The sequence below is a fragment of the Trinickia caryophylli genome (assembly GCF_034424545.1).
Lineage (GTDB): Bacteria > Pseudomonadota > Gammaproteobacteria > Burkholderiales > Burkholderiaceae > Trinickia > Trinickia caryophylli.
Map to the genome: position 1 here is coordinate 3,716,960 of NZ_CP139970.1, position 112,127 is coordinate 3,829,086.

At 65.7% G+C, this 112,127-nt stretch carries 111 protein-coding genes, 1 tRNA gene and 2 pseudogenes (2 of these 114 running past the window's edge); 65 read left to right on the plus strand and 49 right to left on the minus strand.

The genetic code is table 11. The features are described from left to right. From U0034_RS16775 to U0034_RS16800, 6 genes are all read right to left on the minus strand, one after another. Nucleotides 1–360, minus strand: the 5' end (the start) of a protein-coding gene (locus tag U0034_RS16775) for a phosphodiesterase (protein WP_085226932.1). The gene continues 468 nt to the left of window position 1, outside the view; only the first 360 of its 828 coding nucleotides appear in the window; its start codon is at nt 358–360; its stop codon lies beyond the left edge, outside the window. Between the two features lie 43 nt (nt 361–403). Next, nucleotides 404–1,447 carry an ABC transporter ATP-binding protein gene (locus tag U0034_RS16780; protein ID WP_085226934.1) on the minus strand — a complete coding sequence of 348 codons (1,044 nt, stop codon included), beginning with the start codon at nt 1,445–1,447 and terminating at the stop codon, nt 404–406. A 23-nt stretch (nt 1,448–1,470) separates the two neighbouring features. Next, nucleotides 1,471–2,349, minus strand: a complete 879-nt coding sequence (locus U0034_RS16785; protein WP_085226936.1) for an ABC transporter permease — start codon at nt 2,347–2,349, stop codon at nt 1,471–1,473. Nucleotides 2,350–2,356: 7 nt separating this feature from the next. After that, nucleotides 2,357–3,181, minus strand: coding sequence for an ABC transporter permease (locus U0034_RS16790; RefSeq protein ID WP_085226938.1), 825 nt, complete (start codon nt 3,179–3,181; stop codon nt 2,357–2,359). A gap of 118 nt (nt 3,182–3,299) precedes the next feature. Further along, the gene (locus U0034_RS16795; protein ID WP_085226940.1) at nt 3,300–4,367 is read right to left on the minus strand and encodes an ABC transporter substrate-binding protein; all 1,068 of its coding nucleotides are present in this window, start codon (nt 4,365–4,367) and stop codon (nt 3,300–3,302) included. A gap of 94 nt (nt 4,368–4,461) precedes the next feature. Continuing rightward, a complete protein-coding gene (locus tag U0034_RS16800) occupies nt 4,462–5,505 on the minus strand; it encodes a substrate-binding domain-containing protein (protein WP_085226942.1) in 1,044 nt (347 codons plus the stop codon). A 246-nt stretch (nt 5,506–5,751) separates the two neighbouring features. On the opposite strand from U0034_RS16800, the gene U0034_RS16805 reads away from it, so the two are divergent. The 5 genes from U0034_RS16805 (at nt 5,752) to U0034_RS16825 (ending at nt 8,862) form a co-directional block, all read left to right on the plus strand. Beyond that, complete coding sequence (locus U0034_RS16805; protein ID WP_085226944.1) at nt 5,752–6,582, plus strand: undecaprenyl-diphosphate phosphatase; 831 nt, start codon at nt 5,752–5,754, stop codon at nt 6,580–6,582. A gap of 95 nt (nt 6,583–6,677) precedes the next feature. Further along, nucleotides 6,678–6,752, plus strand: a tRNA-Arg gene (locus U0034_RS16810). A gap of 173 nt (nt 6,753–6,925) precedes the next feature. Beyond that, the gene (locus U0034_RS16815; RefSeq protein ID WP_085226946.1) at nt 6,926–8,125 is read left to right on the plus strand and encodes a tyrosine-type recombinase/integrase; all 1,200 of its coding nucleotides are present in this window, start codon (nt 6,926–6,928) and stop codon (nt 8,123–8,125) included. A gap of 161 nt (nt 8,126–8,286) precedes the next feature. Continuing rightward, the gene (locus U0034_RS16820) at nt 8,287–8,457 is read left to right on the plus strand and encodes a hypothetical protein (RefSeq protein WP_158243469.1); all 171 of its coding nucleotides are present in this window, start codon (nt 8,287–8,289) and stop codon (nt 8,455–8,457) included. Nucleotides 8,458–8,460: 3 nt separating this feature from the next. Then, nucleotides 8,461–8,862, plus strand: coding sequence for a type II toxin-antitoxin system death-on-curing family toxin (locus U0034_RS16825; RefSeq protein ID WP_085226948.1), 402 nt, complete (start codon nt 8,461–8,463; stop codon nt 8,860–8,862). 636 nt (nt 8,863–9,498) lie between these two features. Here U0034_RS16825 and U0034_RS16830 read toward each other — a convergent pair. Both U0034_RS16830 and U0034_RS16835 read right to left on the minus strand, forming a co-directional pair. After that, nucleotides 9,499–9,753 carry a transcriptional regulator gene (locus U0034_RS16830; RefSeq protein ID WP_085226952.1) on the minus strand — a complete coding sequence of 85 codons (255 nt, stop codon included), beginning with the start codon at nt 9,751–9,753 and terminating at the stop codon, nt 9,499–9,501. A 79-nt stretch (nt 9,754–9,832) separates the two neighbouring features. Further along, nucleotides 9,833–10,063, minus strand: a complete 231-nt coding sequence (locus tag U0034_RS16835) for a hypothetical protein (RefSeq protein ID WP_085226954.1) — start codon at nt 10,061–10,063, stop codon at nt 9,833–9,835. Nucleotides 10,064–10,079: 16 nt separating this feature from the next. Here U0034_RS16835 and U0034_RS16840 point away from each other — a divergent pair, with 16 nt between their 5' ends. The 5 genes from U0034_RS16840 to U0034_RS16860 all read left to right on the plus strand — a co-directional run bounded on the left by U0034_RS16840 (nt 10,080) and on the right by U0034_RS16860 (nt 12,211). Next, entirely contained in the window at nt 10,080–10,313 is a 234-nt protein-coding gene (locus U0034_RS16840; RefSeq protein WP_085226957.1) for a DUF4224 domain-containing protein, read from the plus strand. Between the two features lie 319 nt (nt 10,314–10,632). Next, the gene (locus tag U0034_RS16845) at nt 10,633–10,836 is read left to right on the plus strand and encodes a hypothetical protein (RefSeq protein WP_102622838.1); all 204 of its coding nucleotides are present in this window, start codon (nt 10,633–10,635) and stop codon (nt 10,834–10,836) included. A gap of 98 nt (nt 10,837–10,934) precedes the next feature. Further along, on the plus strand, nt 10,935–11,513 hold the full coding sequence (locus U0034_RS16850; RefSeq protein ID WP_139831136.1) for a hypothetical protein: 579 nt from the start codon (nt 10,935–10,937) through the stop codon (nt 11,511–11,513). Beyond that, complete coding sequence (locus U0034_RS16855) at nt 11,506–11,991, plus strand: hypothetical protein (protein ID WP_085226961.1); 486 nt, start codon at nt 11,506–11,508, stop codon at nt 11,989–11,991. Before U0034_RS16850 ends, U0034_RS16855 begins: the two co-directional genes overlap by 8 nt. Further along, entirely contained in the window at nt 11,984–12,211 is a 228-nt protein-coding gene (locus tag U0034_RS16860) for a hypothetical protein (RefSeq protein WP_085226963.1), read from the plus strand. Before U0034_RS16855 ends, U0034_RS16860 begins: the two co-directional genes overlap by 8 nt. Here U0034_RS16860 and U0034_RS29240 read toward each other — a convergent pair. Continuing rightward, nucleotides 12,208–12,342 (minus strand): DUF4224 domain-containing protein, encoded by a 135-nt coding sequence (locus tag U0034_RS29240; RefSeq protein WP_085226965.1) that lies wholly within the window; start codon nt 12,340–12,342, stop codon nt 12,208–12,210. The genes U0034_RS16860 and U0034_RS29240 overlap by 4 nt on opposite strands. Nucleotides 12,343–12,579: 237 nt before the next feature. On the opposite strand from U0034_RS29240, the gene U0034_RS16865 reads away from it, so the two are divergent. From U0034_RS16865 to U0034_RS16890, 6 genes are all read left to right on the plus strand, one after another. Beyond that, the gene (locus tag U0034_RS16865) at nt 12,580–13,314 is read left to right on the plus strand and encodes a hypothetical protein (RefSeq protein WP_085226967.1); all 735 of its coding nucleotides are present in this window, start codon (nt 12,580–12,582) and stop codon (nt 13,312–13,314) included. Then, nucleotides 13,311–14,303 carry a hypothetical protein gene (locus tag U0034_RS16870; RefSeq protein WP_085226969.1) on the plus strand — a complete coding sequence of 331 codons (993 nt, stop codon included), beginning with the start codon at nt 13,311–13,313 and terminating at the stop codon, nt 14,301–14,303. The genes U0034_RS16865 and U0034_RS16870 overlap by 4 nt, the downstream gene beginning before the upstream one ends. Nucleotides 14,304–14,689: 386 nt before the next feature. Continuing rightward, nucleotides 14,690–14,974 (plus strand): hypothetical protein, encoded by a 285-nt coding sequence (locus U0034_RS16875; protein ID WP_085226972.1) that lies wholly within the window; start codon nt 14,690–14,692, stop codon nt 14,972–14,974. After that, entirely contained in the window at nt 14,971–15,354 is a 384-nt protein-coding gene (locus U0034_RS16880) for a helix-turn-helix domain-containing protein (RefSeq protein ID WP_102622836.1), read from the plus strand. Before U0034_RS16875 ends, U0034_RS16880 begins: the two co-directional genes overlap by 4 nt. Continuing rightward, nucleotides 15,293–15,820, plus strand: coding sequence for a hypothetical protein (locus U0034_RS16885; protein ID WP_158243468.1), 528 nt, complete (start codon nt 15,293–15,295; stop codon nt 15,818–15,820). The genes U0034_RS16880 and U0034_RS16885 overlap by 62 nt, the downstream gene beginning before the upstream one ends. A gap of 271 nt (nt 15,821–16,091) precedes the next feature. Further along, complete coding sequence (locus U0034_RS16890; protein ID WP_233211792.1) at nt 16,092–17,603, plus strand: bifunctional DNA primase/helicase; 1,512 nt, start codon at nt 16,092–16,094, stop codon at nt 17,601–17,603. A 2-nt stretch (nt 17,604–17,605) separates the two neighbouring features. Here the strand turns inward: U0034_RS16890 and U0034_RS16895 are convergent, their stop codons facing one another. Continuing rightward, nucleotides 17,606–17,863 carry a DUF1488 family protein gene (locus tag U0034_RS16895; RefSeq protein WP_085226976.1) on the minus strand — a complete coding sequence of 86 codons (258 nt, stop codon included), beginning with the start codon at nt 17,861–17,863 and terminating at the stop codon, nt 17,606–17,608. Between the two features lie 46 nt (nt 17,864–17,909). On the opposite strand from U0034_RS16895, the gene U0034_RS16900 reads away from it, so the two are divergent. The 4 genes and pseudogenes from U0034_RS16900 to U0034_RS29245 form a co-directional block, all read left to right on the plus strand. Continuing rightward, nucleotides 17,910–18,254 (plus strand): ArsR family transcriptional regulator, encoded by a 345-nt coding sequence (locus U0034_RS16900; RefSeq protein ID WP_085226978.1) that lies wholly within the window; start codon nt 17,910–17,912, stop codon nt 18,252–18,254. 10 nt (nt 18,255–18,264) lie between these two features. Continuing rightward, on the plus strand, nt 18,265–18,522 hold the full coding sequence (locus tag U0034_RS16905; protein WP_085226980.1) for a hypothetical protein: 258 nt from the start codon (nt 18,265–18,267) through the stop codon (nt 18,520–18,522). A 217-nt stretch (nt 18,523–18,739) separates the two neighbouring features. After that, nucleotides 18,740–19,012: a type II toxin-antitoxin system death-on-curing family toxin gene (locus U0034_RS16910; RefSeq protein ID WP_085226982.1), complete on the plus strand. Its 273-nt coding sequence runs from the start codon at nt 18,740–18,742 to the stop codon at nt 19,010–19,012. Nucleotides 19,013–19,132: 120 nt separating this feature from the next. Beyond that, nucleotides 19,133–19,258, plus strand: a pseudogene (locus U0034_RS29245) (helix-turn-helix domain-containing protein); the annotation flags it as partial. A gap of 780 nt (nt 19,259–20,038) precedes the next feature. Here the strand turns inward: U0034_RS29245 and U0034_RS16915 are convergent. Next, nucleotides 20,039–20,233, minus strand: a complete 195-nt coding sequence (locus U0034_RS16915; protein ID WP_085226985.1) for a hypothetical protein — start codon at nt 20,231–20,233, stop codon at nt 20,039–20,041. Between the two features lie 566 nt (nt 20,234–20,799). On the opposite strand from U0034_RS16915, the gene U0034_RS16920 reads away from it, so the two are divergent. From U0034_RS16920 to U0034_RS16940, 5 genes are all read left to right on the plus strand, one after another. Next, on the plus strand, nt 20,800–21,465 hold the full coding sequence (locus U0034_RS16920) for a response regulator transcription factor (RefSeq protein WP_085226987.1): 666 nt from the start codon (nt 20,800–20,802) through the stop codon (nt 21,463–21,465). A gap of 128 nt (nt 21,466–21,593) precedes the next feature. Next, entirely contained in the window at nt 21,594–24,710 is a 3,117-nt protein-coding gene (locus tag U0034_RS16925; protein WP_139831138.1) for an ATP-binding protein, read from the plus strand. Further along, nucleotides 24,691–25,086, plus strand: coding sequence for a hypothetical protein (locus U0034_RS16930; RefSeq protein ID WP_085226992.1), 396 nt, complete (start codon nt 24,691–24,693; stop codon nt 25,084–25,086). Before U0034_RS16925 ends, U0034_RS16930 begins: the two co-directional genes overlap by 20 nt. A gap of 320 nt (nt 25,087–25,406) precedes the next feature. Continuing rightward, nucleotides 25,407–29,069: a hypothetical protein gene (locus U0034_RS16935; RefSeq protein WP_139831139.1), complete on the plus strand. Its 3,663-nt coding sequence runs from the start codon at nt 25,407–25,409 to the stop codon at nt 29,067–29,069. A gap of 8 nt (nt 29,070–29,077) precedes the next feature. Then, complete coding sequence (locus U0034_RS16940) at nt 29,078–31,168, plus strand: FHIPEP family type III secretion protein (protein WP_085226996.1); 2,091 nt, start codon at nt 29,078–29,080, stop codon at nt 31,166–31,168. 44 nt (nt 31,169–31,212) lie between these two features. Here U0034_RS16940 and U0034_RS16945 read toward each other — a convergent pair whose 3' ends face one another. The 12 genes from U0034_RS16945 to U0034_RS17000 form a co-directional block, all read right to left on the minus strand. Then, entirely contained in the window at nt 31,213–32,310 is a 1,098-nt protein-coding gene (locus U0034_RS16945; protein WP_085226998.1) for an EscU/YscU/HrcU family type III secretion system export apparatus switch protein, read from the minus strand. Then, entirely contained in the window at nt 32,311–33,108 is a 798-nt protein-coding gene (locus U0034_RS16950) for an EscT/YscT/HrcT family type III secretion system export apparatus protein (protein WP_085227000.1), read from the minus strand. It lies immediately after the preceding gene. Then, entirely contained in the window at nt 33,105–33,368 is a 264-nt protein-coding gene (locus U0034_RS16955; RefSeq protein ID WP_170257512.1) for a flagellar biosynthetic protein FliQ, read from the minus strand. Before U0034_RS16955 ends, U0034_RS16950 begins: the two co-directional genes overlap by 4 nt. A 4-nt stretch (nt 33,369–33,372) precedes the next feature. Continuing rightward, a complete protein-coding gene (gene sctR / locus U0034_RS16960; RefSeq protein ID WP_386092083.1) occupies nt 33,373–34,041 on the minus strand; it encodes a type III secretion system export apparatus subunit SctR in 669 nt (222 codons plus the stop codon). Further along, the gene (locus U0034_RS16965) at nt 34,038–35,111 is read right to left on the minus strand and encodes a FliM/FliN family flagellar motor switch protein (RefSeq protein ID WP_158243467.1); all 1,074 of its coding nucleotides are present in this window, start codon (nt 35,109–35,111) and stop codon (nt 34,038–34,040) included. Before U0034_RS16965 ends, sctR begins: the two co-directional genes overlap by 4 nt. Before the next feature lie 38 nt (nt 35,112–35,149). Beyond that, on the minus strand, nt 35,150–35,551 hold the full coding sequence (locus U0034_RS16970) for a hypothetical protein (RefSeq protein WP_158243466.1): 402 nt from the start codon (nt 35,549–35,551) through the stop codon (nt 35,150–35,152). Then, entirely contained in the window at nt 35,541–35,984 is a 444-nt protein-coding gene (locus tag U0034_RS16975) for a hypothetical protein (RefSeq protein ID WP_085227007.1), read from the minus strand. Before U0034_RS16975 ends, U0034_RS16970 begins: the two co-directional genes overlap by 11 nt. Then, nucleotides 35,965–37,365, minus strand: coding sequence for a FliI/YscN family ATPase (locus U0034_RS16980; protein WP_233211791.1), 1,401 nt, complete (start codon nt 37,363–37,365; stop codon nt 35,965–35,967). The genes U0034_RS16975 and U0034_RS16980 overlap by 20 nt, the downstream gene beginning before the upstream one ends. Further along, nucleotides 37,359–38,024, minus strand: a complete 666-nt coding sequence (locus tag U0034_RS16985; protein WP_085227009.1) for an FHA domain-containing protein — start codon at nt 38,022–38,024, stop codon at nt 37,359–37,361. The genes U0034_RS16980 and U0034_RS16985 overlap by 7 nt, the downstream gene beginning before the upstream one ends. A 25-nt stretch (nt 38,025–38,049) precedes the next feature. Continuing rightward, on the minus strand, nt 38,050–39,612 hold the full coding sequence (locus U0034_RS16990; protein ID WP_085227011.1) for a secretin N-terminal domain-containing protein: 1,563 nt from the start codon (nt 39,610–39,612) through the stop codon (nt 38,050–38,052). Then, nucleotides 39,613–39,828, minus strand: a complete 216-nt coding sequence (locus tag U0034_RS16995) for a hypothetical protein (protein WP_139831140.1) — start codon at nt 39,826–39,828, stop codon at nt 39,613–39,615. It lies immediately after the preceding gene. 65 nt (nt 39,829–39,893) lie between these two features. After that, the gene (locus tag U0034_RS17000; protein WP_085227015.1) at nt 39,894–40,436 is read right to left on the minus strand and encodes an RNA polymerase sigma factor; all 543 of its coding nucleotides are present in this window, start codon (nt 40,434–40,436) and stop codon (nt 39,894–39,896) included. A 268-nt stretch (nt 40,437–40,704) separates the two neighbouring features. On the opposite strand from U0034_RS17000, the gene U0034_RS17005 reads away from it, so the two are divergent. From U0034_RS17005 to U0034_RS17040, 8 genes are all read left to right on the plus strand, one after another. Next, on the plus strand, nt 40,705–41,019 hold the full coding sequence (locus U0034_RS17005) for a hypothetical protein (protein WP_085227017.1): 315 nt from the start codon (nt 40,705–40,707) through the stop codon (nt 41,017–41,019). A 71-nt stretch (nt 41,020–41,090) separates the two neighbouring features. After that, on the plus strand, nt 41,091–41,282 hold the full coding sequence (locus U0034_RS17010) for a hypothetical protein (protein ID WP_085227019.1): 192 nt from the start codon (nt 41,091–41,093) through the stop codon (nt 41,280–41,282). 22 nt (nt 41,283–41,304) lie between these two features. Beyond that, nucleotides 41,305–41,715, plus strand: a complete 411-nt coding sequence (locus U0034_RS17015) for a hypothetical protein (RefSeq protein ID WP_139831141.1) — start codon at nt 41,305–41,307, stop codon at nt 41,713–41,715. Nucleotides 41,716–41,725: 10 nt separating this feature from the next. Next, a complete protein-coding gene (locus U0034_RS17020; protein WP_085227023.1) occupies nt 41,726–42,511 on the plus strand; it encodes a hypothetical protein in 786 nt (261 codons plus the stop codon). Next, nucleotides 42,501–43,175 carry a hypothetical protein gene (locus U0034_RS17025; RefSeq protein ID WP_085227025.1) on the plus strand — a complete coding sequence of 225 codons (675 nt, stop codon included), beginning with the start codon at nt 42,501–42,503 and terminating at the stop codon, nt 43,173–43,175. The genes U0034_RS17020 and U0034_RS17025 overlap by 11 nt, the downstream gene beginning before the upstream one ends. After that, on the plus strand, nt 43,172–43,774 hold the full coding sequence (locus U0034_RS17030) for an HrpE/YscL family type III secretion apparatus protein (RefSeq protein ID WP_085227027.1): 603 nt from the start codon (nt 43,172–43,174) through the stop codon (nt 43,772–43,774). Before U0034_RS17025 ends, U0034_RS17030 begins: the two co-directional genes overlap by 4 nt. A gap of 266 nt (nt 43,775–44,040) precedes the next feature. After that, entirely contained in the window at nt 44,041–44,697 is a 657-nt protein-coding gene (locus tag U0034_RS17035; protein WP_158243465.1) for a response regulator, read from the plus strand. A gap of 8 nt (nt 44,698–44,705) precedes the next feature. Beyond that, nucleotides 44,706–47,594: an ATP-binding protein gene (locus U0034_RS17040; RefSeq protein ID WP_158243464.1), complete on the plus strand. Its 2,889-nt coding sequence runs from the start codon at nt 44,706–44,708 to the stop codon at nt 47,592–47,594. 12 nt (nt 47,595–47,606) lie between these two features. Here U0034_RS17040 and acpA read toward each other — a convergent pair whose 3' ends face one another. Further along, nucleotides 47,607–49,193, minus strand: a complete 1,587-nt coding sequence (gene acpA, locus U0034_RS17045) for an acid phosphatase (protein WP_085227034.1) — start codon at nt 49,191–49,193, stop codon at nt 47,607–47,609. An 82-nt stretch (nt 49,194–49,275) separates the two neighbouring features. Between acpA and U0034_RS17050 the strand changes: the two genes are divergently transcribed. The 3 genes from U0034_RS17050 (at nt 49,276) to U0034_RS17060 (ending at nt 52,040) form a co-directional block, all read left to right on the plus strand. Beyond that, a complete protein-coding gene (locus U0034_RS17050; RefSeq protein ID WP_085227036.1) occupies nt 49,276–50,679 on the plus strand; it encodes a cytochrome-c peroxidase in 1,404 nt (467 codons plus the stop codon). A 141-nt stretch (nt 50,680–50,820) separates the two neighbouring features. Beyond that, entirely contained in the window at nt 50,821–51,549 is a 729-nt protein-coding gene (aqpZ, locus tag U0034_RS17055; RefSeq protein WP_085227039.1) for an aquaporin Z, read from the plus strand. A gap of 41 nt (nt 51,550–51,590) precedes the next feature. Beyond that, complete coding sequence (locus U0034_RS17060; protein ID WP_085227041.1) at nt 51,591–52,040, plus strand: NUDIX hydrolase; 450 nt, start codon at nt 51,591–51,593, stop codon at nt 52,038–52,040. 84 nt (nt 52,041–52,124) lie between these two features. Here U0034_RS17060 and U0034_RS17065 read toward each other — a convergent pair whose 3' ends face one another. Further along, a complete protein-coding gene (locus tag U0034_RS17065; RefSeq protein WP_085227043.1) occupies nt 52,125–53,840 on the minus strand; it encodes a glutamine--tRNA ligase/YqeY domain fusion protein in 1,716 nt (571 codons plus the stop codon). Nucleotides 53,841–54,116: 276 nt separating this feature from the next. Between U0034_RS17065 and U0034_RS17070 the strand changes: the two genes are divergently transcribed. Continuing rightward, entirely contained in the window at nt 54,117–54,323 is a 207-nt protein-coding gene (locus tag U0034_RS17070; protein WP_085227045.1) for an ornithine carbamoyltransferase, read from the plus strand. A gap of 39 nt (nt 54,324–54,362) precedes the next feature. Here U0034_RS17070 and U0034_RS17075 read toward each other — a convergent pair whose 3' ends face one another. Beyond that, entirely contained in the window at nt 54,363–55,031 is a 669-nt protein-coding gene (locus U0034_RS17075; protein WP_085227047.1) for an O-methyltransferase, read from the minus strand. A gap of 120 nt (nt 55,032–55,151) precedes the next feature. Here U0034_RS17075 and U0034_RS17080 point away from each other — a divergent pair, with 120 nt between their 5' ends. After that, complete coding sequence (locus tag U0034_RS17080) at nt 55,152–55,715, plus strand: RBBP9/YdeN family alpha/beta hydrolase (protein WP_085227049.1); 564 nt, start codon at nt 55,152–55,154, stop codon at nt 55,713–55,715. A 30-nt stretch (nt 55,716–55,745) separates the two neighbouring features. Here U0034_RS17080 and U0034_RS17085 read toward each other — a convergent pair whose 3' ends face one another. Then, nucleotides 55,746–56,966 (minus strand): CaiB/BaiF CoA transferase family protein, encoded by a 1,221-nt coding sequence (locus U0034_RS17085; RefSeq protein WP_085227051.1) that lies wholly within the window; start codon nt 56,964–56,966, stop codon nt 55,746–55,748. Between the two features lie 302 nt (nt 56,967–57,268). On the opposite strand from U0034_RS17085, the gene alaS reads away from it, so the two are divergent. After that, nucleotides 57,269–59,893 carry an alanine--tRNA ligase gene (gene alaS, locus U0034_RS17090; protein ID WP_085227053.1) on the plus strand — a complete coding sequence of 875 codons (2,625 nt, stop codon included), beginning with the start codon at nt 57,269–57,271 and terminating at the stop codon, nt 59,891–59,893. A gap of 189 nt (nt 59,894–60,082) precedes the next feature. On the opposite strand, the gene U0034_RS17095 is transcribed toward alaS, so the two are convergent. Next, on the minus strand, nt 60,083–61,021 hold the full coding sequence (locus U0034_RS17095) for a LysR family transcriptional regulator (protein WP_085227055.1): 939 nt from the start codon (nt 61,019–61,021) through the stop codon (nt 60,083–60,085). A 167-nt stretch (nt 61,022–61,188) separates the two neighbouring features. Here U0034_RS17095 and U0034_RS17100 point away from each other — a divergent pair, with 167 nt between their 5' ends. The 17 genes and pseudogenes from U0034_RS17100 (at nt 61,189) to U0034_RS17175 (ending at nt 76,635) form a co-directional block, all read left to right on the plus strand. After that, on the plus strand, nt 61,189–62,457 hold the full coding sequence (locus U0034_RS17100; protein ID WP_233211790.1) for a YbfB/YjiJ family MFS transporter: 1,269 nt from the start codon (nt 61,189–61,191) through the stop codon (nt 62,455–62,457). A 109-nt stretch (nt 62,458–62,566) separates the two neighbouring features. Next, nucleotides 62,567–63,097 carry an NUDIX domain-containing protein gene (locus U0034_RS17105; RefSeq protein ID WP_085227263.1) on the plus strand — a complete coding sequence of 177 codons (531 nt, stop codon included), beginning with the start codon at nt 62,567–62,569 and terminating at the stop codon, nt 63,095–63,097. A gap of 85 nt (nt 63,098–63,182) precedes the next feature. Beyond that, nucleotides 63,183–63,626 (plus strand): acyl-CoA thioesterase, encoded by a 444-nt coding sequence (locus U0034_RS17110; RefSeq protein WP_085227057.1) that lies wholly within the window; start codon nt 63,183–63,185, stop codon nt 63,624–63,626. Between the two features lie 11 nt (nt 63,627–63,637). After that, nucleotides 63,638–64,576 carry a branched-chain amino acid ABC transporter permease gene (locus tag U0034_RS17115; protein ID WP_085227059.1) on the plus strand — a complete coding sequence of 313 codons (939 nt, stop codon included), beginning with the start codon at nt 63,638–63,640 and terminating at the stop codon, nt 64,574–64,576. Further along, on the plus strand, nt 64,566–65,837 hold the full coding sequence (locus U0034_RS17120; protein WP_085227061.1) for a branched-chain amino acid ABC transporter permease: 1,272 nt from the start codon (nt 64,566–64,568) through the stop codon (nt 65,835–65,837). The genes U0034_RS17115 and U0034_RS17120 overlap by 11 nt, the downstream gene beginning before the upstream one ends. After that, the gene (locus U0034_RS17125; protein WP_170151677.1) at nt 65,834–66,586 is read left to right on the plus strand and encodes an ABC transporter ATP-binding protein; all 753 of its coding nucleotides are present in this window, start codon (nt 65,834–65,836) and stop codon (nt 66,584–66,586) included. Before U0034_RS17120 ends, U0034_RS17125 begins: the two co-directional genes overlap by 4 nt. Continuing rightward, complete coding sequence (locus U0034_RS17130; RefSeq protein WP_085227066.1) at nt 66,583–67,299, plus strand: ABC transporter ATP-binding protein; 717 nt, start codon at nt 66,583–66,585, stop codon at nt 67,297–67,299. The genes U0034_RS17125 and U0034_RS17130 overlap by 4 nt, the downstream gene beginning before the upstream one ends. A gap of 407 nt (nt 67,300–67,706) precedes the next feature. Beyond that, nucleotides 67,707–68,855: a methyl-accepting chemotaxis protein gene (locus U0034_RS17135; protein WP_085227264.1), complete on the plus strand. Its 1,149-nt coding sequence runs from the start codon at nt 67,707–67,709 to the stop codon at nt 68,853–68,855. 8 nt (nt 68,856–68,863) lie between these two features. Then, on the plus strand, nt 68,864–69,232 hold the full coding sequence (locus tag U0034_RS17140; protein WP_085227068.1) for a response regulator: 369 nt from the start codon (nt 68,864–68,866) through the stop codon (nt 69,230–69,232). 26 nt (nt 69,233–69,258) lie between these two features. After that, entirely contained in the window at nt 69,259–69,582 is a 324-nt protein-coding gene (locus U0034_RS17145) for an STAS domain-containing protein (RefSeq protein WP_085227265.1), read from the plus strand. Then, nucleotides 69,579–71,741: a chemotaxis protein CheA gene (locus U0034_RS17150; RefSeq protein ID WP_085227070.1), complete on the plus strand. Its 2,163-nt coding sequence runs from the start codon at nt 69,579–69,581 to the stop codon at nt 71,739–71,741. Before U0034_RS17145 ends, U0034_RS17150 begins: the two co-directional genes overlap by 4 nt. A 9-nt stretch (nt 71,742–71,750) precedes the next feature. Continuing rightward, on the plus strand, nt 71,751–72,284 hold the full coding sequence (locus U0034_RS17155; RefSeq protein WP_085227072.1) for a chemotaxis protein CheW: 534 nt from the start codon (nt 71,751–71,753) through the stop codon (nt 72,282–72,284). A 506-nt stretch (nt 72,285–72,790) separates the two neighbouring features. After that, a pseudogene (locus U0034_RS29250) lies at nt 72,791–72,841 on the plus strand (hypothetical protein); the annotation flags it as partial. An 87-nt stretch (nt 72,842–72,928) separates the two neighbouring features. Then, a complete protein-coding gene (locus U0034_RS17160; protein ID WP_386092253.1) occupies nt 72,929–74,620 on the plus strand; it encodes a methyl-accepting chemotaxis protein in 1,692 nt (563 codons plus the stop codon). Nucleotides 74,621–74,676: 56 nt separating this feature from the next. Continuing rightward, nucleotides 74,677–75,771 carry a protein-glutamate methylesterase/protein-glutamine glutaminase gene (locus U0034_RS17165; RefSeq protein WP_085227076.1) on the plus strand — a complete coding sequence of 365 codons (1,095 nt, stop codon included), beginning with the start codon at nt 74,677–74,679 and terminating at the stop codon, nt 75,769–75,771. A 172-nt stretch (nt 75,772–75,943) separates the two neighbouring features. Beyond that, entirely contained in the window at nt 75,944–76,222 is a 279-nt protein-coding gene (locus tag U0034_RS17170; protein WP_085227078.1) for a hypothetical protein, read from the plus strand. Then, nucleotides 76,219–76,635 carry a hypothetical protein gene (locus tag U0034_RS17175; protein WP_139831142.1) on the plus strand — a complete coding sequence of 139 codons (417 nt, stop codon included), beginning with the start codon at nt 76,219–76,221 and terminating at the stop codon, nt 76,633–76,635. The genes U0034_RS17170 and U0034_RS17175 overlap by 4 nt, the downstream gene beginning before the upstream one ends. Nucleotides 76,636–76,745: 110 nt before the next feature. Here the strand turns inward: U0034_RS17175 and ospF are convergent, their stop codons facing one another. The 8 genes from ospF to U0034_RS17215 all read right to left on the minus strand — a co-directional run bounded on the left by ospF (nt 76,746) and on the right by U0034_RS17215 (nt 86,576). Beyond that, on the minus strand, nt 76,746–77,522 hold the full coding sequence (gene ospF / locus U0034_RS17180; RefSeq protein ID WP_085227083.1) for a type III secretion system effector phosphothreonine lyase: 777 nt from the start codon (nt 77,520–77,522) through the stop codon (nt 76,746–76,748). A 96-nt stretch (nt 77,523–77,618) separates the two neighbouring features. Beyond that, the gene (iolB, locus tag U0034_RS17185) at nt 77,619–78,422 is read right to left on the minus strand and encodes a 5-deoxy-glucuronate isomerase (RefSeq protein ID WP_085227085.1); all 804 of its coding nucleotides are present in this window, start codon (nt 78,420–78,422) and stop codon (nt 77,619–77,621) included. Beyond that, on the minus strand, nt 78,422–79,345 hold the full coding sequence (iolE, locus tag U0034_RS17190) for a myo-inosose-2 dehydratase (RefSeq protein WP_085227087.1): 924 nt from the start codon (nt 79,343–79,345) through the stop codon (nt 78,422–78,424). Before iolE ends, iolB begins: the two co-directional genes overlap by 1 nt. A gap of 52 nt (nt 79,346–79,397) precedes the next feature. Beyond that, nucleotides 79,398–81,314, minus strand: a complete 1,917-nt coding sequence (iolD, locus tag U0034_RS17195) for a 3D-(3,5/4)-trihydroxycyclohexane-1,2-dione acylhydrolase (decyclizing) (RefSeq protein WP_085227266.1) — start codon at nt 81,312–81,314, stop codon at nt 79,398–79,400. Further along, entirely contained in the window at nt 81,314–83,332 is a 2,019-nt protein-coding gene (locus U0034_RS17200; protein ID WP_085227089.1) for a bifunctional 5-dehydro-2-deoxygluconokinase/5-dehydro-2-deoxyphosphogluconate aldolase, read from the minus strand. The genes iolD and U0034_RS17200 overlap by 1 nt, the downstream gene beginning before the upstream one ends. A gap of 29 nt (nt 83,333–83,361) precedes the next feature. Next, entirely contained in the window at nt 83,362–84,180 is an 819-nt protein-coding gene (locus U0034_RS17205) for an ATP-binding cassette domain-containing protein (RefSeq protein WP_085227091.1), read from the minus strand. A gap of 17 nt (nt 84,181–84,197) precedes the next feature. Continuing rightward, a complete protein-coding gene (locus U0034_RS17210) occupies nt 84,198–85,373 on the minus strand; it encodes an ABC transporter permease (protein WP_085227093.1) in 1,176 nt (391 codons plus the stop codon). A gap of 129 nt (nt 85,374–85,502) precedes the next feature. Further along, nucleotides 85,503–86,576 (minus strand): sugar ABC transporter substrate-binding protein, encoded by a 1,074-nt coding sequence (locus U0034_RS17215; protein ID WP_085227094.1) that lies wholly within the window; start codon nt 86,574–86,576, stop codon nt 85,503–85,505. A gap of 249 nt (nt 86,577–86,825) precedes the next feature. Between U0034_RS17215 and U0034_RS17220 the strand changes: the two genes are divergently transcribed. The 4 genes from U0034_RS17220 (at nt 86,826) to U0034_RS17235 (ending at nt 90,246) form a co-directional block, all read left to right on the plus strand. Then, nucleotides 86,826–87,707: a MurR/RpiR family transcriptional regulator gene (locus U0034_RS17220; protein WP_085227097.1), complete on the plus strand. Its 882-nt coding sequence runs from the start codon at nt 86,826–86,828 to the stop codon at nt 87,705–87,707. After that, nucleotides 87,700–88,722: an inositol 2-dehydrogenase gene (gene iolG, locus U0034_RS17225; protein WP_085227099.1), complete on the plus strand. Its 1,023-nt coding sequence runs from the start codon at nt 87,700–87,702 to the stop codon at nt 88,720–88,722. Before U0034_RS17220 ends, iolG begins: the two co-directional genes overlap by 8 nt. A 100-nt stretch (nt 88,723–88,822) precedes the next feature. Then, nucleotides 88,823–89,863, plus strand: a complete 1,041-nt coding sequence (locus tag U0034_RS17230; protein ID WP_085227101.1) for a Gfo/Idh/MocA family oxidoreductase — start codon at nt 88,823–88,825, stop codon at nt 89,861–89,863. A gap of 155 nt (nt 89,864–90,018) precedes the next feature. After that, entirely contained in the window at nt 90,019–90,246 is a 228-nt protein-coding gene (locus tag U0034_RS17235) for a sulfurtransferase TusA family protein (protein WP_085227103.1), read from the plus strand. Between the two features lie 55 nt (nt 90,247–90,301). On the opposite strand, the gene U0034_RS17240 is transcribed toward U0034_RS17235, so the two are convergent. Together U0034_RS17240 and U0034_RS17245 are read right to left on the minus strand one after the other, a co-directional pair. Beyond that, nucleotides 90,302–90,760: a lysozyme inhibitor LprI family protein gene (locus U0034_RS17240; RefSeq protein ID WP_085227105.1), complete on the minus strand. Its 459-nt coding sequence runs from the start codon at nt 90,758–90,760 to the stop codon at nt 90,302–90,304. Then, entirely contained in the window at nt 90,748–91,485 is a 738-nt protein-coding gene (locus tag U0034_RS17245) for a LysM peptidoglycan-binding domain-containing protein (RefSeq protein WP_085227107.1), read from the minus strand. The genes U0034_RS17240 and U0034_RS17245 overlap by 13 nt, the downstream gene beginning before the upstream one ends. A 452-nt stretch (nt 91,486–91,937) precedes the next feature. Here U0034_RS17245 and U0034_RS17250 point away from each other — a divergent pair, with 452 nt between their 5' ends. Continuing rightward, on the plus strand, nt 91,938–92,597 hold the full coding sequence (locus U0034_RS17250; protein WP_085227111.1) for a hypothetical protein: 660 nt from the start codon (nt 91,938–91,940) through the stop codon (nt 92,595–92,597). A gap of 81 nt (nt 92,598–92,678) precedes the next feature. Here U0034_RS17250 and galU read toward each other — a convergent pair whose 3' ends face one another. Then, entirely contained in the window at nt 92,679–93,560 is an 882-nt protein-coding gene (galU, locus tag U0034_RS17255; RefSeq protein WP_085227113.1) for a UTP--glucose-1-phosphate uridylyltransferase GalU, read from the minus strand. A gap of 55 nt (nt 93,561–93,615) precedes the next feature. Beyond that, entirely contained in the window at nt 93,616–96,480 is a 2,865-nt protein-coding gene (locus U0034_RS17260; protein ID WP_085227115.1) for a valine--tRNA ligase, read from the minus strand. Between the two features lie 170 nt (nt 96,481–96,650). Between U0034_RS17260 and U0034_RS17265 the strand changes: the two genes are divergently transcribed. Continuing rightward, the gene (locus U0034_RS17265; protein ID WP_085227117.1) at nt 96,651–99,020 is read left to right on the plus strand and encodes a UvrD-helicase domain-containing protein; all 2,370 of its coding nucleotides are present in this window, start codon (nt 96,651–96,653) and stop codon (nt 99,018–99,020) included. Next, nucleotides 99,017–99,802 carry a 5'-methylthioadenosine/adenosylhomocysteine nucleosidase gene (locus U0034_RS17270; RefSeq protein ID WP_233211789.1) on the plus strand — a complete coding sequence of 262 codons (786 nt, stop codon included), beginning with the start codon at nt 99,017–99,019 and terminating at the stop codon, nt 99,800–99,802. The genes U0034_RS17265 and U0034_RS17270 overlap by 4 nt, the downstream gene beginning before the upstream one ends. 144 nt (nt 99,803–99,946) lie before the next feature. On the opposite strand, the gene U0034_RS17275 is transcribed toward U0034_RS17270, so the two are convergent. After that, nucleotides 99,947–101,197 (minus strand): MFS transporter, encoded by a 1,251-nt coding sequence (locus U0034_RS17275; protein WP_170151681.1) that lies wholly within the window; start codon nt 101,195–101,197, stop codon nt 99,947–99,949. Between the two features lie 428 nt (nt 101,198–101,625). Here U0034_RS17275 and U0034_RS17280 point away from each other — a divergent pair, with 428 nt between their 5' ends. Then, nucleotides 101,626–103,296, plus strand: a complete 1,671-nt coding sequence (locus U0034_RS17280) for a methyl-accepting chemotaxis protein (protein WP_085227123.1) — start codon at nt 101,626–101,628, stop codon at nt 103,294–103,296. 92 nt (nt 103,297–103,388) lie between these two features. On the opposite strand, the gene U0034_RS17285 is transcribed toward U0034_RS17280, so the two are convergent. From U0034_RS17285 to U0034_RS17300, 4 genes are read right to left on the minus strand one after another with little or no spacing between them, the layout of a single operon-like run. Then, nucleotides 103,389–104,270, minus strand: coding sequence for an efflux RND transporter periplasmic adaptor subunit (locus U0034_RS17285; protein ID WP_085227125.1), 882 nt, complete (start codon nt 104,268–104,270; stop codon nt 103,389–103,391). 34 nt (nt 104,271–104,304) lie between these two features. Then, on the minus strand, nt 104,305–104,505 hold the full coding sequence (locus tag U0034_RS17290; RefSeq protein WP_085227127.1) for a DUF1656 domain-containing protein: 201 nt from the start codon (nt 104,503–104,505) through the stop codon (nt 104,305–104,307). Continuing rightward, entirely contained in the window at nt 104,495–106,720 is a 2,226-nt protein-coding gene (locus U0034_RS17295; RefSeq protein ID WP_085227130.1) for an FUSC family protein, read from the minus strand. The genes U0034_RS17290 and U0034_RS17295 overlap by 11 nt, the downstream gene beginning before the upstream one ends. Before the next feature lie 21 nt (nt 106,721–106,741). Then, complete coding sequence (locus U0034_RS17300; protein ID WP_085227267.1) at nt 106,742–108,199, minus strand: efflux transporter outer membrane subunit; 1,458 nt, start codon at nt 108,197–108,199, stop codon at nt 106,742–106,744. Nucleotides 108,200–108,412: 213 nt separating this feature from the next. Between U0034_RS17300 and U0034_RS17305 the strand changes: the two genes are divergently transcribed. Beyond that, entirely contained in the window at nt 108,413–109,351 is a 939-nt protein-coding gene (locus U0034_RS17305) for a LysR family transcriptional regulator (protein WP_085227132.1), read from the plus strand. A 67-nt stretch (nt 109,352–109,418) separates the two neighbouring features. On the opposite strand, the gene U0034_RS17310 is transcribed toward U0034_RS17305, so the two are convergent. The 4 genes from U0034_RS17310 to U0034_RS17325 form a co-directional block, all read right to left on the minus strand. Then, nucleotides 109,419–109,589: a hypothetical protein gene (locus U0034_RS17310; RefSeq protein ID WP_170151682.1), complete on the minus strand. Its 171-nt coding sequence runs from the start codon at nt 109,587–109,589 to the stop codon at nt 109,419–109,421. A gap of 149 nt (nt 109,590–109,738) precedes the next feature. Then, nucleotides 109,739–110,086 carry a DUF2288 domain-containing protein gene (locus tag U0034_RS17315; RefSeq protein WP_085227134.1) on the minus strand — a complete coding sequence of 116 codons (348 nt, stop codon included), beginning with the start codon at nt 110,084–110,086 and terminating at the stop codon, nt 109,739–109,741. 578 nt (nt 110,087–110,664) lie between these two features. Then, the gene (locus U0034_RS17320) at nt 110,665–111,384 is read right to left on the minus strand and encodes a peptidoglycan DD-metalloendopeptidase family protein (RefSeq protein ID WP_085227136.1); all 720 of its coding nucleotides are present in this window, start codon (nt 111,382–111,384) and stop codon (nt 110,665–110,667) included. A 121-nt stretch (nt 111,385–111,505) separates the two neighbouring features. Beyond that, nucleotides 111,506–112,127: the 3' portion of an aldose epimerase family protein gene (locus U0034_RS17325; RefSeq protein ID WP_085227138.1), read on the minus strand. 293 nt of this gene lie beyond the right edge of the window; only the last 622 of its 915 coding nucleotides appear in the window; its start codon lies off the right edge, out of view — the gene reads right to left on this strand; its stop codon occupies nt 111,506–111,508.

Below are 112,127 nucleotides of genomic sequence, written 5' to 3' on the forward strand. Positions count from 1 at the left end.
CGAGTCGAGCGCCACGAGCTTGAGCGGCCCGATATCGACGCTGTACTGCACGAACTCGCTGCCTGTTGCCAGATAGGCGTGGTCGCTGAAGACTTCGCGCAAAGCGGCGCGATTGTCGTGATTGCCCACGAGCAGATAGTACGGAATGCGCAGCGGCGCGAGCAGCGCCGCGAGATGACGATATTCCTCGATGCTGCCCAGATCGACGAGGTCGCCCGTGATGACGATGGCGTCAGGGCGCGGATCGAGCGCATTGAGCCTGTGGACGCAGCGCGCGAGCGCGGCGGCCGTATCGACGCGCCGGTAGGCGAGTGCGCCGGGGCGTTTGATGTGAAGATCGCTGATTTGAGCCAGCAGCATGAGGCGTCCGTTATTCGAGAAAATAAAAAAGCCGCGCGGCCGTTCAGCCGAGCCTGATGAGTCCTTCCGGGGCAATTTCGATGCCGACCGCATCGCCGCGCGCGAGCGCGATGCGTCCGGCCGCGTCGACGACGAGCGGATCGGGCGCGGCCCCGCTCACCGTCACACGCGTACGCTCGCCGAGAAACGAGACGGCATCCACCACGCCGCGCAGCGCTGCGCGCTCGGGTTCGACAAGCCGCGCATCCTCTGGACGAAAGAACAGTTCGGCGTCGCCGGGCTGCGCGAGCGCGGGCGGCGCGGCGAGCATGCCGCCCATCGTGCCGAAGACGCCGTCCCGCCATTGTCCCGCGAGGCGGTTGATCGTGCCGACGAACTGCGCGACATGCCGGTTTGCCGGGCGATAGTAGATTTCGCGCGGCGTGCCGATCTGCTCGATGCGCCCGGCACTCATGACGACGATGCGGTCGCCCAGTTCCATCGCCTCGGCCTGATCGTGCGTGACGTAGACCGTCGTCACGCCGAGCCCGCGCAAGAGCGCGTTCATTTCCCGTCGAAGCGTATCGCGCAGCCGTGCGTCGAGCGCGGTGAGCGGCTCGTCGAGCAGCAGCACGCGCGGCTCGCGGGCGAGCGCGCGGGCGAGCGCGACGCGCTGACGCTGGCCGCCCGAGAGCTGGCTGATCGGTTTGTCGGCGTGGGCTTCGAGCCGCATCATCGCGAGCAGTTCGTCCACGCGGCGCCGCGCGAGCGATGCTTCGACACGCGCGATCTTCAGCCCGTAGCCTACATTTGCGCGCACGTTGAGGTTGGGAAAGAGCGCATAGCTTTGAAACACCATGCCGACTTGGCGGCGCTCGATCGGCAGGCGCGTGACATCGTCGTCGCCGAATGCAACGGTGCCGCCGGCATCGGGCGTTTCGAGGCCGGCGATGATACGCAGCGTGGTGGTCTTGCCGCAACCGGACGGGCCGAGCAGCACGATCGTCTCGCCGGCGGCGATCGACAGATCGATCGGCTCGAGCACGCGTGCCGCCTGAAACGTTTTCGCGCACTGCTTCAGCGTGATCGGAACGGGGGTGAATTTCATGGGGGCGGGGGAGAAAAAAGGCGTCAGCGAGCGGCGCCGGCGCGCTTGACGCGCTGGCCCGCGGCGTCGACGCCGAGCCACTGCATGGCGACGAGCAGCGGCATCGTCATGACGAAGAACAGGATGGTGTAGGCGCTGCCGATCTCGATACGCAGCGAGGCGTAGGTATCGGCGAGACCGACCGGCAGCGTCTTCGTGTCGGGCGTATGCAGCATCCAGGTGAGATTGAACTCGCCGATGGAGAGCGTCACCACGGCCAGCGCGCCGGCAACGATGCCCGGACGCAGATTCGGCAGCACGATGGTCGTGAAGCGTTGCCAGAACGTGGCACCGAGGCTGGCGGCGCCTTCCTCGAGCGTGCGCAACTCGACACTGGCCGCGACGGCTGCGACGGCGCGCACCATGAACGGCAGTGTGAAGACGACGTGGCCGACCACGATGAACGCGACGCTCGTGCGAAAGCTCGAGAACCCGCCGTAGACGACGATCAGCGCGAGCGCGGAGGCGAGCCCCGGCAACGCGATCGGCAAGACGAGCAGTTCCTCGACGATGCGTGCCGCGCGCGTCTTGCTGCGAGCGATGGCATAGGCGGCCGGCACGCCCGTGAGGAGCGTGATTGCGAGCGTGGCGCCGGCGACCTCGAGCGACAGGAAGATGGAGGCGTGATATTGCGCCCACACCTCGACGAGCCATCGCAGCGTGAGGCCGCTCGACACGCCACGGAAGTAGTTGACGGTGAGCCCGGCCATGACGGACATGACGATGGGTACGATCAGAAAGGCACACAGCGCGAGCGTGACGAACCACTGGCCGGCCGCAATGAAGTGCCGCGCGGATAGCCAGTGCGCGAGACGGGCCATGCCGCGCTTCGCGCCCGTGTCGGTATCGATCAAAACGTTCATCGTGCCCTCACGCGGTGGCAGCCACGGCCGAGCCGGTTGCCGCGCGGGCGAGCGCGAGCACGAGCCAGGTCACGAGCCCGAGAACGATCGAAAGCCCGGCAGCCGTCACCATGTTCGCATTGAGTGTGAACTCGGTGTAGATCGTCATCGGCAGCACGTCGATATCGGTGGCGAGCGTGAAGGCGGTGCCGAACGCGCCCATCGCGGTGGCGAAGCAGATGGCGCCGGCGGCGACGAGGCCGGGTGCGAGGCCGGGCAGGATCACGTCGCGCATGATCTGCCAGGGCGAAGCACCGAGCGAGCGCGCGGCCTCTTCGAGCGACGGGTCGAGCTTCGTAGCCGAGGCCATGACGGTAACGATCACGCGCGGAATGGAGAAATACAGATAGCCGCAAAAGAGGCCGGCCATCGAATAGGCGAAGACCCATTTGTCGCCGGTGAGCTTTTGCGTGACGGCGCCGATGAGCCCCTGGCGGCCGGCGAGCATGATGACCATGAAGCCGACGACGACGCCTGGAAAGGCCAATGGAAACGTGAGCAGAGCGACGAGCGTGCGCTTGCCGGGAAACTCGCGGCGCGCGAGCAGGAGGCCTGCCACGACGGACAACGCGAGCGTCGTCAGTGTGACGGCGGCCGAGAGGCCGACCGTGGACGCGAGGCTGCTCATGTAGCGCGCATTGGTGACGAGCGAACGATACGTGTCGAAAGCGTGGCCGTTGGCGCTGACGGTCGCGAGTACGCCCATTGGCAGAAGCCAGAACGCCGCGAAGATCGCGAGCGCTGGCGCGACGAGTGCGAGGCGCCAGCGCAGGGGAAACGTGATGTCATGCATGATGAAGGCCGCGTGAGGCGGCGAGCGATGCCAGGGTGCTGCTGCGCGCGCCTGCCGCGAGGTCGGGCACGTTACGTTCCGACCTGGCGCGGCGCGCGCACACTGCGCGGATGATTCGTTACTGCACGGCTTTCAGGTAATCCTGCCCGAATTGCTGCTGCTTTTCGGCCATCTTCGCGAAGTCCACGGCCTTTGCTCGCGCATAGTCGCTTGCCGGCAGGAATCTGGCGGCTGCTTCCTTGCTCATTGCGCTTGCGCGCACCGGGCGCAGATAGGCGTTGGCCCAAAGCTTCTGCCCTTCGTCGGAGAGCACGAAATCGAGCACCTTCTTGCCGTTTGCCTCATGCGGCGCGCCTTTGACGAGGCTCATGACGTACGGCACCGTGATCGTGCCTTCCTTGGGAATGACGAACGCTGCGTTCGCATGATCCTTGTACTCGGCTCGATAGGCGTCGAAGTCGTAGTCGATGAGGATCGGGATCTCGCCCGAGAGCACGCGGGCGTACGCCGTCTGCTTCGGCACGATCGGGGCGTTCTTTTTCAGGTTCGCAAACCAGTCGAGGGCGGGCTTGAAATTGTCGAGCGTGCCGCCGAGTGCCTGATTGACGGCCACGGCCCCGGCATAGCCGACGAATGCGCTGGAGGGATCGAGGTACCCCACCATGCCCTTGTACTCGGGCTTGAGCAGGTCCGCCCACGACTGCGGCACGGGCTTGCCTTCCAGCGCATCCTTGTTGACGAAAAAGCCCAGCGTGCCCGAATGGATCGCGAACCAGTAACCTTGCGGATCCTTGAGGCCGGCGGGGATGTCGTCCCAATGCTGCGGCTTGTAAGGCGCGACGACACCCTTGTCCTTCGCCTGGAACGCCGACGAGACGCCGAGATAAACGACGTCGGCCACGGGGCTCTTTTGCTCGGCAATCAACTGGGCGATGGCCTGCCCCGAGTTCTTGTTGTCGGACGGCACCGCGATGCCGGTCTTTTCCTTGATGGCCTTGAGCTGGCTTGCCCAATCGGCCCACTCGGGCGGACAGTTGTAGCAGATCGCGGTTTCTTCGGCATGCGCCGTGCCGGCGAGCGGCAGCGCGAAAGCATAGAACGCCGTGGCGCCGGTGAGGATGAAGCGCGCGAATCTGAAGCGTGCGAATCGCGCGCCGATCGACGAAGGCGAGGAACGTCGTGTCACGTGAGGTCTCCTTGCGTGCAAAGGGATGAACGTCAGAGAAAGGCCACTCCGCGGCGAGGCCGCGGAGCGTTGCCGGTGCTGCCGATACGAGCGATCAGGCAATCGGCTGGACGGGCAGGGCAAGGCCGCCCGCGCCGGAGAGCGCGGCGACCGTCGCGCCCTTGCGAAGCGTGTGCGGCAGTGTGAGCGAGAGCGAATCGCCGTCGTCGGCACCCGCGATGCGGGTCATGAGCCGCTGCCACGCCGCACAGCCGATTTCCCGATTCGGCGCACAGATGCTCGCGAGCGGCGGCGAGAGCAACTCGCCCATGGCGAGGCCGTCGAAGCCGAGAATCGACATATCCTCGGGCACCGAAAAGCGCGCGCGGCGCAGCCCGCGCATGACGACCATGGCGAGCAGGTCGTTGCTGCAAAAAAGCGCGGTGGGCCGGTTCGGGCCCGCGGTCAGGTGCGAGAGCACGGAGCTCGAGAGCTCGTCCGCGTTGAAATCGACTTCGAGTGCGGGTACGGGCGTGAGCCCCGCTTGTCGCATCGCATCCTCGTAGCCGCGATAACGCAGGCGTGCCCGGTCCGACTCCGCCAGCGTGCCCGCGAGCATGACGATGTGCCGATGGCCGTGCTCGATCAGCATGCGCACGCCGTCGAATGCGGCGCGGCGGTTGTCGACCGAAACCGACGGGCGGCGCACCGTGTCGTTGTGCATGAGCACGTAGAGCGTGCCGTCGCGCTCGAGCTTGTCGAGCAGCGGATGCGTATCGGCGTCCGCCACGGTCAGGATGAGTCCTTCAACGCGCTGCTCGAGGAGCGTTTCGATCGCGTTGCGCTCGCGCGCGGCGTCGTACTGCGTGGTCATGAGCATCAGCCGGTAACCCTGGCTCGAGGCGAGGTCGTCGATTCCCTGCAGGCATTCGGCGAAGACGGGGTTGGCGAGCGTGGGCAACACGATGCCGACGAGCCGCGTGCGCTCGCCGCGCAGTTGCCGGCCGAGCGGGCTCGGGCGGAACTGCAGTGCGTCGATGGCCTCTCGGATCTTGGCCAGGGTCACGCGATTGACCGTGTGAGGGGCGTTGATCGCGCGCGAAACGGTGGCGATGGAGAAGCCGGCGTAGGCGGCCACGTCCTTGATGGTATGTTTCATTGCAGTCTGTACCGTCCGATGGAGCTGTGACTGGGACTGAAAACGTTTACGATGCCGCGATTATCTGAGCCGATTATGACTGACACGTGACGTTTTTGGTCACATTTTGATCGGAAAAAATAGCGGGGTGCGGCTTGGCGCCGCCTTACCCGGTGGGCATAATCGCACGCGTTCGCCGAGGCGGGCCTGGCGACGGGCGCTGCTTCCTTTCATTTTCGTATTTTCTCAAGCAAAAAGGATCGACGCGTGAGTTCTGGATTCCTGGTCTTTCTGAGCGTCCTGCAGGGCGTCACCGAGCTTTTCCCCGTCAGCAGCCTCGGTCACACGCTGCTCGCACCGGCGCTCGTCGGCATGCATATCGACAAGCACGCGCCGCAATTGATTCCTTTTCTCGTTGCGCTGCACCTGGGCACGGCGTTCGCGTTGCTCTGGTACTTCCGTCAGCGCTGGATCGATCTCGTGAAGGGGTGGTTCGGCACGCTGGCGGGCCGCCGCAACGACGACGGCCATATGATGTGGGCGCTGATCATCGGCACGATTCCGGCGGGGCTCGTTGGCCTGCTGCTCGAAAAGCGGCTCGAGCGCGTGTTTCACGATTTGCGCATCGTGGCGGTGGCGCTGATCGTCAACGGGCTGCTGCTATGGCTCGGCGACCGGCTGCAGCGCTCGCGTGCGCACCGTCCGCCCGAGAAGCTCAGCTTCAGACAGGCATTCCTCGTGGGGCTCGCGCAGGTTGGCGCGCTCGTGCCCGGCTTTTCGCGCAGTGGCCTGACGATGATCGCGGGCAATGCCGCGGGGCTCACGGCGGAGCGGGCAGCTGAGTTTTCGTTCCTGCTCGGCACGCCGATCATCCTGGCGGCGGGCGTGCTGGAACTGCCGAAGCTCTTCCATTCGGGTGGCCAGCTTGCCGACGCGCTGCTTGGCGGAGTGCTGACCGCCATCGCCGCATATCTGAGCGTTCGCTTCCTGATGCGGTACTTCGAAGGACGCGGCCGGCTGGCGGCGTTCGGCGTCTACTGCGTGCTCGCGGGGGCGCTGTGCCTTGCCTGGTTCATGACCCACCCGCAGCCGGTCTGACGCCTCTTCCGGCGGGGCTTTGGACTGGGGCCGTATCGGTTATATAATGCGGCCCCCGGCGCGCCTGTGGGCGCGTCGTACAATGGCAGTTTCGCCTCCCCATAGTTCAACGGATAGAACACGGGTCTTCTAAACCTGAAATCGAGGTTCGATTCCTCGTGGGGGGGCCAAATAAGCTCCTAACGTTTCCCATCCTCTACCAAAATCCCAGGCCAGTCAAGGGCTTGCGGCTGATTCACTTACCATCTGTTCCCAAGGTTTCCCATTGACACCCACATTCGGCGGGGGTACTTTTCGGGGTACTTTTTGACCGAGATGGGGTATCAGATACCCCCAGTTGCGGATGCCCTCGAAACCCCTGACGGACGCCGCTGCGCGCGCCGCAAAGCCTCGCGAGAAGGCCTATAAGCTGGCCGACGGCCAAGGCATGTATCTACACGTAGCGCCGAATGGCGCGAAATACTGGCGGCTGAAGTACCGAGTCGACGGCAAGGAGAGGGTGCATGCCATTGGCATCTATCCGGCAGTCTCCTTACTCGCTGCCCGCAAGGCGCGCGACGCCATCAAAGACCAGATCCGCGCCGGCCTTGACCCAGCTCACGAGAAACGCCGCGCGAAAATCGACGCCGGCCTGCGGCGCACGAACTCCTTCGAGGCGATCGCGCGCGAGTGGCACGACGCAAAATGCCAGACGTGGAAACAGGGATATGCGGACGGCGTGATGAAGCTGCTCGAGAAGGAACTCTTCCCGTCGCTCGGCGCGCAGCCGATTGCGGAGATCGCGGCGCCTGAGCTGCTTGCGGTGCTGCGAAAGATCGAGGCACGCGGTGCGCTCGAAATGTCGAAGAAGTCGATGCAGATCGCCGGCCAGATATTCCGCTTTGGCGTGGCCACTGGCCGCGCCCAGCGCGACCCGACGCCGGATCTCAAAGGGGCGTTGAAAACGCGGAAGGTCAAGCATATGGCGCGCGTCACCGAGGCCGAGTTGCCCGAGCTCATGCGGAAGATCTCCGCCTACGATGGCGAGTTCCAGACGCGGTTGGCGCTGCAGTTCATGGCGTTGACGTTCGTGCGCACCGGCGAGCTGCGATACGCCGAGTGGAGCGAAATCGACGAGGCGAAGGCGGAGTGGCGCATTCCAGCCGAGCGGATGAAAATGCCGGCGCCACACATTGTCCCGTTGTCGACGCAGGCGCTCGAGGTGATTCGTCAGCTCAGGGAGCTCAACGGCCGGTGGCGGTGGGTGTTCCCGAGCCAGTCGAACACGCAGAAGCCGATCAGCGAGAACACGATCCTGTTCGCCTTGTACCGGATGGGCTACCACTCACGGATGACCGGTCACGGCTTCCGCGGGCTGGCGTCCACCATACTGAACGAGCAGGGCTTTCAGTCGGACTGGATCGAGCGTCAGTTGGCGCACAGTGAGCGGGACGACGTGCGCGCGGCCTACAATCACGCTCAGTACCTGTCGGAGCGGCGCCGGATGATGCAGTGGTGGGGGGATTATCTCGATCGAGCGTCGCTCGACGGTTACAGTTTGTAAGAAAAGTCACCATAGGGTGACTGATGCTCGCGGACAGTCGGCACACCCGGTTGCGGACGGTTGTGCTTCCACGCGAACAAAGCGTTACCAACGGTTGAGGAATCCCTAAACTTTTAGTTGTAGAATGCCGTTAAGTAACTTAAACCCGCCGGAGAGTCACTATGAACACGAAAGACACGAAAAAGCCCGTGTCGAGTTCGGCTCGTCCGATGATTGCACCGAAGAACGTGGTTCGCGTTTCCAACGAGTCAGATCGTCGCACGGTCGTTTCCGCAGCTCGAGCAGTCATCAACGAGCATCGCGACGTCATCAAGGCGCTAGCGAAGCGCTGACGCGTGCTGGACGCCGCTTTCGTTCTTCAGATTCACGAAGAAATCCTTCTGGAAGAGCCCGGGCTCCCTGGTTTTGCCGGCCCCGGGTTTGCTGGCCTAGAAAGCGCGCTCGCTCGGATAGACAACTGGGCCGCATATGCGGGTCTGAACGATGTTTTTGGTATCGCGGCAATGTACGCCGTCGCGATCGCGCGGGGGCACATCTTCAATGACGCCAATAAGCGGACGGCCCTTGTCGCAGCTCTCACATACCTGAAACTTCAGGATATCAACGTCGAGCGCAATGCTCGCCTTGAGGACGACATGGTGCATGTCGCCGAAGGAAGGCTTGACGTTCAAGGATTCGCGAACATCGTAGCCAGCATCGCATTAGGCTTTGACGACTTCGACGTCATTCCGAAGTAGCCCGCCCCGCGCGGGCTTTTCACGTCTGCCGCGTGGTCGCCGCGCTGGACGCTACCGGGAACGGGGTTGGCCCCATTACCGGTACATTCTGGCGGCCCAGCAGCACCGACGCAATTTCTCGCCGGGTCCGCGTAGCGAGGTTTCCTCGGATTGAGTAAAGCTGACGAACTCCGCGGCGCTCGGCACCTCGATCGCCTCGCTAACCCGCAGCGGAGGCTGCTCCGGCGGCATCCCATCCATCGCGCCGAGCCGCACCGTCTCCGCCGGCAGCATCCGCGCTAGAATCCCGGCAGCCCGCCGCGAGCGGGCTTTCGCACATTCGACGTTTGAAATGCGAGGTGCGAAATGCAGGGAGGAGCGCAACACCGAGCCGATCGAGCCCGGCTCAAGAAAAAGCGCCGGTCGTGGTGGGCTGGCCAGCCTCCTAAGACCGAAGTGCAACTCGGTCGCTTGATCGACACGCCGACGCCGTGCAGCTGCTGGATGTGTGGCAATCCGAGGCGTTACCTCGGTGAACGAACGATCGGCGAACGTCGATGGGCTCAGTATGTCGATGATGACGGGAAATAGACCGCGCTACTGATTGTCTGCGAGCGCGCGAATCTCACTATGTGGCTATCGCATGGTCGATAGTCACTAGAGCTCGATCTCAGCCCCGATCTCCCGCATCTTCGCGAGTACGCGTTCGAACTCTTCGGCTGAGAGCACGAGACGCGCAGCGCCAAAGAACAGTATCTGCGGGCTCATCTGGCGCGGTTCGGCGCGGCCCGTGTATTTGCGCCATTGCTGACCGTCGGCGACGCCGAATAGCTCGGCCATCTGGTTGCCAGTTTGACCTAGCTCGTTCTTGAGGCGCTGAAAATCTTCAGGGCTTGGTGAAAAATATTTCATGCGAAACGCCTTTGGGTATCGATCAAATTGCGCCGGCAACCGATCGCGCCATCGTCGCGAAGACCTTCGCCGCGACTCCCTATCGCAGCCGCTCGCGCATCGCTTGCCAGTCTATCCCGATCGATCCTTCGACCCACTCGTTGAACCCGTCGATATTGACGAGGATGCGGCCATCGGGCGCTTTGACGCACACGCGATCTTTCTCCCATGTGCCGTCATGGATCTTTCCACGGATCGCCTTCTCTGTGTAGCCGGAGAGTTCGGCGAATCTGCCGATGGTGACGCGGCGGATAGGATAGATTTTCATCATTCGTTGGACCTTGGCTATGAGCGACTATCTATCGTCCCATGAGCTGGCCGACTTGATCGGTTGCAAACCAAACCAACGCCTGATCATGATTCGCTGGCTCGAGGCTCGTCGATGGAAATTCGTGGTGGACCGAAACGGCTTGCCGAAGGTTCTTCGCGCGTATCGAGACTGGAAGCTCGGCATCAGCGAAGAGCGGCCTGATGCTCGTTACGATGCCGGCCCGAACCTCGATGCATTCAAGAAGGGCTGATGAATCGTGCGTCAGCCTGTCGCGTTTTCCCTAGCCATCGAAAAATCGGCTTGACGTTCGTGCGGTAGCGCACGATACTTGAATCGTCGCTGAGACAACAGCGACTGGGTTTGGCGACCCGGACAACACAGGCGGACGACCGCCGCTAGGCGGTATTTTTTCGTCCGTTGTATCATTGCGCACCCAGTTTATGGGTGGGTCGTGATGGGGATGCGCTCGCGCGCATGCCGGTTCCTGTGTTCCGGTTCGCCAACCCCGTCACGTGCCCGCCCACCTCATTTGGCGATGGGAGGCGGGCTCTTGAAACACAGGAGCCATCATGCCCAACGTATCCGTTCGCCCCGAGCACGCCCAGCAACTTATCTCCATCATCACTCAAGCCATTCGCGCGGCTGCTTTGGCCCCATCGGAACGCGAAGCGCTAGACATCGCCGGCGCAGCATTGGCCAGCGCCGCTGCGCTTGCGAAGGCCGATTCGAATCAGCGTTCTGAGCCCATCCTCAGCCTCTTTTCGACGAATTGATCTCGTGACTGCCAGTCGCAGAATCTGCGCTGGGACGCAAAGGAAGTGCGATCACATCATTGGTTAGCACTCCGAATTATTAGATGATGGAGAGTGATATGGACCGAAATACCGAAAAAAACGAACTGAGCCGGTACCAGGAAGCGATCAATGGCATCGACAACATGTGCCAAGTGCAGCTCGGGCAGATCGAATCGCTTACGACGACAATTCTTCGCGCGATGGAGACACCGCAGTTCTGGGCGTCGCCCTTGAATCTCAAGGAAACCCTTGGCCTTATTCAGTACCTCGCGGCCGATCTCAGTAACTACGTCAACGGCGCCGCTGAGAACGTCGGCTGCACTACCGGGACGAGGTCGACGACGAGCGCGACCGCCGAATTTGGGATGCATTCCGTGCAGCTAGCGCGGACGAAGCTAGCCGCGCGGCGATTCAGGCGACTCGCGTCCAAGAGGAGACCAGCAATGTCTGAGACTGAAAAGAGACTTTTGCTGCGCTCGGTCAGCGAACCGACCGCGATGATTCGGGGCGTTCCAAGCCTCAAAGAATTTACCGACGAGGTTGATCCCAAGTGCCTGATCGCGTATGTGCTTCGCATGTCGGAGTTGGCGTTTCAGCTTGAGCAAGCGATAGAGAATTCCACCGAAACGGCGGTAGAGGAGCAGACAAATGGATAAACTCGTCAACCTCGCGTCATTGCCGAAAGAAGAGGCGATCGCGCAAGTGTTCAATCTCGCCCGAGATGTGTTCAGGCAGAAGGACGTATTCGATGAAGTATGGGAAGAGACGCGCTCCGCGTTCATCAACAAGCACTTGCCAAAGGCGTGCGGCCAGAGCGATGAGGAATTCGGCGAGCTGACCGAAGCGGCTTGCGACGCGTTTGACGCTGGGTTCGAGAAAGCCTTCTCTGATGTTCAACCTGCTGCTACGCTCGACCGGGTGAGCGACATGCTGAACGACGAGTCGGCCGCAGCGTGGCAGGTGTTCAACGTTCTCGCGTTCATGGTGGAAGCAGTCGCCGATGACACACCGGATGGGCTGCCAATCCGCTGCACGTTGGTCAATCTGCGCGAGCAGGTAGAAAAGCTGGCAACGAACCTCATGGGCTTGGTGCATAACGCGAAGCTCGAGACAGGAGGGGCTGACCATGCCTGACAACATCGTCTCATTGCCGATGCGTCGTAAAGTGGGCCGGCCGCGGCTGCGCCCGATTGCAGATGTCCCGCGCGCCGATATTTTGGCCTTTCCATCGGCGCGGCCGACGCTGGAGCAGAAACTCGCCGATTACGACGAAGCCATCGACGCCTGCCTTCGGGGAATCCTCGACGCGTCTCGGGCGCTAACGACGCTTTGCAGGAGGTATCCGAAGGGCTAGTTCGCTGCCGACCAGTCGGGCTCCCGCTCCGGCGGATCGTCGTTTTTGGGCTTTTCGCCGAAGAGTCGCTCGACATGGGCGCGCAGGACGGCGATCGATCCATCGGGCCGAACCTTATGATGCACACCCATCTGGTTGAGGGCGTCGCGGCGCGCCGAGTTACGGGCGTAGTGCGTGAGTTAGGTAAGTTCTTCGTCGGTGAGGAACATTGATGGCACGGCTAACCTTTGGCGGAGTTGGTCAAATTTCGGCGTATATTTACGTCGCTACGGGATTTTACAGTTACAACCGCGCCTAGCCCGACGGGGCGAAAGCAGGGCTCCCTTACCCTGCTGTCGCGTTTCATTTTAGGGGTGCGTGAGGGCGCAATGGACCATCGCGTTTGGGCGCTGAGTATCAGCGACATAGCTTCGTCGTGGAAGAAGGAATCGAAACGAGATTACACGTTCGAGATACTATATTCCATCGCATATGGTGAGCTAAGGGTAACCGACCCGCTCGTTGACTCCATGATTCTGGATACAGAAAGAGAAGTCGACGAATTCTTGTCGAGAAATAAAGATTACAGTCTCCACTACCTACATAGCGGTGATGGCCCTATCGTTATGAAAGATAGCCATTTCACTGCGATGAGCGAGGTTATCCAATACGGTGGGCCAAAGACCGTTGACGTCTATGAATTGGCTTCGACCTGTAATCAGCTATGCATAAGGAAAGAAGACTTTCATAAATGGGCGGAAAGGAAGGGATTGCCGTTACCCAAATTTTGGTTCGATGGCATTGACCTCGATATGTCCTCATCCGATGAAGGTCAAGCTGCGCCATCGGCCGCTACTGTTATCGATGTCCCTTCCGACCTATCGAGACGCGAGCGCGAATCGCTGCAAAAGCAGATAGCCGCACTGGCCTTGGTATTGGCCGAGAAGTCGGCCAAGTATAAAAACGGAGACAAGCCGAACGCGAACCAGATTGCGGAAGCTGTTGCACTCGTGTTAAACGCGCTGCCAGATGCGAATACACGCGGGGTTAGCTCTGCGTCTTTGCGCGCCAGCATCAAGGCAGGGATTGCGATGCTGCAAGACAAGCGCGAGGAGGTTGAGTGAGCAAGCTATTCAGCCTGAAGGAGTGGGTAACGCTACCGGATGCGGCGACGCATCTGTCCGCAGTATTCGGCGAGGAAGTGTCGGAAGCTGACTTGCTGCAATTTTCGCTCGAAGGGCGGCTGACGCTTTCGGTCAACTTCGTGAATGGTGCTTACGCGCGCTACGGCAGAATTGTTGGGCCTGAAAGCGTTGAGTGGGGCGATCTCCCTAGTCTCGAAAGCATTCCCGGCCACGATGGCGCAACGCACATTCGCTTCATGCGGAGTCTAAAACTCTACGAGGATCGAGATCAATACGTTAACTTTGGCAATGATGTAATCAAGATCGATGGTGTTTGGGACTTGCCCTTGCTGGGCGGCGATCGGCTCGATGTTGAGCATAGGTTTCAGATGCTGATCGGCGGCCATCCTGTCACCTCTACAAATCTTGAAGGTTCATTCGTTCAGCGGGCGGATCTCGTTTGCCAGCTTCAAGAGAGTATGGACGATAACGAGTACGCAGCGGGGTCAAGCGCGCAACTTACGAAACTGAAGCAATTTATCAATGAAGAAAAACTGCCTGCCGAAGAGGGCGACGCGCTGTTGAAGGTGCACGCCGAGATGCGGAAGAAGTTTCTCGCTGATAGAAAGGCGAGACCCGCCAGCGAAGGCTATTATCCGGCTGGAGGTCTGCCAGAAGACCGTAATCTCGTTGTGCGCACAAGCAATCTGGCTTCTTTCATTCAGAGCGTGAGTGTCGTGCCTAGCGTCGAGCCGAGCACGCTAAGCACCCGAGAACGGGAGTCGCTTCAGAAGCAGATAGGCGCGCTGGCGCTGCTTCTGGCGGAAAAGAACGGTCGATATAAGAAGAATGACGGGCCGAGCGCAAATGCGATTGCAGACGACGTAACTGCGGTCCTGTCCGGCAGGCCGAATGCTGACGCCAGGGGCGTTAGTCATACATCCCTACGCGACAGTATCGGGGCCGGAATCCGCCTCCTGAGGGGCTAATCGTTTGCCAGTTGGCAACGAGTTTTGCCAACTGGCAAACAGACGGGCGCAGATGACAATAATGAGAAGCCATGTACACCAACCTTGCATGAGGTTAGAAGCATGGCAGCAAGAACAGGCGAACGTGTGCGCGGTGGCGCACAACTCCCGCAACCCGCATCCCTTCCCATCGACGGTTTTTCGTCGTTCCCGCGTGTAAAGGCGTTCACTGGCGGCCTGTCCCGCGAAACGATCCGCCTTTGGGAGATTGCCGGTCGCTTCCCGCGGCACATCTCCCCGACGCAGCGCACGGCCCTTTGGCCTAACGCCGAATTGCACCGCTGGGCGTCGAATCCCGCCGCCTACCGCGCCACTCCCGCTGAACAGCAAGCCGCCTGAGGTCCGCCATGTCGATTCCTCAGGTGCGCGTGCGCGCGCCGCACGCATTCGTTCGTCCGAAGCTCGACTCATGGTCGATCGCCGCAGTCGACCATATCGACGTGACCGGTCAGGCCCGCGCTGACGCTGAGCGCGAGGCGAGAATATCCGCGCTCGGCGTGTTGATGGAATCGCCGTCGGCCACGCCTCTTTGGCGCCGCATCTGCATGGCGGAGATGCACCGCGAGATCCGCGCGCGCAGCGCCGATCAGCGCGTGGCCATGGAACTCGCCCTTGCAGAGGCGATGCGATGAGCGTTCAGGCAATGGCATGGGCCATCGAGCAGGAGATAGTCCTGGACGCTTCCGCGCGGCATGTTCTGCTGTGTCTCGCGAACTACGCGGACCACGCCGGCAAAGCGGCGTTCCCATCAGTCGCGACGCTCGTCAAAGACACCAGGATGTCAGAGCGGTCCGTGCGCGCCAAACTGGGCGAACTCGAGAAGATCGGTGTCATCCAGAAGGGCAATCAGGCCATCGTTGCTGCCTACATCGACCGTGGCGACCGCCGGCCGGTGAGCTACGACCTGATGATGAAACGGGGTGTCACTGCTGCACCCCGTGAGGAACGGGGTGCAAATTTCGACGCCACGGGGTGCAGCCGTTGCACCCAATCCATCCTTAACCATCAATAAACCATCAAAGAACCGCTCTTGTGCGATCGACGAGAAATTCGAGGAAGCATGGCGGCTGTATCCGAAGCGTGATGGCGGGAACTCGAAGAAGGCCGCGTTGAAGGCTTGGAACGCTCGGATCCGTGAAGGCGTGAGCGCGGATTCGCTGATCGCCGCGGTGAAGGCCTACGCGGCCGCGATGGTGGCGAAGAGCAACGTCGGCACGCCGTACGTCAAGCAGGCTGCGACGTTCTTCGGGCCCGACAGGCACTTCGACGAGTACGCGCCGCAGGCAGCCGAGCAGGGGGATCTGCTGTCGGCGGACGATGCTCCTGTGGCGTGGTGGACCGCAGCCGGCTTCGGCAACCAGTGGGACGCGATCAATGCCGGGTGCACGGAGCGCAACGCGGGCCTCTGGCGTGATGGCAGGCCGACGCGCAGGATCCCCGGCGCGAACGTCGAGCCGTGGCCTCAGGAGGCAGCGTGAACGCTCACGAACTGGCCGCCCTGATGGCCGAAAACGCCGTTCAGATCGCCGAGTACCTGCTACCGCAAGGCAAGAAGCAGGGCAAGGAATGGAAGGTCGGTAGTGTGGGCGGCGAGGCCGGCAAGAGCCTATCGGTCTGCATCAGCGGCGCGAAGCGCGGCGTGTGGCGAGATTTCAATGCCGGCATCGACGGCGATATGCTCGATCTTTGGTGCCAGTGCCGCAGCCAGTCGGTCGCGGAGGCGATGCGCGATGCCAAGCAGTACTCGGCGTGCGCGACGAGATGCCGCAGCGCGTGGCGCCGGTCTACAAGCGCCCGGGGCGCCCGCAGTGCACGCGGCCCACGACCATCATCGGAGAATGGCTGTCGGATAGCGGTCTCACCGAGGCCACGATCGACGCGTTCAAGATCTGCGAGCAGGTCCGCGGCGACGTCACGTACGCCGTCTTTCCGTACCTGCGCGACGGCGAGCTCATCAACGCGAAGTACCGAAACATCGCATCGAAGGCCGACATGCGGCAGGAGGCGGGCGCCGAGCCGTGCCTCTTTGGCTGGCACCTGATCGATCCGCGGCAGCGAAGCGTGGCGATCACCGAAGGCGAGATCGATGCGATGACGCTGCATCAGGTCGGCATCCCGGCGCTGTCGGTGAACGCCGGCGCCGGCAATCACCAGTGGCTCGACAACGACTGGTCGAAGCTCGAGCGCTTCAGCACGATCTACCTGTGCTTCGACAACGATGAGGCGGGGCGGAAGGGCGTCAAGGAGGTGGCGAACCGCCTCGGCCTCGAGCGGTGCCGAGTCGTCACGTTCGGCGCCTCGAAGGACGCGAACGAGTACCTGCTCGGCGGCGCATCTCCGGCGGATTTTCGGTGCTGCCTGTCCGAGTCGAAGACATTCGATCCCGACGAGTTGCGCTCGATCTCGGATTTCTGGCCGGCGGTCAAGGCGCTTTTCTATCCGTCCCAGGAGGACGGCCACCATCCGTTCCTCCGTTTCGGCGACGAATCGCAAGTCTGGTTCGAGTTTCGCCCTGGCGAGGTGACCGTCTGGTCGGGCTACAACGGGCACGGCAAGTCGCTGCTGCTGAACCAGGTGCAGATCGGGCTCATCCTGCAGGGCGAGCGCTCCTGCGTGTTCTCGGGCGAGATGACGCCAGCGCGACAAGGCAAGCGTCTCGCGAAGCAGCTCGGCGCCGTCGATCGACCGTCTATCGCCTACCTCAATCACATGGAGCAATGGCTGCGCGAGCGCATGTGGCTGTTCGCGCTCGTCGGTACCGCGTCGATCGACCGGCTCATCAGCGTATTCACGTACGCCTACAAGCGCTACGGCATACGGCATTGCGTCATCGACTCGTTGATGATGACCGACGTCCAATCGGACGGGCCCGGAGCGATCACGGCTCAGAAGGAGGCAATGCGCAAACTCGCAAATTGGGCGCGCGCCAACGATACGCACGTGCATCTCGTCGCGCACCCCCGCAAGGGGCAGGACGAGAAGCGTATGCCGGGCAAGCAGGACATCTCGGGCTCAGGTGTCATCACGGACGCGGCCGACAACGTGTTCACGGTGTGGTCGGCAGGAAAGGATGGCGAGGACGCCAGCGACGAAGAGCCGGACGCCTTTCTCGAGCTTCACAAACAGCGCAACGGCGATACGCAGCACCGCCGCCTCGCGCTCTACTTCAACCGCGAGGCGCAGCAGTTCGGCACGAGCCGCATGCGCCGGCCGCACGTGTACCTGCCGTATAGCACTGCCAGCTCGGAGCCGGCAGTATGAAACTAGAAATTGCTGCTTCCCAATCGAATCGAGCTAACCCCGGGATTTCTGCGCCGCATTTCGTAGGCCGCTTTTCGAATTCGCTCTTTGTGAGCTTCGAAGACTGCGCCCGCGTCGTGGTTGCCCCCCTGGTCCAAAACCGCCAAGGCTGTGCGGGAGATCGTTGCGGGAATTTCGTCGGATCCATCTTTGACGGTGAACGACAAATAGTCGCCGGTCTCGACGGTTCTCACATCAAAGATCTCAAAGCTGTCTTCCATTACGGCTCCCAAGTCAGCGGCGGAACAATCGTAACACGGTGGAATCGTGAAGCAGAACGAGCGTGAAGGATCGGCGCAGCGCACACTCTGCGCGCTCCTTGAGGGGCTCGGCCCGCTGACGGTAAGCGAGCTCGCCGATCGCCGCGGCGTTCACCCGCGCGCCACCGCGCGCCAGCTCGCTGCGCTGATCGGCTCGGGCTACGTGAAGCGGATCGGCCGGCCAGCGAGGTACGAAAGAACGGTGAAGCGTCTGCCGCCGGCGGTGCCCAGGACGGCCAAGTCGGAAGCGGTAGCGCGCGCCCGCCGGCGCGACGCCGAGGCGCGTCACAAACCACTCATCAAGCGCGATCAGCGAGAGCTCGATCGGGTATTCGCGGCATGGCGTACGTAAGGAGGCAGAAATGACGGTGCATAGGCTGAATCCGGGCAACGAGGAACAGATGTACGAGCAAATGACGAAAATCTGCGCCGTGCTCGTCATGAAAATGGGCGGAAGCGTCGAGATATCGACGAGCGACTTCGCTGAGTTGTTGGCTATGTTCCCGGGAGACATTCCGACGCTCATCACGCAGACGCACGAATACAGCTTCGAGTTGTCTCTCGTGTCGACGACGGATGGCAAGCGGCTGGCTCGGGAAGCGGGAGGGTTGCCGCAATGAAGATCGGACTGAGCCACATGCTTCTCCTCGCGCTGCTTGCGGCCGCCGCCTCGCGGGCACCTCCTCGGCACCTCGAACCCGTTGTAAGACCTGCCAGCCAACGCCGATGTTGCGCTGCGTCCGGCCTGATAACGCACGTCCATCGTGGTGAGAGTGGCACAAGTCATTGAATTAATTGAATTCATTGAATTGTTGCGGTGCATCCAGACTTGACATAATGGGTATCAACAACCTGCAGGATGTTTTCGAGATCGCCGGGATGTACGCAGAGGCGATAGCGCGTGGGCATGCGTTCTCTGATGCGAATAAGCGAACGGCACTCGTTTCGGCGCTGACCTATCTGTTGCTGGAAAATTTCATGGTGGCTCGAAGTGCCGCGCTCGAAGAAATCATGGTGGACGTTGCAGAGAGGCGGCTGAATTATCTAGACGTTGCAAACGTCTTTTCGACGTTAGCAGTTCCTCTCGATAAGCTTCTCGAGAAAGGCTAGAAGGAATAAGGACAGGCCCGCCCCGTGAACCGCACCCCAAAAGTTGGACACCGATCCAAGCTTTGGGGTGTTTTTCATGGCGAACTACGACGAGCAGTTCCGATAACGCTTGGTTAAGGCATGTCTGCGCAAAGGCGCAACCGTGGTGACGTGGCGACGCGTCAAGGGATCGACTATTCGATGCTGCACCATTGGGTTGCAAGCTATCGAGCGCATGGCCGCGCAGGGCTTCGCGGAAAGTTCAGTCCGTTGAAGCGCCTCGTCGGGCGGCGTGGTTTGGTAGAAGGAAAAGGACGTGCCAAAAGCATGCATTCGTTGATGCTTTGGCGGCCGGCCCGGGGCCGTCCCAGAAACACCAAGTACCACCTGCGCGGCGACGCCTCGGACGCACCGACATAGGCTCATGGTGCGGACGGCGGACGCCGTTCGATGTGCCGGACACGGGAGCTCCGGGCGGCCGCGGCGGGTTTGCACGCGTTTCTCGGGCATGGCGCCGGTGGCCGAACTTTTACGTATATCGGTGCGTATAAGGCGATACGGCAGGGTGGCTGGTACCAAGAGAGTAACGCCAGAGCGGAATTCTTCCGATTCCTCGTGGGGGGGCCAAAGATTTGTGGCCGTCTATCGCCCGGATCTGCGCCCTTAGGCAAGGGATGCCTGCATAGGGGAGCCTGCTTCCACACCAGGCCGAACCAAGCCGAACGCGCGCCCCGCCCGAAAGCGGGGTTTTCACATTCCGTTCCCGGCTCCAAGCCAAGCTTCCACGCCTGCGCCTGACGTAGCCGCGGGCGGGCGCTCACTAGCCGGCGGCCGAGCGCCGCAGGCTGTACAGATAGTCGGCGATGCGATTACCCGCAAGAACGGCGACCAGCAGGACGACGGAGACTTTCAGCAGGGGCTTCATGATCGGTTTCCGGTTGATTTGACGGCGGCATTCAGTGCATCCCTCGCGCCACAGAATGCTGTGAACCTGCCGAGGCGTTCATCGCGGCAAACGGGCGATGCAGTTGCAGTGGAGCGGCGCGCCTACGATCCGTTCGTTGCACCGCCGCCAGCGCTGTCCGCACCCGGCGCCCCGACCTCCGGCGTATCGCGTACCGGCGCTTGATCCGGCTCGATATCCGTATCCGGCAGCGCTTCAGGCGTGCGCGCGGGCGGCGTGCCGCGCCCTATCTCCGATTGCGCCGGGTTGGTCTTTCTGTGCTCGGTGTCGTTTCCCATCGTTGCGGTTCCTCGATCGAAAGCAAAGCGCTATGCACTGCCGCACGCAGTCTCACTGCGGTCCGATTGCCGTTGATCGATCGAGCAACGCTCGTGCCGCGAGCGAAATCGACGAGCGAGCCTTCATCTGTTCTCGCGGTGCCTGCTCTGCCAGTATTGCTTGGTGCTTCCGTATCTCGAAAGAGCGGCGGTCAACCATTAAATCAGTGGCAAGTGAGATTTTTCTGAATTTATAGGACGGAATGAAGGGAATATTCTGATTTGACTATTTCGAGATGACATTCGCAGGCGCAGCGGTTGTTGATCGCATTGGCATCGGCTAGAATCGGTCGCCCATGCCGCGCCAGCGCTGGCGCGAGCGTTTCAATGACCGTCCGTCAGGGAGCGGCCGATTCCGAATTTTCTCGGGCGCGCATTGCGGATAATTCACAGAAATCGCAGGGCGATTATTTCAAGAATTGCGAGCGCCCGCGATTCGTGCCAGGTTGCGGGGCTGCTGGCGGTAATTGAATTCAGGCAAAACACATATTCGAATTAGCCAATGAGAGAAGCGAGGGCGAAAGCGCATGAATTCCCGGAAGATCCTGTTATTGTCTCGGCCGAAACACCGCATCAAGGTGGTTCTGCTCGACGATCACCCCATCGTCGCACTTGGCGTGGCAACCTATTTGCGCGACTTTGCCGACTTCGAGGTGGGCGCGATGGTTTCCACTGCCGACGAGTTGCTGGCTCAGATCGAGCAGGGCGGCTATGACGTCGCGCTCGTCGACTTTTACCTGCCTGACGACCGCGTAGACGGCGCGGCGTTCATTCGGCGGCTGCGCGCCAGCGCGCCGGAACTCGTGATCGTGGTGCTGTCGGCCGCACGCGCGGCCGATGCCGAATGCCTGTGCCACCGCGCCGGCGCCAACGCGTTTCTTGAAAAAGCGACGCCGCTGCCGCTGATCGCGGAGGTCGTGCGCGGCGCAGTCGGTGCCCCGCGCAAGTTCTTCGCCGTGCGCGGCGGCAGGATCGAAACGATCGTTCCGTTGCCGCGCGAAGATACGCTCTCGTCAGCCGAGGTCGAGATTCTCCGGTATATCGCCGAAGGCTTGTCCGTATCGCAGACGGCCGCCCGCTTGCGGCGCAGCAAGAAGACCGTCAGTACGCACAAGCGCAGCGCGATGCGAAAGCTGCAGGTATCGGACGATCTCGGGCTTGCGCTTTACCTGAAAGAGAAATTCCGCGCCTAAGCCGCGCGGCTCGAGCCATGGCGTTCGTGCATTCCTTCTCCACCCCGCGCCGGCTTCCGATCGGGCCGCAGCACGTCCCCCGGTGCCGGCGTTCGGCCGCGCACGGTCGGTGGCGCGGCGCCGCGCGGGTGGCGGCGCTTGTCGCGGTCGTCGCCGCCGGGCTGCTGTTCGGCGCGGCGCAGGCCGCTTACGGCGCAACCGGGGCGAGCCGGGGCAGCGCCGGGCCCGACGTGCTGCGCGTGGGCGACTACGACGACGGTGCGGGCCTGCCTGACGACCCGCTCGGGCACGGCGCGCATCCGGGCCTCGGTCCGACAGTGCTGCATGCGATAGCCGGCCCGCACGGCATCATGCTCGTGCATCGCCGCTTCGCCTCGCTCGACGCGGCTCTTGCAGCCCTTGCCGCGGGCCGCATCGATCTCGTCGCGCTGCCTTGCTTTCGCGCGCAAAGCGATGCGCGTGTATGGCTGTCGGAGCCCTATGCGACCCCCCAGGCCGGCGCAGTCGTCAAAAAAGGCGGCTGGCGGCCGGCGGAGCTCGGCGATCTCGCCGGCCGGCGTCTCGCGCTGGAGCGCGGCGACGCCGGCAGTGTCGCGCAAAATTGGCTGCCCGCGGGTGTGCGCGTCTATGCCGACGACGCACACGCCGCGCTCGAGATGGTGGCCGACGGCCGCGCCGATGCCTTCATCGGCCTTTACGACACCAATGCCGCGCTCGTCGGCGCGGGCGGCTACGGCTCGCTCGCGGCGGTGGCTCTGCCGCTCGCCGTTCCGTTCTGCTTCGCCGCCAATCCGGCCGATGCCGCAACGGCATCGATCATCGAGGAGGGGCTCGCGCGGCTGCCGCCGCCGCGCCGCCGCGAGATGCAGTGGCAGCCGCTGCCGGGCGCACGCCCGGCGGCCGAGGCAAAACCGTTCGCGCTCACGGCCGAGGAAAAGCGTTGGGCCGCGGCGCATCGTGTCGTGCGCGTTGGCGTCGAGCGGCTGAACCGCCCCTACGATTTCGTCGACGACCGCGGCCAATGGCGCGGGCTCGGTGCGACGCTGCTCAAGCGGTTCGCGAGTGCGGCGCACCTCGATTTCAAACCCGTTCTGATCGATGACGCTCATACGCTCGACGAGGCACTGCGCGATGGCACGATCGATCTGGCGACCTCGTTCCCGGTCGGAACAGCCGCGCCCCCGGGGCTAGCGGTGACGCGCGCGTATGACAGCTTTCCATGGGCGCTCGTGAGCCGCGGCGACGACGCGTCGCGCAACGCTTCCCGCGTGGCCGCGAACGCCTGGCGCATGCGGCAGTTGCAGCCGGCGCCGAACCAGCACGGCCTGACCGTCGTGCCGCGAGAGCGGGCCGCCGACGCTTTGCGCGCCGTGCTGGCCGGCAACGCCGACGTGGCGCTCGTTAACGCCTTGATGGCCGAAGAGTTGCGTGACCGCTACGCCGATGGCCGGCTCAACGTCGACGCGGCGGCAGCGGGCATCGAGCGGATCGGCTTTGCGGCGTCCAGCCGCGATGCGCCGCTCGCGGCGATGCTCGATCGCTATCTCGCGTCCTATACCCCGAGCGAGCTTGCGCGGCTCGCGAGCGGCTCCCGGCCCGTATCGGTGCTGCTCGGCTACGAAAAGCGGGCCGTGATCGGGCTCGCGCTCGGCGCGTCCATGATCGTGTTCGCCGTGCTGTTCACACTGCTGTCCACATACTGGCGCACGCGCGCGGCTAGGCGCGCCGCCGAGGCGGCAAGGCTCGAAGCGGTGGCGTCGCGCGAACGCGCCGAAGCCGCCGACCGGGCGAAGTCGGCGTTCGTGGCGATGATGAGCCACGAAATCCGCACGCCGATGAACGGCATCATCGGCGTGCTCGATCTCTTCGACGCGATGACGCTCACGCCGCAGCAGCGCCGCTATCTCGACGTCGCGCAACGCTCCGGGCGGCTCATGCTGCGCGTGATCGACGATACGCTCGATTACCTGAAGATGGAGCAGGGGGCGCTCGCGCTCGAAGTCGCGCCGTTCGACCTGCCTGGGCTCGCCGCCGCGGTGGTGGAACTGCACGCGCCGCTCGCCGCGCGCAAGCGGCTGCCGATTGTGCTTGCCGCCATGCCGCATTTCGATTGCGCGGTAGTGGGCGACGAAGCGCGCATCAACCAGATCTTGACGAACCTGCTCAGCAACGCGGTGCGCTTCACCCAGGCGGGCATGGTGCAACTCGAATTGAGACGTCACGCGGCGCGCGGCGGCAACAAGATCCAACTCGTGGTCAGCGATACGGGCTGCGGCATCTCCGAGGCGTACCGGCCGCGGCTTTTCGTGCCGTTCACGCAGCAGGACGGTTCGACGACGCGCCGCTACGGCGGGACAGGACTCGGGCTGTCGATCGTCAAGCGGCTCGTCGACGCCATGGGCGGCACCATCGACGTACGCAGCGAGTGCGGCGCAGGTACGCGTGTGAGCGTCGAGTTGCCGCTCGTGTGGGGCGAGCCGGCACGGCGCTGGCCGGCGCTCGCGCCGATGCGCGCACGCGTATGCATCGAGCCGTGCGCTATGGCGGCCGCGGTTCGTGCCATGTTGGCGAAGCTCGGCATCGAGCGCGTCGTCGGCGAGGGCGAGACGGCTGACGTCGCAATATCGCTCGATACGGCCGGCGCCATCGTCGTGGCGCGTGCAGGCAGAGACGGAGCGCATGTGCGCTCGATCGACGATTTCATCGAGGCGCTCGCCGAAGCGATGCCGTCGCGCGGCGCCGATGCGCGCTCGCTCGCCGGCCGTGTGGGCGCCGGCCCCGATGCGCCCCCAGCGCCTTGGCTGCAGCGGGGCGAAGTGCTCGAGCGTATGCCCTATGAGCGCGTCCTCGTCGTCGAGGACAACGAAGTGAACCGCGACATCATCGTGCGGCAACTCGCGACGATGGGCGTCCAGGCGCGTACGGCGGCCGACGGAATGGAAGGCTACGCCTGCTGGGCTGAGGGGAAACCGGAACTTGTCCTGCTCGATTGCCACATGCCGCGCATGGACGGCTACTCGATGGCGCGGCGCATCCGGGCCCGCGAGGCGCGCGAGGCGGCGCGTGGGCGAGCGGTGCGACGAACGACGATCGTGGCCATCAGCGCGAATGCGACAGCGGATGACGTTCGACTCTGCCGCGAGGCAGGCATGGACGATTACCTGTCGAAGCCGATCACACGCCGCAAGCTTGCGGCTGTCCTGGACCCCTGGAAGGAGCTGGCCAGTGCATCCGAACCTGGATGAGCCGAATCATGCCTGCCGGTTTTCGCTCGCTGAGCTGGCGGCGCTGTACGACGCCCGGGCGCTCGGGTCTCTGATCGCGCGCGCGCTCGATCAGTTGCGTAGGGACGGTACGGCGCTCGACGCGCATCTTGCCGCGGGCGCGTTCGCCGAGGCCGCGCACGTGCTTCACAAAATGAAAGGTACGGTTTCGTTCTTCGCGCAGGACGAGTGCCCGCTCGCGGCGCTCCACAGCGCGGAAGCTGCGCTGCGCCTCGGCGATCGGGGGGCGCTCGCCGCCGCGTTGCCCGAGGCGCGGCGCGTGTTCGCCGCGCTCGAACAGACGCTCGCGGCGCATCTTGCCCGAAGCGCGCAGCGCATCCCGCCGCCGACGCTCTGAGATCGCGCTGCACGGGGACCGTGGCGCGGTGAAGCGACTATCGGGTGATGCCGAGCCTCGCAGGTGCGTTCTGGCTGCAAGCAGGACGCAAGTAAGTCGGTCCTAGATTCGAGCGCGCGCGCGTCGATCCGCCGCGGTTCGCCAAAAGTGTCGCCTCTCTTCACTACGCTCGAAGCGCATAACGATAAAGGGGAGTTGCGATGCGGATTTCAGTGGCCCGACATTCTGGTTCCGATTGGGGCATGCCGCCAGAGCCGGCGCCGACGGAGGGGCTCGAACCGGCACCCGGGCCCGCTCCCGCGTTGGCCGCACAAAAAACAATGCAAGCGCTTGCCGGCGGAGGCCGCACGCCCGACGGTGCCATCGCAAGGGCGGCGGCGTTGTCGGCAGGCGAACTCGTTGCGGCTCGGCTGCGTCGCGCGGTGGCGGTTGTCGACGCATCCGCGGCGGCCGTCGGCTGTCCGGCCGATGCGCCTGCGCACGCGCGGCTCGACGAGGACACGCGGGCGCTCGCTCAAATCGGCGCATCGCTGCGGGAATGGGTGGACCCCGAAAAGGCGGCCGAGTACGCAACCAGCCCGAGCAAGCTGCTCCAAGCCGTGGCGGATCACAACCGGCGCGCGGTTCCGTTCGATTTCCAGATATGGCCGGATCCGGCGCTGCTCGAAGACGAAGGTGTTTTCGACGCGGCGGCGGTGCTTCACCGCCGGCTGAACGACGGTTCGCTCACGAACGAGGCGGGTGACGAGGCCTGTGCGTCGATCAGCGAGATGCGCTCGAGCTTCGTCGACGCATTGCGCGAGGACTACGCGAAGGAGCGCACGCTTGCCGCGTTGCTCGGCCCGTCCGGGCAAGCATTGCAGGAGACACCGTTTTTCGATGGGTTCGCCATTCGCCACGCGAAAGGCAAGTCGTTCGATGATCTCCTGACCCTCGACGGCGTCTCGCGCGACCCCGCATTTCGGGCACTCGATATCGACAAGCGTCGGCGTCTGCTGGAAGAAAAGTTCGCGCAGATGGCGGAAAGCGCGAATTTCACGATCGGCTCGGTCGAGCATTCGCTGGCCACGGCCCTCATGCGTGTCTACAGCTATCAACGCCAGGAGATGCCCCCGAACCTCGTGTCGTCCGCCGATCTGCTCGCGGCGTTTCAAAGCGTCGAGCAGGCATGGGAGCAATCCGGCACCTATCCGTATCACCCGCGCTTGCTCTTTGCCGCCCATCTCGCACGCACGAACGACGTGAAACTGATGAGCCCCGACGATCTCATACTGATCTACGAGAATCAGGTGGCCGACGTGGCGCGCGACGCGGAGGCGAACGGCCACCCTGTCGCGCTTTCGTGGATCGAGGCCCGCTTGTCGCGCTTCGACCAGCGCGGCGTGAAATGGCACCAGCAGGGCGACGAGGTGAAGACGCGCGCGATCGAGGCGCTTTTCGACGCGCTGGCGGAGGCCGCCGATGGCGACGAGCCCATTGCGGAGTTCGCGCGCAAGATCCGCAAAAAAGGCACGCTGAGCGGCGAGCGGTTGATCGCGGCGGATAAGCAAAGCCGTACGAATGTGCTGCTCGCCTATGCCAACGAGCGCGCGCTGGCCGCGTTCGGCGAGCCGCCGCGCTTCGATCGACGCCACGCGGCGGCCGCGATTCTCGCGGCGCAGGGCATTGATGCGGACGCACTGGCCGACGAACGCGAATACGTGTTGGCGAGCGACAACCCGAATGTGTCGACGCGCAAATTCGGCTCGATCGTCGACGAATTCCTCGATCGGGCGGACTGGACCGGGTTGGTGGGCTCTCGCATGTGGCTTTCGCCGGACCAGCAGATCGTGCCGCGGGAGGCGCTCGAGCAGGCGGAGCGGCGCTTCAACACCGCGCTGCTCCACGACCCATGGGTGGTGACGCGTGCCAAGGAGATGCTGCGCGCGAAGGGGCTCGTACCCAACGCGCAGGCGGTCACGGCGCAGGTTGCCGCGATCGCGGCCGATTTCGTGACGGAGACCGAGACGCACCGTCGTGCGGTGAGAGGCTTCGAAACCTGGATCGGCACGGTGCCCGTAGCCGGACCGCTTTATAACATCGAAGAGGGCGTGCGCCACCACGATGCCGCGCGCGCGGCGCTCGGATTTCTTTTTTTGGGCGTCGATCTTTTCGATCTGTCGATGAGTGGAGGGGGCGGGCGAAGCGGGGTGGCCGCCGAGCATCCTGTCTCCGTGAGGTTCCGTCACGCCACGGCGCGCGTCGATGGCGCGAGCGTCGATATCGCCACGCATCCGCTCGTCGTCGACGCACTCACGCGCACCACCCCGATCGCGCTGCGCGACGCCAGCGTGCCCGCCGCGGCCAAGCCTGTCGCACGGCGCGTTCGGAGCGGGGAAAAGCAAGTCCGTTGGCGAGACTACGACGTCGTGCACCTCGCGGACGAAGACCGGATCATCCCCGTTTCGAACCGCAATGGCGCTTTCTACGAGGTCGACTGGCGCACCGGGCAGCGCGCGCGCGGCGCAGCGCCCATCGAGCGCGATCCGGCAACAGGCCGCTTTTATACGGAGCGCCGCGCCGCGCGACCCACGGGCGCATCCGATGTCGAAGCGCGGATGACTGTGGAGCAGGTCAAGGCGATCCTGCTGCGTGCGCGCGATGCGAGCGTGCTCGACTTCGAGGCGTTCTTCGACGAGAGCTTCTCGCTCGGCACCGCGAGCGCGCGCTCATCGACGTTCGACGCGAAGGCGTTCTACAGCGAGATCTATCGCACGAGCGCCACGTTTCGTCGGCTGGCCAACCGCTTTTCCGAGATGGACAGTCGCCTGCGCAACGGTACGCGAGGCGCATGGAAGAAATGGGACATGGTGATCGGCGACGCGGGCCCGCTCGGCTCGCCGACCAAGGCCTTTACCGACTTCGACTACAAGCGGATCTATATCCCGGCCGATAGCGACATCGAGGCGATGCCATACGTCACGGCCTCTGGCACCGCGAACGTTGCGCGCGAGCAACTGTATCTGCAGGAGATGATTCATGCGCTGACGGGCGCACGCGATCCGGTGCGAAGCATCGACATGATGAACCGCGGCGCCGCCGTCTATTTCACCGACAAGATTCTGAGCGAGGCCGGCCACAGTTTTGCGGAACGGGTGATGTTCCGGCGACAGGACCCGGTGCACGATCCGGCCTCGCACGATACGATCGACCGCCATCGTCAGGTTGCCACCGCGTATGCACAGGCCGAGAACCGCGCGCTCGATCCGATCGTCGATGCGGGCGCGGGATTAGCGGGTGACGGCGTGGTCGAAGGCACGGAAATCGCTTCGCGTCAGACCGTACGAGACGCCAAGGAAATCGTTGATGCTGTGGCGGACGAGGACGACGACGTATTTCTTTCCTGGGACCTTTACGAAGCGAAATTCAAAAAGAACTTTGGATTTTTCGTGGGCGATGGACGGCCGACGGAGGTTGCGGCGGCCGATGCAAAATTGCTGTCGGACTTTTTCAGCAGGCTTTATCGCAGAAGCGCTATTTTTCGGCGCTTGTTCGACGATATGCCGACGCTCGGCCGTGTGGGCGATCAGCCGCCCTGGAAATTCATGCTCGATCAGACGCCGCCAGCCAGTGCCGGTGCCCATGCCGCGCCGGGCGCCGGGGGCGGCGGCGAGCGCAAGATCTATCTGATGCAGGAGAACGTGCGCTACCTGAGCGAGAAGGGGCTGGCCGAACTCGAGATCGAGCGCCGGCTGGCGTGGGACATGGTGCAGGCGATGACGTCGTTCGAGCCGCCGACGGGCGAAGCGGCCCTCACGAACCGCGGGGGCGCCGTCTATCTGACCAACCTCATCCTCGAGGATGCGGGCTTCCATTATCCGCGGCAACTCGTGGCGGCACTCGTGAGCGCTGACGATGCGGCAGGCGAGGCGGGCCTTCTCGCTCGGCTGACGGCGGCCTCGCGTAGCGCGGCCGCCGAAGACGGCTATCTCGTTCGGGCGTGAGCGGCATAATGGATTCGATCGATGTCGCGCGCGAGCGCGCGCTCGCGTGGCTGCAGCGGATCGGCCGGCACGGCGACGCGGTCGCCGCAATTCTCGTTGCGCTCATCGTCGCGATGATCGTCTTGCCGTTGCCCACCTTCGTTATCGACGGCGCGATCGCCGTCAATATCTGCATGGCGCTGCTGCTCGTCACGCTGGCGCTTTACCTGCCGAGCGCATCGGCGTTCTCCAGCTTCCCCGTGGTGCTGCTTTTCGCGACGCTGTTTCGGCTCGGCATCGAGATCAGTACGAGCCGTTCGATTCTGATGCGCGCCGACGCCGGTGCGATCGTCGAGACGTTCGGGCGCTTCGTTGCAGGCGAGAACGTGATTGTCGGCTCGATTGTCTTCATCATCATCGCGATCGTGCAATTCATCGTCGTGACCAAGGGTGCGGAGCGGGTGGCGGAGGTGGGGGCGCGCTTTTCGCTCGATTCGATGCCGGGCCGGCAGATGGCCATCGACGCCGATCTGCGGGCCGGGCTCGCGCGTCCCGAAAGCGTGCCTCAACTGCGTGCGGAGCTCGCGCGCGAGAGCCGCATGCACGGCGCGATGGATGGAGCGATGAAGTTCGTCAAGGGCGACGCGATCGCTGGCCTGCTGATCGTGATGGTCAACCTCGCGGCGGGCGTGGCGCTCGGGGTCGCGCAGCATGACATGCCGTGGGCGGACGCCTTGCAGCATTACGCCGTGCTGACGATCGGCAACGGGCTCGTCGCGCAGATCCCTGCGTTGCTGATTGCGCTGGCGGCGGCTACCCTGATCACGCGCAGCGATGGGCAGGGACCGGCGCGAGCGGACACGGTCGGGCGGCGCATCGTTGCGGAGGCGCTCGCGGCACCGCAGGCCTGGATCGCCGCCGGCTGCGTGGCCGCACTTTTTGGCACGGTGCCCGGCATGCCGTGGTATGCCTTCGCTGCGCTAGCCGTGCCGATGGTGGCGCTCGGCGGTGCGCGGTTGCGCCGCGAGCGGCCGCCGCGCGTGGCCGATGCGCCGGCGCGCGCCACCGCGGCGGCTGTTCCCGACGATCGCGAGCTTCGCCAGATCGTGCCGATCCGGCCGATCGTCGTGGCCGTCTCGCCCGCTACCGAGCAAGGCCCTCGTTTCGACGATCTGGCGCGAGCGGCGCGGCGCGCCCGCAACGAGATCGTCATGCGTTATGGTCTGACCGTGCCGGGCGTCGAACTGGAAGGCGACGGACTGCTCGAGGGCGATGCCTACCGGATCGCAATCGACGAGGTCGTCGTGGCGACGGGGCGGTTTCATTGGGACTGCGTTTGCGTCGAAGCGGCAGTGCTTGCGGACCGCCCCGCGGTGCAGACCTGGCCGCAAGGTTATCCGCTTGTCGAAGGAGCGTCATGGATCGAGCGTGCGCAATGGACTGGCGGCGAGGCTGGTATGAACGCCGGAATCGAGCCGTTGGCGTACTTCTCGCGCCTCTTTGCGCAATTGCTGCATCGGCACGCCGCGAGGTTCGTCGGTGTGCATGAAGCGCAGTTGCTCTATGGCTGGCTGCAACGCGAAATGCCCGCGGCGGCAAAGGAGCTGGCGCAAGCCGTATCTTTGCCGCGCTTCGCCGAGGTGCTCAGAATGCTCGTTGCGGAACGCGTCTCGTTGCGCAACGTCAAGCAGATCGTCGAAGCGCTGATCGCGTGGGCGCCGCAGGAGAAGGATACGGCGGTCGTCGTCGAGCACGTGCGGCTCGCTTTGCAGGCTCAGATCTGCCAGGAGTTTTCCCATGACGGCATACTCCATGCGTTCGTGCTCGAGCGCGAAGTCGAGGCGAAGATGCGTGCGTCGCTGCAGCAGACCGCACGCGGATGCCGGCTGGCCCTCGACCACGAGACGGCGGCTGCCATTCTCGATCAGTTGCGCTGTCTCGTTAATCGGCACGTGGCCGGCGCGATTTGGCCCGTGATCCTGACCACGCAGGATCTGCGCGGCCCCCTGAGAGCTTGGGTGCAAAACGAGCTCTTCGACCTTTATGTCCTCTCATATGCCGAGTTGACGCCCACGCAGCGCGTTCGGTCGCTCGGCACGGTTGCACTCGAGGGTGGGTAAGCCTGGCCGCCACGCCGCAACGAATGCCACGGGACGGCGGCGGGTCATGCGTGGAAGAACGCGTCGTCGATCTCCATCGGGGCAGACGGCGCGGACCCGAGCGCTTGTATTTCCTCGATCAGGCGGTAGACGATGGCCACGGCGCCATAGCAATCGGCGGGAATCGCCTCGCCGGTTTGCTCCTGCTCGAAAAGGCGCCGGGCCAGGGCACGGAAACGAAAGACGGGTATGCCGAGCGTTTGTGCTTCGCGGGTCATCCGTTCGGCGCTGGCATCGGCCCCGCGAGCGGCCACGATCGGCGCGGCGCGCTCGCTGCCATCGTAGTAGAGCATGACGGCCAGATGTTCGGGATTGGTGACGATGGCGCAATGCTCTGGCCGAGCCAAAGCGGGCGGCAGCGCCATCGTCTCGGCCCGCACCGCGTGCTGGCGGGCGCGCACGATCGGGTCGCCGGTCGTATGCTTGAGTTCGTCGCGCAGGTCGCGATGAGACATGCGCAGCGTGCGCCGATGCTGTTGCCGAGCCAGCAGCGCGCTCAGTACCGCTGGCACGAGCAAGGCGGCAAGCAGTGTTCTGAGCAGAGCGTGCAGACTTTCCAGGACGCTTCCCGCGCTCGATTCGAATACATGCCAACGGGCCAATGCAACGATGAGGGGCAAGCGCTCGACAAAAGTGGCCAGCCCCGCGAGCGCCACGATCACGGCGGCGGCGAGTGCGACGCATACCGTCGTCATATTGCGGGCCGAGAAGATCTGCTTGAATCGTTTGCGCGGGTCGAGACGGTTCATCGAGGGCGTGAGCGATCGATACGCGAACGGGAGGCCGCCCGAGATCCAGGTGCCGGCGAGCACGCCGAGACAGGCGACTGCGCCCAAGGCGGCGAACGCCCCGGCCAATGACCGAACCGCTGCGGCGGCAAGCCGCCACACCGTCTCGAGCGTGAAGGGGCGAGCGATATCGTCGATAGTGGCCGCAAGCAGCTTCAGCCACGCATCGCAAGCGACGTCGGCCCCCGCGAAGCCGACCTCGATGCAGGCGGCCATGACGATCCAGGCGACGAGCAGTTCGCTGCGCGGCACGTCGCCTTTGCTGCGCGCGTCGCGCAGGCGCTTTTCCGTGGGAGGGAGCCGTTTGTCGCTCATTCATTCCCCACGCTTTTCGATGTCAAAGAGATCCGCGGCGCGCACGAGGTGTTCGCCGACGAGATCGTCGACAGCTTGCAGGAAATCAGGAAGCATAAGCGCGGCGGTGACGAGCAGGGCGACGCTTTTGAACGGCGAGGCGGCAACGTAAGTCGGAAGGCGCGCGCTCGCGCGCGACAGCACGGCAAAGCAGGTCTCGACTAGCAGCAGCGCAAGAAGAGCGGGCAACGCCAGGATGAGCGCATAGCGTGCCAGCAGGGCAGCGAGTTCTCCGGCGAGCGCGCTTGTGTCATGCGGCATGGGCGGTAGCCAGATCGTCGGCGGCCAATGCATGAAACTGGCATAGACGATTGCGAGCACTGCGTGAAACGCGCCGGAGCGGAGCAGATAGACACAGGCAGCCTGCTGCAGCAAGGCGCCGAAAATCGACGCTTCGGCGAAGGCGGCGGGATCGAGCGCTTGTGGATTGGCGCCGCGCTGGTAGTCGAGCCATGCGCCGGCTGCCTCGACGGCCCACAAGGGGATGCCCAGCGCGACCGCGAGCACCAGGCCGATGCCGAGTTCCTTGGCAACGAGGCCCACGGCCTGCGCCAGCGGCGGCACGATGCCAGAGGACGGCAGCGCGGCAGCTACCGGCAACGCGAGCGAGAGCGAGAGGGCGGCGCGCAGCAAGGGGGACAGCGAGCGCGGCGTGAAAAGTGGAACGACGATCAGGGTGGGGAGCCAACGCGCCGCGCACAGCGCGAGCGAGAAGACGAACGGAAGCGCCGATGGCGGGAGCACGCCGGCCGCGCTCATGACGCAAGCAGCGCCGTGCGCGCGAACACGTTGTCGACGAGACGAAGCAGCTCCGCCGCGATCGGGCGAGCGCAGACAGCGAGTGCGACACCTACGACAACGAGCTTGACGACGAACGGCAGTGACGGGTCCTGAATCTGGAATGCCGAGAGCAACACCGAAAATGCGACGCCGGCACAGGCGCCGACGAGAGCCAGCAGCAGCGACATCTTGAACGCGAAGAAGAGCGCCTGCTGAAAGAGGGCGAGCGAAGCGGGCATCGTTTCATGCATGATACGAAAGCACGAGGGCTTGCAACAGTCTGCCCCATCCGTCCGCAGCGACGAACAGCAACAGCTTGAGCGGCAGCGAGATCATCATCGGCGGCACCATTTGCATACCCATGGTCAACAGCACGTTGGAGACGAGCAGATCGATGACGATGAACGGGATGAACAGCAGCAGGCCGATCTCGAATGCCGCTTGCAGTTCGGATACGACGAACGACGGAACGACGACGCTCCAGTCGTTCTCGCTCGTTTGCGTGGGCGCGTGCGAGGGTGCGTTGCGCCGCACGAGATCGGCGAACCGCTCGCGCTCGTCGACGCGGCTTTGACGCAACATGAATTGCCGCAGCGGCTCCGCCACGGCGAGCGCCCGTTCGATCTGCTCCTCTCCCGATGGTGCCGTCGCGCGGGCGAATGCGGGTGCCGAGCGCCGGGCCTCGTCGACGCAGGCATTGAACGTGGGCGCCATGACGAGCATCGTCGCCGCGAGGGCGATCGCATTGAGCGCCAGGGTGGAAGGTGCCTGCTGCACGCCGAGGGCGTTGCGCAGCAGCACCAGGACGACGGAGATCTTCAGATAGGAGGTCGTGACGATGGCGGCGAGCGGCAACAGCGAAAGCAGCGCCAGCAGCGCGAGGAGGCCTGGCGGACTGTGTTCGAGCATCATGCGGGGACCGCACGTTGGTCGCGGTCCGGCCATTGCGTGATTTCGACGGCGAGCCGGCCGTCGAAATCGACCAGCTCGCCATAGCCGAGCGGCACGCCGTTCGCCTCGATGCGCACGCTGGGCGGCAACCCATTGTCCAGCCGCAACAGTGTGCCGGGGCCGATGGAGGCGACTTCGCCGAGCGGCAAAGTCAATGTGCCGAGCGAGAACGCGAGATGGACGGGCAGGTCGCCGGACGTGACGGCGGATGCTTCGGCGCGGTGGTCGGAAAGAGGGGGCGAAGCGTCGTCGGACATGTGTTGAACCTCGAAGCAATGGTGGTCGTCGCGCCAGCTCACCAGGAGCCGACGGCCGAAAAGCGTGATGCGGCCTCTGCCGGCCGTGTCGAAGCGCGGGTCCGGCGCGATGACGATGGCGCCGCGATGCAGGGCGCGATATTGCGCGACGGGCAGCGCGATCGTGGCTGCAAGCACGCGACAGCCACTGGGCAGCCGGCCGAGCCACGGTGGCGTGCCCGCGGTTTCGGGCTGCCATGGTCCGTCGTCGACCATGGCCAGAAAAGTCTGCGGGTCCGCCGCGAGCCGCATCGCCACACGAATGCCGCGCACGCTGCCCGTGAGGCTTGCGGTAAGCCATTCGTCGGAGGGGGCGCAAGGCGGCTCGCGATGCGCGACGGGGCCGCCGAGTGCCTCGTGAATACCGGCGGGCAATGCGCCCAATGCATGATGTACGAATGCTTCGCGCGCCGCGGCGCTCGTGGCCCGAGCGACATCGATGCCCGTGAAAGCGATCAGAAACGGCACCGGGTCGAGCCATACGAGCGCCCCGAAGCGCGTCGTGACCGCGAGCGCATCGGCAACCGGCGGCAGTGGGTGGCCGATGAAGTGGCCGATGAAGTGGTCGGTGCGGTGGCCGGTGCGGTGGCCTATGAGCGAAAGCCGTAGGGCGAGCGTGGTGTCGGCACGATCGTCATCGCGGTCCGGGGCGCCGTCGTGGAGCGGGCACGTGCATGTGTACCGATGCCGTAGCCGGCTCGAGGCCAACGCGGCCGCATCGACGCGTCGTGGCATGAACGGGCCGGCTTTGCCCGCCGCTACGCGAACTGCGCTCACCATGGCACGACCGACAATCTGACGGGGTGCTTCGCCCGCTCGCGCATGCGCGCTTCGAGCGCTTCGCGATTGCGCTCGGCCCAGGCCTGAGCGCGAATCGTCTCGACGCGCAGCGTCAGCGCGAGGATTTCCTCCGTGACGACGGCATGCAGCTCGAAGCGTCCGAGCGCCGGTAGCCTCACGGCTGCGATGATCGAGACGGCGGAGCCGATCTTGCCGGGCGCGGCTCCGACGGCTCCGGCCAGACGTTGTGCCAGGGGGCATGTCGCCAATAGCGCCTGAGGCGCCTCCGAGCCTGTCCCCCATGGGTGGGATGCGCCGCTCGTATGCGGCGCCAACGACGCCCGCGGGCCCGACACCTGCGCGACGATGGGTGGGGCGGTGCCGTCAATTCGCATTGTCGTCGAGCCTCCCGCGCAGAAGATCGTCGACGAGCCGATACTTTTCGCGTTTGCGTGCCAGCGCGGCATAGCTGCGACGTGCCTGCGCCGACAAGGTGTGTGCATCGTCATACCGGGTTTGTGCCAGCGTAAGCGCGAGCCGCAATGCGTCGAGCCGGCGCGAGCATGCCGACGCCTGGTCGCGGAGTCGATCGAAGTCGGCTCCGCGCAACGTGTGCCCGTTGCCGAGCGTCGAGCGCCTCGCGGCTGCGGCGCCAGCCGCCTCGCGCTCGGCTGCGGCGAGAGCGAGCCGCGCATGCGCGAGCGCGGCGGCGGCCTCACTGACGCCGCGTGCAGCCCGCGCGAGCATCGTGCGTCCCGGTGCGAGCCGGGCGGCGCATCGGACCTCCAGCGCTCGCCATGCTTTGCGCTCAGCCGTGTACGGTTGCATTCAGTTGCTCCATCGTTTGTAGCCATGACGACGCGACACGCAGGTCTTGCCGCAGGAAAGCGGCGATTCGCGCGTGCCGCGCGACTGCCTCGTCGTTGTCGGCATCAAAGCCGGTTTGGAATTCGCCCAGGGCAATCAACAACTCGAGATCGCGGTGACGCGCGAGAAGATCGCGCAACCGTGCCGCTTGCGAGCGGTGCACGTCGTCCACGACGGCGTGCATGGTGCGGCTCAGACTTGCCAGCACGTCGATCGGCGGGAAATGGCCGCGCTCGACGAGAGCCCGCGACAGCACGATGTGCCCGTCGAGGAGCGAGCGCGCTTCCTCGGCGATCGGGTCGCCCGTGTCCGATTCCGTCAGTACCGTATAGATGGCGGTAATCGAACCATCGCGCGTGAGGCCGGCGCGCTCGGTGAGGCGAGGCAGCATGGCATAGACGGAGGGCGGAAACCCAAGGCGACCGGGCGGCTCGCCCGCTGCGAGACCGATCTCCCGCTGAGCCCGAGCTACGCGCGTCAACGAATCGACGAGCAGCAGCACGTGCTGGCCGGCTGCGCGAAACCCCTCGGCGATTGCCGTCGCGGTGAACGGCGCGCGCACGCGTTCGATCGCCGCGGCATCGGCCCCGGTCCATACGACGACCGTACGCGCCAGACGCGACCGATCGAGTTCGCGCTCGAGGAACTCGTTCAACTCCCGTCCCCGTTCCCCGACGAGCGCGAGCACGACCACATCGGCTGCCGTGCCTCGCGCCAGCGCGCCGAGCAAGGTCGTCTTGCCGGCCCCCGGGCCTGCAAGCAACGCGATGCGCTGGCCGCGACCCAGCGTGGCGAGCGCATCGATTGCGCGCACACCCGTCACGAGTTTGTCGGCGATGCGGGGGCGCCCGGTTGGCGGCGGCGGAGCGGCGAGCACGGCTTGCCGGCGGCATTGCGCTGCGGGAGCGTCGACGCGTCGGGGATCGGCCGGATCGAGCGGATCGAGCGGCCGGCCGAGTCCATCGAGGACCTCGCCAAGCAGATGCGCGCCGACGGCGAGCTCGTGCCCGCGGCCCAGCGAGCGAACAGGTGTGCCCGGCGACAGGCCCTGCGTGCAGCCGAGCGGCGCGAGCAGCACATGCGCGCCATCGAAGCCGACGACTTCGGCCAGCGTCGGCCGAGCGTTTCTGTGGGGATGTCCGATTTCGCAGAGGTGGCCGATCGTGCAATCGGCGAGCCGCGCGCCGATCAGCGTCGCGCTGACGCGTTCGACGTGGCCGTATGCCTCGGCCAGCGCGGGGGCGGCGAGGCGTGCACGAGCGGCGTTCGTCCACGCCGCGAGGCGCGCGTCGATCCCGTGCATGCCTTCGAGCGAAGGCGGTGGCGACGAGGGCGTCACCATGCGAGCTCTGCCGAATAAGGACCGGAAAATACAACGCGGCGCGGCTCGATACGCTCGAGCGTGAACGGGCCACGGCGGGCGCCTGGCACCAGCACGCGGCCGTCTTCGGTCACGACGAAGCCCGATGCGCCGCTTTGCACGCTGACGACCGCAAAGGGCGGTTTGCCCGGTTCGACGCGAGCCGGATGGACGATGGCCCTGACCGTGCGCAATGGCGCGGCGTCGAGCGGCGCAGGCGCGCCCGGCGTGAATGCCTGCGCCTCCCGCAGCGCAAGGCGGGCATGATCGAGCGCGAACACGCATGCGGCGCCGAGCGCGAACGCGGCCGTGAGGCGTGCGCCGGAGCGCAGCCGCCGCGAGGATCGGGGAAAGCCAGCCGCCATGGTCGCTTCGTCCCATGGCGCGCCCTCGTTGGCGAAAACGGCACCGACCGGGCCGAGAGCGACGCGCAAGCCGGCCGCGACCTCGCATGGTGCGTCCGCGCCGCGCATGACCCAGCGGCCGGCCGTCTCGCGTGTGAAGGTGGCCGCGCAGGCCGGCATACCGGGATCGTCCAGCACGACATCGTTGTTTTCATCGCTGCCGACGCGCACGGCATCGCCGTCGAGCGGAAAAGCCGTGCCACGGTGCAGCCCTGTCGTGATGCGCAGTTCCAGCATGGGTTGTAGGCTCGGGTAATAACGATCAGATGCGCTTGGCGTGGATGAAGATCGCGCGCTGCTGAGCCCGCGCCGTTGCGACGGGGTAACTTGCGACGAGCTGCGGGGCGTCGCCGCCTTGCAGCGCGATACCCGTTTGCAGGGAGAGCCGGCTCGTATTTGCCCATTCCCGGCCCGGCAGGCCCGTAGGCTGGGTCGCGATGAGTGCGACGTCGACTGCGATCGCGGGTTGGTCCTTCGCTTGCGCGGGCAGCAGGCGGGCGACGAGATCGAGCGAGTCGCCCCGCTGGGCGGTTCGCCCGTTGGACTCCGCAGGCGTTGCGGCGGCGGAAACGTTCGGCGCCTCGGAGCCGATCTCGAGTAGCAGGTGGCGATTGGCGAAGCCGACCACGCGCTGGCGATTGAGCAGTCGCGCGCGCTGTTCGCCGACGGCCCGGCTCCATTGGCGATAGAGCGCGGGCGCGCCGGGCGTGGCTGTTTCGCCCGCGCCGGCAGCCGCGTCGGACGTTGCTGCATGGAGTGCCGGGTCGTCCGATTCGAAGACGACGATCTCGATCGAGATCATCGGCGATGGCCGATCGAGCGCATCGACGATTTCCTGGATGCGTGGGAGCAGGCCCGATTCGGCCCAGACCAGCACACTGTTGGATGCTTCGTCGGCGACGACGACGGGGTCGCTTCGCCGCGGTGCGTCGGCGAGCCAGGTGGCGGCGGACCGGCTCTCGGGCAGCGGGGGAAGTTCATAGGTGGCTTGCGCGCCACCGAGCCAGCCCCCGAACGCCGAGTCGGCCGGCGCGCCGGTGTCGACGGTCATCTGCGCGGGCGTGTGCGCGGGCGTGTGCGAAGGCAACTGAAAGCGCGGCACGTCGGTGCGCGGCTGCGTGCCGATCAGTTGCCGCAAGATCGACGCCACACCGGGACGGGCATCGCGCTGCTGCCCGCCGGGTGCGCCATCGGCCGCATGCGCGTACCGGAGCGCAAATACCCTCGCTTCGATTTGTGGCGCATCGATGCGCGGCTGCGCGCGCGGCGCGAGAAAGCGCCGTACGGCGGCAACATACTCGCGCGGGCCCGAGACGAGCACGGCGTCCTGGCCCGGGAGCACGCCCCAGCCGAAGCGGGCATCGTAGAGCCCGACCGCGGCGAGTGCCGCTTGCGCCGAGCGCGCATCGGCTCCGCCCAGCGCGACGCGCGTGGTCGTTGCGTCCGAGCGATCCGTCACGTGGAGCACCCGGTCGGTCACGAACCACTCGAAACCATATGCGGCTGCGAGCCGCTCGAGAAACTCGCGCCCCGACTCGCCGCGCAGCCAGCCGTCGATCGTCGCACGGCGCCAACGTTGCGAAGCGTGGGTGCTCGCGCGCGCATCGATGCGCAGGCGCAAGCCATGATCGGCCGCGAACCGTTCGAGAACATCGATGGGCGAGCGTCCGGCCGCCTGATAGGAGTAGGCCCCGCCAAGTGCGGTTTCGCCGGGTATGGCGCCGTCGGCCGTCGGCGAAGCCGCCAGGGCGCACGCCGCCAAGGAGCTCAATGCAAGCGCCGCGGCGATGCGTGGGCGGGCGCCGGAATGCTTGAAACGGCTCATTCAGCGCACTTCGTTGAGCGCGCTGCGCACGAGCGCGAACTTCATCTGGATGTCCGTGGTCGCGCTCCAGTTGGCGAGCGAGACGCTGCGCAACGCGGCGAGATAGCGATGCCAGTCGCGCGGATCGGCAGCGGACATCGTGTCGCGGATGTGATCGGCGCGCGCGATTGCCTGCGAGAGCTGGAGTTCGGGAATGCTCGGAGTCATGGGCTTCATGGTGGGAGAAAAAACTGCTGCGTAGGGTTTGCGGTTGCCTTGGGCGGTGCGCCGTGCTGGCTGCATTACGAAAAATGCTTGTCCAGCTTCGCGCGCAGCCGCGAGAGGCGCGAGCGCACGGTGCCGACAGGTATGCCGAGCGTGCGCGCCGCCTGCACGTAGCTTTGTCGGTCGATGAAAAGCAGCTCCAGCATGTGCTGCTGTTGCGGCGACAACGACTCGGCGAACTCGAGAAACCGCGCAAAGCGCTGCTTCACGCAGATGCGACGCTCGGGCGCGAGCAAGTCGACGAGTTCTTCTTCGTGATCTTCGATGGGCTCGACGACGAACCTGTAATCGCTCGTCCGGCTCACGTGATTGCGTACGACGTTGAGCGCGATGGCCGTGAGCCACGTCTTGGGCTTTGCGTGGCCGCGATAGGAAGCGCGGCTTTCCCACGCGCCGAGGTAGGTGGCCTGCAGGATGTCCTCCGCGTCTTCCGCGCTGCGTACGCGACGCATGATGAATCGATAGATCGACCGGCCGTGCGAGCGGTACCAGTCGTCGAACTGGATCGATACGTCGGTGCCGCCGCCGTGCAAGGGGCGCTCGGAGAGCCTCGAAATCATTGTTCGAATCGTAGTGGGCTGTGATGCGCGGAATCATTGCGCTCGCCGACCCGCTATGCGGATTGGCAACCGCGAAATCGGACGAAATTACGCAGGCGTATCGGTAAGCCGACGGTTGGGCATGCGCCGCGCGGTCACTTTCGCCCGTGCCGGCGGAACCGGTTGCGCGCGGACCGTTACTAAGTGGCCAGCTTGCCGGGGCCGCCGAGCGACGCCGGTATGCGCGACACGACACGACACAATCGATCACATGCAAAGGAGGATCGTCATGACCATAGGCGCGTTGCTGCCCGCGCTCCACATGCTGGGGACGCTCGCCGCGTTCACTTCGTCGGCGGCCTCGACCGTCTCCCGTCAGCCGGATGCATCCGCGCCGTCCGGTGGCGGGCCAGGTCTGGGGCACGTGGGGGACGTGTTGCGCCGGCAGGAGGCGGCGCAGATGCAGACGATCGAGCTGCAGACGCAGGCGAGCATCCGCAAGCTCTACGCCGACACGGCGAACAGCATCGCGAGCGGGCATCTGGATTCGGGCACCAAGCTGCAAAACGCCCTTTACAAGGCGGCGCAAGGGATTCACTTCTGAGCGCGGCAACGGCAACCCCAGGCTGGCGCGTGTCGGCGCGCCGGCCGTCACCGGATGGATCGATGAATCGATTGAACGAGCCGCTCGCCGCGCAGATGGCGTTGCAGGCGCGCATGATGGATGCGACCGCGACTGCGGCCGCCGCGTTCGCCCACGAGAAGCGGCGCGTCGATGCCCAACTCGCCGGCGTCGCGGCGTCCGTGAACATGGAGACGCAGCTGGTGAATTCGCTTCGCCAGCTCGCGGCGCAACTGAAACCTTGATGACGAGCGGGGAGCGACGAGCGTGGATGAATTGAAAGTGGGAGGGGCGCAGAGCGTCGACGGGGCGTTGCGCGCGAGCCGGGCAGGGGGCGGCGCGTTTGCCGATGCAATGGCAGTGGCGGTTGCGCCGCCGATGGGCTTCGGTCCCGGCGCCGTGCCGGGGTCGCCCGTGCACACCGGCACGAGCCGCTCGCCGACGCTGCGCGCGCTGGCGCAACATCTCGACGACATCGAGCGTCGCCGGGTCGAAGCCGATACGCTGCGCAGCCGCGCCGTGGGCGCGCAGGCGGCTGGCGAGGGCGGGCATGTCGTTGCCGCCCTCATGTATCGCCAGGCACGTGCGCTCGCCGCCCACAACCTCGACATCATGTGGAGCGCGCGCGTCGTCGGGGCAAGCGCGGGAGCGCTCAAGCAATTGCTGAACGCGGCTTGAGGCGCGGGCCATGCATTGGCGCACCCGATGGTGGCGCGGCCTCGCCGTGGTTTCGATGGTCGCGTTGAGCGCCTGCTCGCCGCGTATCGAGTTCTATCAAACAACCGATCTGCGTTCCGCCAACGAAGTTGAGGCGCTGCTGCGGGAGCGTGCGATCGCGGTCGAGCGGCGGCCGGTCAAGGGCGGCGTTGCGCTATCGGTCAGCGAGGGCGACTTCCCCGAGGCCGTCGCGGTGTTGCGCGATGCCGGGCTGCCGCGCGAGGCACCGGCTCGGCTCGCCGACGTCTTTGGCAAGAAGGGAATGATGCCGACGCCGCTCGAGGAAAAAGCCCGTTATGTCCGCGCGCTCGAGCAGGCGATCGAAAGCGCGGTGCTCGACATCGACGGCGTGGTCGCGGCGCGGGCGCGCATCGTGCCGCTCGACCGGCACAGGCCCGGCGCGCCGGTGGTATCCCCTTCGGCGTCGCTACTGATCAGGCACCGGGCGGACGTCGAGCTTTCGGGGCTCGTTCCGGGCATCGTGCAACTCGTCAAGAACGGCGTTCCCGGGCTCGCGGACGAAGATGACCGGCGGGTGGCCGTCATGCTGGTTGCCGAGCCCGGGCGGGCCGCACCCGCGATGCGCCTGCCCGGGGCCGGCGCAAGCCGGGCGTCTTCCTCCCTTGCGTGGCCGTTGCTTGCCGTGCTTGCGGCGGCCGGCACGTTCGCGCTGGGATGGCTTGTGCGCGGCGTCTCGTGCGGCAAGTCGTGGCGCGCGCGTCGCGCTCGATCGTCGGGGCTGGGCAATGAGCAATGAACGCGGGCGGGATTGCGGGCGGTGGCTGCGCTTTTGGTTCGAGCCCTGGGCATGGGCCGACGAAGCCTGGCGCATCCGGTACGGCGTACCCGCGCCCGTAGCGGGCCGCGAAACGAGCCGCGAAATGGGCCGCGAAGCAGGCCACGAAGCAGGCCGCGAAATGGGCCGCGAACGCGCGAGGCTTCATTTCAGCGGCTGGATCGATGTTTTCGCACTCGAGAAAGAGTGGTCGTTGCCCGCGGATGCGCGCTGGCTTGCGTTGCTCGAAATGTCGCCTCAACGACTGCGCGACGCCTCGTCGCTGCTGGGCTGGCTGGCGCTGCTGCACACGCCGGGCGGCGGGCATCGCGCGCACGCCGCGGCGCGCGATCCGGTTGCGCGCCGCGCGTTGCGCTACAGAACGGTCAACTGCATGCGCGTGGTCGGCGATGCGCGGGCAACAGACGGCTGGCCGGGGCAAGCTCACGGCCTGCGGATACTGCGGATGATGGCGGAGCAGGACTGGCCCGACGTTGCCAGCCGTCTCGCGATGATGCTCGAGCCGGGCACCGAGGCAGGCGAGTCGGCGCTGCGCGTCGAGACGCTCGTGGTTCCGCGGTGCCTTGCGCTGGTGCTCGCGGCGGCTCGCTGGCTCGGTGCCCGCCAGGAGGGCAGGGCCTCATGAGCTTCGTTGCACGTCGCGTCGTGACACCCTATGCCAATGAGCCCGCCATCGTAAAGCTCGTTTGGGGCGCCGAGGAGATTGGCCGGTGGGAGGATACTGCCGCCTATCTTGGCGTTGTCCGGCGCCGCGCGCACGCAATCCTCGGCCGTGCGCGGGAGCGGGCCCGCGCCGAGCGGGAGCGAGCGGCCGCTTGCGAGGCCGCCCGCCGTCGCGAGGCGGATGCCGCGTTGCTCACGCGCGCGGCAGAACTGGATGCCTCCTATCAGCGGGAACGCAGATCCTTGCACGCGCGCTTCGAGGCGGTGCTCGATGAGGCGCTTGCAGCGGCGCTGCACAAAATAGCCGTCTCGATGCCGGCCGAGCAGCGCGTACGCATCGTGGCCGACGCACTGCGTGCGCAGGTGGGCGATCGCCACGCGGCCACCTTGTATCTGAGCACAGCGGATCTGGCGGCCAACGAGGCGAGCCGGCACGCGTGGCCGTGGCCCGTCGAAGCGGACGCTACGCTGCGGCCCGGGGAGTGCAGGCTGCGTGCCGGCGAAGCGGACTGGGTGTTGAGCATCGATGCATTCGTCGACACCATGTGCGGCCGGCGATGAACCAGGCGTGGCGGGCAGGGTGGGGCAGCGCGATTTTTCTCAAAGTCTGGTTAATTATTCGTTTAATGGGTTTTCAACGATTCGAATTTATATAAAAACCGCCTGCCTATTCCGAGAATTTTCGTATTATCGAATGGCGTTGTGGAATTTAGCATCGCGAATTCTGCCGAATCTGGTGCGGGGCCAGCATCGGTAGTGGCGTTGGCGGCCGCCGAGTCGGTAGCCTCGTGCCATCGATGGTCCATCAAGTCGTATCCGAGAATATTATGAACCAGGTGTTGCGCATTATCGTGGCGGATGACCACGCTATCGTTCGTCACGGCATCCGGCTTGCGGCCGAAGCTAGCCGTGTTGCGCAGGTGGTCGCCGAAGCCGCGAACTCCGACGAGCTCATTGCCGCGGTACAGGCCCAATCCTTCGACGCCATCGTGACCGACTACGCGATGCCGGGCGAACGAACGCAGGACGGTATCGCGCTTATCGACCGTTTGATGCGAATGCGGCCGAACGTGCCGATCGTCGTCGTCACGGCCATGCGAAACGTTGCCATTCTGAACAAGCTCATCTCCAAGGGGATCAGCGGTATCGTCGAAAAAGCGGGCGGCGTGCACGAGCTGCAGGCAGCATTGCTCGCCGTCGTGCAGGAGCGCCACTATGTGAGCCCCGGCATCCAGTCGTTGCTCGCCAGCGCGAGTATCGTGGGCTCGCGCGTCGGCAAGGACGCCACGCTCACGACCGCGGAACTCGAGGTCGTTCGCTTGTTCGCCCGTGAGGGGCTGACGCCGAATCAGATTTCGCAGCGGCTCAACCGCAGCGTCAAGACCATCAGCCGCCACAAGATGAACGCTCAGCGCAAGCTCGGGCTCGCGACCAACCAGGATCTGCTCGAGTATTGCCGCAAGCACGACATCTCCGCGGTATGAGGGCCGCCGTGTCCGGCCCTGCCGCGCGCGGGCGTCGTGTCCGCGGGTTGATCGCGGCGCTTGCCATGCTGGTCTCGGGCGCTTGCGCACTTTTCTCCGGCTGCACCCGCACGGCGCAAGATGCGGAACCTCCGCACATCGCCTGGAATCTGCGCTTGCCGCTTTCGGCGCAAGACCGTGCCTACCTTCAATCGCTTCCGGTGCTGCGTATCGGCGTCGATCCGCAATGGGCGCCCATGGCATTCGTCAACGCGTCGGGGCAGATCGACGGCATCTCGGGTGACTACCTCGACTTCATCAGCGATAGTCTGGGCGTTCGCTTCCGGATCGTTCCCGCGAGCTCATGGGCGCAAACCGTTCAACTGGCCAATAGCGGCGCGGTCGATTTCGTCGTCGCGGCAACGCGGCTCGACGGGCTCGACGCCGGTTTCGAGTTTTCGGCCCCTTACGTCCGTTACCCGCTTGTCATCGTGACCCGCGAGACCGCGCCGTTCATCGCGGGCGCCGACGATATTTCCGGCTCGGAGATCGCGGTCGTCAAGGATTCCGACGTCTTGCGCATCGGTCTGCTCGGGTTGCAGAACACGCGCAAACTTCTGGTCGGATCGGCCGAGGAAGGGCTCGATGCGGTCGCGAGCGGCAGGGCGTTCGCGTATATCGGCAATCTCGGCGTCGTGGACAAGCTCGTCCGGCAAAAGTACGCTGGCGTCTTGCGCATTGCCGCGCCGGCGGGGCGTACGCAGGAGCTTTCATTCGCGGTCGCGCCGCGCTATGCGCGGCTCGTGCCGCTCCTCGATCGCGTGCTCGCGGCGATTCCGGAGCGCGAGCGAGATCATATTCAGAACAGCTGGCTTTCCACGCGCTTCACGTTTGGCGTGCCCGCCCGCACATTGTGGATCGTGCTGGCGCCGCTTGCGGTCGTGACGATCGTCTTTCTCGGCGTGCTGTTCGTGTACATGATGCGCTTGCGCGTCGAAGTGCGGCAGCGGGGCGAAACCGAACGGCAACTGGCGGAGCTCACGCAAGGCTTGCCCGCCGTCGTGTTTCAGCTGCGGCTCACGGGCGGCGCGCACCGCGGCTTTTCGCTCGTCTTCGTGAACCGGCGTGCTTACGACTGGCTGCCTCCTCGTCAGCAGGGGCATGCGCAGGTGCTCGAAACGTTCGCGGCGTGCCTCGACGCGCCCGCCCGCTTCGGTCTCGAGCGCCGTTTCGTGCGCTCGGCGCGCTCGCTCGAGCGCGTAAGCGCCGAGCGGGCGCTCGCGTTCGCGGACGGCCGCCGTGCGTGGATCCGCCTCGAGGCGGCGCCGCGGCGGCTCGACAGCGGCGACGTGGTCTGGAGCGGCTACATTCACGACATCACCGACGCCAAGCAGACCCAAATGGCGCTTGTGGACGCCAAGCATGACGCGGAGGAGGCTTCGCGTGCGCGCGATACGTTCCTCGCGACGGTCAGCCACGAGATCCGCACGCCGATTGCCGGGCTCGTGAGCATCCTCCAACTGCTCGATCATGGACGGCTCGCGCGTGACGACCAGCATCTGCTCGACATGGCCCGCAACGCGGCCGAGATCCTGCTGCGTATCCTCAACGACATCCTCGACTTCGCCAAGAGCGAGAACGGGGAACTTGCGCTCGAGCGCGAAGCGATGTGCGTGGCCGACATTGTCGAGCGCACCGCCGGCATCGTCGCGCCGGAAATGGAGCACAAGGGCCTGCATTTCATCGTCACTGTCTCGCCCGATCTCGCCGCGAGCCATATCGGCGACGCGCAGCGGCTCGGCCAGGTGCTGCTGAATCTGCTCGGCAACGCATCGAAGTTCACCGACTACGGAACGGTCTCATTGTCGGTGACGGCGATATCGCGCGATGTCGATGAAGAGCGGCTGCTGATTCGCGTTGCCGATACGGGAATCGGCATCGCGAAAGAGGATCAGGCGCGGCTCTTTTCGCCGTTCGCGCAGGCGCGTAATACGGCCGCAGGGCGGTATCGGGGCACGGGCCTCGGGCTTGCCATCTGCAAGCGGCTGATCGAGTCGATGGGCGGCACGATTTCGCTCGAGAGCGAGCCGGGCCACGGCACGACGATCTCGATCGAACTGCCGTTGCCGGTCGACCGTAGCCGGCCGCGCGTCCGGGGGCAGGCGGCTGCGCTGCCGCGGCAGCCCGCCGCCGCAGGGGAGACGGTCAAGCCGCGCATCCTCGTCGTCGAGGACGAGCAGATCAACCGCGAAGTGCTGAGGCGACAGCTCGCGGCAGTCGATATCGACGATTGCGATTGCGCCGCGAATGGCGTGGAGGCGCTCAAGGCGCTCGAGTCGCGCGATTATGCGATGGTCATCACGGACTGTGCGATGCCCGTCATGGACGGCCTTGCCTTGATCGAGCACATCCGTGCCCGCGAACGCGATCTCGGCCGCTCCGGGCGGATCGCCGTCGTTGCGTTGACGGCCAATGCGATGCCGCAGCAGCGGGAGGCATGCCTGGCCGCCGGTGCGGATGAAGTGCTCGTCAAGCCGGTTGACCTCGACCAGTTGCGCGGGCTGCTCGACCGCTATGACGTGGCGACGCCGGCCGCGCACACCCTCGATCCGGCTGGCCTGCCGCCCGAACGGCAAAGCGACTTGTGGGAGCAGCTTCGGCGCACGCTGGCGAGCGAGCTGTCGGTGCTGCTTTCGCTATCGCTCGAGCGCGACGGCGAGCGCGCCCGCGATATCGCGCATCGGATCGTGGGCGCGGCGGCGTGGTTCCAACTCGAGGAGGTGGCTCAGGCGGGCAGGCGGCTCGAACAGGCGCTCGAGCGAGACGAGGCGTCGCCTGCCGACCTGCTCGCGCTGCAGGGTGCCATTGCGCGCGTGGCGACGGCCGGGGTGGCGCCGGCCGCGCGCAGCCTGCCGTGAGCGCACGCGCGTTCAGCGGCTGGCGGTGAACTCGAGCGCGTTCGTCAAGTCGCCCATTGGCGCCTGCCCGTGCGCGACGAGCGCGTCATTGCGGATCTTGAGCCCGGGCAGTTCTTCGAGGCCGAAGCGGTGCGTAATGAAGCGCAGAATCGACGTGGTGTCGTACTGCGTGTGATCGACATAGCCCTTTTTCGCGAACGGCGAGACGATGATGGCGGGGATGCGCGTGCCCGGTCCGAACCGGTCGCCCTTGGGCGGCGCGACATGATCCCAGAAGCCGCCGTTCTCGTCGTAGGTGACGATCACAACCATGTGCCGCCATTGCGGGCTCTTTTGCAGATGCTCGACGACATCGGCAACATGGCGATCGCCCGATTCGACGTCGGTATAGCCGGGGTGCTCGTTCAGATTGCCCTGCGGTTTATAGAATGCGACTTGCGGCAGTTCGCCCTTGTCGATCGCCTCGATGAACTTCGCGCCGTTCACCCCGCCATCGAGCAGGTGCCGCGCGCGGTTGTCCGTGCCCGGAGCCATATCGGCGAAGTAATTGAACGGCTGGTGGTGCGGCTGGAAGTTGGGCGCGGAGCGGTCGGGCCCGTAGATGACGGCCTTGCGGTTCGTCGCTTCGAGTGCCGTATTCCACGCTCCACCGTACCAGGCCCAGGTCACGCCGGCTGCATTGAGCATGTCGCCGATGTGACGTTGCGTTTGTGGCGGCAGCGTCGTCGGCGTGGCCGGATCAGCGAAACGGGGATCGCCGCCAGCCGCCGGCGCGTTGCCGCTCGGCTGGTAGGCCGGCTGCATCGTATTGACCGCGTAGAAATCGGGCGTCAGGTTGCTCGAATTGACGAACTTCGGCGGGCCATCGAGCGCCGAGCGCGGCGAGTTGGCTGCTACTTTCAGCGTGACGCCGTCGGCCTCGACGGCAGAGACCAGGCCGGCCGCCGGGCTTTTGTCTGCGTTCGGATAAACGGGCGTGCAGGCGCAGGCGAGCCATTGATGGTTCAGAAATGAGCCGCCGAATGCGCCCATGAAAAAGTTGTCGGCCAGCGTATAGCGTTGCGCGATATTCCAGAGCGGCAGCGTCGACGTATCGGCCGCGTAGTGGCCCATCGTCAGCGCGCCCGAATCGGCCCAGGCAACGAACCGGTCGTTTCTGCCGCCGTCGATTTGCATCTGATTCTCGTAGAAGCGATGCCAGAGATCGCGCGTCGCAACCCGGCGCGACGTGTTGAATCCTTGCGGGTCGTCGATGGCGAAGGGCGTGTTCGGCAGGTTCGTCGTCATCGCCTGTGTGACGGCCGGCGTCACGCCGCGTTGCGTGAGCCCGTTCCAGACAGGTGGTAACACCGGCAACGGCGTGCCGTCGCGATCGAGCTGCCGCGCGCCTTGCGGCGTGACGCTGCGCACGCCGTTGGCGCCGGGGAAATGACCGTACAGATTATCGAAGCTGCGGTTCTCGGCATAGATGACGACGATGTTCTGCACGGCCGAGAGGTCGGTGCCGCCGTGCACGGGGTTCTGCGTGCATCCGCCCAATGCGATGGCGGTTGCGAGCGCCGAGGGCAGGACAAAGCGTCGTTTCGTCTTGATCGACATTGTATGTTCTCCTGATTGCCGCTTGTGCTCGGTATACTGCGTCGCGCAAATGCGCTGCAGTTTAGCGCCCTTCGATGTCCTTATGCTGACACCAAAAATAGGAGGGGCCGACGTGATCCGCATCGCGAGCAGGGCTGCCAGGGCTGCCGGAGCTACCGCGGCGGCCGGCGGGCTGCGTCGATGGGCGTCCCGTATGCCGATCGTACAGGCCGCGGCCATCGTGGCGTTCGTGACCATGGGTTGTGCGCCGTCGGTTGCGCAGGCGCCGCGAAGCGGGGCCGGCGGCGTGGTTCGCGCCGCAGCCGTGCGCGCCGCCTCCGAGGCCGGCAGCGATGCCGTGCCGATGACGCGTGCCGAGGTTTTCGCGGCCGTTCAGGCAAAAGGCGAGCTCGGCGAAAAGCTCTTTTCCGAGCGGGCGTTATCGGGCTCGGGAAAGCTGGCCTGCGCGTCGTGCCACAGCCCCGCGCATGCGTTCGGCCCGCCCAATGCGCTGGCCGTGCAGCTCGGCGGCAGCGACCTGCGCCGGCCCGGCTATCGCGCGGTGCCATCGCTGATGTACCTGCAGTCGGTGCCCGCGTTCACCGAGCACTTCCACGATTCCGACGACGAAGGCGACGAAAGCGTCGATGCCGGCCCAACCGGCGGTCTCACCTGGGACGGGCGTGTTGACGCGCGCAGTGCGCAGGCGGCCATTCCGCTCACTTCCTCGTTCGAGATGGATAGCACACCTGCGCGTGTTGCCGCGGCTGTGAGGGCGGCGCCCTATGCCGACGCGTTTCGCGCGGCGTTCGGCGCGCGCGTGCTCGATGACGATCAGGCTGCGTTTCGCGCGGTAGGCGAAGCGCTGTCGATCTATGAGGAGCGTCCGTCGCTCTTCGCACCATTCTCCAGCAAGTACGACGCCTATCTCGCTGGCCGGGCGAAGCTGACCGACGCAGAGTTGCGCGGCCTTCGGCTTTTCGAAGACGAGCGCAAGGGCAACTGCGCGAGCTGCCATCCGAGCGCGCCGGCGAAAGACGGCTCGCCGCCGCTTTTCACCGATTTCGGCCTGATTGCGCTTGGGGTGCCGCGCAATCGCGCGCTGCCGGCCAATCGCGATCCGAAATTTTACGACCTCGGCGCGTGCGGACCTTGGCGAACCGATCTCGCGGGCCGCGACGAGTTCTGCGGGCTGTTTCGCACCCCGACATTGCGTAACGTCGCCACGCGTAAAACGTTCTTTCACAATGGCGCCTTCCACTCGCTCGAAGATGTTCTCCATTTCTATGTGGAACGCGATACCCATCCCAAACGTTTTTATTCGGTTGTCGCGGGCCGCGTGGCGAAATTCGACGATCTTCCAAAGCGTTATTGGGGTAACGTCAACATCGAACCGCCGTTCGATCGACACCCCGGAGACGAACCGGCACTCGACGAGCGCGAAATCCGCGACGTCGTCGCATTCCTGCGCACGCTCGACGACGGCTATGGAAAAGCCCGGCAATAACCGCAACGAATTTATCGGCGCGGCCGAACGTTTTTGGAAAAAGGCGGATTATGAATTATTGTTAAATGCATCGAGTGTGTCTTGAGTTGGCGTTCGGCGTGACATAGTATCCGTCGTACTTGATTTCGCGGCGAGGCGCTCATGAACAAACGGCTGGCGGCAGAGGCACTCGGCACTTTCTGGCTTGTCTTTGGCGGGTGCGGAAGCGCGGTATTCGCGGCTGCTTTTCCCCAACTCGGCATCGGGTTTGCCGGTGTCGCACTGGCTTTCGGCTTGACCGTGCTCACCATGGCATTTGCCGTTGGCCACATTTCGGGCGGGCACTTCAACCCGGCGGTGACCGTGGGGCTTTTCGTCGGCGGGCGTTTCAGCGGGCGCGACGTCGTTCCGTATATCGTCGCGCAGGTGGTCGGCGGGGTGGCCGCGGGCGCGGTGCTCTATGCGATCGCGAGCGGCAAGCCCGGCTTCGATGCGGCGGCGAGCGGCTTTGCGTCCAACGGCTACGGCGAGCATTCGCCGGGCGGCTATTCGCTGCAGGCAGCCATGATCGCGGAATTCGTGCTGACGGCGTTTTTCCTGATCGTCATTCACGGCGCGACGGATCGCCGCGCGCCGGCGGGATTCGCCCCCATCGCCATCGGGCTGGCGCTGACGCTGATTCATCTGGTCTGCATCCCGGTGACCAACACATCGGTCAATCCGGCGCGCAGCACCGGCGTGGCGCTGTTCCAGGGCGGCTGGGCGCTGCAACAGTTGTGGATGTTCTGGGTCGTCCCGCTCGTTGGCGGGGCGTTTGGCGGCATCGTCTATCGGTGGCTGCTCGAGGCGCCGAGCCCGGCAGTGACGGCCGGCCGCCCGGCCGCGACGTGAACTGATACTGATTTCGAGTTTCGGGGAGTCCTGACGGAGAGATGGCAGAGCGAACCGTTTCGTGTGGCGTGATCCTGCTCGATCGGCGAGGGCGGCTGTTCCTTGCCCACGCCACCGCAACGACGCACTGGGATATCCCGAAGGGGCTGGGGGAAGCGGAAGAAGCGCCGATCGATACGGCGTTGCGCGAATTGCGCGAGGAGACCTCCATTGTGCTGGCGCCCGAGCGTCTTACGGACCTCGGGCGCTTTGCCTATCGGCGTGACAAGGATCTGCACCTGTTCGCCGCGCGCATGGCCGACGACGAAGTCGATTCAGCTAACTGCGTGTGTACGTCGATGTTCCCGAGCCGCCAGGACGGCCGCATGATTCCCGAGATGGACGCTTTCCTTTGGGTCGATCCGGAGGAGGTGCCGCGTTACGCGAGCCGCAGTCTCACCCGCCTTTTCGATACAGCGCTTTCGCTCGCCGAGTTGCATCGCTCGCTTTAGCCGTCCGGGCCGGGCGGCTAAAGCAGCGCAGGCAGCGTTCATCGTCGGCGGATGAAGGCTGCCCCATCCGGGCAGCGGCGGCGCTCAGCCCGCTTTACCCCAACTGTCGCGCAGGCCCACGATGCGGTTGAAGACGGGCTTGCCCGGCTGCGAGTCGTGGCGGTCGGCAACGAAGTAGCCGTGCCGCTCGAACTGGCAGCGGTCTTCCGGCAGCATCTTCTCCGCGCCCGGCTCCAGATAGGCGTGAACGACCCGCTTCGAGTCCGGATTCAGCGCTTGGAGGAAGTCGCGCCCGCCTGCGTCGGGCTGGGCCTCCTTGAACAACCGGTCGTAAAGGCGAACCTCGGCCGCGATCGCGTGCGTCGCACTGACCCAGTGGATGTTGCCCTTGACCTTGTAGCTGTTCGCGCCTTCCGTGCCGGACTTGCTGTCGGGGAAGTAATTGCAATGGACGGCGACGATATGGCCGTCGGCATCTTTTTCCGCGCCCGTGCACTCGATCACATAGCCGTAGCGCAGCCGAACCTTGTTGCCGGGAAACAGACGGAAATAGCCCTTCGGCGGGGTTTCGGTGAAGTCGTCGCGCTCGATCCAGAGTTCGCGCGTGATCGGGAACGTGCGCTGGCCGCGTTCGGCGTGATGCGGATGAACGGGCGCCGTGCAAGGCTCGGCGAGATCGGCGGGGAAGTTGTCGATGACGAGCTTGAGCGGATCGAGCACGGCGACGCTGCGCGGCGCCTTATCGTCCAGATCGTCGCGCAGTGCGCCTTCGAATACGCTCATGTCGATCCACGAATCGACCTTCGTCACGCCGATGCGCTCGCAAAAGAGCCTGATGCTGTCGGGCGTGAACCCGCGGCGGCGCACGCCGACGATCGTCGGCATGCGCGGATCGTCCCATCCGTCGACGTGCCCTTCGGTCACGAGTTGCAGCAGCTTTCGCTTGCTCGTGATCGCATAAGTGAGGTTCAGCCGGGAAAATTCGATTTGCTGCGGCAACGGCCGCGCGAACACCCCGGCATCGGCCAACTGGTCGAGCACCCAGTCGTAAAGCGGACGGTGGTCTTCGAATTCGAGCGTGCACAACGAGTGCGTGATGTTCTCGAGCGCATCCGAAATGCAATGCGTGTAGTCGTACATCGGATAGATGCACCACTTGTCGCCCGTGCGGTAGTGATGCGCGAAACGGATCCGGTAAATCACCGGGTCGCGCATGTTCAGGTTCGGCGAAGCCATGTCGATCTTCGCGCGCAGCACATGCTCGCCTTCCTTGAATTCGCCCGCCTTCATGCGGCGGAAGAGATCGAGGTTCTCGTCGGGCGTGCGGTCGCGGTAGGGCGACGGCTTGCCCGGCTCCGTCAGCGAGCCGCGCGAGGCACGCATTTCGTCCGCGGACTGGCTGTCGACATAGGCTTTGCCGCGCTCGATCAGCAATTCCGCGAACGCATAGAGTTTGTCGTAATAGTCGCTCGCATAATAGCGATGCTCGGTGCCGTTCTTTTCCCAATCGAAGCCGAGCCAGCGTACGGCATCGACGATCGAATCGACGTATTCGACGCTTTCCTTCTCGGGGTTCGTGTCGTCGAAGCGCAGGTGGCACACGCCGCCGTAATCGCGAGCGATGCCGAAATTCAGGCAGATGCTTTTCGCATGCCCGATGTGCAGGTAGCCGTTGGGCTCGGGCGGGAAACGCGTTTCGACGCGCCCACCCCATTTGGCCGTGCGGTTGTCTTCGTCGATGATGTTGCGGATGAAATTGGACGGCGCTGCCGCCGCCGCATCGTTGCGTTCGTTGTTCATGCGAAGTGTCGGAAATCGGCTAAAGAGCGCGGGCATACCTGCGCGAATCGGATCATTTTACCTGAGCGGGCTTTACCGAGGCGCCCCGCGGCGCGCGTGCCCGTCGAGCGTTGCCCAATTGCGACGCGCGTTGCGCGTCTGTTAAGACCGTAACAGCCGGTAAAACGGTTTGCCGCGCGGCAGATGGCACGCGTACGATTCGAGCCGCACAGGAAGGCCGGCGCGCGTGCGCCGGCCGCAATCATTTCGTTCGTTTCGCGTTCCAGGTCATAAGCCATGAAAACATCGACCCTTGCCAAGTTCGCGCTTGCGGCAGCCATTCTTTCGAGCCTCACTGCCTGCGATTCGATGACGCGCACCCAGAAGCATGCCGCGATCGGTGCGGGCGCCGGCGGCGCGCTCGGCTATCTGGTCACGGGCGGCCCGATCGGCACGGTGGCGGGCGCCGCCGCGGGCGGCCTCATCGGCGCCGGTGTGAAATGACGTGACGGCGTAATGAGGTAACGCCTGAGCGAGTGCCGCTCAGGGCTGAACGATCGAGACGGCGAAGCCGTCCCAGCCTTTACTGCCGACCGTTTGTACCGCCGTGCTCGTGAGGCGCGGATGGGCGCCGGCCAATTCGTAGTAGCGGCGTACGCCCTGGACATCGGCATCGTTGGAGTGGGCGTCGACGACGCGCCCGCCGCGCACGACGTTGTCGCAAACGATGACCGTGCCGGGCCGCGCAAGCGCGAGCGCGCCGTCCAGGTACTGCGGGAAGTACTCCTTTTTCGCGTCGAGAAAGACGAAGTCGAACGGCGCCGCGCCTTCGCGAGCCAGCTCGCGAAGCGTTTGCACGGCATCGCCCAGGCGTACCGTTACCTGTTGCGCGAGCCCCGCGCGTGCGATGTTTTCGCGTGCGACGTTCGCGTAGTCGGGGTTGATTTCGAGTGTTGTCAGCGAGCCGTCCGGCGGCAGCGCGCGGGCGAGCCAGATCGTGCTGTAGCCGCCGAGCGTCCCGACTTCGAGGATGCGCCGCGCGCCCTGGATGCGCGCGAGCAGATTCAGCAGCTTGCCTTGATTGGGCGCCACGTTGATCGCGGGCAGACCCGCGCGCGCACTCGCCTCGAGCGCGGCATCGAGGGCCGCGTCGCGGGGCACGAATGCATCGCAGATGAATGAGTCCACGACGCTCCATTGTTCGGTGCTCATCGTTCAAGCTCCTTGTCCGGGGATCGGCGCTTATACTACGCGGCTGTGCGCCCGCGGCGCCGCGAACCCCGCAATTGTCCGCTCGATCGGGCGAATCGAACTTCTGCCTCTTCATCCGCCATGCAACCGAAACGTGTCCTCGTTCTCCCCGGTTATGCCAATTCAGGCCCGGGCCACTGGCAAACGCGCTGGGAAGCGCTCGATCGCGCGTACTCGCGCGTAGCGATGCCCGATTGGGATCATCCCGTTTGCGAAGCGTGGTGTGACGCGCTCGAACGGGCGATTGCGGCGGAGCAGGAGCGTGGCAGCGCCCCGGTATTGCTGGCCGCGCACAGCCTCGGCTGCCTCACGGCCGCCGCGTGGGCCGCGCGCCGCGCCAGCCCGGCGACGCTCGCCGCCGTGGCCGGTGCGCTGCTCGTGGCCGTGCCCGATCCGAAGGGCCCCGAGTTTCCGGCCGATGCGCGCGGCTACGAGCCGGTGAGCGAGGTGCCGCTGCCGTTTCCGACGGTCGTCGTCGCGAGTAGCGACGACCCGTACGGCAGCCTCGCCTTCGCCGAGCGCTGTGCGAACGCCTGGGGCAGCCGCCTCGTCGAACTGGGGCCACGCGGCCATATCAACGCCGACAGCCGCCTGGGCGACTGGGAAGAGGGCCGGCGCTGGCTCGCCGCGCTCGCTGCTGAATAGTGGCGGCAGCGGCGGCACCGGCTCGGCGCGTCAGATGACCGAGCGCGCCCGCAAGGCGGCGATCGCCGCGTCGTCGTAACCGAGCAGATCGCGCAGCACCGCCTCGGTGTGCTCCCCGAGCGTCGGCGGCGCCGTGCGGATTTCAGGCGGCGTGCCGCTCATCCGGATCGGGTTGCGCACGAGCGCGGCAGTCGCGCCGCTCGGGTGCGCAACTTCGGCGCGCAGTCCGCGCGCGCGCACCTGCTCGTTGTCGAACACTTCTCCGATGTCGTTGATGGGCCCACACGGTACGCCGAGCGCCTCGAGCGTGGCGATCCAGTCGTGCTTGCCGCGCGTTTTCACCATCTCCGCGATGATCGGGACGAGGGTTTCGCGGTGGCGCACGCGTTCCGGATTGGTCGCAAACCGGGGATCGTCGGCGAGTTCGCGGCGCCCGCCCGCCTCGACGAAGCGGCGGAACTGCGCATCGTTGCCCACGGCCACGATGATCCAGCCGTCGCTCGTCTGGAACGCCTGATACGGCACGATGTTCTGGTGCGCGTTGCCCCAGCGCACGGGGGGCTGACCGCTCGCGAGGTAGTTCGACGCCACGTTGGCGAGCATGGCGACCTGTACGTCGAGCAGTGCCATGTCGATGTATTGGCCGGCTCCCGTGCGGTCGCGATGGGCGAGTGCGGCGAGCACGGCGACGGTCGCGTACATGCCGGTCATGAGATCGGCGATCGCCACGCCAGCCTTTTGCGGGCCGCCGCCGGGCAGACCGTCGCGCTCGCCGGTGATGCTCATGAAACCGCCCATGCCCTGCACGATGAAGTCGTAGCCGGCGCGCTCGGCGAAAGGCCCGGTCTGGCCGAAGCCGGTGACCGAGCAGTAGACGAGATCGGGCTTCAACCGCGCCAGCGAGGCATAGTCGAGTCCGTATCTGGCGAGTTGCCCGACCTTGTAGTTTTCCAGCACCACGTCGCTCGTGGCGGCAAGCTCGCGCACGATCTTCTGCCCTTCGGCTGTGGCGATGTCGACCGTGACCGAGCGCTTGTTGCGGTTGGCGCACAGATAATAGGCGGCCTCGCGGGTATCGGCGCCGTCGGGCGTCTTCAGGTACGGCGGGCCCCAGTGGCGCGTATCGTCGCCCGCACCGGGCCGCTCGATCTTGATGACGTCCGCGCCGAGATCGGCGAGCGTTTGTGCGCACCAGGGCCCGGCGAGCACTCGCGTGAGGTCCAGTATGCGCAGATGGCTGAGCGCTCCCATGTCGAACGATCTCTCCTGAAGGCCGGGCTTCGCACTTTAGCGCTTAGTCGGAGGCCATGCAAAGCGATGGCCGCGAGCGTCCCGCGGCGCCCATGAGCCAACGCGCGCGGGGAGCCCGTCGGGCTTTAGTCGGGCGCCCGGCGGTTCGGCGCTCGCTGGCCTGCGTCCGCCGCGCGCACATCCCGTGTGCGGCGTCCGGGCGACATTTCCGTATAATTGGTCGTTTAGGGTAAAAACGGCCGAGAAGACGCCCGAAGCGGGGCGAGCGGCCGCATTCCAGTCGAGACCGTCCCCAGTCCTTTATGAAAGCCGCCGAAATCCGCGAGAAATTCCTCAAGTTCTTCGAATCGAAGGGCCACACGATCGTCCGTTCGTCGAGCCTCGTGCCCGGCAACGACCCGACGCTCCTCTTCACCAATTCGGGCATGGTGCAGTTCAAAGACGTGTTTCTCGGCGCCGAGAAGCGGCCGTACACGCGCGCCACGACAGCTCAGCGCAGCGTGCGCGCCGGCGGCAAGCACAACGACCTCGAGAACGTCGGCTACACGGCGCGGCACCACACGTTCTTCGAAATGCTCGGCAATTTCTCGTTCGGCGACTATTTCAAGCGCGACGCGATCCACTACGCTTGGGAGTTGCTGACGGCGGTCTACCAGTTGCCGAAAGACAAGCTTTGGGTCACCGTGTACCAGGAAGACGACGAGGCGTACGACATCTGGGCCAAGGAGGTGGGCGTGCCGACCGGGCGGATCATCCGCATCGGCGACAACAAGGGCGCGCGCTACGCGTCCGACAACTTCTGGCAGATGGCCGATACCGGCCCGTGCGGCCCGTGTTCGGAAATTTTCTACGACCACGGTCCCGACGTCTGGGGCGGGCCGCCGGGATCCCCCGAGGAAGACGGCGACCGCTACATCGAGATCTGGAACCTCGTGTTCATGCAGTTCAACCGCGACGCGCAGGGCAACATGACGCCGCTGCCGAAGCCCTGCGTGGATACCGGCATGGGCCTCGAGCGCATCGCCGCCGTGCTGCAGCACGTGCACAGCAATTACGAGATCGACCTGTTCCAGGCGCTCATCGCGGCCGCGGCGCGCGAGACGGGTGTGGCCGACCTCGCCAACAACTCGCTGAAGGTCATCGCCGATCACATCCGCGCCTGCTCCTTTCTCATCGTCGACGGCGTGATTCCGGGCAACGAGGGCCGCGGCTACGTCTTGCGCCGGATCGTGCGCCGTGCGATCCGCCACGGCTACAAGCTCGGCCGCAAGGAGCCGTTCTTCAACAAGCTCGTGGCCGATCTCGTCAAGGAGATGGGCGGCGCCTATCCCGAGCTGGCCGATGCGCAGACGCGGGTGACGGACATCCTTCGCCAGGAAGAGGAGCGCTTTTTCGAGACGATCGAGCACGGCATGTCGATTCTCGATGCGGCGCTCGCCGAGCTCGACGTCAAGGGCGAGAAAGTACTCGACGGCGAAGTGGCCTTCAAGCTGCACGACACCTACGGCTTCCCGCTCGATCTGACGGCCGACGTTTGCCGGGAGCGGGGCGTGTCGGTGGACGAAGCGGCGTTCGACGAGGCGATGTCGCGTCAGCGCGAGCAGGCTCGCGCGGCCGGCAAGTTCAAGATGACGCAGGGGCTCGAATACGCGGGCGCGAAAACCACGTTCCACGGCTACGAGGAGCAGATCTTCGACGATGCGAAGGTCGTTGCGCTCTACGTCGACGGCACTGCCGTTCAGCAGGTCGAAAAAGGCCAGGACGCGGTTGTCGTGCTCGATCACACGCCGTTTTACGCCGAATCGGGCGGCCAGGTCGGCGACATGGGCGTGCTCGCCAACGCGAGCCTGCGCTTCGCCGTGGCCGACACGCTCAAGGTGCAGGCCGATGTGATCGGCCATCACGGCACGCTCGAGCAGGGCACGCTGAAGGTCGGCGACGTCGTGAAGGCCGAGATCGATGCGATCCGCCGCGCCCGCACGGCTCGCAACCACTCGGCCACGCACCTGATGCACAAGGCGCTGCGCGAGGTGCTCGGTTCGCACGTCCAGCAAAAGGGCTCGCTCGTCGACCCCGAGAAGACCCGCTTCGACTTCGTGCATCACTCGCCGATGACGGACGACGAAGTGCGTCGCGTCGAGGACATCGTCAACGCCGAGGTGCTCGCGAACGCGCCCGGCATCGTGCGCGTCATGCCTTTCGACGAGGCCGTGAAGGGCGGCGCCATGGCGCTTTTCGGCGAGAAATACGGCGATGAGGTGCGCGTACTCGATCTCGGTTTCTCGCGGGAGCTTTGCGGCGGCACGCACGTGCATCGCACCGGGGATATCGGTCTGTTCAAGATCGTTGCCGAGACCGGCGTGGCGGCGGGCGTGCGGCGCGTCGAGGCCGTCACGGGCGACAACGCCGTGCGCTACGTGCAGACGCTCGAGCAGCAGGTCGGCGCCGCCGCGGCGGCCCTCAAGGCACAGCCGGCCGAGCTCACGCAGCGCATCGGGCAGGTCCAGGAGCAGGTGAAGTCGCTCGAGAAGGAACTGGCGGCCCTGAAGTCGAAGCTGGCCTCGAGCCAGGGCGACGAGCTGGCGGCGCAGGCGGTGGACGTGGCCGGCGTGCAGGTGCTCGCAGCGACGCTCGACGGTGCGGACGTCAAGACGCTGCGCGAGACGGTCGACAAGCTCAAGGACAAACTCAAGCATGCTGCGATCGTGCTGGCGGCCGTGGATGGCGGCAAGGTCAGCCTCATTGCGGGCGTGACCGCCGAAGCGAGCAAGAAGGTCAAGGCGGGCGAACTCGTCAACTTCGTCGCGCAGAAGGTGGGCGGCAAGGGCGGCGGTCGGCCCGACATGGCCCAGGCCGGCGGCACCGAGCCCGGCAACCTGGGCGCGGCGCTGGCCTCCGTCAAGGAATGGGTGCAGGGCCAGCTCTGATCGCGTCGTTGTGGCGCGCGGGTCGCCCGCGCTGCTGCTTCAGGCCCTGAAGGTCGCCGCCCGGGCGGCAAGCCCCCGAGCGAAAGAGAAACCGCAGACAGCGAATGACGCCTGCGGTTTTTTTTTGTGCCATGCGGATGCCGATCCGGATCGGCCGGGACCAGACCGGTTTAGTCGGCTCGGACGGGCTTAGACCGATTCGGCCGCTGCCGGCCCCGTCGTGGCGCTCGTTTGCGCCGCGGAGCCCGGCTCCGCGTTCGTTCGCTCGAGCAGCGTGTCGCGCAGTGCGGCCAGGGCCGCGGAGGCCTGACCACGGCGCCAGACGAGCAGCGTGTCGATGGCTTCGAACTCGATAAGCGGGTGGACGGCCACGTTATGCATGCCGCGCGCGAGGACGTCGAGCACGGAGCGCGGTGCGACCGCCACGCCCGCACCTGCGGCGACGCAGGCGACGATCGCATGGTACGAGCCCAGCTCGAGCACGCGCGCCGGCCTTATGCCATGTTCGGCATACCAGCGCTCGACATAGCCGCGGTAGGCGCAGCCGCGCTCGAATGCAACGAGCGTCGAAAGCGCAATGTCGCCGGCTGCGCGAATCGGGCGGTGCCCGCGCGGCGTCAGCATGACGAGCGTTTCGCGGAAAACCGGGACCGCGTCCAGCGTGTCGTCGAGCGTATCGGGCGCGGGCGGCCTCGCCAGAAGTGCCGCGTCGATTTCATACTTGCGCAGCCGTTCGAGCAGACATTTCGAGGTATCCGTCGTCAACTCGAGCGCGACGTCTGGCCACTGCTGGTGGTAACGCGCGAGCGGCGCGGGTAGCCGGCTCGCAGCCGTGCTTTCCATCGTACCGAGCGCGAGGCGCCCGTGCGGGCGGGTGTCGCTGAGCGCGTTGCGCGCCTCGTCGGCCAGCGCGAGCAGACGTTCGGCGTACGGCAGCAGGGTCTCGCCCGCGGGCGTCAGCACGAGTCGGCGGCCGTCGCGCGCGAAAAGCGCCGTGCCGAGTTCCGCTTCGAGTTGCTTGAGTCGGGCGGTCACGTTCGACTGTACGCGATTGAGCTTTGCCGCCGCGCGCGTCACGCCGTTCTCGCGCACGACCGCACGGAATACCGTCAGCGCGGCAAGGTCCATCGTTCTCTCCTGGTGATGGATTGAATCAGTATTATTCATTTTTAGAGAATTCCGGGTCAAGCTAGGATGACGTCGTTGCCCGCTGCGATGGTCGACATGCCGCCTGACAGGTTCGCCGCCGTGGGCTGTTTGGCATTCTTTCTTCTTTCCTTGGAGCCGATGTGCCGATGATCGACGCCGCCCGTCCTGCCCCCGCTTCCACCGACGCTGCTTCCGCCGACGCCGCGCCGAGCCCCGCGCGCGCCGCCCTCGCCTGCATGGCGGCATTGGCTGTCGCGCTCGGGGTGGGGCGCTTCGCGTTCACGCCGCTCTTGCCCGTCATGCTGCACGCCGGCGCGCTCGATTTGCGGCAGGGCGGGTGGCTGGCGTCGTCGAATTACGCCGGCTACTTCGTCGGCGCCCTGACTTGCGCGGCGCTGCGCGCCGAGCCTGGCCGCGTCGTGCGCGCGGGCCTGGCGGCCACGGTGCTGTTGACGCTCGCCATGGGGGTCATCGACACGTTCTGGGCCTGGGCACTCGTACGTTTCGTGGCTGGCGCCGTCAGCGCATGGACGTTCGTGTTCGCCTCGCAATGGGGGCTCGCCGCGCTCGCGCGCCGCGGCGCGCACGCGTGGGGGGGCGTCATTTATACGGGGCCCGGCATCGGGATCGTCGCCACGGGGCTGCTGGCCAGCGTGTTCGAGCGGCAGGGCGCAGCCTTCGGCTGGATTGGCTTCGGAGTCATCTGCGCCGCGGTGACCGTCGCGATCTGGCGCATCTTCGGCACGGCGCGGCAGCCGCGAAGCGATATGACCGGGAGCGCCGCTCGCGCGGCGGCGAACGCAGCCGCGGCGGGCGGCAGCCATGCGACCGATGCGCACGACGCCAGCGCCCGCACGAGGCGCGTCCAGAGTGCATGGCTCGTGCTGCTTTACGGGATGCCCGGCTTCGGCTACATCATCACTGCGACGTTTCTGCCCGTCATTGCGCGGCAGGCGCTGCCGGGCTCGGCGTGGCCCGATCTCTTCTGGCCGATGTTCGGCGCGGCGCTGATTCCGGGCTCGCTGCTGGCGGCACGCCTGCCGGTCGCCTGGGACAACCGGCTGCTGCTGGCCGGGTGCTATCTGCTTCAGGCGGCCGGAATCGCGCTCGGGGTCGTGTTTCCGACGACGGCCGGATTTGCCGTCGGCAGTCTGCTGATCGGCCTGCCGTTCACGGCCATCACGCTTTTTGCGATGCGCGAGGCGCGACTGCTGAAAGGCGAGCGGGCCGCGGGCCTCATGGGTTATGCGACAGCAGCCTACGGCATCGGGCAGATCGCGGGGCCGCTCGTGGCCGCGCCGATCGCCGCGCGCGTCGGGTCGTTCTCGCCGGCGCTGTGGCTCGCCGCCGGCGTGCTTGGCGCGGGCGCCGCCGGCCTGGTCGTGCTGGCCGCGGCGACGGCGCGGCAGCGCTGAGCGGCGCGCACGCACAGGCGGCAAAGGGACCGCCCGCGAGCGGCGCGGCAAAGCCGCTAAAATGGGCGCTTTGCGGCCTGGGGGGGCTATGAGCGTTCTCCTGCCATTCATGAGCGACTACCAATATTGTCCGCGCTGCGCGAAACCCCTTGTCGAGCGCACCGATGCGATCGAAGAAGGCGCCCGGGTGCGGCGTGCGTGTCCCGACCTCGACTGCGGGTTCGTGCATTGGAACAACCCGGTGCCCGTGGTCGCGGCAATCGTCGAGTACGAGGGCAGGATCCTGCTCGCGCGCAATGCCGCATGGCCCGAGGGCACCTTCGCGCTCATCACCGGGTTCCTCGAAAACGGCGAGACGCCCGAGGAGGGCATCGCCAGGGAAGTGCTCGAAGAGACTTCGCTGCGGGCCGAGACGGTCGAGCTCGTCGGCGTGTACGAGTTCATGCGCAAGAACGAGCTCATCATCGCCTATCATGTGCGCGCGCACGGCACGATCGCGCTGTCGCCCGAGCTGCTCGAGTACCGGCTCGTCGAGCCGGCCCGGTTGCGCCCGTGGCGTGCCGGTACCGGTCTCGCGCTCGCCGAATGGATGCGCAGGCGGGGCTTGCCTTTCGAGCTCGTCGAACGCCCAGGACAATGACGCGTGCGCCGCGCGCATCTCCCGCAACCGACTCCAGGCATTTTTCGCAGCCGTTCAGTGCCGTTCAGTGTCATTCCGCCGCCCCATGAACAAGCCCGCCGCTCACGCCCGCTCCGCCTATCGCCATTTTCTCGCCATCGGCACACGCTGGATGGATAACGATGTCTACGGGCACGTCAACAACGTCGTCTACTACAGCTACTTCGATACGGTGGTCAACGAGTATCTGATCCGCTCGGGTGTGCTCGACGTCGAAGGCGGTTCGACGATCGGGCTTGTCGTCGAGACGCAATGCAACTACTTCGCGCCGCTCGTCTTTCCCGATCGTGTCGATGCGGGCTTGCGCGTCGCGCGAATCGGCACCTCGAGCGTGCGCTACGAGGTCGGCCTTTTCAAGGAAGACAGCGACACGCCGGCTGCGCAAGGGCATTTCGTTCACGTGTACGTCGATCGCGCCAGCCGGCGGCCCGTTCCGCTGGGCGAACCGCTGCGCGCGGCGCTCGCGCCGCTCCTCGTCGGGCAGGACTGAGGCCGCCGCGGATGCTTTCGTTCGTCGTCGATGTACTCAACGGCGTGAGCTATGGGCTGCTGCTCTTCATGCTTTCGTCCGGGCTCACGTTGATCTTCAGTTTTCTCGGCGTGCTGAATTTCGCGCATGCGAGCTTCTATATGCTCGGCGCGTACCTGGGCTGCGCTGTCGCCGGCCGATGGAGCTTCTGGCCGGCACTCTTCGCCGCACCCGTTCTGGTCGCGGTGGCCGGCGCGCTCGTCGAGCGGTTGCTGTTGCGGCGCGTACGGCCGCATGGCCCGTTGCACGAACTGCTGCTCACGTTCGGCCTCGCGTATTTGCTGGCGGAAGCCGTGAAGCTCGTCTGGGGGCCCGGTACGCTCTCGGCCCCCGCGCCCGCCGCGCTCGACGGTCCGTTCTTCGTGCTCGGCGGCGCGACGTTTTCGCGCTATCGCGCGTTCGTCACAGCGGTCGCCCTTGCCATGCTTGCGCTCATTCATGCCGCGCTGCGTTTTTCCAACACGGGGCTCGTGCTGCGCGCGGCGCTCACGCACCGGCAGGCCGTCGAGGCGCTCGGTCACGACGTACCCCGCATCGGTACGCTCGTGTTCGCGCTCGGCGCCGGCCTTGCCGCGCTGGCCGGCGTGGTCGGCGCACCGCTTGCCGTGGTGGAGCCGGGCATGGCCGACGCAGTCGGCTCGATCGTGTTCGTCGTCGTGGTGATCGGCGGCCTGGGCTCGGTCGGCGGTGCCTTCGCCCCGTCGCTGCTGATCGGCTGTGTGCAGACGCTCGCGACGGCCGCACCCTGGCGCCTCGGTGCGCTGGCCGATGCTGTCGGCATGCGGCTGCCCGCGCAGTGGGCGGCGCTCACGCTCGCGCAACTGGCGCCGCTCGTGCCGTATCTGCTGCTCGTCGCGATGCTCGCCTGCCGGCCGCGCGGCCTTGCCGGAACGCAAGGCCATGAAGCATAGGCTCCAGGACGCGCCACCTCGCTCGCGGTGGCGCCGCGCGGCCGCGTGCACGCCCTGGGCGATGCTGCTCGCGCTTTTTGCGGTGCCGCCCACCGTTGTCGGCAGCCACGACTGGATGCTCGCCTATCTTGCTCAAACGGCGGTCATGATCGTGCTGGCGCTTTCGTACAACCTGCTGCTCGGCGAGACCGGGCTGCTGTCGTTCGGTCATGCGGCCTATGCGGGGCTGGCGGCCTTCGTCGCGGCTCACGCGTTCAATCGATACGCGATCGCCTTGCCGCTTCTTCCGCTCGTGGGCGGCGCGGCCGCCGCGGCCCTGGCGCTGCCGTTCGGTTTCGTCGCCACGCGCCGCGCCGGGACCGCGTTCGCGATGATCACGCTCGGCATCGGCGAGCTCGCCGCCGCCGCGGTATGGGCGCTGCCCGACGGATTCGGCGGCGCGGCCGGCGTCTCGATCGACCGGATGGCGGGACCCGCGTGGGGCCGATGGACGTTCGGGCCGGCGCGCGAAGCTTACTGGGTCGTCGCGGTCTGGTGCCTGTTCGCGAGTGCCGCGCTTTGGGCGCTCACGTGCACGCCGCTCGCGCGCGTCGCCAATGCGGTGCGCGACAACGCGGCCCGCGTCGCCGCGCTCGGGACCGATCCGCGTCGCGTGCGACACGCGATGGTCGTTCTGTCGGCGTTCTTCGCGGGTGTGGCCGGTACGCTCGGGTTGATCGACATCGAACTCGCCTCGGCCGAGGGCGTGGGCATGGCGCGCTCGGCCTCGGTGCTCATCGCGACGGTGATCGGCGGCAGCCAATCGTTTTTCGGGCCGGTGCTCGGCGCTATCGTGCTGACCGGTTTCGGTGTCGCGCTCGCGCCGGCCACGCGGGCCTGGCCTTTCTATCTGGGCTTGCTTTTCATTGCCGTGGTCATGCGAGCGCCGGACGGGCTCGTGGGCGCCGCCGCGCGGCACAGGCGGGCGCTGGCTCATCACGGCTCGCGCGCCATGCTCGTCGGCTGTTCGCTTCGCGCGGCAGCCGTACTCGCCTGGATTGCGGCGCTTGTGCTGATCGTCGAAACGCTCTACGCGCGGCAGTTTGCATTCGACGAAACGGGCGCGCCATGGCGTATCGGCGGCCTGCGTTTCGAGGCGGCATCGCCGGTTACGTGGGGCGTTGCGGCAGGCTTGCTGTGCATCGGCGCGGCAGCGGCACGTGCGGCGCAACATGTGTCGGCCACGCGTACTCGCGCGGTCGCGCGCGGGAGGCAAACGTGAGACAGGCGGCGTTGACGCTCACCGGGGTCGAGCAGCGGTTCGGCGCGACCTGCGTGCTTGCCGGTGTGGATCTCTCGATCGAAGCCGGCGAGCGGCATGCGTTGATCGGTCCGAACGGCGCGGGTAAATCGACACTCTTCGATGTGATCGGCGGCGTGGTGCGGCCGAGCCGGGGCCGTGTTTTCGTCGGCGGGATCGATGTCACGGGACGGCCGCCGCACGCAATCGCGCGAATGGGGCTCGCGCGCAGCTTTCAGACGACGAGCATCTTCGCGCGGATGACGGTGCTCGAGAACCTGCGCTGCGCCGTGCGCTGCGGCAGCGCCCGTCCGCGCGGTTGGCGGCGCTTCGTCGGCGCGGCTCGCGAGGTCGACGCACGGGCCTGGCAACTGCTCGACGCACTCGCGCTCGCCGAGGCAGCCGAGCGGCTGGCGGGAACGCTCAGCTACGGCGAGCAGCGGGCGCTCGATCTCGGCATTGCCGTTGCGAGCGGCGCCGCGACGTTGCTCGTCGACGAGCCGACAGCCGGCATGAACCGCGACGAGGCGCGCCGCGCGGTGGCCTTGTTGCGCCGTGTGAGCGAGGGCAAGGCGCTTCTGATGATCGAACACGACATGGAGGCGGTGTTCGGCCTCGCCGACCGCGTCTCGGTACTCGTGCAGGGGCGTATCGTCGCCACGGGCACGCCCGACGCGATCCGCGCCGACGCGCGCGTGCGCGCGGCATACCTCGGCGAGGACACGCCATGACGGCGCCGCTGCTGGTCGTTGCGGGGTTGCGTGCGTCATATGGCGAGGCGCGCGTGCTCCACGGGGTCGACCTGAAGATCGGCGCGGGCGAGGTGGTGGCGCTGCTCGGGCGCAACGGTGCCGGGCGCTCGACGTTGGCGAAAGCCCTCGTCGGACTCGTCGATCGCGAGGGCTCGGTGCGTTTCGACGGCGAAGAGCTGGGCGCGCTGCCCACGTTCGAAATTGCGCGACGCGGGATCGGCTACGTGGCCGAGCGGCGCGATGTTTTTCCGACGCTCACGGTCGACGAGAACCTGCGGCTCGGCCTGCGGCCGGGCATGGGCGTGCAACGGCGCGTGGCACGCGCCGCGCTCGACGAATCGTACGCACGCTTTCCGATGTTGGCCGCGCGCCGCCGCACGCCGGCTGGCCGCCTCTCGGGCGGCGAGCAGCAAATGCTCGCCCTCGTGCGCGCGTTGCTCGGCAGGCCCCGCCTGCTGGTCGTCGACGAACCGACGGAGGGCCTGGCGCCGCGCGCCGTGGCCGACGTCATGGACTGCCTGCGTGCGGTGAGCGCGGCGGGCGGCGCCGTGCTATTGATCGAGCAGCGCTTCACGATAGCGCGTGAAGTCGCCGCGCGAGCGGCCGTCATGGGGCATGGGCGCCTCGTTTTCGACGGCGCCATGCAGGCGCTCGACACAGGCATCGTCGACGAATGGATTACCGTCGGATGAGCGGGCCGTCCCCGTTCGTTTTAATTGATGCAATTAAATTACTTCAATTACTTTTAAGAACGCTTGTTTGAAATCGAGCCTTTTTGCCATTTGATCTGGATCAAATGACGGGAATGTTTAATTCAGCGTACGACGAATGCCGGGTCGATGCGCCCAATAAGCGAGAGATACGGCGGCCAGGCAGTATCGCCGAGTTAGATCTTTCGTGTTTGTCTGAAAAATAAAAGGGATTTTCCTGTTCCCCGCCATATCCAATCCGGCCCCTGATTAATTTTCGTGCTGTCGCCCGACGGGTTCGATCAAGAAACCGCTGCGTAAAACGTAAACGCGCTCATGTCCGCGGTTTTGTTTTTCGAATACCGCACGGCGTCAGTTATTTCGCCGTGCCGAAGATGGTCGAAGGGTTCATGACGTATACGCACGATAGGTTTCTCTGGCTGACAGCCCCGGTTCTGGGTGGTGTGGGTGCATTGGCCTGTCTCCTCGTCTCTTCCTTCAGCGGTGTGGGATTCGCTGCCGGCATCGTACTCGCCGCGTGCGGCGGTCTCGCGGGCTGGCGGCACCGGGCCGCCGATGCCCGTCTCGCGCAGTGCCTGACACGGTACTTCGAAAGCCAGCGCGCGTTCGGAGCGGAACTGGCCCCGGTCTGGTCGCGGCATATCGAATCGTCGCGCTCGCAGATGGAGGAGGCGATTACCGCATTGAGCGCGCGCTTTGCCGCCATCGCTTCGCGGCTCGATACCGTGCTCGGCGCATCCGCGGGCGGCGGCACGGGGGCGTCGGGCGGCAGCGACGTCTACGCATCGAGCGAACACGAACTGCAGGCGGTCGTGCTGCGCCAGCGCGCGGCCGTGGACAGCAAAACCGAAATGCTCGGCAAAGTCCAGGGCCTCAACGGCTTCGTAGAGGAACTGCGCGACATGGTCGAGGCGATCAAGCTCATTACGCAGCAGACCAATCTCCTCGCGATCAATGCGGCGATCGAGGCCGCGCATGCGGGGGAAGTGGGGCGCGGCTTTGCCACCGTCGCACAGGAGGTGCGGGCGCTCTCGCGCAAATCGAGCGAAACGGGCGCGAACATCGCTGCCAAGATCGAGACTATTCGAGACGCGATCGTCTCGGCCTGCGCGGCTGCGGAGCATACGGCCGAAGAGGACGCGACCGCGATGTCGGATTCGCAACGCGCAATCGAGCAGGTGCTCGTACGCTTTCGCGATTTCACTTCCTCGCTCGAATCGGCGGCCCAACTGCTGCGCGACGAGAGCCTCAGCATCAAGTCCGAGGTCTACGAAGCGCTCGTGCAGTTGCAGTTTCAGGACCGCGTGAGCCAGATCATGCAGCACGTCCGGGCCAATATCGAACAGATGCCCGCCGTCATCGACACGCAGTGCGCACGACGGGGCCCCGGTGCTTCGCTGCCGGCGCTCGACGCGGGCCCGTTGCTCGGCGAGCTAGAGCGCACCTACGCGATGGCCGAGGAGCGCGCGCTGCATCGCGGCGGGAAACATGTGCCCGCACAGGCGTCGGAGCCCAGCTCCGACATCACTTTCTTTTGAGGATCGCCATGGCAAAGACCATCCTGATCGTCGACGATTCCGCTTCGGTACGGCAAGTCGTCGGCATTGCGCTTCGCGGTGCGGGCTATGAAGTCATCGAGGGCTGCGACGGCAAGGACGCATTGTCGAAGCTGCAGGGCCAGAAGGTCCATCTCATGATCAGCGATCTGAATATGCCGAACATGGACGGCATTTCGTTCATCAAGGCGGTCAAGCAGATGCCCGCCTACAAGTTCACGCCCATCGTGATGTTGACGACGGAGAGCCAGGACGCGAAAAAGCGCGAGGGCCAGCTCGCCGGCGCGAAGGCATGGGTCGTCAAGCCGTTTCAGCCGCCGCAACTGCTCGCGGCAGTCGAGAAGCTGGTCTTGCCTTGAATAGCGGCGATGACGGAATGCCGAACATGACTACTGCCATCACCGTGCCGATCGACATCCCGATGACGATCTACCACGCCGCTGAACTCAAGGACGTGCTGCTCGCTTCGATCGAAGAGGCGACGCACGTGCGCTTCGATCTGTCGGCGGTTTCCGAGATCGACTGCGCCGGCGCGCAACTGCTCTTCGCCGCACGGCGCAGCGCGGACGAGCGCCGCCATGCGTGCGAGTTTGTCGCCGCGAGCGAGGGCCTGCGAGCAACGCTGACGCTGCTCGGCCTCGGTGGCATGCTGGCTGGCGGCGATTCATCCGCTGCGGTCGTTCCCGAACTCGAGCGGGCGACGTCATGAATCTCGACGACGCCCTGCAAACGTTCATCGCCGAGAGCCGCGAACTGCTCGCGCAGATGGAAGGCGGCCTGCTCGGCATGCGCGAGAGCGCCGCACCCGCCGACGAAATCAACGCCGTGTTCCGCGCCGCTCACACGATCAAGGGCTCGGCGGGGCTTTTCGGCATCGACGCGATCGTGACGTTCACGCACGTCGTGGAAAGCGTGCTCGATCGCGTCCGCGACAATGAAATCGCCGTCGACGAGCCGCTGATTTCATTGCTGCTCGCCTGTGGCGACCACATCGGGTTGCTCGTCGAACTGACGGCCGAGACGGGCAACTGCGACGATGAGGCGCTCGCCGCGCGTGCGGCGCCGCTCGCGGACAAACTCGGCCGCTATCTGCCCGGCTCGGATCATGACGGCACGGCTGCACCGGATACGAATGAGGACGACGGCGGCGGCGCGCACCCCGGCATGATGCCGCGGTGCTGGCGTATCGCGCTCGAATGCGGCGAGCCCGTGCTGCGCAACGGAATGGACCCGCTGTCGATCATCCATTACCTCGCGCGGCTGGGCGAGGTCACGAGCGTGGCGACGAACGGCAATGCCGTGCCGCCGCTCGAGACGCTCGACCCCGAGGCCTGCTATTTGTCGTTCGACATTTCGCTTGTGAGCGATGCGGCACGGGAAGCCATCGAAGGCGCTTTCGAATTCGTCCGCGAAGACTGCAGGTTGCGGATCGAGGTGGACGGCGAGCCAGCGCCGCCACGGGGGCGGACATCGACTCGTGTCGAATCCGGGGGTACCGGGCAAGCGATGACGGAGGCGGTCGCCCCGGGCGACGACGCTACCGCGACGAACGGCCCTTCGGCCGCCATGGCCACAACGGCGGCGGGCGCCGCACCGGCGCTTGCAAGGGCCGCCGCGGCGCCCGCGCGCGAGGTCAAATCGGGCGAGGCGCATTCGATCCGCATCGACGCCGACAAGCTCGATCATCTGATCGATCTGGTGGGCGAGCTCATCACCGCATCGGCGAGTACCGAACTTGCGGCGCGCAAGGCCCAGGACGTGGCACTGCGCGAATCGGCGGCCACGCTCAACGGCCTCATTCAGCGGGTCAGAGACAGCGCGCTGCAGTTGCGCATGGTCAAGATCGGCGCGACTTTCAACCGCTTTCGCCGTGTCGTGCATGACGTTGCACAGGAGCTCGGCAAGCGTATCGATCTGGTCGTTCAGGGCGAGGACACGGAGCTCGACAAGACGGTGGTCGAGAAGATCGGCGATCCGCTCACGCACCTCGTGCGCAATTCGATGGATCACGGCATCGAGCCCGCGGAGGTCCGGCGCGCGCGCGGCAAGCCCGAACAGGGCACGCTCACGCTCAATGCCTTCCACGATTCGGGGGCGATCGTCATCGAGGTGCGCGACGACGGGGGCGGCCTCGATCGCGCGCGCATCCTCGCCAAGGCGATCGAGCGCGGCATCGTGCCCCCCGACGCGGCGCTATCCGACGACGAGGTGCACGCGCTCATTTTCGAGCCCGGCTTTTCCACCGCCGAACGCGTGACCAATCTCTCCGGGCGCGGTGTGGGCATGGACGTGGTCAAGCGCAATATCGCCGCGCTGCGCGGCAGCATCGGCATCGACAGTCGCCCGGGGCTCGGCACCACCGTCTCGGTGCGTCTGCCGCTCACGCTCGCGATCATCGACGGCTTCCAGGTTTGCGTGGGCGATTCGATCTTCGTCTTGCCGCTCGATGCCGTCGACGAGTGTATCGAGTTCTCGGCGAGCGGCATGCACGACTACACCGATCTGCGCGGGCAGGTGCTGCCATTCGTTCGTCTGCGCGAGCATTTCGCGCTTGGCGGGCCGCGCAGCCTCCGGCCCAACATCGTCGTGGTCAAGCATGCCGGCCAGCGCTTCGGGCTCGTGGTCGACCGTTTGCTCGGCGAGGCGCAGACCGTCATCAAGCCGCTGTCGAAAGTATTCGGCAACGTGCGCGGCGTGAGCGGCTCCACGATTCTCGGCAGCGGCGAAGTCGCGCTGATCCTCGACATCGGCGACTTGATGCGGATGGTGGGGCCTTCGGGCTCCGCAGGCTCCGCCGGTGCCGCTGGCGCCGCTGGCGCCGCTGGCGCCTTGAATCCGCCTGCCGCCCCGGCACTTGCAACCTGTTAGGCCTGTCTCATGAACCGCTCGACCCAGCCCGATTCGACGCCGCCCGCCGCGCAGCATTCGGCGCAATATCTCACGTTCGTCCTCGGCGGCGAAATGTTCGGCATCGGTATTCTCACGATCAAGGAAATCATCGAGTTCCACGACGTGACGCCGGTGCCGATGATGCCGCGCACGGTGCGCGGCGTCATCAACCTGCGAGGCGCCGTGGTGCCCGTAGTCGACCTTCAGGCGCGCTTCGGGCGCGACCCGCGGCCCGTTACCAAGCGCACGTGCATCGTCATCGTCGAACTTGGCGCCGGCAGCGACGTGCCCGTGGTGGGCGTCGTCGTCGACGGCGTGAGCGAAGTGCTCGATATCGCTGCCGCCGATATCGAGCCCGCCCCCGCCTTCGGTGCGCAGTTGCGCACCGATTTCATTGCGGGCATGGCGAAGGTGCGAGAGCGCTTCGTCATCCTGCTTTCCGTCGAGCATGTTCTCGCAATCGACGATTTGGCCGAGCTGGTCGGAGAGCGGCACGCCGCGTCGCCCGAACTCTCGTATTGACTCCGTCCTTCTTTCTGCCCGTCCTTCGGTAATCCATCATGAGCTCCAACGATTCATTTTTCGCACGCCGTCTGTGGTTGTGCACGGCGGCGAGCGCCATCGCGCTCGCCACGATCGCGATCCTCGGCGCGCTGCGCGTGCTTGCGCCTGCGGCGACGATCGGCCTTGCCGCGGGGCTCGGGCTCGCGGCGATCGTCACCGGCCTGTGGCTCGACCGAGCCGCCGCACGCCCGGTGCGGTTCGCCCGCGAGGTCGCGCTCCAACTCGCGGCCGGCCGTCTGGATGTCGAGCCTGCTGGCACAGGGGACCCTCTCGGGGCTGCGCTCGGCGAGACGAGAGACGCGCTGCGCATGCTCAAGAGCGAGCTTGGGCGGATGTCGCGCGGCCATGACGAGGGCGATATCGACGTGACGATCGACGTCGACTGTCTGAAAGGCGAGTTTCGGACGATGGCCGAGGGCATCAACAAGATGGTGGCGGGCCACATCGCGGTGAAGAAGAAGGCGATGGCCTGCGTGGCGGAGTTCGGACGCGGCAACTTCGCGGCCCCGCTCGAGCCGTTCCCGGGCAAGAAGGCGTTCATCAACGAGACGATCGAGCAGGTGCGCGGCAATCTGAACCGGATCATTGCGGAGATCAACCGGATGTCGGCCGAGCACGACAAGGGCGACATCGATGCGGCGATTGCGGCCGACGACTTCGACGGCGCGTTCCGGACCATGGCCGAGGGCATCAACAAAATGGTGGGCGGCCACATCGCGGTGAAGAAGAAGGCGATGGCCTGCGTGGCCGAATTCGGACGCGGCAACTTCGCGGCCCCGCTCGAGCCGTTCCCCGGCAAGAAGGCGTTCATCAACGAGACGATCGAACAAGTGCGACGCAACCTTAACGGGATCATCGCCGAGATGAACCGGATGTCGACCGAGCACGACAAGGGCGACATCGACGTGGCGATCGCGGCCGAGCATTTCGACGGCGCGTTCCGGACGATGGCCGAAGGGATCAACAAGATGGTGGCGGGCCACATCGCGGTGAAGAAGAAGGCGATGGCCTGCGTGGCCGAGTTCGGGCGTGGCAACTTCGAGGCGCCGCTCGAGCCGTTCCCCGGCAAGAAAGCCTTCATCAACGAGACGATCGAGCAGGTGCGCCGCAATCTGAAGGCGCTCATCACCGACACGGCCTCGCTCGTGGCCGCGGCGCGCGCGGGGCGGCTCGAAACGCGTGCCGACGCGGCGATGCACCAAGGTGACTTCCGCCGCATCGTCGAAGGGATCAATCTGACGCTCGACGCCGTCATCGAGCCGCTCAACGAGACCGGCCGCGTATTGAAGGCGATCGAAGGCGGCGATCTCACGCAAACGGCCAGCACCGCCTTCGAGGGGCAGCTCAAGGCGCTTTGCGAAAGCGTGAACAGCACGGCCATGAAGCTTGCCGACGTGGTGAACGAGGTCAACGGCGGGGCGATGGCGCTCGCGAATGCATCCGAGGAAGTCAGCGCGGCCGCGCAGTCGCTCTCGCAGGCCGCGAGCGTGCAGGCGGCGAGCGTGGAGGAGACGAGCGCCTCGCTCGAACAGATGACGGCGTCGATCTCGCAGAATACCGAAAATGCGCGCGTGACCGACGGCATGGCGAGCAAGGCGGCCAATGAAGCGAACGAAGGCGGCGAAGCGGTCAAGGCAACCGTCAGCGCGATGAAGCAGATTGCGCAGAAGATCGGCATCATCGACGACATCGCCTACCAGACCAATCTGCTCGCGTTGAATGCCGCCATCGAGGCGGCGCGCGCGGGCGAGCATGGGAAGGGATTCGCGGTGGTGGCGGCGGAGGTCCGCAAACTCGCCGAGCGCAGCCAGGTGGCGGCGCAGGAAATCGGCAACGTGGCGGCGTCGAGCGTCGAACTGGCGGAGAAGGCCGGGCATCTGCTCGATCAGATGGTGCCGAACATTCGCAAGACGTCCGACCTCGTGCAGGAGATCACGGCGTCGTCCGAGGAGCAGTCAGCGGGCGTCAACCAGATCAACAGCGCCGTGGCCCAACTGAGTCAGACGACGCAGCAAAACGCGTCGGGCTCGGAGGAACTGGCCGCGACGGCCGAGACGATGAACACGCAGACCGAGCAACTGCGCCAGACGATGAGCTTCTTCAAGATCCGCGGCGCGAAGGCGGGCCGGGTTGGGGCGCCGCGTCGCGCGGGCGCATCGGCGCCGCCGGCGCCCTCCGCGCGGGCGCTCCCGCGTGCCGCGATACAGGTGCAGGCACTGCCGCCCGCTGCGCTGCCCGACGACGGAAACGAATACGGAAGCGAGCTCGACGAATCGCATTTCGTTTCGTATTGATCGATCCTATCCATTGACCGAAGCCCGGGCTCGCCGGGCAGTGAGACGAGAACCCGATGAGCCGCATCCGCGTATTGATCGTCGACGATTCGGCCGTCGTGAGGCAGGTCGTCTCGGGCATGCTGGAGGCGGCCGGCATCGAGGTCATGGATGCCGTAGCGGATCCGATCGTCGCGATGAGCCGCCTTGCCGGCGGCTGGCCCGACGTCATTCTGCTCGACGTCGAAATGCCGCGTATGGATGGCATCACGTTCCTCAAGAAGATCATGGCGGAGCGGCCGACGCCCGTCGTGATCTGCTCGACGCTGACGGAGAAGGGCGCACGCACGACGGTGGACGCGCTCGCGGCCGGTGCGGTGTCGGTCGTGGCCAAGCCGCGGCTTGGCCTCAAGCAGTTTCTGGTGGACTCGGCCGACGAATTGAGCGCGACGATTCGCGCCGCCGCACGGGCGAATGCGAGCCGCCTCGTGCGGCGCCAGCCCGCCGCCGTGCCGGTGCCGAAGCACACGGCCGACGTCGTGCTGCCGCCGATGGCCGTCCCGGCGCACACCGCCGGCGCGGCGCTTGCGCAAACGACCGAGCGCATCGTCGCGATCGGTACGTCGACGGGCGGCACGCAGGCGCTGGAAGTCGTATTGACGGCGCTGCCGCGTGTGTCGCCCGGTATCGTCGTCGTCCAGCACATGCCGGAGAAATTCACGGCCGCGTTTGCCGAGCGGCTCGACAAGCTCTGCGAGATCGAAGTGCGCGAAGCGCGCCCGGGCGACCGTGTGATGCCGGGGCGCGCGCTGATTGCACCCGGCGGCAAGCACATGACGGTGCGCCGTAACGGCGCGCAGTACTTCGTGGACGTCATCGACGGTCCGCTCGTCAATCGCCATCGCCCGTCGGTGGACGTGCTGTTTCGCTCGGTCGCGCGCTGCGCGGGGCGCAACGCGCTCGGGGTCATCATGACCGGCATGGGCGACGACGGCGCGGCGGGGCTTGCCGAGATGCACACGGCGGGCGCGCGCACGATCGCACAAGACGAAGAGAGCTGTGTCGTCTTCGGCATGCCGCGCGAGGCGATCAAGCGCGGCGGCGTGGACAAGGTCATGCCGCTCGCGGCGATCAGTCACGACATCGCACTCGTTCATGCGCATGGCGCGTGAATACGGTCAGGGCCCACGCTATCGATCCGAACCGCAGCCTTCATTGCGTCCGAATGTCGTACCGGCGCCCCCACCGAAAATGCGATGGTGCAACGATCGCCCGCGCTACGGTAGCAGCGGCCCGCCCGGGAATCGCCTGCCGCAGCGATCGTTCGATTGAGGAGAGCGCATCATGACCATCGCCATTCATGCGGTTGCGGCCCCCCAGACAACGTCCGGGCACCCGCTCGGCCAGGAGTACGTTCCGATCGGCTACGTTCCGACGATCGTGGGCGGCGAGCCGTATCCGCCGCTTGCCAGCGTGCCGGGCGAGCGCTTCGCACGCTCGGCGCCGGCCGAGCCAGCGGAGGATCGAACGATTGCCGTGATGTACGACCACGGGTGCGAGGTGTACACGGCCGGGCAGACCGGGCTCGAAGCATCCGGCAGGCAAGGCGGTGCCGAATCGTGACCGATGCAATCGTTCGAGTGACCAACCTCGCGAGCCACGACCTGTTCATCCTCGGCGATCCGAACTGGGACGACCAGCATCTGATGTTCGGCAGCCATGCGGCGCGGGGAACGTATCGCATCGCGCCCGGCGATTCGATGGACGTGGCCGCGCCCGGGGCGTGCGCTGCCGAGCGCGAGGAGTATGCGATCGGCATGATCTTCGCCGATGGTCAAGACATCGACTACGGTTCGGCAGGCGCGTTTCAGACGGCGATCGGGTGGCGCCAGGACACCGGTGGCTTGGGCGTGACGGATGAGTACACCATCCGAACGCCTGCGCTGAGCTATTCGGCGGCGAGCGAGAGCGCCTGTTCGATGCGCATGGCGTTCGTCGATGCGCGCGCCCATGAGCAGACCGGGCGCGGCAGGTAAGCCCGATGATCAAGACGATCGCGCCGGCAAGCGGCAGGGAACCGGCAGGGAACCGGCGCGATCGTCGATTGGCCGTCACGCTTTGGCCTGCATACCGGCGGTGCAACGCTTCAGTTTCCGCTCGTCAGCTTGAAAAACGGTTCCTGCGCGAGCTGTGCGTGTTGGTCGGTCGATCCCGCGCGGTCGCTGCGATGCTCGTTGCGATAGGACGCATAATTCCACTGGAACGACGAGGCATCCGATGCCGGGCGCTCGCCCGCAGGTACACCCGCATTCGATAATGCGGATTCCAACTCCCCGACGAATGACTGTATACGTTTCAGATGCTCAGCCGTGTAATGGGTATCGGTGTCGGTTTTGGCGTAGAGGGTGAACTGGGCCCCTCGGTACACGCGCGCGTGGTCGGGGCACCGGGTCATGTCGGTTATTTTCCATTTGTCGAACGGGCTGTCCGCCGACAAGAGCAGGGGCGAAATTGCATCCCATGCCGCGTTCATGCTGCCGGGTTCGACGCTCAGATGGAATTTATCGCCGGCGAACTGGCCGTCGGCGGAGCCGTTGCGGCGTGACGCATGGATGAAGACGTCGATTGGATCCGTGGTCAGCGTGAAGCCATTGCTTTCGTTTCCCCATTCGAGTCGAGCCAACGTCGAATACGCGGGCGTGGCGCTCGCGCGCGCAAACTCGACAGGCGGCATTCGCGACATGGCCATCCGTAGCGTCGCTTCGCCACTGCGCAGCTCGGTAGATGGAGAAGGCACGGCGGCTTGTGCAGGGCGCTGCAGAAAGCTCAGATCGAGTCGGGCGAGGGGGCGTGGCAACATGTGCTCCTTGAGACGATTCGCGCGAGGCGGCACTGCCCAGCCACGGGCTGCCTCTCGCACCATGACGAAGGAGCGTTAACTGTAATTCGACGTCGCATGGGCCGGGAGACCGATAATTCTCGGTTTCGCCGATTGGCGAGCGCCCCGCATTGCGCCACGTCACCCGGCATCGCGCTGCATGATCCAGTCGTGCGCCGGATCGTTCTTGAAATGCCAGACGCGCTGTGGTCCCGCCATCACGTTCAGATAGTACGAGTCGTAGCCGTAAGGCACCACGACCGGATGGTAGCCGCGCGGCACCATCACGACGTCGTGGTCTTCCACGGCCATCGATTCGTCGAGATCGCGCGCATCGGTATAGACGCGCTGAAACGCGAAACCCTGCGGCGGGTTCAGACGGTGGTAATACGTTTCCTCCAGTGCGCTTTCGAGCGGAATGTTGTCCGCATCGTGCTTGTGCGGCGGATAGCTCGACGAATGTCCGCCCGGCGTTCTGACCTCCACGACGAGCAGCGACTCGGCCGGCTCTGTCTGCGGGAGGATGTCGCAGACGTAACGGGTATTGAGTCCCTTGCCGCGCACGGAGCGTTTCATCTGCGAGGGCTCGATGAGCCGCATGCCGTAGCGTCCCTCGCCCGGCGCGCTCGCGATGCCGATTTCGGCTGCCCGCTCGGCGCGTACGGTGGCGCGAACGTCGGGCGGCAGATAGAGCGCATAGGGCGCGGCGTCCTCGAACACGCTGTCGCGCGAGCCGATACTCGTGAAGCGCTCGTTCCCCGCGTCGATCGACACGGCGCCCGAGAGCACCACGATGCAGACCTCGCGCGCCGTTTCATGCACGTTCGCGATGTCCCCTTGGGCGAGGCGGTAGGCGGCGAAGCCGACATGGCGCCAGCCCGCCGATTCGGGTGTCACTCGGGCGATCGTCATACCCTCGCGCTGGGCTTTCACGAGCAGGCTCATTACGCCACCTCCTTGATCTGCGCCGATGCGGGAAACGGCGCGTCGGCCAGCGCGCGCAGCGTGCGGTAGCCCTTTTCGGCGTAGGCATAGCTCGGCGCGACGACGGGATCCTGCTCCGCCTCCACGACGAGCCAGCCGCGATAGCCAATCCGCTTGAGGCGGTCGATGACGGCGGCGAAATCCACCGCGCCGTCGCCCGGAACCGTGAATGCGCCGTTGATGACGGCCTCGAGGAAGCTCCAGTCGCGATTGCGGGCAAGCTTGACGACGGCGGGCCGGACGTCCTTGCAATGAACGTGGCAAATGCGCGGCCCGTATTTGTCGATGAGCGAAAGCGGCTCGCCGCCCGCGAACGTGATATGGCCCGTGTCGAGCAGCAGACCCACGGCGTCGCTCGTGCGCTGCATGAGCGCATCGACGTCGGCCGGCGTTTCGACATAGGCGCCCATATGATGGTGGTAGGCAACGCGCACGCCGTGCGAGAGCGTGTAGCGCGCGAAGCGGTCCAGGCGCTCGGCGTAGCGGTCCCACTGCGCGTCGGTGAAAAAGCGCGGACGTTGAAAGAGCGGCGCGGGCGAACCCTGGATCGTTCCCGAGACCTCGCCGTAGACCATCGCCGTCGCCCCATTTTTTGCCAGCAGCTCGAGGTGCGGACCCACGGCGTCGATCTCCTCCTCGGCGCTGCGCTCGGCCAGGCGGCCGGAGTACCAGCCGGATACGAGCGCGAGATCGTACTTCGCGAGCAGCGCCTTGAGCGCCTCCGGCTCGCGCGGAAACTTGTTGCCGAGTTCGAACCCCTGGTAGCCGATCTGCCGTCCCTCGGTCAACGCGACCTCGAGCGGCGTTTCTCCGCCCAGCGAGGGCAGGTCATCGTTCATCCACGACAGCGGGTTGATGCCGATGCGGACTTCGAAAGCAGTCATGCGAATCCTCTATCGCTCAATGTAATCGGGCCGTCGATCTCGACCGGTCCCATCAACGCTGCTCGCGAGCAGCGAGCTGCGCCTCGTAGTTTGTGCGCGCCGCGCGCACGGCTTCGCGCGCCGACACTGCCGGCACGGCCACTTCCCACCACCAGCCGCCGTCGTCGGTCGTGCGCGCCGGGTCGGTGTCGATCACGAGCACCGAAGTGCGGTCGGCCTCGCGGGCACGCGCGAGCGCCGCCTCCAGCCCGGCCACGTTCGCGACATGCTCGGCCGCGGCGCCGAGCGCGCGCGCATGGGCAGCGAAGTCGACCGGCGGAGCGCCGTGCGGGCCTTGCAGGCAATCGTCGAGCAGGTTGTTGAACGGTGCGCCGCCGCAAGCCTGCTGCAGCCGGTTGATGCAGCCATAGCCGCGGTTGTCGAGCACGACGACGATGAGCTTCGCGCCGAGCATGACCGATGTCGCGATCTCGCTGTTCATCATCAGATAGCTGCCGTCGCCCACCACGACGATCACTTCGCGCCCGGGCCGGGCCAGTTTCGCGCCGAGCCCGCCCGCAATCTCGTAGCCCATGCACGAGTAGCCGTACTCGACGTGGTAGGCGCCCGGGCGGCCTGCACGCCAGAGCTTGTGCAACTCGGCCGGCAGCGTGCCCGCCGCGCACACGACGATGTCGTCCTCGGGCGAGCGCGCGGCCGAGCGCTGGATCGCACCGATCACATCCGCGTCATAGGGCAGCTTGTCTGTTTGCGGCGCGTGTGTGCGCTGTCTGACGATCTCGCGCCAGTCGACGGCGAGCGCGCGCGCGCGCTCCGCCCACGTATCGCTCGCGCGCCATTCGCCGAGACATGCCGTCAAGGCTTCGAGTGCGGCGCAGGCGTCGGCTACTACCGGCGTGGCGCTTTGCTTGATCCCATCGAACATGTTGGCGTTCAGGCAGACGATGTCGGCCTGCGTGAAGAGCGTATTCGAGCCCGTGGTGAAGTCCTGCAGCCGGGTGCCGACGGCGATGACGCAGTCTGCCTCGTGCGCAAGGGCGTTCGCGGCCGTGGCGCCCGTCACACCGACCGCGCCGACGTTCAGCGGGTGATCCCACGGCAGCGCGCCCTTGCCGGCCTGCGTTTCGCCGACGGGAATGCCGTGCCGCTCGGCGAACGCGCGCAGCGCACTCGCGGCGCCGTGGCTGTAGAGCACGCCGCCGCCGGCGACGATCATCGGGCGTTTCGCCTGCTGCAGGCGGGCGAGGGCGGCGTCGAGCTCGGTCGGGCTCGGCGACGGCGCATGGAACGTGACGACGCGCGGTGCGAAGAACGCGGCCGGGAAATCGTAGGCCATCGCCTGAACGTCTTGCGGCATCGCAAGCGTGACCGGGCCGCACACCGCGGCATCGGTCAGCACGCGCATCGCGCGCGGCAGCGCCGTGAGCAACTGCGCGGGGTGCATGATGCGATCGAAATAGCGCGATACCGGCTTCAACGTGTCGTTGGCCGATACACCGCCGTCATGGAAGTCCTCGACCTGCTGCAAGACGGGATCGGGCGCGCGCGAGACGAAGATGTCGCCCGGCAGCAGCAGCACGGGCAGCCGGTTCACGTGCGCGAGCGCGGCGGCCGTGACGAGGTTCGTGGCTCCCGGGCCGATCGACGTCGTGACGGCCATCATGCGGCGACGGAAGTGCGCCTTGGCGTAGGCGATCGCCGCGAGCGCCATCGCCTGCTCGTTGTGCGCGCGGTAGGTCGGCAGCTCGTCGCGATGGTGATAGAGCGCTTCGCCGATGCCGGCGACGTTGCCGTGCCCGAAGATCGCGAAAACCCCGCCGAAAAGCGGCACTGTTTCCGCGCGCCCGTCGTCGGTCTCGAGCACGACACGCTGCGCCGCGAGATAGCGCACGAGTGCCTGCGCGGCCGTGAGGCGCACCGTTTGCGCGGCGCCTTGCCGCGCGATCGGATCGGTATCGGGTGCATTCATCACGCTGCCTCCCGTCGCGCGCTCGCCGGGGAGCGCGTGTTGGCGCGCGCCGCTCGCCATGCGGCGATCAGCGTTTCGAACTTGCCGCGCACGCTCGCGATGAGTTCGGCGTCGCCGATCTCCCCGGCGAGCCAGGCGTGGCTTGCTTCGTGGAAGATCGTCCGGCCGACGGTGAAGCCCCGGCAGGTGGCCGATGCGGCGGCCGCAACGAATCCGGCGCAGAGTTCCTCGACGCCGGCCGCAAGGCCCAGAAGCACCACGCCACGGCAATAGGGATCGCGCTCGGCGATGAGCGCATCGATCGCCCGCCATTGCTGTGCCGGCAACGGCGCGAGCTTCCACCACTCCGGTCGAATGCCGAGGTTGTAGAGCCGCTTGAGCGCGCGAAACACGGTGTCGGGTGCATCGGGCAGGCTCGGTCGTTTCGGCGGAATCACCTCGAGCAGCAGTTCGTGGCCGCTGGCCTGCACGGCATCGTAAAGCGCGCGCAGTTGCGCTTCCTGCTCGATGCGCACTTCGATGGTTTCGTCGGGATGGTATTGCACGAGGCATTTGACGACGTGCTCGCGCGGCCAGCTCGCGAGCGTCGTGCCGATCGAGCGGCCGTGGTCGAATACGAGCGGCATCGAGCCCGGCAGTTCCACCGGCCGGCCGATCCACCAGCCGCGGCCCGTGGCCGCGTTCAACGCATCCTGGCCATAGCGATCGTCGATGAGCACGGCGATACGGCCTTCGAGGCCGAGCGCGGTTTCCGTCTGTGCGACGGCCTCGACGAAGCGCTGCTTGAGCTCGGAGATCCGTGCCTCGTTCGCGCCCGTTTGCTGAGCGAGTTCGAAGAACTGATTGCGATGGTCGAACGCGAAGCCGAGCACTTCCTCGCGAGCCTGACGCTTGACGCTCACGCGGTGCAGACGTGCCAGTTCGGCGTCGCGGTCGGGGCGTCGCATCCGGATGGGATCGCGCGCGGCGGCGGCGCGGAAGTAGTCGAGCTCGGCGGGCGTTGGCATGGCGGGCGCGCAGCCGTGGCGCGAAACGACGAGCGCGCCGCAGATGTTGGCGGTGCTCGCGCAGCGTTCGAGGGGCGCGTCGCGCAGCCATTCGGAGAGGAACCCGGAGGCAAACGCGTCGCCCGCGCCGAGCACGTTGAGCACTTCCACCTGCGTGCCGCCGTGGGTCGGCGCGTCGTCGATATCGGCCGGCACGGCGCCTTCGACGATCGTGCAGCCGAGCGGCCCGCGCTTGACGACGAGCGTGGCGCTCGTCACGGTGCGAACCATCTTGAGCGCATCGACGAGCTCGTGCTTGCCGCCGGCGATGCGGAATTCTTCCTCGGTGCCGATCACGAGGTCGAAGTGCGGCAGGATACCCTGCAGATGGGCCGTGACGTTTTCGTCGGCAACGAAGCGCGTCTCGCCGTCGGCCTTGCCGGTCAGACCCCAGAGCACGGGACGATAGTCGATGTCGAGCACCGTGCGCACCCGATTGCGGCGCGCGTAGTCGAGCGCGCGACGGCTCGCGCGGTTGACGCGCTCGGTCGAAAAGTGGGTGCCGGTGATCAGCAGCGCTTTGCTCGAGGCGATGAACGCCTCGTCGAAGTCGCTTTCGTCGAGCGCCATGTCGGCGCAGTTCTCGCGATAGAAGATGAGCGGAAACGTATCGCGGTCCTTGATTCCGAGCAAGACGAGCGCGGTCAGTCGCTCCATGTCCGTGCGCGTGTGACTCACGTCGCAGCCTTCGCGCGCGAGCGTTTCGGTGAGAAAGCGGCCCATATGGTCGTTGCCGACGCGCGAGAGCATGGCCGAGGCGAGCCCGAGGCGCGCGCAGCCGAATGCGATGTTGGCCGAGGAGCCGCCGAGATATTTGGCGAAACTCGCGACGTCTTCGAGCCGGGCGCCGATCTGCTCGGCGTAGAGATCGACAGCCAGCCGGCCGAGACAGATGACGTCGCGCGCGCGGCCGGGCGCGAAGCGGCTCTCGGAGGCAGCGGTTGCGTCGGGGATATCTTGAGTGGCAGCCATGAATGGATAGTCCTGAAATGTGGGGCGCGTCAGATCGTGGCTCCGTCGAGCTCCGCGATCATCTTTTGCATCTCGGCGCCGCCCGCCATCATGTCGAGTACGGCTTCCTTGCTGATCGTCTCTTTCGTGAACGTGCCCATCGAGCGTCCTCGGTTGAGCAGGGTGAACGAATCGCCGATCGGGTAGGCGTGATGCACGTTGTGCGTGATGAAGATGACGGAGATGCCGCGCTCGCGCGCTTTATGAATGAGCTTGAGTACGTTGAAGCTCTGCTTGACGCCGAGGGCGGCCGTGGGTTCGTCGAGAATCAGCACGCGCGCGCCGAAATGAATCGCGCGCGCGATCGCGAGACATTGCCGCTCGCCGCCCGACATCGTGCCGATCGGCTGATTCGCGTCGCGCACGTTGATGCCCATTTCGGCGAGCTTGTCGCGCGCGATCGTGGCGGCGGCCTCGACGTCCATGACGTTCACCAGGCCGAAGAGTTTCTTTTGCGGCTCCCGGCCCATGAAGAAGTTGCGCGCGACCGAGAGCAGCGGCACGAGCGCGAGGTCCTGATAGACCGTGGCGATACCGAGATCGAGCGCGTCTTTCGGGGAGCTGAAGTGCACGGGGTTGCCGTCCACGCGGTAGATGCCTTCGCTTGGCGCGTGCACGCCGGCGAGCGTCTTGATGAGCGTGGACTTGCCGGCGCCGTTGTCGCCGAGCAGGCAATGGACCTCGCCGCGCCGCAGCTCGAGCGTGACGTCCTTCAGCGCGATCACGTTGCCGAAGTAGCGGCTCACGTTCTCGAGCGCGAGGATGATGTCGTCGCCGCCGCGCTCTGCCTGACGTTCGTTGTTGGCCATGTCTTCTCCTCCGGTGCTCAGCGCGACGTCGCGACGCGCGTGCGCACGTAGTGGTTGAACAGTACGGCGAAGAGCAGCATGAGGCCGAGGAACACGCGGAACCAGTCCGAGTCGATGTTCGTATAGCTGATGCCGATCTGCACGACGCCGAAGATGAGCGCGCCGAACGAGGCGCCGACGACGGAGCCGTAGCCGCCCGTGAGCAGCGTGCCGCCGATGACGGCTGCGATGATCGCCTCGAACTCTTTTTGCAGGCCGCGGTCGGCCGCGGCCGAGCCGATGTCGCAGACTTGCAGCACGGCGAACAGACACGAGCAGAAGGCGGTGAATACGAAGAGGCGGATCTTCACGCGCCGCACGGGCACGCCGACGTTTTTGGCGGCGTTGGCATCGCCGCCGACGGCGAAGATCCAGTTGCCGAAGCGTGTCTTCGCGAGCGTGAAGGCGCCGATCGCCGCGAGCGCGAACCACCAGACGATGACTTTCGGCACGCCCGGCACGAGGGGCTCGCCGTTGTCGAGCAGCTTGACGATGCCGATGCGCGCAAGCCAGCGGAAGGCGTCATGGAACGCCACGCCCTGAAAGAGCGCGTGCGCGAGGGGGCTTTGGGCCGCGACGTCGCCCACGCCCGAAATGATCGTGCGGTCGGCGAACATCACCGAGAGCGCGAGCGTGAGGCCGCGCAGAATGAAGAGGAAGGCCAGCGTGACGATGAACGAGGGCAGCCGCGTGCGCATGACGAGGTAGCCGTTGAGGGCGCCGAGCGCCATCGAGCCCGCGAAGGCGAAGACGATCGCAAGCTCGATCGGCCAGTGGAAGTACATGGTCGGCAGCGCGACCATCATGCCGGCGAATCCGATCATCGAGCCGATGGAAAGATCGAACTCGCCCGCGATCATGAGCAGGCAGGCGCCGACGGCGAGAATGCCGAGATAGGCGGCCACCTGCGACCAGTTCATGATGCCGTCGAGGTTGAACATGCCGGAGCCGCCGGCCCCGATCGCGAATACGATAAACACCATGACGGTGCCCGCGAGCGCGGCGAATTCGGGGCGGTTCAGCAGATGCTTGAGCCACGATTCGCGCCGCAGGCGCTCGTCGGACGCGTTGCTCGCGCCCGGTGCGGCGCTCGCCGCCGCGCCCGACTGCTCGGATTTCGGCAGGTTGCCATGGAAATGATCGACGACGCCCATTCAATGTCTCCTTGAGGCGCGGCTTTCGCCGGCGAGAGCGGTCCCCGGCCGACCCGGTTCGTGCCGCGCCATAAAGCTGATGCGTATGGCGGACGGCGCGCGTGCGCGGCGCGTCCGCTTCTTCTTTCGTCAGCGGTACTGGCCCGCGTACTTGACGACTTTGTCGAGGTTTTCCTTCGTGATGAAGCCGGGGCCCGAGCGGATCGTCGCGGGGTCGTAGACCGGTTGCAGTCCGTACTCGGCCAGGCGGGCCTTGAACTTCTCGTTGGCCTGCAGGATCTTCTCGATCTTCGCCGGATCGGTCACATGCTCCTTCTTGACGATGGCGAGCACGGCCACCGGGATGTAGCCCTGCAGGTACGGCTGCTGATCGATCGCGAACTGGATCGTGCCGTCCTTGATCGCGGCCGCGATGTCCTGCGAGAAGTCGAACGTCGCAAACCAGATCTTGCCGGCAAGTCCCATCTGCTTGAGCGCCTTGATCGTCGGCGAGGCCGAATCGGGGCCGAGCGCGAGCACGGCACCCGTGTCAGGGTGGTTGCGCAGGTATGCGCTCACCTTCGTCTGGATGCCGGTCGGATCCTGTCCGGCGTCGAGCGTCGAGGTCTTGAAGTTCACCCCGAGCGCCTCGGCAAAACCGCGGCAGCGCTCGAACGAGGCCGGATTCGTCGCGTAGTGGTTCACGCAGAGGAACGACTTGATGCCGGCGGCCTTCGCCTTCATGCCGGCAGCCTTGCCCGCGGCGTATTCGGGCTGGCCGATGTGCATGACCGCGCCGAGGTCCTTGCTCTGTTGCTCGGTGCCGGAGTTGATCGTCACGAGCGGGATGTGCTTGTCGGTGACTTTTTTGAGCGAGCCCTTGAGCACGTCGTAGTCGGCGATCGTCGCGATCACGCCGTCATAGTTGCGCGCGGCCGCCTGCTCGATGAGACGCGACATGTCGGACAAGTCGCCGTTCGGCGGGTTGCGGTAGTCGGTCTGAACGTTGAAATCCTCGTCCGCCTGCTTGATCGCGTTCTTGATCGTGTTCCACCACGAATCGGAATCCGGCGCGTGGCTGATCAGTACGAACTTCGCATCGGCGGCATGCGCGCTCGGTACGGCGAGCGGTGCGAACGCGAACGCGAATCCCGAAGCGAGCGTTGCCGCGAGCTTTTTCAACGCGGCCTTTTTCAACACGGCCTTGAGGTTGCCTTGTCTCATTTGTCTCCACCTGTTTCGAAGTTATGTTGTCTCGAGCGTGCTCGAATGGACTGACCGGCCGCTCACGGAACAGAGTAGGCCAACTCTTTCTCGATTGCAAAGAAAATTTCATTGATCTGGAAAATGGAAAATTCATTCCATTTCGATGGGGGCACGCCTATAATCGGCATCGACCGATCCCGCGCCGCGCGGCGATTCCGCGGCCCGGCGGCCGGACACCGGTCATGGAACACGAATAGGAAAAGAGCCATGCAGGAAGACAGTACCGACGAGTTGCCGAGCGTCGACGAACTGATGCAGCGCGTTGCCGATTCTTACGAGTCGTTGCCGCGGCAGTTGAAGAGCGTCGCCTCGTATCTCGAGCAGCATCGCTCGAGTGTGATGGTGGATCGCACGAGCGACATCGCGGCGAGCTGCGGCGTGCATCCTTCCGCCGTGGTGCGCTTCGCGCAGCGTTTCGGCTTTTCCGGGTTCTCCGATCTGCAGGACGTGTTCAAGCAGGCCTACGCGGGGCAGGGCGCGTCGGGGCAGACCTACAAACAGCGCATCCGCAAGCTGATCGACGACAAGCCCGGACATCTGTCGGGCCAGGCAGTCGCGCGCGAATTCATCGCCGCCTGCCGCGGCGGGCTCGACGAACTCGATGCGACGCTCGATGGCGATGCGTTCGACGCCGCCGTCACGATGCTGGAGCGCGCGGAAAACATCTACGTAGTGGGCGTGCGGCGCTCGTTCGCGGTGGCGAGCTACATCGTCTATGCGCTGCAGCACACTTCCAAGCGCGTGCATCTCGTCTCGGGTTTTGGCGGCATGTATCGGGAGCAGATCCGCAGTATCAAGAAGGGCGACGTCGTGATCGCCATCAGCTTCGAGCCTTACGGACGCGAAACGCAGTATTGCCTGCGCGTCGCTCATCATCAGCAGGCGCAAACGCTCGTCATTACCGACAGCCGCCTGTCGCCGCTCGCGCGCTACGCGAGCGCGCAACTGTTCGTGAAAGAGGGCAGCGCGTTCGCGTTTCGCGCGCTGACGAGCACGATCTGCCTGTGCCAGGCGCTATTCGTCGCGCTGGCCTACAGGCTTGAACTCAAAGTCGAAGAATCTAAGGACATTGGAGGATACGATGACTGACCAGGCACGCGGCGCCATCGACGTCGCGGTATTCGGCGCGGGCCGCATCGGCCGCATTCATGCCGGCAATCTGGCGCGCCAGCCCGGCGTGCGGCTCAAGTACGTGGTGGACGTGAACCGCGAGGCCGCCGCGGCGCTCGCGCGCGAGCACGGCGTCGAGGCGGTCGATGCCGATGCGGCGCTCGAGGACGCCTCGATCGGCGCCACGGTGATCTGTTCGAGCACCGATACGCACGCCGATCTGATCGAGCGCTCGGCTGCGCGCGGCAAGCATGTGTTCTGCGAAAAACCGGTCGATCTCGCGCTTGAGCGGGCGCGGTCGTGCAAGGAGGCCGTGGAGCGCGCGGGCGTGGTTTGCATGATCGGCTTTCAGCGCCGCTTCGATCCGACTTTCGCGGCGGTGAAGGCGCGGCTCGAGAGCGGCGAGATCGGGACGCCGGAAATGCTCGTCGTCACGAGCCGCGATCCCGGTGCGCCGCCGGTGGACTACATCCGCCGTTCGGGTGGCATCTTCAAGGACATGCTGATCCATGACTTCGACATCTTCCGCTGGATTCTCGACGACGAAGCCGAGACGCTGCATGCCACCGGCAGTTGCCTGACCGATCCCGCGATCGCTGAGGCGGGCGATATCGACGCGACGGCGGTAACGATCCGCACGAAGCGAGGGCGGCTTTGCCAGATCAATACGTCGCGCCGCGCAGCCTACGGCTACGACCAGCGGTTCGAGGTGCTCGGCAGCGGCGGTATGTTGCAGGCCGGCAACGTGCGGCCCACCGAGGTCGCGGCGTGGTCGGCCACGGCCATCTCGACCGATCTGCCCGAAGCGTTCTTTCTCGAGCGCTATCGCGCTGCCTATGCCAACGAGATCGCGCACTTCTTCGAGGCCGTCACGCGCGGCACACCTGTGCGCACGACGATTGCCGATGGCGTGAAGGCGCTCGAGTTGGCCGAAGCGGCCACGCGATCATGGCGCGAGGGCCATGCCGTGCGCCTCGGCGGCGCGGCGGATTGAAACTTCCGATAAGGATGGACCGCCGTTCGCCTGGCCGGATCGCCGGCAGGGCGGGTGGCGTCCGGTGCCTGAAACAAGGCAACGGCGACAAAGGAGACGCATGATGACGACAGCAGCGGGCACGCCGGTGAGGATCGGCGTGGCGGGGCTCGGCCGCCTCGGCAAGCGGCATGCGATGAATCTTGCCTACCGGGTGCCGGGGGCGGTGCTGGCGGCGGTATGCAGCCCCGTCGAGGAGGAACGCGCGTGGGCGCGCGATGCGTTGCCGGCACCGCGGCTGTATGCCGATTACGACGCGATGCTCGCGGATGGCGAGCTCGACGCCGTGTGGCTCGTCACGCCTTCGTCGCTGCACGCCGGGCAGATCGTCGCGGCGCTGCGCGCGGGCAAACACGTGTTCTGCGAAAAGCCGCTGTCGCTCGAGTTGGACGAATGCGAACGTGTGCTTGCCGTGGCCCGCGAGCATCCGCGGTTGCAGGCCATCATCGGCTTCATGCGGCGCTTCGATCCGAGCTATCGCGACGCTTACGAGAAAGTCGCCGCCGGCACGATCGGGCGTCCTTTCATGGTGCGCTCGCAAACGACGGACAAGAACGATCCCGAGGGCTTCTTCGTGCGTTTCGCCCCGACTTCGGGCGGAATCTTTCTCGATTGCACCGTCCACGATATCGACGTCGCGCGCTGGTTTTTCGGCAACGCGCGCGCCACGCGGGCCTATGCAACGGGCACGATCGCGCTGCACGAGGGCCTGCGCGCGTGCGGCGACGTGGACAACGGCGTGGGTGTCGTCGAATTCGAAGATGGCCGGCTCGCCGTTTTCTATGCGTCGCGGACGATGGCGCATGGCAACGATACGCACAGCGAAGTAATCGGCACGGCCGGGGCTCTCGCGATCGGACATATTCCGCGCGCGAGCCGGGTGGAGATCTACGACGAGAGCGGGGTGCGCAGCGAATGCACGCCGACGTTCTTCGACCGTTTCGAGGAGGCGTTCCTGCGCGAGGCGCAAGCGTTCGTCGGCGCGGTGCGCGGCGATGCGCGGGCGGACGCCGGCGCGAGTCTGGCCGATGCGCTCGAGGCGACGCGTATCGGGCACGCGCTGCGTCAGGCGCTCGAAAGCGGGCAACCGGTCGCGCTCTAGTGGGGAAGCGGCCCGGCGGGAGCGGCCGCGCCATCGGGGCGCGGTCGTCAGCGCGTGAGTTGTTGCGGGTGCGGTAAAATCGGCCTCGCGTTCGGCATCTGCCCGGCTTGCGGCAGCCTGTCGGTTCGCATCTTCCCAATCAAGGTCGATCACCGATGGAAATTCACAAGGAAGTCGATGCACGCGGGCTCAATTGCCCGCTGCCGATTCTGCGCGCGAAAAAAGCCCTGGCGGACATGCAAAGCGGGCAAATTCTCAAAGTGCTCGCCACCGATCCCGGCTCCCAGCGCGATTTTGCCGCGTTTGCGAAGCAAACCGGCAACGAGATCGTCGAAACCGCTACGCAGGACAAGACGTTCGTTTTTTTGATGCGGCGGCGCTGAAGCGCGGTGCCACCCGCGCGCGCATGCGGATGGCTATCCCGGCATCGATGCGACCTCAACGGCGTGGCAAATCCTGCACGGCGGCGCGCAATTGCTCGGCGCGGCGCTCGTTCAGCTCGGCTTCGCAGGCGAACCGTCTCATATCGAGCGCATTGCCGATCGCTCCGCCGCCCAACGATGCGGCAAAATCGCACTGCGCTTTGCGATACTGAGTAAAGGCTTTCCCCGAAGATTGAAGCTCGTTTCTCGCCAGACGGATGTACTTGCCGTCTTCGTCCCATTTCGAAACCGCATCGAGCGCCTTTTGCTCGGCTTGCTTCAGTTTCTTGTCGCTGTCTGCCGCTCGTTTGGCGAGGCACTCGCGCATGCCGGCCTCGGATTCGCCGCTGCAGGCTTCACGAATGGCATGCTCGTCCTGAAGGGCGGGCGAATCGGCCGCCGTCGCGCCGGGTGCAAGCGTGACGCCCAGCGCCATTGCCATCGCGCACAACGCCGTCCACTTCATTGCGCGCATGCCGTCTCCTTGACTTGCCGAACGAGATTGAGTGCGTACTCGAGCTTTTTGGCGTAATTCGGATCGCCGCCGCCGTTGTACCGTTGGGCGATCGATGCCGTGGAGATCGCACGCCAACTCGTGATTACGCGCGCCGTCGATGCCTTTTGAAACTGAAGGACCTCGCCGGGTTTAAGGACGGCAGCCTTGGGATTCGCTTTTTTCAGCATGTCCACCGTGGTTCCTTGTGCCTTGGCGATTCTGTCGAACGAGTCCCCCGGCTTGACCTTGACTTCATAGACTTTCGTATCCGCGGCCGGGACCGTTTTGTAGTCGAAATTGGCCATGCGCATCAGCAGGTAGCCGATAGCGGCACGGATGTTATGGCCGGGAAGACTCTTGACCGAAGCGACCGTCAATCGCGCTTTCCATGCCGGGGGCAGAATCAGGTCGCCGCCTTCGTTGCCCGTGAGCAGCGACGTCAGGCCCGGATCGCCGGGTACGCCGATCTGCATGGGCTTCGTGTTCCATTCGTCGCGCGCGGCACCTGTTTCGGTCCATGCCATTGCCTTGATGAGCCGCCAATCGAGCGCGACATAGCCGGCGGTGCCGCTCAGATGACTGTTGAATTCCGTCACCGCCGCCCGGATGTCGCAGTCATGCTCGTTCCATTTCGGGTCCCCGACGGCTTTGTCCAGGGTGGCTTTCCATTTCTCGAAGCCGGTTTGTTCCGGTTGAGCGGCCATGATCGGTCCTTTTAATGAAGTCGCACCATCATTCGTTGTTTGACGGTACCCATCTGATGCCGGCGGGTCGCCCCGGTCAAAATATCGAATAAAAACGGATTGCGATGGTACGGCTTTATGGATTCCGTTTCAAGGAAGCGGTTCTGAAACAGAAAAGTCGTTATCGCCGGTTCCTCCGGAAAATCGTAGTGCCACGTATTTTTGGCTTGCATGCGTGGCAAAACGGTTACCCGCAAATCTCGCGAATTGCCTCGGCGCGACTGCGCGCACGCGGTGCCAGGCGCCCAAAAAGGCTCGAACCGATTCCCCATGAAGTGGGCATGTGGCATGCGTTGCGCACGGCGTCCGTCCGGTGCAGGAGCGGCTAATCGAAGCAGGGCTGTCAGCGCATCGGCCGGACCGGCTTGCCGTGCCCGGCGCGCGGCGCATGCGGATGGACAGTGGGGGGAAACATGAAAACGGGAATCGGTGTGGCCGCCGCGGTGCTTGCACTCGCCGCGGCGGGCGCGCACGCGCAGGCCACGCAGGAAGTGTATGGACAATTCGGCACCGAGGGTCTCGGCATCGGCTACGGCCATATGCTGAATTCGCGGCTTGGCGCACGCGCCGAATTCAATGGATTCGCGCTATCGCATGATTTCAATGCCGGCGATCTTCATTACGATGCGACGCTCAACCTTCACCATGGCGGCCTTTACCTCGATTTCTTTCCCGCGCCGGCGACGGTCGGGTTCCGCTTGACGGCCGGTGTGCTGATCGGCGGCGATAACGTGGACGCAACCGCCACCTCCACGTCGGGCACCTATACGATCAACGGCACCACCTATCCCGCGCTTGGCCAGCAGATTCATGCGAAGGCGACTTACCCGACGCTGCGCCCGTACCTCGGGCTCGGTTTCGGCCATACGCCGAACGGCAAGCGGGGATGGGGGCTTTTCTTCGATGCGGGCGTGGCCTACGGGCGGCCCCATCTCGACTTCGATGTGCCGCCGGCCATCGTAGCCGAGGCGGGGGCCGCGAACGTGGCGGCCGAAGAGCAGAAGCTGCGCGACAAGGTCGACCGTTTCCGCTTCTATCCGATCGTGAAACTGGGCGTGACTTATCGATTCTGATTATCGGTGGTGAGAGGCGGGGCCGTTCCGGGGGAAACCCGGACGGCCCGCCGCGCAAGCCGCGCTTGAGCGCGGCCGCACTCAGCTGTCCATGACGGGCTGGCGCGTGCGCAGATACTCGGCGAACTCGTCGGACACCTCCGGGTGGCGCAGCGCGAACTCGACCGTGGCCTTCAGGTAGCCGAGCTTGCTGCCGCAATCGAAACGCGTGCCGTGGTATTTGTACGCGAGCACCTGTTCGTCGTTGAGCAGCGACTGGATGGCGTCGGTCAGCTGGATTTCGCCGCCGGCACCCGGCTTGATCGCACGCAGGTGCTCGAAGATGCGCGGCTTGAGCACATAGCGGCCCACCACGCCCAGGTTCGAAGGCGCCACTTCGGGCGCCGGCTTTTCGACGATGCCGGACATCTTGATGATGGCGTCTTCCCATTCCTTACCGTCGACGATGCCGTACGACTTCGTTTCCTGCGGCGGGATTTCTTCCACGCCGATGACGGAGCTGTGATAGTGGTCGAACACGTCGACCATCTGCTTCATGACGCTGGGCACCGCATAGAGCAGGTCGTCCGCCAGGATCACGGCGAACGGGTTGTCGCCCACGAGCTTCTCGGCGCAAAGCACAGCGTGGCCGAGCCCCAGCGCTTCGGGCTGCCGGACGTAGAAGCAGTCGACATGGCTCGGCTTGATGCCGCGCACGAGCTCGAGCAGGCGCTCCTTGCCGCGCGCCTCGAGCTCCGCTTCGATTTCGTAGGATTTGTCGAAATGGTCCTCGATCGCGCGCTTGCTGCGGCCCGTCACGAAGATCATCTCCGTGATGCCGGCCGACATCGCCTCCTCCACCGCGTATTGAATCAGCGGCTTGTCGACGATCGGCAGCATCTCCTTGGGGCTCGCCTTGGTGGCGGGAAGAAAACGGGTGCCGAGACCGGCGACCGGAAAGACTGCCTTGGTGACTTTTAGCATGGCATTACCCTGGTTATCGATTGGCTTCAGTCGGGGACGACTCGTCCGGCTCGCGTCAGGCGGGCAGACGCGCCAGCTGCGCGCTCAGCTTGGCGACGGTATCGCGGTATTGTGACAGTCTTTTCTGCTCCTGCTCCACGACGACGGCCGGTGCTTTTGCGACAAAAGATTCGTTCCCGAGTTTCGCCGTGCACTTGGCAATCTCCGCTTCCAGCCGAGCAATTTCCTTGCCGAGCCGTTCGCGCTCGGCCGCAACGTCGATTTCCACCTTCAGCACGAGTTTGTCGCCGCCCACGATCGCAATCGGTGCACCCTGTGCCTCATTGTCGAGCGCGCTTTCGTCTGCGAGGATGCGCACCTCCGAGAGCCGGGCGAGGGCTTGCGCATAGCCCGCATAGCTTTCCCACAGCGCCGCGTTGCCGTGCACGAGCAGCGGCACCTTCGTCGCCGGCGAGAGATTCATCTCGCCGCGCAGGTTGCGGCATGCGTCGATCGCGGCCTTCAGGCCGCCAGCCCACTGTTCGGAGGATTCGTCGATCTTGTCCTCGCGGGCACGCGGGTACGGCTGCACCATGATGGACGTCGCACCTTCGGCAATACCTTGCGGGTAGGCGTCGGTGAGCGGCGCGACCTTTTGCCAGAGGGCCTCCGTGATGAACGGGATGATCGGATGCGCGAGGCGCAGCACGGTTTCCAGCACACGCAGCAGCGTGCGGCGCGTGGCGCGCTGCTGCGCCGGCGTGCCCGTGGCGATCTGCACCTTGGCGAGCTCGAGGTACCAATCGCAGTACTCGTCCCAGACGAACTTGTAAATCGCGTTGGCGACGTTGTCGAAGCGGTAGTCGGCAAAGCCTTTTTCGACCTCGGCCTCCACGCGCTGCAACAGCGAGACGATCCAGCGGTCCGCCTGCGAGAATTCGGTGTAGCCCGCGCCGCATCCGCCGGGTGCGCCGTCCTTCGGCTTCGAAAAGCCGCAGTCATGGCCCTCGCAATTCATCAGCACGAAGCGCGTCGCGTTCCAGAGCTTGTTGCAGAAGTTGCGATAGCCTTCGCAGCGCGCGAGATCGAAGTTGACGTTGCGCCCGAGCGTGGCCATCGACGCCATCGTGAAGCGCAGCGCATCGGTACCGAACGAGGGAATGCCCTCCGGAAACTCCTTGCGCGTCTTTTTCTCGATCGTCGTGGCCTGCTTCGGGTTCATGAGCCCCGTTGTGCGTTTCGCCACGAGCGTTTCGAGGTCGATGCCATCGACGATATCGATCGGGTCAAGCGTGTTGCCCTTGCTCTTCGACATCTTCTGGCCTTCGTGATCGCGCACGAGGCCATGCACATAGACGGTCTGAAAGGGCACCTTGCCCGTGAAGTGGGTCGTCATCATGATCATGCGCGCGACCCAGAAGAAGATGATGTCGAAGCCCGTCACGAGCACCGAGGAGGGCAGGAAGCACGCCAGTTCCCTGGTTTCGTTCGGCCAGCCGAGCGACGAAAACGGCACGAGTGCCGACGAGAACCAGGTATCGAGCACGTCGTCGTCGCGCGTGAGCGCGCCCGCGTAGCCGCGCGCCGCGGCCTGCGCGCGTGCGTCTTCCTCGCTGCGGGCGACGAACACCTCGCCGTTCTCGCCATACCATGCGGGGATCTGGTGCCCCCACCACAACTGACGCGAGATGCACCAGTCCTGGATGTTCTCCAGCCACTGGTAGTAGGTGGTCGTCCAGTTTTCAGGCACGAATTCGATCTCGCCCCGGCGCACCACGTCGAGCGCCGTCTCGGCAATCGATTTGCCGGGATTGAACGTACCTTCGGGCGCCGGCTTGCTCATTGCCACGAACCATTGGTCGGTCAACATCGGCTCGATTACGACGCCCGTGCGATCGCCGCGCGGCACCATCAGCTTGTGCGGCTGAACCGATTCGAGCAGCCCCTGGGCCTCGAGGTCGGCCACCACGCGCTTGCGTGCCTCGAAGCGATCGAGCCCGCGATAGGCAGCGGGGGCGTTGTCGTTGATCTTCGCGTCGAGCGTCAGGATTTCTATTTGCGGCAGGCCGTGGCGCTGGCCCACCTGATAGTCGTTGAAATCGTGCGCGGGCGTGACCTTCACCACGCCCGTGCCGAATTCGCGATCGACGTAGTCGTCGGCAATGACCGGAATCTCGCGGTCCGTGAGCGGCAGCTTCACGTGCTTGCCGATGAGGTGCGCATAGCGCTCGTCTTCGGGATGAACCATCACGGCCACGTCGCCGAGCATCGTCTCGGGGCGCGTGGTCGCCACCGTCAGGTGGCCGCCGCCCTCGGCAAGCGGATAGCGGATGTGCCAGAGATGGCCGTTTTCCTCCTCGCTCACGACTTCGAGGTCGGACACGGCCGTGAGCAGCACCGGATCCCAGTTCACGAGGCGCTTGCCGCGGTAGATGAGACCCTGTTCGTAAAGCCGCACGAACACTTCCGAGACGACCTTCGACATCTTCTCGTCCATCGTGAAGTATTCGCGCGACCAGTCGATCGATGCGCCGAGGCGCCGCACCTGTTGCGTGATCGTCGAGCCCGACTGCTGCTTCCACGCCCAGACGCGCTCGACGAAACGCTCGCGCCCGAGGTCGTGCCGCGAGACGCCCTGCTGATCGAGCTGGCGCTCGACGACGATCTGTGTGGCGATGCCCGCGTGGTCGGTGCCCGGCAGCCAGAGCGTGTTCTCGCCGAGCATGCGGTGATAGCGCGTGAGGCCGTCCATGATCGTCTGATTGAACGCATGGCCCATGTGCAGCGTGCCCGTGACGTTCGGCGGCGGCAACTGGATCGAGAAGTTGGGGCGGCCCGGCTCGAACGTGGGCGCGGCGTAGCCGCGTTTTTCCCATTCGGGGCCCCATTGGGCTTCGATCGTCTGGGGCTCGAAACTCTTCGCCAGCGTGGTGTCGCTCATGTTGGAAATCCGCCGAAAGATGCGTGAAAAGATCGTTGCAAACCTTGAATTATAAAGGGTCGACCGTTCGGCCGGCCGCCTGGGCGCGCCGCGCCGACTTATAATGAGCCCCGCGCCATGCGTTTCGCGCGCCCGCCGCCGCTTTTCTCCTTGCCTGAGCCGCTTTGTCCATGCCCGATTTGCTTGCCAATCTGAACCCCGAACAACTCGCGGCCGTCACGCTGCCGAACGAGCCGGCGCTGATCCTGGCCGGTGCTGGCAGCGGCAAGACGCGCGTGCTGATCACGCGCATTGCGTGGCTGATCCAGCAGCAGCTTGCCTCGCCCGCGACGGTGCTGGCCGTCACCTTCACCAACAAGGCCGCGCGCGAGATGATGGCGCGCCTCTCGGCGCTCCTGCCCATCGACACGCGTGGAATGTGGATCGGCACCTTTCACGGCCTGTGCAACCGCATGCTGCGCGCGCATCACCGCGATGCCGGCCTGCCCGCCACGTTCCAGATCCTCGATACGGCCGACCAGCTCTCGGCCATCAAGCGTCTGATGAAGGGCCTGAACGTCGACGACGAAAAATATCCGCCGAAGAACCTGCAGTACTTCATCAACAACGCCAAAGAGCAGGGGCTGCGACCCGATCAGGTCGATGCCACCGACAGCTTCAATCTGAAGTTCGTCGAGCTTTATCGCGCCTACGAGCAGCAGTGTCAGCGCGAAGGCGTCGTCGATTTTCCGGAGTTGCTGCTGCGCTGCTACGAACTGCTCGCGCACAATGCGCCTTTGCGCGCGCATTACCAGGCGCGCTTCCGGCATATCCTCGTCGACGAGTTCCAGGACACGAACAAGCTGCAGTACGCATGGCTGAAGATGCTGGCGGGTCAGTCGAACGCCATTTTCGCGGTGGGTGACGACGATCAATCGATCTACGCGTTTCGCGGCGCGAACGTCGGCAACATGCGCGATTTCGAGCGCGAGTTCGACGTGCGGCACCTGATCAAGCTCGAGCAGAACTACCGTTCGCATGGCCATATCCTCGACGCGGCGAACGAGCTCATCGCCAACAACGCGCGCCGGCTCGGCAAGAATCTGCGCACCGATGCGGGCCACGGCGAGCCCGTGCGCGTGTACGAGGCGGCCACCGATACGCAGGAGGCCGCGTGGATCGTCGAGGAAGTCCGCGCGCTGATGCTCAACGGCCTCGCCCGCAGCGAGATCGCCGTGCTCTACCGCAGCAACGCGCAGTCGCGCACGATCGAGCACACGCTCGTCAATGCGGGCATTCCGTACCGCGTCTATGGCGGGCTGCGCTTTTTCGAGCGCCAGGAAGTCAAGCATGCGCTTGCGTACCTGCGTCTCATCGACAACCCGAACGACGATACGGCCTTTGCCCGCGTCGTGAATTTTCCGACCCGCGGCATCGGGGCGCGCACGATCGAGCAACTGGCCGACGCGGCGCGGCTTTACGGTTGCTCGATGGCCGCGGCGATTCCCTATGTCACCGGCAAGGCGGGCTCGAGCCTCGCGGCGTTCGCGAACCTCGTCGCGAAGATGCGCGCCGAGACCGAGCACATGAGCCTGCCCGAGACGGTCGAGCAGGTCGTGCGCGCAAGCGGTCTTGCCGAGTTCTATCAAGGCGAGCGCGAAGGTCAGGATCGGCTCGAGAACTTGCAGGAACTCGTGAACGCGGCAGCGGCCTTCGTGAGCGAGGAGGGCTACGGGCTCGATACGCCGGCGCGCTCGATTCCGCTGGCGCCGGGCGCGAGCGCGGCGCCCGAGGTGGTTTACGCCGGGCCCGATGCGGCCACGACGGTGCTAGACGCACGCAGCCTCGCCGAGCCGGCGCAGCAGCCCGACACCATGACACCGCTCGCGGGCTTTCTCTCGCACGCCTCGCTCGAGGCCGGCGACAGCCAGGCGCAGGCGGGCCAGGATGCCGTTCAACTGATGACGGTGCATGCGGCGAAGGGCCTCGAATTCACGGCCGTCTTCATCACCGGGCTGGAAGAGGGCCTTTTCCCGCACGAGAACAGCGCGGTGGATCCGGACGGGCTCGAAGAGGAGCGCCGCCTGATGTACGTGGCGATCACGCGCGCGAAAGAGCGGCTCTATCTGTCGTTCGCTCAAAGCCGCATGCTGCACGGCCAGACGCGCTACAACGTGCGATCGCGCTTTTTCGACGAACTGCCGCAGGCGACGCTCAAGTGGCTGACGCCGAAGGCCGAAGCCGGCTCGCGTTGGGGCGGGCGCTCGGACAATGCGGGTTGGGGACGCGACTGGTTCGCGCGCCCCGAGCGCGGCGAGCGCCGTGGCGGCTACACGGGCGAGCAGGCCGCCTCGGCGCCGCTGCCCTCGTTCGCCAACGAGCAGCGCGCGGCCGATACGGGCTTTCGCGTGGGTCAGCAGGTGTTTCACACGAAGTTCGGCGAGGGTGCGATCGTCGCGCTCGAGGGCAGCGGCGCCGACGCGCGCGCGCAGGTGCGATTCAAGCGGCACGGCGAAAAATGGCTCGCGCTGGCTGTGGCGAAACTCCAGGCGGTCGAATGAAGATGCGCGAATTCGATGCCGGCGAGCGCCGGCTGGGTGTGCTCGCGGCGCTGCCGCAGGAACTCGGCGATCTTCTCGATGCCATGCGGGCCGAGGGCGGCGTGCGCACCGTCACGCTGGGCCGGCGCGACTATCACACCGGCACTGTGTACGGCACGCCGTGCGTCGTCACGCTCGCGCGAGTCGGCAAGGTCGCGGCCGCCGCGAGCGCCAGTACGCTGATCCACGCATTCGGCATCGAGGAGATCGTGTTTACGGGCGTCGCGGGCGGGGTCGGCCGCGACGTGCGCGTAGGCGACATCGTCGTGGCCGATGCGTTGATGCAGCACGATCTCGATGCATCGCCGTTCTTTCCGCGCTACGAAGTGCCGCTGCTCGAGCGCGCGCGGTTCCCGGCGGATCCGGTTTTGTCGGAGCGCCTCGCGGCGGCGTGCGAGTGTTTCGTGGCCGACGAAGGCGCGCGGCTTGCCGAGCGTTTCAGCTTGCGCGGGGTGCGCGTCCATCGCGGGCTCATTGCGAGCGGCGACCGCTTCGTTTCGAGCACGGCCGAGGTGGCGGCTTTGAGCGGCGCGGTACCGGATGCGCTGGCGGTCGAGATGGAAGGAGCCGCTATCGCGCAGGTCTGCTACGAGCACGACGTTGCCTGCGCCGTGGTGCGGACGATTTCCGACGCGGCCGACGATCACGCGATGGATTCGTTCTCGTCGTTTCTGACCGATATCGCCAGCACCTATTCGTCGGGGATCCTGCGACGCTTCCTGGAAGCGTTCGCCGTGGCCTGAGCGGCAGGCGGGCCGGCGCAGCGCCGGATCGTCAGATCGTCAGATTGCCTGTGCTGCCCGGCCGGCGAATTCGCCACCGGGAGAAGCGGTAAAGAAAGGCCGCGGCACCGGGCGCGCGGCCTCCACGGCCGATGCCAGGCAGCGTCAGGCCTTCGCGCGCCGGCTTTCGAGGTTGGGCAGGAACACGGTCAGCACGCCGATCAACGGCAGGAACGAGCAAACCTTGTAGACGAAACCGATGCTGGTCGCATCGGCGAGATCGCCGAGCACGGCTGCGCCCACACCGCCCAGGCCGAATGCGAAGCCGAAAAAGAGCCCGGCCACCATGCCTACGTTGCCCGGAATCAGCTCCTGCGCATAGACGATGATCGCGGCGAACGCCGAGGCGAGCACCACGCCGATGATGACGGTGAGCACGCCCGTCCAGAAGAGATTGGCGTAGGGCAGCAGCAGCGTGAACGGCGCAACGCCGAGAATCGAGACCCAGATCACGTACTTGCGGCCGATGCGGTCGCCGACGGGCCCGCCGATGATCGTGCCGGCGGCGACGGCCGCGAGGAACACGAAGAGGTGGATCTGCGCGGCCTGCACGCCCAGGTGAAACTTGTCGATCAGATAGAACGTGAAATAGCTGTTGATGCTCGCGAGATAGAAATACTTCGAAAACACGAGCAGTACCAGTACGCCGATGGCGAAGGCGACGCGCCCTTTCGAGAGTTCGGGATGTCCCGCTCGCGTGGCGCCCTTTTTGCGGACAACCGGGTGGCGACCGTACCAGCGGCCGATGTTCGCGAGCACGACGATGGCGACGAGTGCGGCGGCCGAGAACCAGGCGATGCTGCGTTGGCCGTGCGGAATGACGACGAGCGCGGCAAGCAGCGGCCCGAGCGACGTGCCGGCATTGCCGCCTACCTGGAAGAGCGACTGCGCGAGCCCGTAGCGGCCGCCCGACGCCATGCGCGCGACGCGCGAGGACTCCGGGTGGAATACCGACGAGCCGCAGCCGACGAGCGCTGCGGCTACGAGCAGCAGCGGAAAATTCGGCGCAACCGACATCAGCAGCAACCCGCACAGCGTGAAGCCCATGCCCACCGGCAGCGAGTACGGCTGCGGGCGTTTGTCGGTATAGAGGCCGACGAGCGGCTGCAGCAGCGACGCCGTGATCTGATAGGTGAGCGTGATCAAGCCGATCTGCGCGAACGACAGCGAAAAGCTCGCCTTGAGCATCGGGTAGATGGCCAGTATCAGCGACTGGATCATGTCGTTGAGCAGGTGCGAAAAACTGATCGCACCGAGCACGGAGTACTTCGTTCCCGCCGGCGCGGCTGCGGCAGCGGCCGGCGCGGCGTTTGGCGTGGCAGGGGCGGCGTTCGCCGCGAGAGCGTTCTTCTGCATACGCGATGACATCCCGATAAGTAGACGAAAAAAAGGGCGATAGTGCGCGGACAGCGCCCGCGCGCCAGGCGAGGGCGCCAGCGTGGGGCTATTCGTCGCACCAGTTTAGTGTGTCGTGAACTCGTTGCCATGACATTTTTTGTCGAGAATCGGACATCGACCTTCACGTCTTGGGGACCGGTTCCAGCGAGCAGAGCGGAAAGTAGCGGTCAGCCGAGGCCCGCACGGCCGTCCAAGCTTTTAGCCGCAATGACTTTTTGGTGGGGTATAAACCGGAGCGTGCAATGAAAAATGCGCAGCGGCGCAGGGCCTCGTTAGAGGTGGCGCTCGCTAAAGAAGGCCTTCAAAGATGCCGTTGACCAGCGGACGGAGGCCGGTTTTGCCTTTCACTCCGCCCACGAGGCGGTGAATGATAAGAAGGGGATGTCATGAAGGTAGTTACGCTGGGCAAACGTCCGGGCGCGGGGTTCGTGCCGGACGGCGCGGGGACCGGCGGGCGGGCGCGCAGGGGCGCGGCGAAGGCCAGGTTCGACCGGCTTTCGGTGAAGGCCACGTTGAGGCTGGCGTTTGCCGTGCTGCTCGGCGGCACGCTGGCGATCGGCGTCTTCGCGCTCTCGCAGATCGGCCGCTTGAACGACGCCTCGAAGTCGATCTACGACCAGGGGCACGTTGCCAGCCGGGCCGCCGAAGAGGTGCGCGGCAACGTCTTGCGTGCGAGCCGCGCGCAGAAGATGCTGTTGACCGCCACGACGGCCAAGGAGCGCGACGAACTCGGCGCCGATATCGACAAGGGGCTCTCCGCCATCAACGGCAAGCTCGACACCCTGAGGCAATACACCGATCCGTCGGACGCTGCCGCGCTCGATCAGCAAAAGAAGCTCGCGGCGGCCGTGACTGCCTGGGCTGGCCATCTGCGCGACTTCGTCACGCTCATGAAGGCGCAGTCGCTCGACTTGTCGCAAATGAACTGGCAAGTCGGCATGCAGGACGTCTCCCTGCTCGTGGAAACGGGCAAACTCGAAAAGCTCGTCGACGAACTGGTTGCCCGCTGCGGCACGCAGGCGAAGGCGACGATGACGTCCGCCGACTTCATCTTCAAATCGTCGTTCGTGATGATGGCCGCAATGACGGCCGCGCTCGCGGGTGTGGCCATGATCGTCAGCGAGTGGGTCGTGCGCCGCCTCGCACGCCAGCTCGGCGGCGAGCCGGGCTATGCCAAGGACATCGCGAGCAAGATTGCGTCGGGGGATTTGTCCAGCCGCATTGCGCTCGGCAAGAAAGACGGGGCGAGCCTTCTTTACGCGCTTTCGGAAATGCAGTCGGGACTCGCGTCGACGGTCGGTGAGATCGCCGCCAGCTCCGAGGCAATCGCGTCGGCCGCCGGCGAGATTTCGATGGGCAACCTCGATCTGTCGCAACGCACGGAGCAGCAGGCCGTCTCGCTCGAGCGCACGGCCTCGAGCATGGAGGAACTGACCTCGACGGTGCGCCAGAATGCCGACAACGCGCGGCAGGCCAGTACGCTCGCCAACAACGCTTCCGACATTGCTTCGACCTGCGGCTCGGTGGTTTCGCGCGTCGTCACGACGATGGGCGAGATCAACGACAGTGCGAAGAACATCGGCGACATCATCGGCGTGATCGACGGCATCGCGTTCCAGACCAACATCCTCGCGCTCAATGCGGCCGTGGAAGCCGCGCGGGCCGGGGAGCAGGGGCGCGGCTTCGCGGTGGTGGCGGGCGAGGTCCGTTCGCTCGCGCAGCGCAGCGCGGCGGCGGCCAAGGAGATCAAGACGCTCATCAACACGTCGCTCGAGCGTGTCGCCAACGGCTCGAGCCTGGCCGAAGATGCCGGCCGCACGATGGACGAAGTCGTGAAGGCGGTGCGGCGCGTGACCGACATCATGGGCGAGATCTCCGCTGCCTCGAGCGAGCAGAGCGCCGGCATCGAGGAAATCAACCTCGCCGTGACGCAGATGGATGCCGGGACGCAGCAAAATGCGGCGCTGGTCGAACAGGCCACGGCCGCCGCCCGCTCGCTCGACGATCAGGCCAAGGCGCTCAAGCGTCTCGTCGGGCAGTTCAGGCTGCGCGCCTAGCGCCTGCTGGCCTGGCCTCTGGCGCGGACGAGCGGCGCGGAGGCCCCGTGGGCAGGGGCCGACGCACGGCGCCCGGCGCCCGGGAGGCGGCTTCAGGCGCCCGTGTGCGCGCCGGCAGCCGGGGTGACGACGACCGTGCAGGTGATGCCGGCCGCGAGCACCACGCCGGGCGGTACTTCGTCGATATGGATGCGCACCGGTACGCGCTGCGCGAGACGAACCCAGTTGAAGGTCGGGTTCACGTCGGCTACGAGCTGGCGGCTTTGCGGGTTGTCGCGATCGTAGATGCCGCGTGAAATGCTCTCGACGTGCCCCCTCAGCGTACCGCCGCTCATCAGCCGGATGTCGGCTTTGTCGCCCACTTTCAGGCGCGGCAGTTTCGTTTCCTCGAAATAGCCATAGACCCAGAACGAACCGCTGTCGACGATGGCGAGCTTCGGCGTACCGGCCGTCGCATAGTCGCCGCGATAGACGGCGAGATTGGTGACGTAGCCGTCCACGGGCGAGACGACGGTGGTGCGCGCGAGATCGAGCTTCGCCGCGTCGAGCGCGGCCAGGGCCTGCCGATAGAGCGCCTCGGCGCTTGCCGCCGATTGCAGCGCATTTTCGCGGCTTTCCTTCGATACGACGAGGCTGTCCATGTCCGCGCGGCGCAGCGCGTCGGCGCGGCGCATCTGCCACTCGGCCCGGCGCGCGGCAACTGCCGCCTGCGCCTGCTCGACCGCCACCTGATAGTGGGACGGGTCGATGCGCATCAGCACCTGGCCTTTCTTGACGAACTGGTTGTCCGCAACGGGCAGCGCGACGACGGCGCCCGAGATGTCGGGCGCGATGTTGACGATTTCGGCGCGCACGCGGCCGTCGCGCGTCCACGGCTCGTCCATGTAGTGAATCCATAAGGCGCGGCCGATCGCGAGCGCGGCGACGAAGGCGAGCGCCGTCGCGAGAAAGCCTATGAATTTTCTGAACGTCATGATTCGGCTCGATCGGTGAGAGGAAAGGGTTCGTTCAACGGTAGACCGCGAGGCCCAGCGCACCGCAAATGCCCACGAGCAGGCTCGCGCGAAAGAGCGACGGATGCCAGACGAAGCGGTAAAAGCCGGTAGCGGCGACGAGCCGATCGACGGCCCAGGCGATTACCGCGCCGACGATGCCCAGCACGACGATGGCCGGCACGTAGGCGCCGAAAATGGCGAGATCACGAGGCATGGGGAGCTCCGTCGGGTGGCGATGCGCCGCCGCGGCCCGCGCGCGCGCCCGGGGCAAAGGCGGCAAGCGGCGATTGCGGGTCGATCAGGGCGGTCCGCATGAAATGGAGGTGGCTCAGGATGCGTTGCAACCGGTGCCGCTCGTCGCGCGGCGGCGCGAAGGCCGCCAGGGCCTGCTGAGTGGCGGCGATCGCATCGACGTTCGCCGCAAGTGCCGCATCCAGGCGGGCGGCATCGGGCCGCGCGAAGAGCGCCGCGAGCTGGGATTGCGCTTTGGCGATGCTGCGCCGCCATGGCATCGTCGGCCCGTAGCGGGCATCGGCAGGCAGTTCGGCGAGCTCGCGGCGCAGATCGATCGCAGCGTGCCCGGACTCGAGCACCGCGACGAGCCAGGCGAGCGCGCCGCGGCGCGCATCGGGCGCCTGCTCGGCGATTGCGTAAGCCTGAAAGGCGACGTCGCGCGCGCGACTTTCGAACCGCGAGCGCACGCGCGCAAGCGGAGCGCTGCAGGCGAGGACGACCTGCCGCCGCAGATCGGCGACGAGGCGTTCGATGAGCCAGGGCGTCGATGGCGGCACGAGCACGGCGAACGCGAACGCGCACACGACCATCGACAGGACCAGCGCGAGGGCGCTATCGGCGAAGCCCGATGGGTCGTAGCGCATGACGTTGTCGGGGCCTGCAAGCACGCAAAAGAAGATGCAGTAGCCGGCACCGATACCGGCGAGCTTCGGGCGCGTGGTGAGGAACACGCCGAACGCGAGCGGCGCGGCGAGCACGGGACACAGCAGCGGCAGGCCGTCGATGTTCGGATAGGCGTGAAACACGACGACGAAGCCGGCGAGCGTTGCCAGCACGGTGCCGATCGTCATCTGCACGGCCATGCGCGTCGGCCGCGGCGATGACGACGCAAGCGCGCAGACGGCTGCCGCGTTGAGAACGAGCGTAGCGCCGTCCGGCCAGGCGGTGGCGATCCAGAAGGCGCTCAGCGCGGCCATCACGATGGCGCCGCGCACGCCCGCGATCAACGTCGCGACGGCGTTCGTTTTTGGCTCGTAGCGTTCCGGCGAGCGCTCGCGTTCGTGCGTGGCTGTCGCAAGCGAGGCATAGGTGAGCGCATAGGCGTGCATGTCGTCGACGAAGCGGTAGAGCAGCTCGGATGCCGTATCGAAATCGAGCAGCGCGCAATCGGGGTGCTCGGCGAGGCTCGCGCGCGTGGCCCGGACGCGGCGTGGCAACGCGGTCTTGAAAGCCTCGAGCCCGGCTGCGGAGCGGGCGGCGTCGGCTGCTCCGAGCACCGGCTCCCCGGGCGTATAGAGCAGCGGCGCGAGCTCGGTGAAGTACGGCTCGATCGCTGCAACAGTCGCATCGGCGCCGGCTTGGCGCAATCGGTTCATGAGCTGGTGCAGCGCATGAAAGCGGGTGGAGGCGGTCATGAATTCGTTGTTGAGCCGCGCGAGGCGCCCGCTGCGGTTGCGCGCGTCGTGCCCCTCGAAGACGGCGATGCTGCGCATTGCCTCGAAGCCGACGATCTCGGCGAGAAAGCGCGCGTTCGTGCGCTCGATCTGATCGCGAGCGACGCGCCCGCCGAGCGCGGCGGCGACGTATTCGACGAATCGCGAGAAGCGAGCGCGCACCGTGCTGCGCATCTGCGCGCTCGCGTGCTCCGGCAGCACGAGCGCGCTGACGAACCCTGCGCAAAGCACGCCGAGCGTGACCTCCGCTGCGCGCGTGAGTGCCGCGAGAAATGCACCGTCGGGCTGCTGCGCGGCCGGAATGCCGATCAGCGCGGCCGTATAGCCGGCGAGCAGAAAACCATACGAGCGAAAATTGCGGTTGCGGGCGGCACCGGCCGTGCAGATGCCGGTCCACAGCGCGAGCGCGGCAAGAAAGAGCGTGGGCTGCTGCGAGAACAGCGCGACGAGCGCGAGCGTCGCCGCGAGGCCGACGAGGGTGCCGCCGATCCGGTAGAAGCTCTTGGCAAACACCGCGCCGCTTTGCGGCTGCATGACGATGAATACGGTCGTCATCGCGGTGCGCGGCTGCGGCAAGTCCAGCCGCAGGGCGATCGCCAGTGCGATGAAAGCGGCCAGCAGCGCCTTGAGGACGTACGCGATCGTGCGGCCCTCGGCTTGCCACCACCCAGCCAGTGCGGTGCGCGTATCGGCGAAGAGCGAAGGCGATGGCGACGATGAAGGGCTTGTGCGCTCGGACATGATCAGGGGCTCCCGGGCGCGTCAGTGCGCGCCGGCCGCGCTCGCATGCCGGTCGGCCGGCGCGAGGCTCGCCGCCCGCGGTCCGTCGGTTGGCGCAGCCAGGCCGCCGCCGAGTGCCCCCATCAGCGAGGCATAGGCGGCAAGCCGCGCCGCACGGATTTCGGCCACGCGCTCCTTGGCGCCGAGCCAGCGCGTCTCTTCGACGATCACGTTGACGTAGTCGGTCAGCCCGCGCCGGTAGCCGCGGTCCGCCAACTGAAAGCTGCGCTCGGCGGCGGCGGCCGAGCGATCGGCGTCGCGTGCCTGTGCGCCGAGCGAGCGCAGGCGGACGACGGCATCGGCAATATCCTTGTATGCACCGACCACCGTTTGGTCATAGCGGGCGACAGCTTCGTCGTACCCCGCCGCCGCGACGCCCAGGCGCTCGCGCAGCGCGCCGCCCTCGAAGATCGGCAGCGACAGCGCGGGGCCGGCGGTCCAGCCGCCATTCGCCGCGTGCAGGAACTGAAAAAGCGGCCCGCTCGCCGCGAAGCCGCCGAGCGATGCGATCAGATCGACGTTCGGATAGAAGGCGGCATGCGCGACATCGATGCCGCGGGCCTGGGCGGCCACGGCCCAGCGTGCTGCCACGACGTCGGGCCGGTGACCGATGAGGTCGGCCGGCAGGGTCGAGGGCAGCGCGGCCTGCGGCGCGGCCAGCCCAAGCCGGGGGCGATCGAGCGAATCGAAGGCGCCGGGCCCCTTGCCGGCGAGCGCGGCAAGCCGGTTGCGAGCGAGCGCGATCGCCTCGCGCAGCGATTCGAGCCGCCGTTCGTATTCGGGAAGCGGCGCCTCGGCCTGACTCAGTTCCAACTGCGTGCCGATGCCGCCCGCGAGCCGGCGCCGCGCGAGCGCCGCAAGCTGCCGCTGCCGGGCGAGCAGCTCGGTTGCGACGTCGAGCAGCGCGAACTGCTGCGAGAAGTCCACATAGGCACGCACGACGTTCGCTTCGAGTTCGAGCTGGGCGGCGCGCGCATCGGCCGAGCGCTGATGCGCGACATCGAGCGCGCGCTCGGTTTCGTTTTTCTCGCGACCCCAGAAATCGAGGTGATAGGAAAGGCGCAGGGCGGCCGTGTTGTTCCAGGTGTTGGCGTTGGCGAACGGGCCCGGTCCGTAGTATTCGTTGTCGGGCCAGTGCTGGCGCGTGAGCGACAGGTTGCCCTCGATCCGGGGTTGTTCGGCGGCGGCGCTTACGCCAGCCAGGGCGTTCGCCGCGCGCACGCGCGCCGCGGCGGCGGCGAGCGTCGGGCTGCCAGCCGTGGCCGAGGTCACGAGTGCATCGAGTTGCGGATCCCCGAATGCGTGCCACCAGTCGGCAGCCGGCCAGCCCGCGCTTGCGTCCGCGGCGCGGATGGCGTTGCCGAGATCGTAGGACGCCGGATCCGCCATCTCCGCCTGCGGCCGAATGCCGCCGGGGTTCGCGCAGGCGGCGATTATCATCGGCAACGCAAGAACCGCGAGCAATCTGCGTCGGATTCGGTTCGATTGCTGCACGATTTTCTCCCGGTTGCGTCATGATGAAGTCGAATCCATTATATTTTTCGCGGAATTATCGAATAACCCGTAACGGTGTAATGGATTTTTACCGAATTTGAGATAATGGCTGTTGCGATTCATGCAACAATCGTTGTGCATCGTGGAACAGGGAAGGGTATGGACACGCTCCAGAACATGCGCGTATTCATGCGCGTCGTCGAATCGGGGAGCTTCACCGCGGCGGCGCAGCACTTGAATACGACGACGGCCTATGCTTCGCGCGCCGTTTCCGATCTCGAGGCTCATCTGCATACGCGCTTGCTGAACCGCACGACGCGGCGCATTGCGCTCACCGAGGCGGGCGAGCGGTATTTACAGCGCTGCGAGCAGATTCTTGCCTACGTGGAGGAAGCCGAAGCCGAAGCGAGCGACGCGCACGCCCGCCCCTCCGGCAAGCTGCGCATGCATGCGATGGCGAGCTTCGGCGGGCACTACGTGGTGCCCGCGATCGGCCGCTATCGGCAGCGCTATCCCGAGGTGTCCGTCGATCTGACGCTCGCTCAGCGAATTCCGGACCTGCTCGACGAGGGGTACGACGTCTCCGTCGTGCTCGGCTATCACCTGCCGGATTCGGGGCTCGTCTCGCAGCGCCTCGGCAGCCTGTTCAGCATCGTCTGCGCGTCGCCGGCCTATCTCGAAAAGCATGGCGTGCCGAAAACGCCGTCCGATCTGACCCAGCACATCTGCCTGCGCATGGTCACGCCGGGTTCGACGTTCGACAAATGGAGCTTCGATGGGCCGCACGGCATCGAGACGTTCGCGCTGCCGGGCTCGCCGTTCCAGGTGAACGGTGCGGAGGCGATGGCGATCGCCGTGCGCGAGGGAATGGGCATCGCCGTGCTGCCGACGTATACGGCGATGCGCTGGCTTCGAAACGGCGACCTCGTTTGGGTCATGCCGGAATACACGTCTCAGCCGATGAATATCTACGCGCTTTATTCGTCGCGCGAGTATCTCGACGCGAAGATTCGCACGTGGGTCGATTTCCTGCGGGAAGAGGTGCCGCAGACGCTCGCGGCCGAGCAAGCCGCGCTGCGGCAATTCGTACGGACATGACCATACCCGCCCCGCTCATGGCGGCGGGGCGTGGGCGGCACGCGCACCCTGCCGGCGAGGCGCCGGCTCAATGCCGCGTGCGGCGCCAATCGAGCATGTGGTGCGTGGCGAGCCAGTGGTGGATGATCCCCTCGCCATGCTCGCGCTTGTAGGAGCGCGACTCGAAGATGGTCAGGCCCAGCAGCACGAGCAAGCCCACTGCAAGTCCGACCAGGCCGGCGATCGATTCAGCGTCCATGGAAGCCTCCGTTGCGTGATGGCGGCAACGAATACATATTAGGACACTCTGCGACGGCCGGCGATATCGGGATGCGATGGTCTCGTCGTTGCGCCACTGCGTTCGCGGCACCGTGGCTCCGGCAGCGGCGCCAGGGCCGCCGCCGAGCATCAGTGCGTGGTGGCCGGCCCGGGGCTTTGCCGCTCCTGCACGCATACCCACGGCGAGACGACGACCGCCCACAGTTCGGGCTCGCGTGCCGCGAAGTCGGCTGCCGTCTCGGCCTGCATCCGTTCGACGAGGCCGGCCGACAGCCACTGCGCCACACGCGGGGTGTCGTCGGCCGCGATCGCTTCGGCCACGCTGACGAGGTCGATGTCGCGCGCGACGCGCAGCAGCATGCCGCGCGCGAAAAAGCGTTCGAGCTCGGCCCAGCCGATCTTGGCGGTCTCGCCAAGCAGTTTCAGGTAGAGGGGGCTCTGATTGCCGTCGCCGGCAGCGGTGTAGTCGGAAGTCATGATGTGGTGCGCTCGTACAAGCGGGCGTCACTATACCCGAAACGCCTGGCGTGTCTGTCGACGCGCCCGCTCGCCGGCGTCGGCAAGGAGGGGCGGCGGCCCCTGTGTGCCTCGGTATCGAGCATGGCAAGTACCCGCTCGACGCCCGTGCGCCGCTTTCGTCCGACGCTTTATCCGACAATACGACTTCGCCCGGAAATCCGGAAGAAACGCTGAAAGCAATAAATCATCGATCTGTCGAATTGGCAAAGGGCGAGACCGCTGCCGCGAGGGTGGGGTGTGCAACAGATGCTTGCGATCGAAAATGAGAAAATTCTCGAGGCATTGATCAGGCAATTCGTTATTCTTCTGCTCCTGTTGCCTGACATTATCTCTGCTTTCGCGGCCAATTCAGTTCGAAACACCCGGTATTGATATTGCCGCTATCGCATAAAGCGACTAGATTGAAGTTGGCGCACGGCGAACCGGTCCTTTGCCTCAATGCGCCAAACCCCCGTTGGCCCGGCCTTGCCGGGCTTTTTTTTGGACGAAAGGTTTTGTCGTTCTCATTCTTCAGGACAACTGACGTTGTGCCGTCGTCAACGAGTTTGCGACGGCAGGTAACGGATCGGATCTATCGATTGCCCCTTGTAGCGCAACTCAAAATGCAAGGCGACACGATCGTTGTCGGTATTGCCCATCGTCGCGATTTCCTGACCTTGCTTGACGCTTTCGCCTTCCTTGACAAGCAACTCATTGTTGTGCGCGTAAGCAGTCAGATAGTCCGCATTGTGTTTGAGGATCAGCAGATTGCCGTAGCCGCGCAATCCGTTGCCCGCATAGACGACGATACCGTTTGCTGCCGCCACCACCGGTGTGCCGGCGGCATTCGCGATGTCGATGCCCTTTGAATTGACGCCGTTGAAGCCGCGGACCATCGAGCCTTGCGCGGGCCAGATGAGCGAGAGGCGGCCAGCCGGAACGCTCGAATCCGAGCGGGAGGTGGGCGCGGACGCAAGGTTTTCCGTGACCGGCGAGCGCGTGCCGGCGCTCGCGCTCGCGCGGCTTTCGCCCGCCGTGCCGCGCCGGCCCGGCGGCTCGACCCGCAGCACTTGTCCGACCTCGATTGCGTCCGGATTCGACAGATTGTTCCAGCGGACGATGTTCTGTACCGACTCGCGATGGCTGCGCGCGATCTTCGTGAGCGTGTCGCCCCGTTCGACGCGGTAGTACCCCGGCGCGACACTGGCCGTGCCGCACGCGGCAAGCCACGCCGCGAGCAGCAAGGCGGCAAGCCGCTTCATTGTTCTTTTCAACATTCAACCTCGTTTCGACTTTATTGCATGCACCAGCGCCCGGCACGGCCGGCGCCGGGCCCGATTGTAACGGCTGAAGGCGCAGGCTCCTGCACCGCCGGCTCGCTGTCCCGGGCTCCGGTTTTCAGGCTTCGACCGTATGCGCCACGTGGATGCGCAGCGCCGCCGTTTCGGTGCGGCCCGGCGCGAGCCAGCGCAGGCCCAGGCCGTTGTGGATGGCATCGGGCAAACCGAGCCACGGTTCGACGCAGTAGAAGTCCGATGTTTCCTTTTCGGTCCAGGTCGTCACCGCGTACCACGGCACCGAGCCCGCGCGTTGCAGGTCGATCTCGATGCGTCGGCCAAGCGGCGGGCATTCGATCGTCACCGGCGCGGACGGAACGCTTTGCAGGCAGTGGAAACGGTCGTGGATGCGCGCTTCGTCGAGCGTGTAATGCGCCTCGCCCGGTTCTGGCGCGCTGATCGAGCCGTCTTCGAGCTGGCGGCGGCGCTCGGTGGGCGGCAGCGCGAGCGTTGTCTGTGCGCGCAGCGTGTGCGGCAGGGCGAAATAGAAATGGTGGCCGGCGTAATAGGGCAATGGTTCGCTGCCGGTGTTCGAGGTCGTGAGCGTCACCTCGAGCGTGCGCGCGTCCACGAGGCGGTAGGCTGCCTCGAAACGGAAGCCGAACGGATATTGCTCGCGCGTGGCCTCCGTATCGACGAGCGTCATGCGGATGCCGCGGCCGTCGGCATCGAGCGCGGGCTCG

Bases quoted from the DNA above. Each gene is read 5' to 3' on its own strand.
- U0034_RS17295 (WP_085227130.1), bottom strand. From the start codon at position 106,720: ATGTCCGAGCGCACAAGCCCTTCATCGTCGCCATCGCCTTCGCTCTTC.
- U0034_RS29240 (WP_085226965.1), bottom strand. From the start codon at position 12,342: ATGGGTGTGCATCATAAGGTTCGGCCCGATGGATCGATCGCCGTCCTG.
- U0034_RS17075 (WP_085227047.1), bottom strand. From the start codon at position 55,031: ATGAGCACCGAACAATGGAGCGTCGTGGACTCATTCATCTGCGATGCA.
- U0034_RS17250 (WP_085227111.1), top strand. From the start codon at position 91,938: ATGAAAACGGGAATCGGTGTGGCCGCCGCGGTGCTTGCACTCGCCGCG.
- U0034_RS17065 (WP_085227043.1), bottom strand. From the start codon at position 53,840: ATGAACAACGAACGCAACGATGCGGCGGCGGCAGCGCCGTCCAATTTC.
- U0034_RS16875 (WP_085226972.1), top strand. From the start codon at position 14,690: ATGTCGATTCCTCAGGTGCGCGTGCGCGCGCCGCACGCATTCGTTCGT.
- U0034_RS17095 (WP_085227055.1), bottom strand. From the start codon at position 61,021: ATGGACCTTGCCGCGCTGACGGTATTCCGTGCGGTCGTGCGCGAGAAC.
- U0034_RS16945 (WP_085226998.1), bottom strand. From the start codon at position 32,310: ATGAGCGACAAACGGCTCCCTCCCACGGAAAAGCGCCTGCGCGACGCG.
- U0034_RS17235 (WP_085227103.1), top strand. From the start codon at position 90,019: ATGGAAATTCACAAGGAAGTCGATGCACGCGGGCTCAATTGCCCGCTG.
- U0034_RS16980 (WP_233211791.1), bottom strand. From the start codon at position 37,365: ATGGTGACGCCCTCGTCGCCACCGCCTTCGCTCGAAGGCATGCACGGG.
- U0034_RS16845 (WP_102622838.1), top strand. From the start codon at position 10,633: ATGCCCAACGTATCCGTTCGCCCCGAGCACGCCCAGCAACTTATCTCC.
- U0034_RS16835 (WP_085226954.1), bottom strand. From the start codon at position 10,063: ATGATGAAAATCTATCCTATCCGCCGCGTCACCATCGGCAGATTCGCC.
- U0034_RS17215 (WP_085227094.1), bottom strand. From the start codon at position 86,576: ATGAGACAAGGCAACCTCAAGGCCGTGTTGAAAAAGGCCGCGTTGAAA.
- U0034_RS16895 (WP_085226976.1), bottom strand. From the start codon at position 17,863: ATGGAAGACAGCTTTGAGATCTTTGATGTGAGAACCGTCGAGACCGGC.
- U0034_RS16860 (WP_085226963.1), top strand. From the start codon at position 11,984: ATGCCTGACAACATCGTCTCATTGCCGATGCGTCGTAAAGTGGGCCGG.
- U0034_RS16955 (WP_170257512.1), bottom strand. From the start codon at position 33,368: ATGCCCGCTTCGCTCGCCCTCTTTCAGCAGGCGCTCTTCTTCGCGTTC.
- U0034_RS16820 (WP_158243469.1), top strand. From the start codon at position 8,287: ATGAACACGAAAGACACGAAAAAGCCCGTGTCGAGTTCGGCTCGTCCG.
- iolB (WP_085227085.1), bottom strand. From the start codon at position 78,422: ATGAGCCTGCTCGTGAAAGCCCAGCGCGAGGGTATGACGATCGCCCGA.
- alaS (WP_085227053.1), top strand. From the start codon at position 57,269: ATGAAAGCCGCCGAAATCCGCGAGAAATTCCTCAAGTTCTTCGAATCG.
- U0034_RS16915 (WP_085226985.1), bottom strand. From the start codon at position 20,233: ATGGGAAACGACACCGAGCACAGAAAGACCAACCCGGCGCAATCGGAG.
- U0034_RS17320 (WP_085227136.1), bottom strand. From the start codon at position 111,384: ATGTTGAAAAGAACAATGAAGCGGCTTGCCGCCTTGCTGCTCGCGGCG.
- U0034_RS17160 (WP_386092253.1), top strand. From the start codon at position 72,929: ATGTCGGCCGAGCACGACAAGGGCGACATCGATGCGGCGATTGCGGCC.
- U0034_RS17170 (WP_085227078.1), top strand. From the start codon at position 75,944: ATGACCATCGCCATTCATGCGGTTGCGGCCCCCCAGACAACGTCCGGG.
- U0034_RS17080 (WP_085227049.1), top strand. From the start codon at position 55,152: ATGCAACCGAAACGTGTCCTCGTTCTCCCCGGTTATGCCAATTCAGGC.
- U0034_RS17230 (WP_085227101.1), top strand. From the start codon at position 88,823: ATGATGACGACAGCAGCGGGCACGCCGGTGAGGATCGGCGTGGCGGGG.
- U0034_RS16995 (WP_139831140.1), bottom strand. From the start codon at position 39,828: ATGAAGCCCATGACTCCGAGCATTCCCGAACTCCAGCTCTCGCAGGCA.
- U0034_RS17165 (WP_085227076.1), top strand. From the start codon at position 74,677: ATGAGCCGCATCCGCGTATTGATCGTCGACGATTCGGCCGTCGTGAGG.
- U0034_RS17150 (WP_085227070.1), top strand. From the start codon at position 69,579: ATGAATCTCGACGACGCCCTGCAAACGTTCATCGCCGAGAGCCGCGAA.
- U0034_RS17030 (WP_085227027.1), top strand. From the start codon at position 43,172: ATGAGCTTCGTTGCACGTCGCGTCGTGACACCCTATGCCAATGAGCCC.
- U0034_RS17025 (WP_085227025.1), top strand. From the start codon at position 42,501: ATGAGCAATGAACGCGGGCGGGATTGCGGGCGGTGGCTGCGCTTTTGG.
- U0034_RS17135 (WP_085227264.1), top strand. From the start codon at position 67,707: ATGACGTATACGCACGATAGGTTTCTCTGGCTGACAGCCCCGGTTCTG.
- U0034_RS16865 (WP_085226967.1), top strand. From the start codon at position 12,580: ATGGACCATCGCGTTTGGGCGCTGAGTATCAGCGACATAGCTTCGTCG.
- U0034_RS17315 (WP_085227134.1), bottom strand. From the start codon at position 110,086: ATGACTTCCGACTACACCGCTGCCGGCGACGGCAATCAGAGCCCCCTC.
- iolG (WP_085227099.1), top strand. From the start codon at position 87,700: ATGACTGACCAGGCACGCGGCGCCATCGACGTCGCGGTATTCGGCGCG.
- iolE (WP_085227087.1), bottom strand. From the start codon at position 79,345: ATGACTGCTTTCGAAGTCCGCATCGGCATCAACCCGCTGTCGTGGATG.
- U0034_RS17000 (WP_085227015.1), bottom strand. From the start codon at position 40,436: ATGATTTCGAGGCTCTCCGAGCGCCCCTTGCACGGCGGCGGCACCGAC.
- U0034_RS16780 (WP_085226934.1), bottom strand. From the start codon at position 1,447: ATGAAATTCACCCCCGTTCCGATCACGCTGAAGCAGTGCGCGAAAACG.
- U0034_RS16790 (WP_085226938.1), bottom strand. From the start codon at position 3,181: ATGCATGACATCACGTTTCCCCTGCGCTGGCGCCTCGCACTCGTCGCG.
- U0034_RS16880 (WP_102622836.1), top strand. From the start codon at position 14,971: ATGAGCGTTCAGGCAATGGCATGGGCCATCGAGCAGGAGATAGTCCTG.
- U0034_RS17050 (WP_085227036.1), top strand. From the start codon at position 49,276: ATGCTGACACCAAAAATAGGAGGGGCCGACGTGATCCGCATCGCGAGC.
- U0034_RS16990 (WP_085227011.1), bottom strand. From the start codon at position 39,612: ATGAGCCGTTTCAAGCATTCCGGCGCCCGCCCACGCATCGCCGCGGCG.
- U0034_RS16815 (WP_085226946.1), top strand. From the start codon at position 6,926: ATGCCCTCGAAACCCCTGACGGACGCCGCTGCGCGCGCCGCAAAGCCT.
- U0034_RS17220 (WP_085227097.1), top strand. From the start codon at position 86,826: ATGCAGGAAGACAGTACCGACGAGTTGCCGAGCGTCGACGAACTGATG.
- U0034_RS16785 (WP_085226936.1), bottom strand. From the start codon at position 2,349: ATGAACGTTTTGATCGATACCGACACGGGCGCGAAGCGCGGCATGGCC.
- U0034_RS17260 (WP_085227115.1), bottom strand. From the start codon at position 96,480: ATGAGCGACACCACGCTGGCGAAGAGTTTCGAGCCCCAGACGATCGAA.
- U0034_RS17265 (WP_085227117.1), top strand. From the start codon at position 96,651: ATGCCCGATTTGCTTGCCAATCTGAACCCCGAACAACTCGCGGCCGTC.
- U0034_RS17155 (WP_085227072.1), top strand. From the start codon at position 71,751: ATGAACCGCTCGACCCAGCCCGATTCGACGCCGCCCGCCGCGCAGCAT.
- U0034_RS17140 (WP_085227068.1), top strand. From the start codon at position 68,864: ATGGCAAAGACCATCCTGATCGTCGACGATTCCGCTTCGGTACGGCAA.
- U0034_RS16935 (WP_139831139.1), top strand. From the start codon at position 25,407: ATGCAAGCGCTTGCCGGCGGAGGCCGCACGCCCGACGGTGCCATCGCA.
- U0034_RS17270 (WP_233211789.1), top strand. From the start codon at position 99,017: ATGAAGATGCGCGAATTCGATGCCGGCGAGCGCCGGCTGGGTGTGCTC.
- U0034_RS17210 (WP_085227093.1), bottom strand. From the start codon at position 85,373: ATGGGCGTCGTCGATCATTTCCATGGCAACCTGCCGAAATCCGAGCAG.
- U0034_RS17120 (WP_085227061.1), top strand. From the start codon at position 64,566: ATGAAGCATAGGCTCCAGGACGCGCCACCTCGCTCGCGGTGGCGCCGC.
- galU (WP_085227113.1), bottom strand. From the start codon at position 93,560: ATGCTAAAAGTCACCAAGGCAGTCTTTCCGGTCGCCGGTCTCGGCACC.
- U0034_RS17275 (WP_170151681.1), bottom strand. From the start codon at position 101,197: ATGCAGAAGAACGCTCTCGCGGCGAACGCCGCCCCTGCCACGCCAAAC.
- U0034_RS16840 (WP_085226957.1), top strand. From the start codon at position 10,080: ATGAGCGACTATCTATCGTCCCATGAGCTGGCCGACTTGATCGGTTGC.
- U0034_RS17035 (WP_158243465.1), top strand. From the start codon at position 44,041: ATGAACCAGGTGTTGCGCATTATCGTGGCGGATGACCACGCTATCGTT.
- U0034_RS17310 (WP_170151682.1), bottom strand. From the start codon at position 109,589: ATGGACGCTGAATCGATCGCCGGCCTGGTCGGACTTGCAGTGGGCTTG.
- sctR (WP_386092083.1), bottom strand. From the start codon at position 34,041: ATGATGCTCGAACACAGTCCGCCAGGCCTCCTCGCGCTGCTGGCGCTG.
- U0034_RS17085 (WP_085227051.1), bottom strand. From the start codon at position 56,966: ATGGGAGCGCTCAGCCATCTGCGCATACTGGACCTCACGCGAGTGCTC.
- U0034_RS16850 (WP_139831136.1), top strand. From the start codon at position 10,935: ATGGACCGAAATACCGAAAAAAACGAACTGAGCCGGTACCAGGAAGCG.
- U0034_RS17105 (WP_085227263.1), top strand. From the start codon at position 62,567: ATGAGCGACTACCAATATTGTCCGCGCTGCGCGAAACCCCTTGTCGAG.
- U0034_RS16950 (WP_085227000.1), bottom strand. From the start codon at position 33,108: ATGAGCGCGGCCGGCGTGCTCCCGCCATCGGCGCTTCCGTTCGTCTTC.
- U0034_RS17145 (WP_085227265.1), top strand. From the start codon at position 69,259: ATGACTACTGCCATCACCGTGCCGATCGACATCCCGATGACGATCTAC.
- U0034_RS16920 (WP_085226987.1), top strand. From the start codon at position 20,800: ATGAATTCCCGGAAGATCCTGTTATTGTCTCGGCCGAAACACCGCATC.
- U0034_RS17020 (WP_085227023.1), top strand. From the start codon at position 41,726: ATGCATTGGCGCACCCGATGGTGGCGCGGCCTCGCCGTGGTTTCGATG.
- U0034_RS17305 (WP_085227132.1), top strand. From the start codon at position 108,413: ATGGACACGCTCCAGAACATGCGCGTATTCATGCGCGTCGTCGAATCG.
- U0034_RS17200 (WP_085227089.1), bottom strand. From the start codon at position 83,332: ATGGCTGCCACTCAAGATATCCCCGACGCAACCGCTGCCTCCGAGAGC.
- U0034_RS17285 (WP_085227125.1), bottom strand. From the start codon at position 104,270: ATGACGTTCAGAAAATTCATAGGCTTTCTCGCGACGGCGCTCGCCTTC.
- U0034_RS17070 (WP_085227045.1), top strand. From the start codon at position 54,117: ATGAAAACATCGACCCTTGCCAAGTTCGCGCTTGCGGCAGCCATTCTT.
- ospF (WP_085227083.1), bottom strand. From the start codon at position 77,522: ATGGTGCGAGAGGCAGCCCGTGGCTGGGCAGTGCCGCCTCGCGCGAAT.
- U0034_RS17115 (WP_085227059.1), top strand. From the start codon at position 63,638: ATGCTTTCGTTCGTCGTCGATGTACTCAACGGCGTGAGCTATGGGCTG.
- U0034_RS17130 (WP_085227066.1), top strand. From the start codon at position 66,583: ATGACGGCGCCGCTGCTGGTCGTTGCGGGGTTGCGTGCGTCATATGGC.
- U0034_RS17300 (WP_085227267.1), bottom strand. From the start codon at position 108,199: ATGATAATCGCCGCCTGCGCGAACCCCGGCGGCATTCGGCCGCAGGCG.
- iolD (WP_085227266.1), bottom strand. From the start codon at position 81,314: ATGAATGCACCCGATACCGATCCGATCGCGCGGCAAGGCGCCGCGCAA.
- U0034_RS16830 (WP_085226952.1), bottom strand. From the start codon at position 9,753: ATGAAATATTTTTCACCAAGCCCTGAAGATTTTCAGCGCCTCAAGAAC.
- U0034_RS17205 (WP_085227091.1), bottom strand. From the start codon at position 84,180: ATGGCCAACAACGAACGTCAGGCAGAGCGCGGCGGCGACGACATCATC.
- U0034_RS17100 (WP_233211790.1), top strand. From the start codon at position 61,189: ATGATCGACGCCGCCCGTCCTGCCCCCGCTTCCACCGACGCTGCTTCC.
- aqpZ (WP_085227039.1), top strand. From the start codon at position 50,821: ATGAACAAACGGCTGGCGGCAGAGGCACTCGGCACTTTCTGGCTTGTC.
- U0034_RS16855 (WP_085226961.1), top strand. From the start codon at position 11,506: ATGGATAAACTCGTCAACCTCGCGTCATTGCCGAAAGAAGAGGCGATC.
- U0034_RS16910 (WP_085226982.1), top strand. From the start codon at position 18,740: ATGGGTATCAACAACCTGCAGGATGTTTTCGAGATCGCCGGGATGTAC.
- U0034_RS17280 (WP_085227123.1), top strand. From the start codon at position 101,626: ATGAAGGTAGTTACGCTGGGCAAACGTCCGGGCGCGGGGTTCGTGCCG.
- U0034_RS16965 (WP_158243467.1), bottom strand. From the start codon at position 35,111: ATGCCACGACGCGTCGATGCGGCCGCGTTGGCCTCGAGCCGGCTACGG.
- U0034_RS17110 (WP_085227057.1), top strand. From the start codon at position 63,183: ATGAACAAGCCCGCCGCTCACGCCCGCTCCGCCTATCGCCATTTTCTC.
- U0034_RS16970 (WP_158243466.1), bottom strand. From the start codon at position 35,551: ATGCGAATTGACGGCACCGCCCCACCCATCGTCGCGCAGGTGTCGGGC.
- U0034_RS16975 (WP_085227007.1), bottom strand. From the start codon at position 35,984: ATGCAACCGTACACGGCTGAGCGCAAAGCATGGCGAGCGCTGGAGGTC.
- U0034_RS16905 (WP_085226980.1), top strand. From the start codon at position 18,265: ATGACGGTGCATAGGCTGAATCCGGGCAACGAGGAACAGATGTACGAG.
- acpA (WP_085227034.1), bottom strand. From the start codon at position 49,193: ATGTCGATCAAGACGAAACGACGCTTTGTCCTGCCCTCGGCGCTCGCA.
- U0034_RS17240 (WP_085227105.1), bottom strand. From the start codon at position 90,760: ATGCGCGCAATGAAGTGGACGGCGTTGTGCGCGATGGCAATGGCGCTG.
- U0034_RS16985 (WP_085227009.1), bottom strand. From the start codon at position 38,024: ATGCTGGAACTGCGCATCACGACAGGGCTGCACCGTGGCACGGCTTTT.
- U0034_RS17290 (WP_085227127.1), bottom strand. From the start codon at position 104,505: ATGCCTCGTGATCTCGCCATTTTCGGCGCCTACGTGCCGGCCATCGTC.
- U0034_RS17005 (WP_085227017.1), top strand. From the start codon at position 40,705: ATGACCATAGGCGCGTTGCTGCCCGCGCTCCACATGCTGGGGACGCTC.
- U0034_RS17245 (WP_085227107.1), bottom strand. From the start codon at position 91,485: ATGGCCGCTCAACCGGAACAAACCGGCTTCGAGAAATGGAAAGCCACC.
- U0034_RS17060 (WP_085227041.1), top strand. From the start codon at position 51,591: ATGGCAGAGCGAACCGTTTCGTGTGGCGTGATCCTGCTCGATCGGCGA.
- U0034_RS16940 (WP_085226996.1), top strand. From the start codon at position 29,078: ATGGATTCGATCGATGTCGCGCGCGAGCGCGCGCTCGCGTGGCTGCAG.
- U0034_RS16800 (WP_085226942.1), bottom strand. From the start codon at position 5,505: ATGAAACATACCATCAAGGACGTGGCCGCCTACGCCGGCTTCTCCATC.